The 115,343-nt window shown below is 38.9% G+C and carries 99 protein-coding genes, 1 pseudogene and 3 riboswitches (2 of these 103 running past the window's edge); of the genes and pseudogenes, 29 read left to right on the forward strand and 71 right to left on the reverse strand.

Going from position 1 to position 115,343, the window contains the following annotated elements:
• Positions 1-1,719, reverse strand: the 5' end (the start) of a protein-coding gene (gene gltB / locus V1500_RS15630; RefSeq protein WP_409300613.1) for a glutamate synthase large subunit. The gene continues 2,832 nt to the left of window position 1, outside the view; the window shows 1,719 of its 4,551 coding nt (coding positions 1-1,719); the start codon lies at positions 1,717-1,719; its stop codon lies off the left edge, out of view.
• A 134-nt stretch (positions 1,720-1,853) separates the two neighbouring features.
• On the opposite strand from gltB, the gene V1500_RS15635 reads away from it, so the two are divergent.
• A complete protein-coding gene (locus tag V1500_RS15635; protein ID WP_409300615.1) occupies positions 1,854-2,756 on the forward strand; it encodes a LysR family transcriptional regulator in 903 nt (300 codons plus the stop codon).
• A 606-nt stretch (positions 2,757-3,362) separates the two neighbouring features.
• Here the strand turns inward: V1500_RS15635 and V1500_RS15640 are convergent.
• The 4 genes from V1500_RS15640 to V1500_RS15655 form a co-directional block, all read right to left on the reverse strand.
• On the reverse strand, positions 3,363-3,959 hold the full coding sequence (locus V1500_RS15640; RefSeq protein WP_409300617.1) for a hypothetical protein: 597 nt from the start codon (positions 3,957-3,959) through the stop codon (positions 3,363-3,365).
• 166 nt (positions 3,960-4,125) lie between these two features.
• Positions 4,126-4,695 (reverse strand): methyltransferase family protein, encoded by a 570-nt coding sequence (locus V1500_RS15645; protein WP_409300619.1) that lies wholly within the window; start codon positions 4,693-4,695, stop codon positions 4,126-4,128.
• Positions 4,696-5,168: 473 nt separating this feature from the next.
• Complete coding sequence (locus V1500_RS15650) at positions 5,169-6,530, reverse strand: amino acid permease (protein WP_409300621.1); 1,362 nt, start codon at positions 6,528-6,530, stop codon at positions 5,169-5,171.
• Between the two features lie 168 nt (positions 6,531-6,698).
• Positions 6,699-6,777, reverse strand: a riboswitch (glycine riboswitch).
• A 424-nt stretch (positions 6,778-7,201) separates the two neighbouring features.
• On the reverse strand, positions 7,202-7,660 hold the full coding sequence (locus tag V1500_RS15655) for a C40 family peptidase (protein WP_409300622.1): 459 nt from the start codon (positions 7,658-7,660) through the stop codon (positions 7,202-7,204).
• A gap of 429 nt (positions 7,661-8,089) precedes the next feature.
• Here V1500_RS15655 and V1500_RS15660 point away from each other — a divergent pair, with 429 nt between their 5' ends.
• Positions 8,090-8,473: a lysozyme family protein gene (locus V1500_RS15660; protein WP_409300624.1), complete on the forward strand. Its 384-nt coding sequence runs from the start codon at positions 8,090-8,092 to the stop codon at positions 8,471-8,473.
• A 114-nt stretch (positions 8,474-8,587) separates the two neighbouring features.
• Here the strand turns inward: V1500_RS15660 and V1500_RS15665 are convergent, their stop codons facing one another.
• Together V1500_RS15665 and V1500_RS15670 are read right to left on the reverse strand one after the other, a co-directional pair.
• Positions 8,588-9,997 (reverse strand): fused MFS/spermidine synthase, encoded by a 1,410-nt coding sequence (locus tag V1500_RS15665; protein ID WP_409300626.1) that lies wholly within the window; start codon positions 9,995-9,997, stop codon positions 8,588-8,590.
• Positions 9,998-10,458: 461 nt separating this feature from the next.
• A complete protein-coding gene (locus V1500_RS15670) occupies positions 10,459-11,232 on the reverse strand; it encodes a TerC family protein (protein ID WP_409300628.1) in 774 nt (257 codons plus the stop codon).
• Positions 11,233-11,895: 663 nt separating this feature from the next.
• Here V1500_RS15670 and V1500_RS15675 point away from each other — a divergent pair.
• Complete coding sequence (locus V1500_RS15675) at positions 11,896-12,078, forward strand: hypothetical protein (protein ID WP_409300629.1); 183 nt, start codon at positions 11,896-11,898, stop codon at positions 12,076-12,078.
• 228 nt (positions 12,079-12,306) lie between these two features.
• On the opposite strand, the gene V1500_RS15680 is transcribed toward V1500_RS15675, so the two are convergent.
• The 6 genes from V1500_RS15680 to V1500_RS15705 form a co-directional block, all read right to left on the reverse strand.
• Positions 12,307-12,846, reverse strand: a complete 540-nt coding sequence (locus V1500_RS15680; protein ID WP_409300631.1) for a GNAT family N-acetyltransferase — start codon at positions 12,844-12,846, stop codon at positions 12,307-12,309.
• Positions 12,847-13,188: 342 nt separating this feature from the next.
• Positions 13,189-13,566 carry a VOC family protein gene (locus V1500_RS15685; RefSeq protein ID WP_409300633.1) on the reverse strand — a complete coding sequence of 126 codons (378 nt, stop codon included), beginning with the start codon at positions 13,564-13,566 and terminating at the stop codon, positions 13,189-13,191.
• Between the two features lie 682 nt (positions 13,567-14,248).
• On the reverse strand, positions 14,249-14,911 hold the full coding sequence (locus tag V1500_RS15690; protein WP_409300635.1) for a DUF4352 domain-containing protein: 663 nt from the start codon (positions 14,909-14,911) through the stop codon (positions 14,249-14,251).
• Positions 14,912-15,001: 90 nt separating this feature from the next.
• Positions 15,002-16,408, reverse strand: coding sequence for an alkaline phosphatase (locus tag V1500_RS15695; protein ID WP_409300636.1), 1,407 nt, complete (start codon positions 16,406-16,408; stop codon positions 15,002-15,004).
• A gap of 372 nt (positions 16,409-16,780) precedes the next feature.
• Positions 16,781-17,161 carry a YkvA family protein gene (locus tag V1500_RS15700; RefSeq protein WP_409300638.1) on the reverse strand — a complete coding sequence of 127 codons (381 nt, stop codon included), beginning with the start codon at positions 17,159-17,161 and terminating at the stop codon, positions 16,781-16,783.
• Positions 17,162-17,524: 363 nt separating this feature from the next.
• On the reverse strand, positions 17,525-18,643 hold the full coding sequence (locus tag V1500_RS15705) for a right-handed parallel beta-helix repeat-containing protein (RefSeq protein WP_409300639.1): 1,119 nt from the start codon (positions 18,641-18,643) through the stop codon (positions 17,525-17,527).
• Positions 18,644-19,346: 703 nt separating this feature from the next.
• A riboswitch (TPP riboswitch) is annotated at positions 19,347-19,461 on the forward strand.
• Positions 19,462-19,598: 137 nt separating this feature from the next.
• Here V1500_RS15705 and thiC point away from each other — a divergent pair.
• Positions 19,599-21,383: a phosphomethylpyrimidine synthase ThiC gene (thiC, locus tag V1500_RS15710; RefSeq protein ID WP_409300640.1), complete on the forward strand. Its 1,785-nt coding sequence runs from the start codon at positions 19,599-19,601 to the stop codon at positions 21,381-21,383.
• 402 nt (positions 21,384-21,785) lie between these two features.
• Here thiC and V1500_RS15715 read toward each other — a convergent pair whose 3' ends face one another.
• From V1500_RS15715 to V1500_RS15805, 19 genes and pseudogenes are all read right to left on the reverse strand, one after another.
• Positions 21,786-22,007 (reverse strand): GNAT family N-acetyltransferase, encoded by a 222-nt coding sequence (locus tag V1500_RS15715; RefSeq protein ID WP_409306013.1) that lies wholly within the window; start codon positions 22,005-22,007, stop codon positions 21,786-21,788.
• A gap of 5 nt (positions 22,008-22,012) precedes the next feature.
• A complete protein-coding gene (locus V1500_RS15720) occupies positions 22,013-22,273 on the reverse strand; it encodes a hypothetical protein (protein ID WP_409300642.1) in 261 nt (86 codons plus the stop codon).
• A gap of 323 nt (positions 22,274-22,596) precedes the next feature.
• The gene (locus V1500_RS15725) at positions 22,597-23,124 is read right to left on the reverse strand and encodes an AAA family ATPase (protein ID WP_409300644.1); all 528 of its coding nucleotides are present in this window, start codon (positions 23,122-23,124) and stop codon (positions 22,597-22,599) included.
• Between the two features lie 117 nt (positions 23,125-23,241).
• On the reverse strand, positions 23,242-23,598 hold the full coding sequence (locus V1500_RS15730) for a cupin domain-containing protein (RefSeq protein WP_409300646.1): 357 nt from the start codon (positions 23,596-23,598) through the stop codon (positions 23,242-23,244).
• Positions 23,599-23,731: 133 nt separating this feature from the next.
• A complete protein-coding gene (locus V1500_RS15735; protein ID WP_409300647.1) occupies positions 23,732-24,409 on the reverse strand; it encodes an HAD family hydrolase in 678 nt (225 codons plus the stop codon).
• A 264-nt stretch (positions 24,410-24,673) separates the two neighbouring features.
• Positions 24,674-25,597, reverse strand: coding sequence for an AEC family transporter (locus V1500_RS15740; RefSeq protein ID WP_409300649.1), 924 nt, complete (start codon positions 25,595-25,597; stop codon positions 24,674-24,676).
• Positions 25,598-26,061: 464 nt separating this feature from the next.
• Entirely contained in the window at positions 26,062-26,907 is an 846-nt protein-coding gene (locus V1500_RS15745) for an MBL fold metallo-hydrolase (RefSeq protein ID WP_409300651.1), read from the reverse strand.
• Between the two features lie 144 nt (positions 26,908-27,051).
• Positions 27,052-28,343: pseudogene (locus V1500_RS15750) on the reverse strand (histidine--tRNA ligase).
• A 281-nt stretch (positions 28,344-28,624) separates the two neighbouring features.
• Entirely contained in the window at positions 28,625-29,113 is a 489-nt protein-coding gene (locus V1500_RS15755) for a GNAT family N-acetyltransferase (RefSeq protein ID WP_409300653.1), read from the reverse strand.
• Positions 29,114-29,223: 110 nt separating this feature from the next.
• Positions 29,224-29,523 carry a GNAT family N-acetyltransferase gene (locus V1500_RS15760; RefSeq protein WP_409300655.1) on the reverse strand — a complete coding sequence of 100 codons (300 nt, stop codon included), beginning with the start codon at positions 29,521-29,523 and terminating at the stop codon, positions 29,224-29,226.
• Between the two features lie 600 nt (positions 29,524-30,123).
• Positions 30,124-30,678, reverse strand: coding sequence for a histidine phosphatase family protein (locus tag V1500_RS15765; protein ID WP_409300657.1), 555 nt, complete (start codon positions 30,676-30,678; stop codon positions 30,124-30,126).
• Between the two features lie 486 nt (positions 30,679-31,164).
• A complete protein-coding gene (locus tag V1500_RS15770) occupies positions 31,165-31,920 on the reverse strand; it encodes an SDR family oxidoreductase (RefSeq protein ID WP_409300659.1) in 756 nt (251 codons plus the stop codon).
• A gap of 901 nt (positions 31,921-32,821) precedes the next feature.
• On the reverse strand, positions 32,822-33,805 hold the full coding sequence (gene guaC / locus V1500_RS15775; RefSeq protein ID WP_409300661.1) for a GMP reductase: 984 nt from the start codon (positions 33,803-33,805) through the stop codon (positions 32,822-32,824).
• 828 nt (positions 33,806-34,633) lie between these two features.
• A complete protein-coding gene (gene gabT / locus V1500_RS15780) occupies positions 34,634-35,998 on the reverse strand; it encodes a 4-aminobutyrate--2-oxoglutarate transaminase (protein WP_409300663.1) in 1,365 nt (454 codons plus the stop codon).
• Positions 35,999-36,092: 94 nt separating this feature from the next.
• The gene (locus V1500_RS15785; protein ID WP_409300665.1) at positions 36,093-37,466 is read right to left on the reverse strand and encodes a putrescine aminotransferase; all 1,374 of its coding nucleotides are present in this window, start codon (positions 37,464-37,466) and stop codon (positions 36,093-36,095) included.
• 23 nt (positions 37,467-37,489) lie between these two features.
• The gene (locus V1500_RS15790) at positions 37,490-38,962 is read right to left on the reverse strand and encodes an aldehyde dehydrogenase family protein (protein ID WP_409306014.1); all 1,473 of its coding nucleotides are present in this window, start codon (positions 38,960-38,962) and stop codon (positions 37,490-37,492) included.
• A 218-nt stretch (positions 38,963-39,180) separates the two neighbouring features.
• A complete protein-coding gene (locus tag V1500_RS15795; RefSeq protein ID WP_409300667.1) occupies positions 39,181-41,313 on the reverse strand; it encodes a sigma 54-interacting transcriptional regulator in 2,133 nt (710 codons plus the stop codon).
• Between the two features lie 130 nt (positions 41,314-41,443).
• Complete coding sequence (locus V1500_RS15800; RefSeq protein WP_409300668.1) at positions 41,444-41,692, reverse strand: hypothetical protein; 249 nt, start codon at positions 41,690-41,692, stop codon at positions 41,444-41,446.
• A gap of 357 nt (positions 41,693-42,049) precedes the next feature.
• Positions 42,050-43,393, reverse strand: a complete 1,344-nt coding sequence (locus V1500_RS15805) for an APC family permease (protein WP_409300670.1) — start codon at positions 43,391-43,393, stop codon at positions 42,050-42,052.
• 344 nt (positions 43,394-43,737) lie between these two features.
• On the opposite strand from V1500_RS15805, the gene speB reads away from it, so the two are divergent.
• On the forward strand, positions 43,738-44,691 hold the full coding sequence (gene speB, locus V1500_RS15810; RefSeq protein WP_409300671.1) for an agmatinase: 954 nt from the start codon (positions 43,738-43,740) through the stop codon (positions 44,689-44,691).
• A gap of 786 nt (positions 44,692-45,477) precedes the next feature.
• On the forward strand, positions 45,478-45,921 hold the full coding sequence (locus V1500_RS15815) for a hypothetical protein (RefSeq protein WP_409300673.1): 444 nt from the start codon (positions 45,478-45,480) through the stop codon (positions 45,919-45,921).
• Between the two features lie 221 nt (positions 45,922-46,142).
• Here V1500_RS15815 and V1500_RS15820 read toward each other — a convergent pair whose 3' ends face one another.
• The 4 genes from V1500_RS15820 to V1500_RS15835 all read right to left on the reverse strand — a co-directional run bounded on the left by V1500_RS15820 (position 46,143) and on the right by V1500_RS15835 (position 49,315).
• A complete protein-coding gene (locus tag V1500_RS15820) occupies positions 46,143-46,679 on the reverse strand; it encodes a cysteine hydrolase family protein (RefSeq protein ID WP_409300674.1) in 537 nt (178 codons plus the stop codon).
• Between the two features lie 1,183 nt (positions 46,680-47,862).
• On the reverse strand, positions 47,863-48,591 hold the full coding sequence (locus tag V1500_RS15825) for a DUF4386 domain-containing protein (RefSeq protein ID WP_409300676.1): 729 nt from the start codon (positions 48,589-48,591) through the stop codon (positions 47,863-47,865).
• Positions 48,592-48,644: 53 nt separating this feature from the next.
• Positions 48,645-48,869, reverse strand: a complete 225-nt coding sequence (locus V1500_RS15830) for a helix-turn-helix transcriptional regulator (RefSeq protein ID WP_409300677.1) — start codon at positions 48,867-48,869, stop codon at positions 48,645-48,647.
• 2 nt (positions 48,870-48,871) lie between these two features.
• The gene (locus V1500_RS15835) at positions 48,872-49,315 is read right to left on the reverse strand and encodes a hypothetical protein (RefSeq protein WP_409300678.1); all 444 of its coding nucleotides are present in this window, start codon (positions 49,313-49,315) and stop codon (positions 48,872-48,874) included.
• Between the two features lie 396 nt (positions 49,316-49,711).
• Between V1500_RS15835 and V1500_RS15840 the strand changes: the two genes are divergently transcribed.
• Both V1500_RS15840 and V1500_RS15845 read left to right on the forward strand, forming a co-directional pair.
• The gene (locus V1500_RS15840; RefSeq protein WP_409300679.1) at positions 49,712-50,164 is read left to right on the forward strand and encodes a hypothetical protein; all 453 of its coding nucleotides are present in this window, start codon (positions 49,712-49,714) and stop codon (positions 50,162-50,164) included.
• Positions 50,165-50,744: 580 nt separating this feature from the next.
• Entirely contained in the window at positions 50,745-51,059 is a 315-nt protein-coding gene (locus V1500_RS15845; protein ID WP_409300681.1) for a hypothetical protein, read from the forward strand.
• Positions 51,060-51,147: 88 nt separating this feature from the next.
• Here the strand turns inward: V1500_RS15845 and V1500_RS15850 are convergent, their stop codons facing one another.
• Positions 51,148-51,444, reverse strand: a complete 297-nt coding sequence (locus V1500_RS15850; RefSeq protein ID WP_409300683.1) for an antibiotic biosynthesis monooxygenase family protein — start codon at positions 51,442-51,444, stop codon at positions 51,148-51,150.
• Between the two features lie 656 nt (positions 51,445-52,100).
• On the opposite strand from V1500_RS15850, the gene V1500_RS15855 reads away from it, so the two are divergent.
• Complete coding sequence (locus tag V1500_RS15855; RefSeq protein WP_409300684.1) at positions 52,101-52,580, forward strand: IDEAL domain-containing protein; 480 nt, start codon at positions 52,101-52,103, stop codon at positions 52,578-52,580.
• A gap of 775 nt (positions 52,581-53,355) precedes the next feature.
• Here V1500_RS15855 and V1500_RS15860 read toward each other — a convergent pair.
• Both V1500_RS15860 and V1500_RS15865 read right to left on the reverse strand, forming a co-directional pair.
• Positions 53,356-53,973: an NUDIX hydrolase gene (locus V1500_RS15860; protein ID WP_409300686.1), complete on the reverse strand. Its 618-nt coding sequence runs from the start codon at positions 53,971-53,973 to the stop codon at positions 53,356-53,358.
• A 605-nt stretch (positions 53,974-54,578) separates the two neighbouring features.
• The gene (locus V1500_RS15865) at positions 54,579-54,713 is read right to left on the reverse strand and encodes a hypothetical protein (RefSeq protein ID WP_409300687.1); all 135 of its coding nucleotides are present in this window, start codon (positions 54,711-54,713) and stop codon (positions 54,579-54,581) included.
• A gap of 229 nt (positions 54,714-54,942) precedes the next feature.
• On the opposite strand from V1500_RS15865, the gene V1500_RS15870 reads away from it, so the two are divergent.
• On the forward strand, positions 54,943-55,560 hold the full coding sequence (locus V1500_RS15870; protein WP_409300689.1) for a cell wall hydrolase: 618 nt from the start codon (positions 54,943-54,945) through the stop codon (positions 55,558-55,560).
• Between the two features lie 566 nt (positions 55,561-56,126).
• Here V1500_RS15870 and V1500_RS15875 read toward each other — a convergent pair.
• From V1500_RS15875 to V1500_RS15885, 3 genes are all read right to left on the reverse strand, one after another.
• The gene (locus tag V1500_RS15875) at positions 56,127-56,450 is read right to left on the reverse strand and encodes a hypothetical protein (protein ID WP_409300691.1); all 324 of its coding nucleotides are present in this window, start codon (positions 56,448-56,450) and stop codon (positions 56,127-56,129) included.
• A gap of 1,096 nt (positions 56,451-57,546) precedes the next feature.
• Positions 57,547-57,915 (reverse strand): SCP2 sterol-binding domain-containing protein, encoded by a 369-nt coding sequence (locus V1500_RS15880; RefSeq protein WP_409300692.1) that lies wholly within the window; start codon positions 57,913-57,915, stop codon positions 57,547-57,549.
• Positions 57,916-58,050: 135 nt separating this feature from the next.
• The gene (locus V1500_RS15885; RefSeq protein ID WP_409300694.1) at positions 58,051-58,527 is read right to left on the reverse strand and encodes a GyrI-like domain-containing protein; all 477 of its coding nucleotides are present in this window, start codon (positions 58,525-58,527) and stop codon (positions 58,051-58,053) included.
• 609 nt (positions 58,528-59,136) lie between these two features.
• Here V1500_RS15885 and V1500_RS15890 point away from each other — a divergent pair.
• Entirely contained in the window at positions 59,137-60,834 is a 1,698-nt protein-coding gene (locus tag V1500_RS15890; protein WP_409300696.1) for a putative bifunctional diguanylate cyclase/phosphodiesterase, read from the forward strand.
• 174 nt (positions 60,835-61,008) lie between these two features.
• Here V1500_RS15890 and V1500_RS15895 read toward each other — a convergent pair whose 3' ends face one another.
• Complete coding sequence (locus tag V1500_RS15895; protein WP_409300697.1) at positions 61,009-61,320, reverse strand: hypothetical protein; 312 nt, start codon at positions 61,318-61,320, stop codon at positions 61,009-61,011.
• 259 nt (positions 61,321-61,579) lie between these two features.
• Here V1500_RS15895 and V1500_RS15900 point away from each other — a divergent pair, with 259 nt between their 5' ends.
• On the forward strand, positions 61,580-62,554 hold the full coding sequence (locus V1500_RS15900; RefSeq protein ID WP_409306015.1) for an SDR family oxidoreductase: 975 nt from the start codon (positions 61,580-61,582) through the stop codon (positions 62,552-62,554).
• A gap of 293 nt (positions 62,555-62,847) precedes the next feature.
• On the opposite strand, the gene V1500_RS15905 is transcribed toward V1500_RS15900, so the two are convergent.
• Both V1500_RS15905 and V1500_RS15910 read right to left on the reverse strand, forming a co-directional pair.
• Entirely contained in the window at positions 62,848-64,122 is a 1,275-nt protein-coding gene (locus V1500_RS15905; protein WP_409300699.1) for an MFS transporter, read from the reverse strand.
• Between the two features lie 413 nt (positions 64,123-64,535).
• Positions 64,536-65,555, reverse strand: a complete 1,020-nt coding sequence (locus tag V1500_RS15910; protein ID WP_409300701.1) for an STAS domain-containing protein — start codon at positions 65,553-65,555, stop codon at positions 64,536-64,538.
• A gap of 511 nt (positions 65,556-66,066) precedes the next feature.
• Between V1500_RS15910 and V1500_RS15915 the strand changes: the two genes are divergently transcribed.
• The gene (locus V1500_RS15915) at positions 66,067-66,483 is read left to right on the forward strand and encodes a DUF1284 domain-containing protein (protein ID WP_409300703.1); all 417 of its coding nucleotides are present in this window, start codon (positions 66,067-66,069) and stop codon (positions 66,481-66,483) included.
• Between the two features lie 312 nt (positions 66,484-66,795).
• Positions 66,796-67,245, forward strand: coding sequence for a GNAT family N-acetyltransferase (locus V1500_RS15920; protein WP_409300705.1), 450 nt, complete (start codon positions 66,796-66,798; stop codon positions 67,243-67,245).
• 327 nt (positions 67,246-67,572) lie between these two features.
• On the opposite strand, the gene V1500_RS15925 is transcribed toward V1500_RS15920, so the two are convergent.
• The gene (locus tag V1500_RS15925; protein ID WP_409300707.1) at positions 67,573-68,553 is read right to left on the reverse strand and encodes an MBL fold metallo-hydrolase; all 981 of its coding nucleotides are present in this window, start codon (positions 68,551-68,553) and stop codon (positions 67,573-67,575) included.
• A 255-nt stretch (positions 68,554-68,808) separates the two neighbouring features.
• Between V1500_RS15925 and V1500_RS15930 the strand changes: the two genes are divergently transcribed.
• The 3 genes from V1500_RS15930 to V1500_RS15940 are packed head-to-tail and all read left to right on the forward strand — an operon-like array spanning position 68,809 to position 71,226.
• Complete coding sequence (locus V1500_RS15930; protein WP_409300708.1) at positions 68,809-69,501, forward strand: response regulator transcription factor; 693 nt, start codon at positions 68,809-68,811, stop codon at positions 69,499-69,501.
• Complete coding sequence (locus V1500_RS15935; protein ID WP_409300710.1) at positions 69,498-70,589, forward strand: sensor histidine kinase; 1,092 nt, start codon at positions 69,498-69,500, stop codon at positions 70,587-70,589. The genes V1500_RS15930 and V1500_RS15935 overlap by 4 nt, the downstream gene beginning before the upstream one ends.
• 55 nt (positions 70,590-70,644) lie before the next feature.
• Positions 70,645-71,226 carry a YdhK family protein gene (locus V1500_RS15940; RefSeq protein WP_409306016.1) on the forward strand — a complete coding sequence of 194 codons (582 nt, stop codon included), beginning with the start codon at positions 70,645-70,647 and terminating at the stop codon, positions 71,224-71,226.
• A 455-nt stretch (positions 71,227-71,681) separates the two neighbouring features.
• Here V1500_RS15940 and V1500_RS15945 read toward each other — a convergent pair whose 3' ends face one another.
• From V1500_RS15945 to V1500_RS15970, 6 genes are all read right to left on the reverse strand, one after another.
• The gene (locus V1500_RS15945; protein WP_409300712.1) at positions 71,682-72,509 is read right to left on the reverse strand and encodes an STAS domain-containing protein; all 828 of its coding nucleotides are present in this window, start codon (positions 72,507-72,509) and stop codon (positions 71,682-71,684) included.
• A gap of 431 nt (positions 72,510-72,940) precedes the next feature.
• Positions 72,941-73,720, reverse strand: coding sequence for a Cof-type HAD-IIB family hydrolase (locus V1500_RS15950; RefSeq protein ID WP_409300714.1), 780 nt, complete (start codon positions 73,718-73,720; stop codon positions 72,941-72,943).
• Positions 73,721-73,768: 48 nt separating this feature from the next.
• Entirely contained in the window at positions 73,769-74,731 is a 963-nt protein-coding gene (locus tag V1500_RS15955; protein WP_409300715.1) for a LacI family DNA-binding transcriptional regulator, read from the reverse strand.
• Between the two features lie 567 nt (positions 74,732-75,298).
• Positions 75,299-75,805 carry a GNAT family N-acetyltransferase gene (locus V1500_RS15960; protein ID WP_409300716.1) on the reverse strand — a complete coding sequence of 169 codons (507 nt, stop codon included), beginning with the start codon at positions 75,803-75,805 and terminating at the stop codon, positions 75,299-75,301.
• 156 nt (positions 75,806-75,961) lie between these two features.
• A complete protein-coding gene (locus V1500_RS15965) occupies positions 75,962-76,957 on the reverse strand; it encodes a glutathione S-transferase family protein (RefSeq protein ID WP_409300718.1) in 996 nt (331 codons plus the stop codon).
• Positions 76,958-77,581: 624 nt separating this feature from the next.
• A complete protein-coding gene (locus V1500_RS15970; protein WP_409300720.1) occupies positions 77,582-78,796 on the reverse strand; it encodes an ATP-grasp domain-containing protein in 1,215 nt (404 codons plus the stop codon).
• An 874-nt stretch (positions 78,797-79,670) separates the two neighbouring features.
• Here V1500_RS15970 and V1500_RS15975 point away from each other — a divergent pair.
• Entirely contained in the window at positions 79,671-80,234 is a 564-nt protein-coding gene (locus tag V1500_RS15975; protein WP_409300722.1) for a hypothetical protein, read from the forward strand.
• A 483-nt stretch (positions 80,235-80,717) separates the two neighbouring features.
• Here the strand turns inward: V1500_RS15975 and V1500_RS15980 are convergent, their stop codons facing one another.
• From V1500_RS15980 to V1500_RS16000, 5 genes are all read right to left on the reverse strand, one after another.
• Positions 80,718-82,445 carry a methyl-accepting chemotaxis protein gene (locus V1500_RS15980; protein ID WP_409300724.1) on the reverse strand — a complete coding sequence of 576 codons (1,728 nt, stop codon included), beginning with the start codon at positions 82,443-82,445 and terminating at the stop codon, positions 80,718-80,720.
• Positions 82,446-82,491: 46 nt separating this feature from the next.
• Positions 82,492-83,217: an EAL domain-containing protein gene (locus V1500_RS15985; protein ID WP_409300726.1), complete on the reverse strand. Its 726-nt coding sequence runs from the start codon at positions 83,215-83,217 to the stop codon at positions 82,492-82,494.
• A 224-nt stretch (positions 83,218-83,441) separates the two neighbouring features.
• Positions 83,442-84,107, reverse strand: a complete 666-nt coding sequence (locus V1500_RS15990) for a LytR/AlgR family response regulator transcription factor (RefSeq protein ID WP_409300728.1) — start codon at positions 84,105-84,107, stop codon at positions 83,442-83,444.
• 154 nt (positions 84,108-84,261) lie between these two features.
• A complete protein-coding gene (locus V1500_RS15995; protein ID WP_409300730.1) occupies positions 84,262-86,550 on the reverse strand; it encodes an ATP-binding protein in 2,289 nt (762 codons plus the stop codon).
• Between the two features lie 383 nt (positions 86,551-86,933).
• Entirely contained in the window at positions 86,934-87,386 is a 453-nt protein-coding gene (locus V1500_RS16000; RefSeq protein ID WP_409300732.1) for a GNAT family N-acetyltransferase, read from the reverse strand.
• A gap of 302 nt (positions 87,387-87,688) precedes the next feature.
• A riboswitch (purine riboswitch) is annotated at positions 87,689-87,790 on the forward strand.
• Between the two features lie 177 nt (positions 87,791-87,967).
• Here V1500_RS16000 and V1500_RS16005 point away from each other — a divergent pair.
• On the forward strand, positions 87,968-89,161 hold the full coding sequence (locus V1500_RS16005) for a nucleoside transporter C-terminal domain-containing protein (protein WP_409300734.1): 1,194 nt from the start codon (positions 87,968-87,970) through the stop codon (positions 89,159-89,161).
• A gap of 403 nt (positions 89,162-89,564) precedes the next feature.
• Here the strand turns inward: V1500_RS16005 and V1500_RS16010 are convergent, their stop codons facing one another.
• The 4 genes from V1500_RS16010 to V1500_RS16025 all read right to left on the reverse strand — a co-directional run bounded on the left by V1500_RS16010 (position 89,565) and on the right by V1500_RS16025 (position 94,869).
• Positions 89,565-90,437 (reverse strand): C40 family peptidase, encoded by an 873-nt coding sequence (locus tag V1500_RS16010; protein ID WP_409300736.1) that lies wholly within the window; start codon positions 90,435-90,437, stop codon positions 89,565-89,567.
• A gap of 367 nt (positions 90,438-90,804) precedes the next feature.
• Positions 90,805-91,452: a 2OG-Fe(II) oxygenase gene (locus V1500_RS16015; RefSeq protein ID WP_409300738.1), complete on the reverse strand. Its 648-nt coding sequence runs from the start codon at positions 91,450-91,452 to the stop codon at positions 90,805-90,807.
• A 1,013-nt stretch (positions 91,453-92,465) separates the two neighbouring features.
• The gene (locus V1500_RS16020; protein ID WP_409300739.1) at positions 92,466-92,888 is read right to left on the reverse strand and encodes an NUDIX hydrolase; all 423 of its coding nucleotides are present in this window, start codon (positions 92,886-92,888) and stop codon (positions 92,466-92,468) included.
• A gap of 658 nt (positions 92,889-93,546) precedes the next feature.
• Positions 93,547-94,869 (reverse strand): cation:proton antiporter, encoded by a 1,323-nt coding sequence (locus V1500_RS16025; protein ID WP_409300741.1) that lies wholly within the window; start codon positions 94,867-94,869, stop codon positions 93,547-93,549.
• A 332-nt stretch (positions 94,870-95,201) separates the two neighbouring features.
• Here V1500_RS16025 and V1500_RS16030 point away from each other — a divergent pair, with 332 nt between their 5' ends.
• Positions 95,202-95,792 (forward strand): hypothetical protein, encoded by a 591-nt coding sequence (locus V1500_RS16030; RefSeq protein ID WP_409300743.1) that lies wholly within the window; start codon positions 95,202-95,204, stop codon positions 95,790-95,792.
• Positions 95,793-96,284: 492 nt separating this feature from the next.
• Here V1500_RS16030 and V1500_RS16035 read toward each other — a convergent pair whose 3' ends face one another.
• Positions 96,285-97,721: a glycoside hydrolase family 1 protein gene (locus tag V1500_RS16035; RefSeq protein ID WP_409300745.1), complete on the reverse strand. Its 1,437-nt coding sequence runs from the start codon at positions 97,719-97,721 to the stop codon at positions 96,285-96,287.
• A 256-nt stretch (positions 97,722-97,977) separates the two neighbouring features.
• Here V1500_RS16035 and V1500_RS16040 point away from each other — a divergent pair, with 256 nt between their 5' ends.
• The 3 genes from V1500_RS16040 to V1500_RS16050 all read left to right on the forward strand — a co-directional run bounded on the left by V1500_RS16040 (position 97,978) and on the right by V1500_RS16050 (position 101,010).
• Positions 97,978-98,703, forward strand: a complete 726-nt coding sequence (locus V1500_RS16040) for a MurR/RpiR family transcriptional regulator (RefSeq protein WP_409300747.1) — start codon at positions 97,978-97,980, stop codon at positions 98,701-98,703.
• Between the two features lie 161 nt (positions 98,704-98,864).
• On the forward strand, positions 98,865-100,157 hold the full coding sequence (locus V1500_RS16045; protein ID WP_409300749.1) for an ATP-binding protein: 1,293 nt from the start codon (positions 98,865-98,867) through the stop codon (positions 100,155-100,157).
• 442 nt (positions 100,158-100,599) lie between these two features.
• A complete protein-coding gene (locus V1500_RS16050) occupies positions 100,600-101,010 on the forward strand; it encodes a hypothetical protein (protein WP_409300751.1) in 411 nt (136 codons plus the stop codon).
• 17 nt (positions 101,011-101,027) lie between these two features.
• Here the strand turns inward: V1500_RS16050 and V1500_RS16055 are convergent, their stop codons facing one another.
• From V1500_RS16055 to V1500_RS16080, 6 genes are all read right to left on the reverse strand, one after another.
• Complete coding sequence (locus tag V1500_RS16055; protein ID WP_409300753.1) at positions 101,028-101,348, reverse strand: fluoride efflux transporter FluC; 321 nt, start codon at positions 101,346-101,348, stop codon at positions 101,028-101,030.
• 44 nt (positions 101,349-101,392) lie between these two features.
• Positions 101,393-101,779, reverse strand: a complete 387-nt coding sequence (crcB, locus tag V1500_RS16060) for a fluoride efflux transporter CrcB (RefSeq protein WP_409300755.1) — start codon at positions 101,777-101,779, stop codon at positions 101,393-101,395.
• 98 nt (positions 101,780-101,877) lie between these two features.
• Complete coding sequence (locus V1500_RS16065) at positions 101,878-102,276, reverse strand: DUF2680 domain-containing protein (protein WP_409300757.1); 399 nt, start codon at positions 102,274-102,276, stop codon at positions 101,878-101,880.
• A gap of 39 nt (positions 102,277-102,315) precedes the next feature.
• On the reverse strand, positions 102,316-102,681 hold the full coding sequence (locus V1500_RS16070; protein ID WP_409300759.1) for a PepSY domain-containing protein: 366 nt from the start codon (positions 102,679-102,681) through the stop codon (positions 102,316-102,318).
• Between the two features lie 614 nt (positions 102,682-103,295).
• A complete protein-coding gene (locus V1500_RS16075) occupies positions 103,296-103,565 on the reverse strand; it encodes a hypothetical protein (protein WP_409300761.1) in 270 nt (89 codons plus the stop codon).
• A gap of 94 nt (positions 103,566-103,659) precedes the next feature.
• Entirely contained in the window at positions 103,660-105,270 is a 1,611-nt protein-coding gene (locus V1500_RS16080; RefSeq protein ID WP_409300763.1) for an amidohydrolase, read from the reverse strand.
• Positions 105,271-105,550: 280 nt separating this feature from the next.
• On the opposite strand from V1500_RS16080, the gene V1500_RS16085 reads away from it, so the two are divergent.
• The 4 genes from V1500_RS16085 to V1500_RS16100 all read left to right on the forward strand — a co-directional run bounded on the left by V1500_RS16085 (position 105,551) and on the right by V1500_RS16100 (position 110,678).
• On the forward strand, positions 105,551-106,966 hold the full coding sequence (locus V1500_RS16085; RefSeq protein ID WP_409300765.1) for a DHA2 family efflux MFS transporter permease subunit: 1,416 nt from the start codon (positions 105,551-105,553) through the stop codon (positions 106,964-106,966).
• A gap of 270 nt (positions 106,967-107,236) precedes the next feature.
• Positions 107,237-107,566, forward strand: a complete 330-nt coding sequence (locus V1500_RS16090) for a hypothetical protein (RefSeq protein ID WP_409300767.1) — start codon at positions 107,237-107,239, stop codon at positions 107,564-107,566.
• Positions 107,567-107,863: 297 nt separating this feature from the next.
• Entirely contained in the window at positions 107,864-108,673 is an 810-nt protein-coding gene (locus tag V1500_RS16095; RefSeq protein WP_409300769.1) for an ABC transporter ATP-binding protein, read from the forward strand.
• A 628-nt stretch (positions 108,674-109,301) separates the two neighbouring features.
• The gene (locus tag V1500_RS16100; RefSeq protein ID WP_409300771.1) at positions 109,302-110,678 is read left to right on the forward strand and encodes an MATE family efflux transporter; all 1,377 of its coding nucleotides are present in this window, start codon (positions 109,302-109,304) and stop codon (positions 110,676-110,678) included.
• Positions 110,679-110,976: 298 nt separating this feature from the next.
• On the opposite strand, the gene V1500_RS16105 is transcribed toward V1500_RS16100, so the two are convergent.
• Both V1500_RS16105 and V1500_RS16110 read right to left on the reverse strand, forming a co-directional pair.
• Positions 110,977-111,978 carry a Gfo/Idh/MocA family protein gene (locus V1500_RS16105; RefSeq protein ID WP_409300773.1) on the reverse strand — a complete coding sequence of 334 codons (1,002 nt, stop codon included), beginning with the start codon at positions 111,976-111,978 and terminating at the stop codon, positions 110,977-110,979.
• Positions 111,979-112,410: 432 nt separating this feature from the next.
• Entirely contained in the window at positions 112,411-113,016 is a 606-nt protein-coding gene (locus V1500_RS16110) for a TetR/AcrR family transcriptional regulator (protein ID WP_409300775.1), read from the reverse strand.
• Positions 113,017-113,192: 176 nt separating this feature from the next.
• Between V1500_RS16110 and V1500_RS16115 the strand changes: the two genes are divergently transcribed.
• The gene (locus tag V1500_RS16115; protein WP_409300777.1) at positions 113,193-113,918 is read left to right on the forward strand and encodes an ABC transporter ATP-binding protein; all 726 of its coding nucleotides are present in this window, start codon (positions 113,193-113,195) and stop codon (positions 113,916-113,918) included.
• Positions 113,915-114,964, forward strand: a complete 1,050-nt coding sequence (locus V1500_RS16120) for an ABC transporter permease (protein WP_409300779.1) — start codon at positions 113,915-113,917, stop codon at positions 114,962-114,964. The genes V1500_RS16115 and V1500_RS16120 overlap by 4 nt, the downstream gene beginning before the upstream one ends.
• Before the next feature lie 96 nt (positions 114,965-115,060).
• On the opposite strand, the gene V1500_RS16125 is transcribed toward V1500_RS16120, so the two are convergent.
• Positions 115,061-115,343, reverse strand: the 3' portion of a protein-coding gene (locus V1500_RS16125) for a hypothetical protein (protein ID WP_409300781.1). The gene runs 377 nt beyond the window's last position; only the last 283 of its 660 coding nucleotides appear in the window; the start codon falls outside the window, past its right edge; the stop codon is at positions 115,061-115,063.

Here is a 115,343-nt window from a genome sequence, read left to right on the forward strand (position 1 = left end):
CTTTAATTGGGTTAACTGACCATTCGTCAAAATAGGAGTATCAAGCTGGATTCTGCGTGCATTTCCTTCGTCTGGATGGAGCAGATTCCCTTCTGCACCCAGGTACGACATTGTCGATGTAACAAGCTGTTCACGGATGGAATCGATAGGCGGATTGGTTACCTGTGCAAATAACTGCTTAAAGTAGTTGAACAAGGATTGCGGCCGATCGGACAGCACTGCAAGCGGGGTATCATTACCCATTGACCCAAGAGGATCTTTACCCTCTGCTACGATGGCAAGCAAGTATTTCTGCACATCTTCGTACGTATAACCGAAAGCCTTTTGCAGGGTTAACAGATCTGCTAACGGCGCATCTTCCGTATCCAGCAGCATATCATTCATTTTGATAAGCTGTTCATCAAGCCATTTTTGATAGGGGTAAGCCTCCGCTATCTCATTCTTGATCGATTCATCCGAAATGATCCTTCCCTGCTCCATATCAAGGAGCAGCATTTTCCCGGGACTTAATCTATCTTTATAAAGCACATCTTCAGGATCAATATCAATGACGCCTACTTCGGAAGAGAAAATAATATAGTCGTCCTTTGTGACATAGTAGCGTGCAGGACGTAAACCATTTCTGTCCAGGATTGCTCCAATCTGCTTGCCATCCGTAAAAGAAATGGCTGTCGGGCCATCCCACGGCTCCATGAAAGTGCTATGATATTCATAGAAGGCCTTCTTCTCCTTTGAGATATGCGGGTTCTCTGTCCATGGCTCAGGTATAAGCATCATCGCTGCATGTGCGGGCTTGCGTCCTGCGAGAACCAGAAATTCAAGGGCATTATCCAAAATGGATGAGTCGCTTCCATCCGTATCCAAAAGAGGCAGCACCTTTGGCAAATCTTCTCCGAATGCTTCAGAAATAAACTGTTGCTCACGGGCTCTCATCCAGTTTATATTGCCGCGCAATGTATTGATTTCACCGTTGTGGATTAGATAGCGATTCGGATGGGCGCGCTCCCAGCTTGGGAATGTATTTGTACTAAATCTGGAATGAACTAAAGCAAATGCCGACTTAAATGTCTCATGCTGCAAATCCAAATAAAAAGCATTTACCTGTTCAGGCGTCAGCAAGCCTTTATAAACAATCGTCCTGCTTGACAGACTAGCAAAATAAAAGCGAAATTCTTTTTGTTTCGCCCAATTTTCTGCCTGTTTTCGAATCATATATAATTTGCGTTCAAACGCTAAATCATCTAAGATAGCTGCGTTTGCGCCTATGAAAACCTGCCGGATGACGGGACAAGTATTTTTTCCTGTTTCACCGATTTTTTCAATATCGACAGGTACTGTTCTCCAACCAAGAAGGGTTTGTCCCTCTTCTTCTATTAATTTATTTATAACTGATTCAATGTCTTTTTGTTCTGATTCATTTCTTGAAAAGAAAATCATCCCTACCCCGTACCGGCCTTTTTCCGGAAGATTTATTTCAGGGCATGCCTTACGGAAAAATTCATCCGGAAGCTGAACCATCAGACCTGCGCCATCGCCTGTTAATGGGTCGCTGCCTTGCCCGCCTCTGTGATCGAGCTGGCAAAGCATATTCAGTCCTTTGTTTACAATATCATGTGAAGGCTCACCTTTGATATGGGCGTATAAGCCAATACCACAGGCATCATGTTCAAATTCAGGACGGTAGAGACCCTGCGCTTTTGGTAGTTGGTGGTATGTCACGTTTCTCTCCTCCACTTCGTTCATTTTCACGTAGTTCTGTTAATTATAATTGTAGGTTTTCAGATTAATATGAACAATATATAATTTAGATTAAATCAATCTCGATTCAATATATATTAATCTGGAGGTTCAATATGGAGTTACGTCAATTACGTTATTTTATAGAAGTGGCAGAGCGTGAACATGTTACCGAAGCTGCAGAACAGCTCCATGTTGCACAATCTGCAATTAGCTTGCAAATTTCGAAACTGGAAGCCGAGCTTGGAGTTACTTTATTTGAGCGGAAAGGAAGAAATGTAAAACTAACAGAAATTGGCAATATTTTTCTGGCTCATGTTAAAACAGCCATCAAAGCGATTGATCATGCAAAGGCAAAGGTAGATGAGTATTTAGATCCTGAAAATGGAATTATCAAAATCGGGTATCCCACCAGCCTTGCTGGCCATTTGCTGCCCACTGTAGTCTCCGCCTTTAAAGACAAGCAGCCTAACGTCACATATTATTTACGACATGGCTCTTATTCATCTTTAATCGATTCAGTTAAAAACGGGGAAATCGATTTAGCTTTTCTTGGGCCGGTCCCGACAGAAGAATCTGAGCTTAATACGGATATCTTGTTTTCCGAGCGATTTTCCGCGCTTGTTCCGGCCAACCATCCCCTTTCTGACAAAAAAAGCTTGTTTTTAAGCGATTTGCGGAATGATACATTTGTATTATTTCCGAAAGGATACATTCTTCGGAAAATCGCTGTGGATGCGTGCGGGCAAGCAGGCTTTGTTCCTGCCATCGTATCTGAAGGAGAGGATATGGATGCGATCAAAGGACTGGTTGCTGCCGGAATGGGAATCAGCCTATTGCCTGATAGTACGTTGTCTGAAAACATCCCTCGATACACAGTAAAGATTCCGGTAAAAGATCCTCATTTAATGCGTACGGTAGGGGTCATAACTCCCAAAAACCGGGAACTGGCACCATCAGAAAGAGCATTTTATTTGTTTGTCAAAGAGTTCTTCTATATTCTCGAGCAGTATACATAATGAAGAAGCAGCAGTTTCTATTAAACATTCAGCCGCTCCTTTATCATTCACTTGATACGTATAATGCCTTATTGACATGATTTGTTGTTAGACCCTATGTTGCGTTAAAGAAAGGCATCGGGACTGAACTACTTTAGTCCGTTATAGAATTATCCAGCCAGACATTTACCTCTCTTTTAAACACATTGAATGTAGCGCATAAAAGAAACCATTCTTGATCATCAGTTGCGGTTAAAAGCAGCAAAATCCCTGGTTACGATTGGACATTTGCAAGTTGGTGATTCCTACACGGCGGAGAAGTATTCCTTGCTATGTATGGAGTATTGCAGATGGTCCTCCCAAACTCCAGCTTGAGCAAGCCTTCTGTGTTGTTTTTTTATTAGAAAAAACGTAAGACTTATTCATTAAAACTAAGTACCAATGTAGAAAATAAGTATAAAGTCCTGGAATCAATTAAGTAATTTTAAATAACATTACTGGTAAACAATGAATAAGGCAATAAATGATTTACGGGACAGCGAAGGCGGGTAACTGTTATGGGGCGTTATTGAAAAATAAACGCTTTTAGTATTGCTGTTCTCTTTTCAGGTCCGTGCATATACGTTTCTACTGTTCAGGTTGCTTTGCCCTATATTTTCCTTGTTTGATAAACGCCAGTATTCCAGCTATTAAACACGAAATACTGTTTCCAAATAAAAAAGTATAGGGATTAAAATACAGATAATTCAAATGTATGTCTTGCCACCAATTCAGCCAACTACCCATCGGATAATAAAGTCTACCTCTAATCATTGATACAAAATCCGATTGAAACATCATTGATAAATAGCATAAGAACAGGGCAGTAGATACAATTAGAAAATTAATCAATCTATTCTTTTTTAACAGAATGTCATATATTTTCATCGAAATGACAAAACAAAAAGAAAGAAACAGTAATAATGATACAAAAATATACGGAATATGCGGGTTACCATTGCCAGAAATTCTTTGAGGAGAAACAGTCATTAAATCATATATAATATAAAAATTTAAAGCGTTAAACATCAAACAGATAAACCATAATACAGAATTATTATTAATTAGGTTCTTACTTATTAACAGATTTAAAAGTTTAAACGTGATATAAATGCCAAAGGTAAGAAACCCATATAAAATAAAAAATATTAACATATCAGGTAATCCGCCTATCAAATCTTTCATTTCACTCCCCCCTTTATTTCTTTAGTTCATTAAATATTTTTCCAAAATTCACCATATGATTAAACGTAATTCAAAAGCAGTGAAATCTCATTGCGATTGTGAAATCCACTGCTTTTACTTGATTTTAGTATGCTGTTTCCTAAAGGGTACTCCAACAAATGCCCTATTACCAAACAAACGGAATTAAGCTGGAAGTCTTTCGAATATATCCAGGATATTCATCTGGAAACATGTCAATTAAAGCTTTTTCTTCTATACGTATACGATAACCAAATACGATAATGAAAAAGACAAACGAAAACAAAGACCCTGTCCAGGTATTAAAAGCAAGTCCAATACCAATGAAGGTTACTAATAGTCCTGTATAGGAAGGATGTCGGACAATTCGGTAGGGACCACTTTGGATAATTTCTTGCTTAGAGTCAACAGAGACTACCAAAGAGAAATGTCTTCCTAATGCCGTTACAGCCCACAATCTAATGCACATTCCGACAATAATTAAGATCGAACCCAGCTCTGAATATGCAGTATTTACATAACCAAGTTTTAAAAAGTTACATAGCTGATCAATAGCGATACAGATGAAAATCCCAAGAACAATGAACCTAACAGAACCCTTATCTTTATTTTCAGATGCTACATCTTTTCTTTGAAGCTTAGTTTTAATAAAAATTGCAATCTCAGATAAAACCCATAAATAAAATATAATTTCTGCAATCAAACCAATTTCCACCATTTACACCCCTTTTTTCCATTATACATTTGACATTTATGTATTTGAATTGTTTTTGGTATTAGTAATTCGTAATTTACAAGGCTATATATAAAAATCAGGCAATGATCTAACTTGAAAATTAACTAAGAACAGTGAGGAGGTGGAGGATTTTTGATATATCCCAAAAATATGCTGACATTTCTCACGTTCGTCTTTCAATTTTAATTTCATACCAATCAAGCCCATATCCTATATGTTTCCGGACTTGTATAAATTTTTCATATGTCCAATGTTAGAGTCAGTTTTGCATTTAGATATGGCAAGAAATTAAACGCAAGAACCTGTTGTTGTGCCAGTTATTTCACAGTCAGCAATCATGCCATTAAAGTCATAATAAAAAAAACGCGCTAATCCTTTTGGATCAACGCATGCATTAACAAAGCCACTCACTTAGCAGTTTCTTAAAACCGACGATCTGAGCATTAGTTTATAATTTAATCTTTTCTTTCGAATGTATTATTTCTCCTGCCGTACACATACATAACGAATAAAAGTGCAAACCATAAAGGTGTCATCAATACGGATAAACGTGTTGCTTCCGCGAATAACATAATAATTAAGATAACCACAAATAGAGCGAGCACCACATAATTCATAAAAGGTGTGAATGGTGCTTTAAAAGTTGACTTTCTTCTTAGATCAGGGCGAGTCTTTGAATATCGAATATGAGATATTAAAATTATGCTCCACACCCAAAAGAAACAAATCGCACTGATGGTGGTCACAATGTTAAAAGCTTGTTCTGGAACCAGTTTACTTAAAAGAGCTCCGATGGAAACAACGACTGCCGATGTAAGCAAGGCGTTACTAGGGACATGATTTTTATTCAATTTAGCAAAAGCAGCCGGCCCCTGTTTATGCTTGCTTACGTTATATAAGATTCGGCTCGTGGAAAATAATCCGCTATTACAGGCTGAAGCTGCAGATGTCAAGACTACGAAATTGATGATCCCCGCTGCAACTGGTATCCCCACCAGACCAAACACCTGCACAAACGGACTGCTGGAGGCATTCAATTGATTCCACGGATTGATGCACAGGATGACGAAAAGAGCACCTACATAGAAAAATAGAATTCTCATCGGAATCTTATTAATCGCAGATGGAATGTTCTTTCGCGGATCCGCTGTTTCCGCTGCAGATACACCTACTAATTCCACCCCGACATAGGCAAATACAGCCATCTGAAAAGATAGCAAAAAGCCGGATGCTCCGTTCGGAAATAGGCCGCCATACTCCCAAAGGTTCTTGACAGATACAGTTCCCGTGTCCGTTTGGAAGCCAATCACAAGCAAAATGATCCCAACAACAATTAAAGCAATAATGGTGATTACCTTAATCAAGGCAAACCAAAACTCTAACTCTCCAAAAAGCTTAACTGTCAGTAAATTAAGGGCCAGCAAGATAAGTAAACAAATTACAGCTGGTATCCATTGTGGGATGTCGAGCCAATATTGCACATACATCCCGACAGCAATGATATCAGCCATGGCGACCATTATCCAACAGAACCAATATGTCCATCCGGTCACAAATCCTGCCCATGGTCCAATATAATCAACAGCAAAATCTGTAAATGATTGATAACCTGCATTTGACAGGAGCAATTCCCCCAATGCCCTCATAACAAAAAACACAGCCATTCCTATGATCAAATAAGACAATAGGATAGATGGACCTGCTAATTGGATTGCCTTGCCTGAACCTAAAAACAAACCAGTGCCAATTGTTCCGCCAATTGCAATTAGTTGTACATGCCTATTTTTCAGATCCCTCTTTAACTCTTGCTGCTCCACGTTTCATTCCCCCAAGATGTAGTTTAATAGCGATATTTGTAAGGATTTTTGTAAGTCCAAATCATCTTTTTCAACATAAAAAAGAGATTGGAGTACTCCAATCTCTCTTAGAAGTGAAGAATAAAAAATAGCCATTTATTAACTCTCAGGTTGAATAACAAACGGTAACCATTTATTCCTGTCCTTTTGCCTGAGATTGTGAACCCTTCGGCGCCGCAAAATATGCGATCTCTCCAGAAAATGCTCCTGCTAGAGTGTGACCCCTAACAATCATCGCAATCTTTGTATTTAATTATAATATTTAAGCGATATATAGACTTTTACATCTTTAGCCTTTTCACTTTTATTATTATAACATAACTTCTATGAATGAAAAAAGAAATATCACAGCACACTGTTTGCTGTAACAAATTTATTGATGAAAATCGAACCGGTGAATAACTGGCGATGTATGATTACAAATGTTTTAAGTCAGAAGCCGTACCGCGAAATAACCATTTCTCTTCTATAAAACGGAAGTGCTTGCTTTCTTTAAATAAAAACTGTGTGTTCCTAAAGAGATGAAAAGAACAGTAAAACTATACTCATACAAGCAAAAAATACTATTACATCCTCAAATGTTCGATCATCTAAAAAAAGGAAAGCCACAAACATGGCTCTCCTTCTAATACTTATATTCTTTTTGCACCTAAGAATTTCGGTTTCCAATATGAGTTATTTGTATAAAAGTATGATACACCTTTTGAGGATGATGAATTGATCACTTTTCCGCTGCCTACGTACATAGCAACATGAGTTGGTCTGGACGCTTTAGTGGGCGCATAGAAAAGAAGGTCTCCAGGCTTTAAGGAACTTGAACTCACCCTTGTCCCTTTTGTGTACATGTCACGTGCTGTACGAGGTAATGTCTTACCCGCTTTTCCGAAAGAATATTTGATCAAACCTGAACAATCGAATCCGCTTGGCGTAATTCCGCCCCATTTATATCTTACTCCCAGATTGTTTTTTGCGACTGAGATGGCCTTTGTATGATAAGTTGCTGCTTCTGCTTTTTGTGTCTCACCCATTGCCGTAAACCCCATGCTTAGCGTAGCTGTCATGGCTAGGGTCGCGATGAATTTCTTTAACAAGATTGTTTACCCCCTGGTGTGAATTGATAAACCTACTATACTTGATTTTGTATAACAATAGCATCACAGGATAATTACAGTTATATTACAAAAATAATGGTGCATATCCATATTCTGCAAAAATGTGTTTCTAAGCTGCTCCAGCAAAAGTAAGTTGAAATAAGGGGATTAGTTTACTAAAGTTGAAGCCTGGCAATCTTTTTTTATTGGAATAGAATCGTACAGGAGGCAATAATGCAGTCCAAGTTTACATATAAAATTTTTAAATTTTTTGCCTTCCTGCTTCTTTTTGCAGCAGGATCTATAATCCTCCATAACATTATTACCAAAAAAACAACAGAAATCCGAATATCGGAATATGAACCTGCAATCAAAAATGAACTTAAAAAATATTGATTAGATACATATACGCCTGTACTGCTGGCAATCATGTATCAGGAAAGCCATGGCAAAGGGAATGACCCCATGCAGTCATCCGAATCAGCAGGATTAAGAAGAAATAGTATTGCCAGTCCAGAGAAAAGTATCAAACAAGGAGTTTTTAATTTTAATGAAATGTATAAGTACGGCCGAAAAAGGAGAGTGGATTTAAATACGATTATACAAAGTTATAATATGGGGCCCGGTTATATTGATTATGTGACTGATAATGGCTTGAAGCACAGTGAAACCCTGGAAAAAGCCTATTCCAAATCCCAGGTGGAAAAGTCTCCTTCTTTGTATACCTGCGGCAAGGATATAGGAAATTTTAGATTTCCCTATTGTTTTGGAGACTTCACTTATGCCGATAAAGTGAATGACAAACTGTCCTAATAAAAACAGAGCTTATATAAAACTTCCTGCTGGCCATATATCAATACAAAACTGAAAAAGAAAGATAGACCACCGCTAAAAAGGTCCATCTGATTAGGATGGACCTTCTGCTGTTTAATTCAGATTCTCTAATTTAGTATCTGCGTCTAAAATCAATTCACCCTTTTTGACTTTAATATTACGCTGTCCTTTCAATGGATCGGCTTCAATCGGCTTCTTACTTGCTACGAATGTTAAATTCTGCAGTTCATGATATCCGTCTTCTGCAAATAAATATACATACGGATAGGTACTTTCCAATGTGGTGTTCATGGATTCTATCACAATATCATTTCCTGGTGTTCCAATTGCATTTATTATTAAAATTCCGGCATCATCCAATTTTTCGTAAGTGAGCGAAAAGAACTCCTTTGATATTAAATGAAAAGGAATCTGATTTGTATTATGATAAGCATCCAAGATAATCACATCAAAGTTTTCTTTCTGCTCTGAGAGAATTTTTCTTCCATCACCAATCTCTACACTATCCCCTTCATATTGGAAATATTTCTGGCTTACCTCCAGCACCGTTTTGTCCAGCTCCGCTACTTTCACTGCTTTACCGGCATTCTCAAACTGACTCGTTAATGAACCGATGCCATGTCCGATCATAAAGATCTCTTGACTCTCGGGTGCGAATGCCTTTGAAATCTTCCAAATATTTCTCGTATAATTCAGCACTAGTTTGTTTGGAGTTCGCATATCCATTATTCCCTGGATTGAATCATCATTTCCAAACGTAAGATATCGATAATTGCCTTCTTGCTCCTCAAAATGATCCGTTTGGTATACCACAATATCATGATACAAACTGTTGGTGTGATACATGACATCATCTGGTTGAGTGGAGGTCCACGCAAAAGGGATGCAAACAAATATAAAGGAACACAACAGCAATACCACTCGCTTTAGTGATGTACCAATGGAATAAAAACAGTATGCAAGTAAGATTAAGCATGAGAAAATGCCGATTACTGCATTTATATTCGTGATTGGAATCAACCAAAAGGTGGTCACTAATGTCCCCATTACGCTGCCCAGCGATGATGCGGTATGAAGATTCCCGATTAAACGCCCGCTAACTTCCTCCTCTAACCCATCTTTCATAAGGACAGTCCCTATGCTGCTGAATAACACATTCGGAATGAAATATAAAATGACCACACCAATAAACGTGCCCCCGACGCTTGAAAAAGACGACAAATAAGGAAATGACATATCTTTAATGGCGGGAATCATAGAAACAGAAACTAGTCCCATAAAATATAATACTTTCAATATTTCCTTGTTTATACTATCTTTATCAGAAACATAACCACCCGCCATATAGCCAATGGTCGAGCCAATCAAAAATACTGCAATCACAATTCCCCAAGTGTAAACCGTATTCCCAAAAGAGGGTGCGATCAACCTGGTCGCCGTCATCTCCAAACCCATGATCACAAAACTAACGATGAACAGGTTCATATAAACAACTTTATTCATAGTAAAAGCTCCATATTCTTTACCGTTTATATACTGGATACCATGTATGTATTAATTAATATATACCCTTTTCTTTTTTTCCAAAAATAGCAGCCGTTTCAATGCCGAATAACTTTTTTGAAAATGATTGAAGCTTACTAACACTATTATCAATAGAATATTTATCAGTTATAAAAATTTCAGATATTTTTTTTACCGTCTGTTCAATCAAACCACCATAAATGTTTACCCTAATAAAATATTTGGGTGGTTTACTCTATTTTTGTGGAAATAATCCATTACTAACCAAAACTTATTATTCCTATTAAACTAATAATACACAAAAAGAAAACGGAGCTGCTAAAATGCAGCTCCAAATCATACTGTAACTTGACTCTGTAATTTCATAGGAAAAAACTTAGAGTACTGCCCGTTATTCTGACCGAGCTTTTATCTTAAAAGATCTTTTTCGTTCTTATCTCTTAGGATTTATTTTTCGCTAAAGATTTATTGCCTGATGCGAACCAGCCTAATAGTGCGATTCCGACTAATACTCCATAGAAAATCAGTGTCCAAACTGTACTGTGGGGAAAATCATGATCCAGGACACCGATATCCTCGTGAGCAAGAGTAATGACTGCTAGTTTGACTCCAACCCATGCCACAATTGCATATGCCGTTGTTTCCAATGCCGGACGTTTATCAAGAAGCTTTACAAACCAGGTGGCTGCAAACTTAATTAAGATTAAACCAGCAATACCGCCAAGAACAACAACAATAAACTGTCCTCCATCCATGCCGCCAAAATCATCAAGCGGCGAATCCGGAAGTCCAAGCGCCAGAGCAACTGCAGCAAGAATCGAATCAATCGCAAAAGCGAGATCCGCTATAGCAATTTTTCCTACCGTTCCCCAAAAACTCTTACCTGCAGCTTCCTCTTCGTCTTCTTTATGGATATTTTCATTTTCTTTTCCAAACCGTGCCTGAATGACATGCTTTAACCCTAAATACAGGAGATAAGCTGCCCCTATCGCTTGGATTTGCCAGACGTTTGCGATAAATGAAATGGCAAAAAGAGCACCGAATCGGAACACGAAGGCCATTATGATTCCGTAAGTAATGGCTCTTTTTTTCTGTTCTTCGGGTAAATGTTTGGCTATAACCGCCAATACCAGGGCATTATCAGCCGATAACAATCCCTCTAATGCGATTAATATTAACAATGCCCAGGCATATTCCAGCCAAATTGACTCCATTGGCTCTCTCCTTTCTCAAATGTGATGAAATTGCACTAAATCGAATTACTCTTGGGTGCCACAAGTGGAAGTAATGAGCAGGAGGCATTTATTACAGCAGCTGCTTCTTTTCCTTTTAATAAATCAAGGTCCCTTTTCATTTCTTGTTAAGAAATTCACCTACATTTTATCAATACCTTATCTAGATGGCAGATAAACTTTTTACATGTGGTGTTTTTTTCATGCCTTCTTGATGTAATCTCCACCATTTGCTACTCCTGACCATAAAAAAGGCAACAGCTTGCTAAATGTGCAACTACATATTATTATTCCGAATCACTGCGAACCTAATTAAACTAAATATGCGTAAAATGTTGACATTCCCTTAACGTTGTCTATATTTAGTATTAATTTGCATGGCCATGTAATCAATGCTCCATTATATTAATTACGATTAGCACATTATCCAATTGTGGCATTCCTCACAAAGTAGTACGATCAAAATTGAATAAGGTTTCATTTTTTTAATCCACCCTTTCGTTTTAACAACAGAGATTCTGCTTTCCCCCATACTCAAGATAATTAGCTCACCACAAAGACCATCACTAACAGATAAAAATTATCCCTAATAATTCCGGATGTTTGTGACAGAATAATAAAAGACAATGTAAGGAGGAGTGCAATTTGAAATCCCCAAAAAATGCAAATAATCTGCGTAACCAATCACAGCAAAGAGCAACAGAATTTGACTTACTAGACAATTTTGGAGCATCTGGGCAGCCGCGCATAAAGGATGATACCGGAGTCGGGCCAGAAACCCAAACTCGAAACGGTGAGGCCTTAACTAATATGCCAGACCATCTATAAAATGAAAGTAAGAATACAAATAGACCTGACTCTATAGGCAGGTCTTATCTTAGGGTAAGTTAAGCGTTTAATATTAACGACACAATTGCACTTCCTCAGCAGTAATTTATTCGAATAGATATGTAGTGGCGTAACTCCACACGGACGTTACATAATTTCAAGCCGATTGTATGATTCATGCTAACAGTCTCTATAAGAAAAATGGTCAATCATGAAAGTCGCCGCGTTTTATGTGAAATTCGGTTGATATTCCATCAGCCAGCAATCGTGATATTCACCCTCATGCAGCTCATGATTCGGTAATTTTTTGACTTTTATAAATCCACATTTCTCATAGCATTTTATCGCTCTCATGTTTCCGGTTCGCCGGTCCATCACGATCCTTTCTGCTTTTTCATGCTCTAGCAAATAGGAAACCATACCTGACACAAGCATGCTTCCAATCCCTTTATTGCAATACTGTGTTTCACCTATAAATTGGTCCATTCCATAAATATTTTCGTTAAAATATCCATATTCTTTCTGTGTCAGGGTATCTAACGAATAAAATTGAACATATCCTATGTCTTTACCCTCATATTGTACAATGCACATGACCGTCTCGTCTTCTGGATCGTAAAACACTTCTGTCACTTTGTTCAGATCAAACGGATTGTCCCTCCCCTCATAAAATTCCAGAATTGATGGATTGGAAAGCCATTTCACTAACAGATGTTTATCATCTTCATCTAATACACGAACTGTTATTTTTCCGGTTTTGAACAACATAAATTTCCTTCACTGGCCTTTCTATTTGTGATAAAAGTGGGTTACACGAGCTGCATATTCACCACGTTTTATTTATCTGACTAATCTCATTAGAAAAATGAAAATCTAAGTATTCAATTCGGAATCTTTGTTTTCCTCATTTTTTCTCGTCTTATCTTTTGCTGACAATAAAAAAGAAACTGCTCAGAACAAAATTTTCGGCACTGTTTTCTTCCATTCACGGCGGCCGTACAAATAAAAAGCCCTTCTCGATTCGAAAGGGGCTCATACTGACGATTCATATAATGCAGGACCCGCTGTTTTTCTATCTGGTTAAGTCCTTATCAGTGTAATTTTTATTTTTTACTTTCTTTCCATTACTGCAAAGTAATTTTGTTCTTCATCTGCAAAGTTAAATACTCTGCCAGATGGCATATTTACTATCTCACCGACTGTAACATTTTTCTTGGATAAATCGGTATATAAGCGATCGAGTTCGTTAGTGAAAAACAACAAAGAAGGTGTACCAAGATTTAATTCAGGTTCCATTTTTGAAACAAAATCCTTATCGTGCAGAATGATACTCGTTTCCGCACCATTTGATGGAGCAATTTCAATCCACCTCATTTGACCGTTATTCTCTTCAGAAATGACACTAAAGCCTACTTTTTCGGTCCAAAATTTCACAGCCTGATCCTGATTTGTTACATACAACATAATTTGTCCCACTTTACTTATCATAGAATTCCAACTCCTTACTATTAGTAAAACCGTACAGATTCTCACTTCAGGAAGACACGCAAACAACTATGTCAACCGCCATAATTGCTTCGCTTGGTATATTCTTTGCGGAACCTTTAAAATCCTCCTTTATTTAACAAAACAAATTCGCTTACATACCATCAAACACTGCAGGCATGTTCCCACAAACTTTTCCGTCCAAAATAAAGAGGATTAAAAAATTATGTTGCAATCATATATCATTTATAAATAATTCTGTGCTATAGGAGTTATCTACCGCACAAGGCCATTCTTCTTGTAATTTTTCTTAGTCACATTGGCGATAATTTCAAATGAAAGTTCTCTCCGTGATTTAAGTCATGATGCTAATGAAAAACCGATTAATCGCACAGATGAATTAGGCGCCCTGAGCGACTCAATAAATATTAGGAATTCTAATTTCCTAATATTTTTTAAGGACGTTATTCAAACAATTGAACAGGTTGCTTTTTATCAGAATAATAATTATCAGCGAACTCGCAACAAAACAAGATTGTGGCGGCAATATAGTGGACCAGACGAATTTGCTTGCTTTACATGCGGTTTTGTTGCCTCACGAAATATTTCCCACTAAATGATCTCAATTCATTGAAACTCAAGCGGCTTGAACAAAGCTGCCGTTAAGTTGGACGGTTTGAGCCAACTAGAAGGTAACTTTAAGATGTTCCGCTGTTTGTTTAATTTTATGAGTTGTGTCGACTGCATCACTAGTTAATAGTTCTACCCATTTTGTATGATCAGTCTTTTCGAGAATGAAGCCCATGTTGCCTTTCTTAACTTCACCGGCTGCTATTTCTCCTGTCAATTCTTCCAGGTAAATATCATCTTCCCATGTCTTATGTTCACCGTTATTCATCTTAAGGGCGGCAATCGGCGTGTACTTCATTGTGTCACTCGACGTATTTTTGACTTCCATGCTGACTTTTACAAAATCAAATTCCTCATCATGTGTATATCCATGGAAAAAGTCGATCATGCTGTATGCGGGCTTGAAATGTACGACCTTGATATCCTTCACCAGCATATCTATGGGCCCTACTTTCAGCGTTCGATTGACCTGTTTATATGCTTTTAGCGTCAATTCACCTTTGGCGTCCGTTACAGTCTCTCCCACCTTTACGAGCTTGATGTCATCGGTTACCTGGGGGTTTGGCACATAAACATCTTCTTTCGTTTTAGGCTTTGTTTTTTCTTGTTTTTCCTCTGCAGATGCTTTTTGTTCCTCTACAGGTTTTTCCGACGCGTTTCCAGCCGAACAGCCAGCAAGAGCGAGTGTAAACATTATCATATAAAATAATTTCTTCATTGTAATCTTCCTCCATTTTTTTCGGCATGAAGAAAATCACCCGCTGCAAGAACCTTGCAACGGGGATTAATGCCACATAAATGACTGAGCTTATTTATTGCTTTTAGCCAGGATATCAAAGATTAATTTCGCTTGGTCTGTATTTTCAATTTGTCCTGCGAAACGTTCTGATTGCGGTCCGACCGCATATACATTCACATCTTCACCAGTATGGCCGCCAGTTGTCCATCCAGTATGAGAACGTTTATTGAAGATATTTTCAATAGCATTGTCAATATCTAATACCTTTTTAGTAGCTGCAGCATCCTTAACGGATTGAATTTCTTCTGCGGTCAGTGCCAATTTATTTTGGTCGATGTATGATTTCAATGTCTCTTCAACGTCTGCACCTTTTGCGATAGCTTCAGCCATAAAATCAGGAGTGCGTTTCGCAGCTTCAACTGGCTCGCCGAACCAGTTATAGATTCCATCGGCACCGATAGAATATCCGCCTGTTGAGTGGTCAGCAGTTGCAACAACTAATGTGTGCTTATCTTTTTTCGCAAATTCGACGGCTGCTTTAAATGCTTTCTCGAAGTCTTCCATTTCACTCATTGCCCCAACGATGTCATTGTCATGCCCAGCCCAGTCGATTTGGCTTCCTTCTACCATTAAGAAGAACCCGTCCTTATCTTTGTTCAAGCGGTCGATTGCTGATGTAGTCATCGTTTCTAGGGAAGGAATATCTTCGGTGCGGTCAATCATTTTTGGAAGACCGCCAGAAGCAAATAGACCAAGTACTTGATCATTTTTGTCCTTTAACAGCTGATCCTTATTGGTTACATAACTAAATCCGTCTTTCTTGAATGCTTCGGGCAGATTGCGATCAGCCCGCACAAAATTTGAAGTACCTCCACCTAGCAGAACATCAATTTTGTGTTTCCCATTTACTAGTTCATCATAATAATCATCTGCAATGGCATTCATGTTCTTCCTGTTTTCGTCATGTGCTCCGAATGATGCAGGAGTTGCGTGCGTAATTTCAGACGTAGCAACAAGGCCTGTCGCTTTTCCTTTTTCTTTTGCAGTTTCCAACACAGTCTTGACTTCTGATTTGTCGTTATCCACAGCGATTGCAGCGTTGTATGTTTTTACACCTGCAGCCATCGCTGTTGCAGCAGATGCAGAATCAGTTACATTTTGTGCAGGATCTTCCGGATAGGTCATCTGCTGTCCTACTAAATATTTATCTAACTCGGTCCGTTCAACGGCAGGAGTGTTAGGGTTATCTTTCAGGTATCGGTGAGCAGATGTATAAGAAACGCCCATCCCGTCCCCAATGAAGAAAATCACATTTTTAATTTCCCTATTATCATTTTGAGAGTACTTGGTTTTTTCAGTATTTGCAGCTTCTGCCTTTTCAATAGAATTAAACGATGTGCCAATTAAACTGCCAAGAGCAACAGTAGTTAATACTGCTACAGGAATGATTTTTTTCGTGAACTTCTTCTTGAACACAGATTGGTTCCTCCTAATAAATAAGTTTTTCGTCGATTACAATATAAATATATCGAAAGGATATTAAGGAAATTTGAAAAGAATGTAAACTTGCTTTAACATTTATGTAAATGATAAGCGGATATGGGGAATCTAAAGCACATTATGAACATTAAATCACAATTATCGCTTTTTCAATACCTATACAAAGTTGGAGGATTTAATGGCATTCCTAAAAAAGAAAGTGCCGAATAATTATTAGGACAGCAGGACTAAGCATGGATGGCATACTTTCATAACAGAGGAAATGTAATAAGAGATCTTTTTATCAAGCAGGGTGAAAAAAGGATACAAAACAAGCAATGCTTTAAACACATTGCTTGTTTTGTATCCTTAGCCGAAATATTGATAAAATTGCAAAATAGCCCAAACAGTAAATACACCCCAAATCAATACTATTATTGATCCCGCTATCCAATTCTTTGGCTTACCCTTTTTCATTAATTCTTCTGCCTTATCTTCACAGTGTGATAATACATTCTTTGGTACCATCTTCAACGCCAGCATGATCGCTATTGGAAGGAGAATGACATCATCCAGATAGCCAAGAAGGGGAATAAAATCCGGTATCAGGTCGATCGGGCTGAATGCATAGGCAACAATACAAGCCGTATACACTTTTACGTACCAGGGTACTCTTTCATCTTTACAAGCATAAAAAAGAATAAAAATCTGCCGTTTTATACTTTTGGCCCAAGCCTTAATCTTATCCATTCTTCCTCCTTATAAAAAAGCCCTATGCAGGTTAAATGTCTAGTAACGATTATTTTCTTTCAGTAAATTGCACGAAAAAAATCCTATCTTGCTTGAAAAAACAGAAAAGCTATCAGCATATTGATGATAGGTTACAAGTATCACTTGTTAAGTAACTGATCCGATAACTTAGGATCGAAATTCCATTTTTATCGATTCTGCCTGGCGAAATTTATCAATGGCATCATTATATTATATATAAAGCGTTTGTTGAACTTTTTTCCCGGCATATGTGACAAATTACAATTGAGACAATTATTACGCGAATATTCATTCACAATAAAAGACTGCCAATAAGAGGCAGCCTTCAGACTTAATCATTTATTAATTTGCACCGAACAGTATCACAGTTCCACGTGTATTATTTTTGATCTTGTTCTTTCTAAAATGATTATTCTTCACACCGTTCAAAGCATGGATTCCATAACGGCGGTTATGTTCAATCTCATTGCCGGATATTGTATTATTCGAGCTGTAGTTCAAGAACACACCGCTTCCAAAGTTTTTATTCGAATCGTTTTGCGCCTTTGAGCCATTTCCTGTAATCAAGTTGTCATTCACGAGAACTTTATTAGCGTTCCCTAAGAAGACTCCGCCTTCTTTATTATTTTTAATTTTATTTCTGTTTGCCTTAATTGTATTACTATTAACATAAACAAAGGCCAATCCATACCCATCATTGTTTTGCAGAACATTATCATTAATCGTGATTTTCTCCAGAGGTTTGTTATATGGTGCATCACGCTCCAGATCAATCCCGTGACTGGGTTCAGTACCATTCGTATTTTTGAACACACTGTTTGTCACCGTGATATTCCGTCCTGCAACAATGGACAAACCCTGTCTCCGGTTGTTATCTGCTGTAATTCTATCAATTTTTACACCGTCAGGCACTTTTGTATTTGGACTGCTTATTTCTATACCATCGCCCCAAAAATTCTTGAAGGTCATGTTAAGAATTTTCACATTGGTAGCGTGCCCATATAACTGGATGCCATGGCCCCATTCCCCTGTTGTCCCCTTATGGCCAGTCCTGTCTCCAACTAAGGTTCCCCCGGAGAAAGTAACATTTCGTCGATCATCAACAACAAACATCCTATGTATACCCTTATTATTAGGGCGCAGCTGGATCACTGCATCATCCGCAAGTCTAATGTGAACATTGTTCTTTAAATACAAAACAGTACCGCCGGCGTCGACAGCGACTTCATATTTGCCACCAGGGATATCAACAATTCCTCCACCCGATTTCGATACTGTATTGATTGCTTTTTGAATCGCTTTGGTATCCAGCTTTCCGTCATTCGGGACAGCACCTGCCTTTGTAACCTTTATGTTGGCGGCTTCGGCAGATTGGGGGGACGGGATCGCAACACTTAGAAGTGAAAGAGCTAAGGAAGTATGAAACAAAATACTATATTTCTTTATCCATGTTCTCTTCAATCTCTCATTTCTCCTTTTTAACATGTAAAGTATATTGTACTAGGCTAAACAACGGAAAGGAGGGAAAACCACTAAGATGAAATATGTGTGGACGGAAAACGCGGTAAACTGGTTTAACCATTTACTTCTTCTTGGTTTAACGAGTATATTCCTGCTTCCATTGTATATATCCAAATGAGAAAATCTGCGGAGTATGCAATTATTTCAGCTGCATTAGTGCTTATAAATATAATGAATGCTAAATAGCTATTTTACTTTTTCCCCTATATCTAACAGATGAGATGGTATACCAAGGGTCAGACACCTTTTTTTAACCAAATTCACTATTTTTGCTGCTTCATCATCACCTTTTTCTGTCCAATAATCCCAATTTTCTTTATTTAAAATATCTGTTAATTAACCTATTAACTCTACGGTTTCGGATATAAAAATTCCTGAATACTCTTAATCGCTGGGTTATAATATAGAATTTTTTAACTTACAATAGCAATATAAATAATATTCTGCCAATATTTTTAAAATTCGGTCAGTTCATAAAGGATTAACTGCGTAAAAAGGATTTGAAAGTATTTCAAGCTAAAGTATAAGAATACTATGTAACATAAGATAGGAAATGTTTACTAATTTAGATATTTATATCACTATTTAATCAAAATTCTTTGCGTTTTCTGAAAACTCATGTATACTGAAATCACAATTTAATAGCAATAACTGGGGGAGTCCAATAAGTTGGGCTGAGAGGGAAACACGTTAAAGTTTCTTGACCCTTTGGACCTGATCTGGATCATGCCAGCGTAGGGAAGTTATATGTATATTTTCATTCAGTATTTACAATTTCTACATATAAGCTGGGTCCGTTTATTAATGGATTCAGCTTTTTCTTTTCTCTTCTGATTTATTACTGCTGGTATGATTCAGATCTCGTCCTTAAAAACCTCAAAAAGGAGAGATATTCATGTCCACCATGGCGTTAAATGAAAAAAACATATCCATCATGTCCAATTTTTCAGGCAGTAAAAAAATTTATGCGGAAGGATCAAGACCAGATATTCAAGTTCCCATGCGTGAAATCGAGTTGAGTCCGACAACCGGTAAATATTGTGAAGAAGAGAATCCGCCAGTACGTGTCTATGATACAAGCGGCCCTTATACAGATCCTAATTATGAGGTCGATATTGCAAAGGGTCTTCCAGCTCTTCGAAATGCATGGATTCTTGAAAGAGGAGAAGTGGAGGAATATGAAGGCCGTAAAATTAAGCCTGAAGATAATGGTTATATAGCGGAGAATGACCCCCGTGCCAATCATCAATTGTTTCCAGGGTTAAGAAGGAAACCATTACGTGCAAAAAAAGGGAAAAACGTCACCCAGCTCCATTATGCAAAAAAGGGAATCATCACTCCAGAAATGGAATTCATAGCAATAAGGGAAAATATGAAACCCGAGTTTGTTCGCGAAGAAGTCGCAAGAGGCAGAGCGATCATCCCCGCTAATATTAATCATCCAGAATCTGAACCTATGATCATCGGCCGTAATTTTCATGTCAAAATCAATGCCAATATTGGCAATTCAGCCGTTTCATCTTCTATTCATGAAGAGGTTGAAAAAATGACCTGGGCTACACGCTGGGGTGCTGATACAATTATGGATTTATCAACCGGTAAAAACATTCATACAACCAGAGAATGGATTATTCGGAACTCGGCTGTGCCTGTTGGTACCGTTCCCATCTATCAAGCCCTTGAAAAAGTAAATGGAGTGGCTGAAAACCTCACATGGGAAATTTATCGTGATACCTTGATAGAACAAGCCGAACAAGGTGTGGATTACTTTACGATCCATGCTGGTGTCCTGTTGCGGTATGTTCCTCTGACTGCTAAGCGACTAACAGGAATTGTGTCTCGTGGTGGTTCTATATTGGCCCAATGGTGCCTTTATCATCATAAAGAGAACTTTTTATATACTCACTTCGAAGAAATCTGTGAAATCATGAAATGCTATGATGTCGCATTCTCTCTAGGGGATGGTTTACGCCCTGGCTCCATTGCGGATGCAAATGATGAAGCCCAGTTTGCAGAGCTGGAGACTCTGGGAGAGCTGACTAAAATAGCATGGAAACATGATGTACAGGTAATGGTCGAGGGGCCAGGACACGTCCCCTTGCACCTTATTAAGGAAAACATGGATAAGCAATTAGAAATATGCCATGAAGCGCCATTTTATACTCTGGGACCTCTTACAACCGATGTAGCACCTGGATATGACCACATTACATCTGCCATTGGAGCCGCAATGATTGGATGGTATGGAACAGCGATGCTATGCTACGTAACACCAAAGGAACATTTAGGCTTGCCGAATAAAGATGATGTTCGTGAGGGTGTTATAACGTACAAAATTGCTGCTCACGCTGCTGACCTGGCAAAAGGGCATTCAGGAGCACAAACAAGAGATGATGCTTTGTCTAAAGCACGATTTGAATTCCGCTGGCGTGATCAATTTAATTTATCGCTGGACCCTGAACGCGCATTAGAATTCCATGATGAAACATTGCCTGCGGAAGGTGCAAAAACAGCACATTTTTGTTCCATGTGCGGTCCAAAATTCTGCAGCATGAGAATCTCTCAGGATATTCGCAATTACGCAATGGTAAACCATCTGGGTACAAAACAAGCTATTGAAGAAGGAATGAAGGAAAAGGCAGAGGAGTTTAAGGAATCTGGCGGGAATATATATCAATAAAAATATGCTGATATTTCTTAAAAAGAGGACTCCTCTTGTCCGATCTTGAAAAACAATGATTTATTTTTACAGGAATCAACATTATGAAACAGGGATCAATACTAAGCTAAGTATAGGCCAAGATTATTAATGTGTTAAAATCAGGAAAACAAGAACCTTTGAACAACCATGCTCTCTCATTTTTTGGCATGGTTGTTCATTTGCCAATTCTATGTCTGAAAAAACCGGCCAACTTTTTCGTTACTCCCTTCCCTACAAAGGTTTTTCAATGTCGGGAAAGAGAAAATTAGTTACAACTGAAAATTCATCTGTTCTAATCCTGTCCCGGTGAAATCATTTAGCAAAAGGTCACACATAACTGCCTTGCCGTGTCTTGTATTTAGCTAGAGGATTGTCAGTAAACTATAGGCTGACTGATTTAAGGATGGCTTCTAAACCGGCAATTTTTACTCTTTCGCTTTTATATAATTCTGCTCCAAAAGCCTCATAGAAGTATCGAGATTCATTGTCCTCCAGTACCTCCATAAAAATTGTATTGCAGCCTAGATGCTCAAACTTTGAAAATAGTGTTTTTATTAGCTCTCTTCCTATTCCCCTTCCCTGAAATGCTTCAAGTATATAGATTGAAGTTAAATCACCTGGGACTTTAACATCATTGGTTTCTCTTTTCCATCGGCAACACCAATAACTTCTCCATCTTTACCCTCTGCCACATATACAATATTTCCGGTTTTGTTAATGTTCTTTTCACATAGAGCTGTCCGTTGTTGATACGATAGATCAAATAAAAATTCGCATGGGAATATATTTTTATGTGTTGTTCTCCAGCAATCCACATGTACCTTAGCAATTCCTGCAGCATCAGACAATTTCGCTTCCCTGATTATCATTTCCCTCTCCTTCTGCCTTTTTGTAAAAAAAAGCCTGACACCTCTCAAGAGACGATAAATTATACCTAACCTGGCAACTCTCTTATTTAGTTTGTAAGATAAAAAACAAACCTCTCAGGTAATTCTGTAACGGAATGAACCGTATAGACCTAATTATCTGTCTATCCACTCTTAGTCGAGTTGGCGGAAATCACTGACTGCCTTTCACCAAACGGCAGCTCTCTAAACAATAAACATTCCTTCCTATTCCTAATCAATTAGGTTTATTATGGAAACTTTTACCTCAACATTACAAAAACCCAATATTCTGTAAACACCAATTTTCAACGATCCAGCTCTGTAATGAAGTAGTTGTCTATTTCAGTGTTATCTTTTAAAATTAAAAGCTTATCATTATGTATTTGTAACATATTTTTAATCTCGGGTTTATAAATATTTTCAAAATCCGCATTCCATCCAAACATTCTCTTGAACATTTTAAATGAAGGTTTATAGTTCGCTTTTTCAAATCTGATTTTTTGTAAAATAAATCTCTTTATAATCCTGAGCTTTCTAGTTGAATAGTTTGTATCCAGAAAAATAATTAAATCTGCCTTGCTAAAACTCTGGGATACCCAAGAAAAATGTACACCCTCGACAATCCAGGACTTCGATTCTATAATTGTGCGCAAATACTGGTCTCTTTCTTCATCTGTTCTCCGAACATCACCATTATCAAACCTTTTCCACACTACATTATCTAACTCATAGTATGGAATATCATAACTAGAAGATAAGGCTTTTGCTAAAGTGGTTTTTCCACTTCCAACCGAGCCTATAATATGTATTTTTTCAGGCACTTTTCTTTGCAACTCGACCACCACTTTATACATAAATCATAAAATACTTATAAATTTTTGATTTCAGAATTTCCTTCTTTTCTTTAATTAAACCGCCCCCTTCAGCTTAATTCGGTTAGCACCTAAAGCTCAATCACAATTTATATGATCTGCTTCGATTCTATCACCCTTGCTTGCGGGCTGGGATATGACCAGGAATTCCACATCCCCCTTTGATTCATTGAACATTTGGTGCGCTGTTAGTGGGAGAACCTCTATTCCTTCTTCACGGTTTAATACGATTCGTTCCCCATTGATTTCCAATGTTGCAGTACCTGATAAAACAAAGAAAAATTGACGAGCTTGATTATGATAATGCCTTATTTCTGAGGTATTAGAGGGCATCCGTTCATGGATAACACTTAATTCTTCATTCTTTACTAAATGCCAACCATCGCAATTTGCTCCCCAAATGTAATGTTCTGCATTTTGTTTGCTTTTCTTCATTTTATCCGCTTCCCTTGTCTAATTTTATTATGAATATAAAGGAACTATATCCGGTGCAGAAACACTTTTTACAAAATGCTCCCTTTGGTTAGATACGCTAAAAAAGCCGCCAGAAGCAGGACTGACGTCCATTTCAGAAAACTGTTGATTCAGGTTCTTTTATATCCAATAATACCGTTTGCAATTGAATCAAGTTATCTATTACTATATCAGCCTGGGCAAGCTCTTCATCCTTCGAGAAATCAAATTTACATCCTATGGCAACCAATCCGTTTTCTTTTGCCGCTTTTATATCAGAAAGGCGGTCTCCGACTACAGCTGCATTTTTAATATTATATTTTTGTATGATCGCTTTGACTAAATCTGATTTATCCATCGACTTTATTTGTTGGATACTAAATGTTTCAGTAACCCAGCGATCCAAATTATAGTACTTTACAATTGAGCTTAAATATTCCGGCAAACCATTACTTGCTATGTATATGGAACAGTTGTTTTCAATTAAAAAGCTGAATGTTGCCTTGACATTCGGATATAAAGCACCTTTGCCTTTCCTGATATTCTCAATTAATCTTTCAAGGAAAAAAGCATCAGTTTGTTCCCTTATCTCATTGGAATGGTTTGGCAATAAGGCCTCCCATACCACCGGCAGAGGAACACCCATGATTTCACGGTATTTCTCAATCGGTGTTGGTCCATTCCATAAATTTCGCGATTTCAAGTGATTAAAAGCATCATCTAAGGACAATTCTAATATTTTGTCAGTTTGAAATAGTGTTCCGTCCATATCAAAGATTAGTGACTGTAACATTGTTTCTCTCCCTCATTAATCAGACAATTTTCCTGAAAGACCTTAAATTAAGCCTTACGATAGCTTTACATAGCCGTTCAAGAAACTGAATTTCATTCCGATGTAAACTGTATGCATGACCTTCAACAGGAATAACATCTTCTATTGATAATTATACTTAACAAGCCACCCACACATCTGCTTATTAACGGTTCGTACTAACACATTCGTGCAAGCCAAGCGATGGCGCACTCTCATAAAAATGAATGACTCAAGCAGCCCCGGTCAAAATAATACATTGGATAAATAGACGACTATTGTCACAGTCAGTATGCTGCCTATTGTCGAGACTACTGTAATTTGTGCAGCTAATTCCGGACGATTGTTGAATTCCAGAGCGAATAAAGCACTGTTACGAGAAGTTGGGAAAGAGCTCGCAATGAATAAGGCCTGAGCGATAACCCCTTCAATTCCTAACAGGCAGATGATCGTAAATGCAATAACCGGTGAAAGCACAAGCCTGCCGATTAAAGAAATGACTAATGGAAAAGACAAGCGTGTTATGGACACATACGCACTTTGCGCTCCAAGGGTTACCAGCGCTACAGCCAGGAAAGCATCCGATGTAGTCTCGAGCGGAGACCATAAGTAACCAGGAATTTTTACGGAAAAAAGATGCAGAGTTAATCCCAGACCAAATGCATACAAAACCGGGTTTTTCAAGAATTGATACAACGCCTTTGCTCCGTGATTGGCAACGGAAACAGACGTAAACAATCCATACGTATAGGTCATCAAGTTTTGGAAAATTAACACCACAATCTGCACCGAAGCCCCAATCGGGTTGTGCTGGAATACGAACTGGCTTACAGGCAGTCCAAAGTTCCCGGAATTGAACAGTACTACGCTGTTTTTAAAGGTGGCTGCAAGACCTCTGTCAAATTTCGCATATTTAGCTACTAGGGACGCTAGCAGCATTAAACTCAGGCTCTGAAGGCACAAAAACCCAAGAATTGATAACATCACAGGGCCGGCAAGGCTGCTTTGGTATACATTGGCGAAGCTGACAGCCGGCATGAGAAAATATGTAGTCAATTTAGACAATGTATTCATATCAAAGGAAAATTTACGGTGAAGAAGGACACCGGCGGCAATTAGGGAAAAGACTGGCAAGATGACATTTAAAAGTATAGCAGACAACAAACCCATATATCGGAGACTCCCTTTTCACAGTATAGTACTAATTCTCATTCGCCCCCCTAAGCGGCAAACATATATTACTTCAGTTTAAGATTACCATATTATGAGAAACAAAGGGGTTTTTGTCGAAACAAAAAACGCCCGTAGAAATCGAGGCGTTAAGACCTTTACATCATGGGTTCACATCGCAAATTACTAATCATTACAGCAAAACAAATCGTCCATTGTCCGAACCGCACTCTTGCCACAGCTTCGCAGTTCACAAAAGCGAAGATGTACTCCATAACTATTATTTACCTAAACATTTATAGTTCATTTTTAATCTGCAGTCATATTCTTTTATAGTATCAATGACGACTCTTTGTTCAGACAACTGTTCATGTTCGAATATTAAAAGAAGCGCGATGGCAGTCAAAGAGCAGAACTGAAATATATCCACCAGTCAAATGAAAAATCACATCCTGAATGATTATTCATTCATTTACGGGTGATGAAAAATAGCTATTTTCTCTTCTTCCGTTAATAATGGAGTTTACAATATGGATAGAGTCCCATTCCCCCGAGGAAAAAAAAGTAATGGGATATTTTTTGGGAAACAGTAACGAATTAATTTCTTTGTGATTTTTTCCTTCATCATATAACTTCAAAATATTTCCTTGCAGGTCCAACAAATACTCCAGCTTGTTCTTTAGAGCCGTACGCCCATCGTTCAAGTATCCCGCATGGCTGCAAAACACTTCGTCAAAATCATAAGTTAAGATGTTTTTCAATGACTCGATAATGCTTGGGATATTTTCCTCCCGCAGAACTACTCTGGTACGTGATTGACAGTATAGGTCCCCTGTAAAAAGCTGTCCTGTAGCTTGATTTAAAAATGCGAGATGATCGATGGAATGTCCTGGAGTTTTAACCGCTCTCCAAGTCCCCTTTCGGGAATGAAATACTTCCTCAATTGGTTCAGCACGAAACGGCCTGCGCTTGCCCCAAAACAATTGACGATATATAGGATAATCAGCCTTTTTTTGGCAATATCCAATCATAATGTCATTCATGAAGAGAGGCAGCTGAAACTTCTCCTGTAAGTAGGCAGCACATCCAGTATGGTCTTCATGGTAGTGTGTTATTGCCACCTGTTGAATTTCAAGATTGTTAAAAAAGGGCTTGAAAAAGCCTTCTAACGCCTTAGCTCCTGTGTCAATCAACACACCATCAAGGAAAAAGGAATGTACGTTTAATGTTATACTATTAAATGATAAGATGCCTTCGGCCATTTTCACCCCATTGACACTCTTCTGCTCAAATTGTTTTTTAAACAACATATGAAAATCTCCTTATCCCTGTTTTTTCCATAGTAACATAAATATGAGCAGAAATCTGGTCAATACCATACTCTACTGGAACGAAAAAAGCTGCCCTAAAAGCAGCTTTAACTAGAACTCAAGGAATTGATTTAAAAGATGCGCTTAATTTTGCTTGTGAAATAGAAAAGATTCGATTCTCTCTTTCCCAGTCATCATATCTTTAACTTTAAATTGATTGGTATTTATCTCCTTCTCTCCTATTATAATAACGTTGTGTACTTTCTCCTTATTCGCTTTATCAAGGGCTTTTACTAATTTTTTATTTCCCATTTCCATTTCAATCTTATATCCTTGACCTCTTAGATAACAAGCCAATAATAAGGACTCTTTTTGCGTATTGAGTGGAATTATGTAAAAATCGATTTCCGAACCTTTTGATTTGTGATTCTTGGTTACTTTTAAGGCTGTGAAAATAACGTCCAGCCCAAATGAAATTCCAACTGTTGACACTTTTTCATTTGTGCCGATTAATCCACCAATAGCATGATCATATCTGCCGCCACTTCCAATGCTTGACTTAATTGCATTGTCAGCTAAAAAAACCTCATATACAGTACCAGTATATATATCTAACCCTCTTGCCAGGAATGGATTGAACACACATTCATTATTCACACCAAGAAAAGCTAAATAGGTTCCCAGTTCTTTCAGCTCTTTTAAACCTTGCTTTACTTGTTCATTCTGCTCAGCGAAAGGTTCATAATAATGATAACTTGAATTCTGTTTATCTGTTAAAAACTGTTTTATGGATTCGACAGTCGATTCATTTAATTCTAGTCCTTTGAGCTCTGAAATCACCGCGTTTAACCCTGCCTTCTCCAGTTTATCCAGCGTCAGAACTACTTTATTCAGTTTGTCATCTGGCGTTCCACTTACCTCCAGCATACCGGTCAACAACTTCCGGTTGTTAAATTGAAGGATAACCTTCATATTAAGTTTCCCAAATGCGTCAAGTACCATTATCATTAACTCGGCTTCAGCAATTTGTGATTCCACCCCTGCAATATCAACATCACATTGGGTGAATTCGCGAAATCTTCCTGTTTTGATTGGACCATCCCTGAATACTTTCCCTATCTCGTATCTTTTAAAAGGCATTTTAATGGAAGGATTCATAGCCACAACTTTGGCAACGGGATAGTGAGATCACAGCGAAGTGCCAGATCTCTTTCCCCTCTATCGGTCAAAATATACATTTCCTCCAATATTTCAGCCCCGCCGCCATACTTGGAAGCAAGAAGTCCTGTATAATTTAATATCGGTGTTTCGAGCGGCTTACAGCCATACAATATGAAAGTGTCTTCTAATATTCTCCTAATACGCACCCTTTCCATTTCTTCGTCCGGTAAGTAATCTTGTGTGCCCTTTACATTTTGATAATCCATTTTTTTCATTTTCTTTTCCTCCATTCACTTTGTAAAAAATAAAAAACCGCATCAGATATAAGTTTTAAACTTAATCCATGCGGTTTAATGGGAAATAGCCTTCCTATGTACGATTGAAAAATCGGATAGCAAGGCTACTGTTTATGATGATTGAATTGTGAGTTAAAAATCATACTTATAAGAGATTGCATCTCATTTTTACCCCCCCAATTTCCATATAATGTATCACAACACATTACATAGATCAATAGGGTTCTTCAGTTTTACTCAAGCTTTTTAAGGAATTATTTTCACTTCAATTTCTTAATCATGTTGAACCAGGTTGCTCCTCCATGCTCAGAACTAGAAACACCTTTCTTGAGGAAACCTCGGTTTTCATAGAAGGGAATCAAGTTCTCTTTACAGGTAAGTGTAATCGTTTCACGATTTTTCGAGCGAGCATCTCTCTCAAGATAAGTAAGTAACGCTGTGGCTGCTCCGCTTTTTTGATAATGGGGGGAGACAGCTAGTCCTAAAATACTTTGATGTCCGCCGGATACTGGGTTTGCCTTTATATCACTAAAAAGGTCATCTGTTATGTATTCTGCTTCAACAACGGGTCCATTCACCAAGCCAACAATTACACCTTCCTCTTCAGCTACAAAAAAACTATCAGGAATCATTTCAATCCGCTTTTTAAACGCTTCTTCCGTTGCTGCTTCTTGTTCCGTAAAACAAAGATTCTCAATAACGACAAGCTCAGATAAATCTTCCATTCTAACATTGCGTATATTCAACAAAAATCACCTTCTAAACAAATTGAATAGAACTTCTATTATCCTTTTGTACAATTTTGGAAGATTCTATTATAAAAAACGGTAATAACCAGTTTATTTACATGAAACTTCGGTTATTCAAACTCAACGACTGTCCATTGTCCGAGTTCTATAAAGCCGATATTCTTGTATATCACACAAGCTGCAGGATTATTATAAAATAAATAAAGAGTCTTCCCTTCCCGGATAACATGATTACACAATGCTTCAATTACCTGGGAAGCATACCCATCGCCCCTAAACTGAGAAGGAGTGGCTACTCCTGCTAAAATAACTGTAGCGCTCCGTTCTTTTTGAGTGGAAGCTGTTGAAACCATATCACCATTTACCTCTGCATAATATGTTCTCGAACTTCCGTATGTGAGTTGGTTCATTTGACTCCTTGTGTATTCTTCTTTGTTGGTAGCAATGAAGGAATACTCTCCGACTTGCCTGTATAAATCATAAAGCCTATAACAATCTTCAATGCTTTGTACTCTCTTTATTTTCAGATCCTTTTTCTTCTGATTTCTTGAAAGAGCATCCATTCTTAATATGTAGGAATGACTTTCAGTTACAATATTTAAGTAAGGTTTAAATTTTTCTAATAAAATTTTTCTTGCCGTTCATTCTATTTATCTTTGATGAGCGTATATGCTCCAAGAAAACCCTGACGTCCCGATGCTCATAGGAATAGTAAACTAATTTATTCTTGAAACATAGTAAGATTGCTTTCAATTCACCTGTTTCAAATTCTCCGTACACTTTTATGAAGCTTGGAATAATTCCTTCATCCTCTATACCACTTATTATAAGACCGTTAAAATGTGGCTCCTGGCGAAGGAATGATAACACTGTGTCGCTATCTTTACTAAAAAGTTCTTTTATCATGGGTTACACCATTAAATTACCAGTTATTATTTTTTTCATAATATAACGTGAAAGAATGAGTTACCTATTCTAGACTTGGCTCAGCAGAACAATAATCTTCCAGTCTATTCCTTCCAGATTCTTTTAACGTCTTTAAGCCCTGTTTGATCAAAAATTAATCTAAAAATATCCGGCATACTTAGACTTCTCCAAAAACTATAATCATATCTCTTATCAAAAAAGTTCATGATCAGCACCATGATATTTCCGTGTGTTCCTACTGCAATGTTCTTACCTTGATATTTTTCCAATACTTTTAAAGTTACCATGACTCCGCGTCTCTGGGCTACTGTATTCGATTCACCGCCCTCCCAACAAAAAGTCGGTTCTTTCCATACTTTTTCGACGGCAAGCTGGAAGTCATGAACAGGCCCATCGGACAGCTTCCTTTCTTTAAACCCATCCTCAATAATAACTGCATTGTCAGCCATGGCGACTCCTTCAACTGTTTGGATTGCCCTTTTATAGGGACTTGCAATGACATGATCTATATTTTCTTTGTTCAATATGGTTTTAATTCTTTCTGCATCAGACCTGCCTTGTTCAGATAAAGGTCTTCCTTTTTCATTAGGAGTATATTCGGAATGTGCATGACGTACAAAATATAGATTAGTTTGCAAAATCGCCATCTCCCAAAGTTATTTCCTACTATAAAAAAGTAGTTTTCAACATAATAAAAATTTGCGTCCTTCTTCTTCTTCTGGCGTTTTTATAGATACAAATATTCAGCCATTGATCAAGTTAAGCACATGTTGCGTACTCCCAATTTTAATTGACATTTTTTATATTTCGCACTACTGCGTTATTGCCTTTTTTGTGCGCATTATACAAGTATAATCAAATATCCGGCGGTTGACCGAACGAATACCTACTAGAGTGAAAACAGCTTTAGGAACCACTACCTTTATAGTTCCTGCAGCTATTCAAAATGATAATCTTGCTCTTTGTGAGATTCACATGACAGGCAAGACGAAGAGCGTTCAGTTGCCGGGCGATAAGGAACCCCTGCATGGATAAAAATAATACTAGTAAGGTAATAGAAAAGTTTTTCGGTTACAATTGGACAGCAACGCATACGGTGAGACAATCAATAAAGTAATATTTGGTTAGTTTCTAATGAAGCCACCTTCAGAATTTATAACCTGACCAGTAACCCAATTTGCCTCATCGCTAGCAAGAAAAGCAACAATACGTGCGACATCTTCAGGCAAGCCAATACGTCCCATAGGAAATTTGGCCAGAAGCTGCTCCCTTATATCGTCAGTCATCCAGGTTGAATCTGTTGGGCCCGGGTTTACTGCATTAACTGTTATTCCTAATGGTGCAAGTTCTGCTGATAGGGACCTGGTGAAAGCTGAAATGGCTCCTTTCGTCGCTGCATAAGCTAATTCACCAGGCATAGGGCCTAATTCTTGTCCGGAAGTCATATTAATTATTCTTCCTGTATTGAATTTGCCTTTTTCAAAACGACGCGCAAATTCAGCACATAGAAGAAAAGTGGATCTCATGTTAACCGCATAATGTTCATCAAGTGTTTTTGCATCTAAATTTAAATAACCATCGCTTTTTGAATGGGCAGCATTATTGACCAAGATGGAAGGCAATCCAAGTTTATTTTGAACTGCATCAAGTATATGGATAGCAGAATCTTCGGTTGATAAATCAATTTCAGTTGAATCGATTCGGACACCTGCATCACTGATCTCTTTGATAAATTGATTGATCCAGTCAGCATCCGCATTCCAATGTGTAAAGAATATATCAATACTGTTGGACGCTAATTTTCTGCAAATAGCAGTCCCAATATCTCTTGAATTACTCGCTCCGGTTACTATCGCAATTTTATTTTGAGTATGAGTCATTTAAATCCTCCAATATAATGGTTGCATTAGGTCTTATCAGGAAGTTCAATTTTGTATTTATGTAATCAATTAAGTATTTATGACTTGAACAAACTTATTCCCAGTAATATTCCAATAATCAACGCCTGTGCCCTTTAATAATTGGCAAACATAGCGGCCCACCCACACGCAGCTGTTGCCTTAAACAAGCATCCATGGCATTACGTTAAATCCACTATGAAAAAATGCACGAACACAACTGCCTAAAAAGAAGCCAAGCCAGCTATTAAAACGGGAAGATTCAACTTATATGTTTTAAAAGGAGTAATACGGTTTACAATTTCAAAAAATAAAAGCGTGCCAATTACTAAACAAGTCCAACCGTGACAAAAGTGTTTTTCGTCGAATTCTCCATACTCACGATGTGTTATTTAACAAGACCCATAAGTATCCTAAAAACTGATGCAACGAAATGGATATAGCAAAGTCCATAGTTTTCTGCATAATCCCACTCTACAAGTACTCAGAATATACAAACACCTTAACATATTTACCGATTATTGGAAACTCTTGCCGTTTCATAATCCTAGTACAAAATGTTTCCCTGCTATGATTTTAGACGCGAGAATCCATCTTAAGCTCATCAAAAAAATATAGCATTCACAAAAAATATAGCATTCACAAAAAATACTGAGTACTTATGTATGAAACGAACTCTTCTATTTTATTGCCTCACATTGAATATAAGTGAAAAATGTAAATGAACGGCAGTGAATATCCTTAAAAAACTTTAGTACTTTTGCATTCAAAAGAAATTCAATTTTGTTGCAGCCGTTAAGTGAGCAAAAAAAGACCGCCTAATGGCAGCCTTGGTCTTAAATCGCTATTCCTTTAAAATACCAATATCCTTGTTACCAAACCTTTAGTATACTCTGTCGCCGTTAAAGATGGAATTCTTAACTACGACATAATCTACGTTACGGATGGCTTCTAACTTGTTTCCTCCTGCATAGGAGATGGAGGATTGAAGGTCTTGTTCCATTTCTGTTAAAGTATCCTGCAAGAAACCTTTGTGTTCCACCAGGATTTTTTTTCCTTCAACATTTTTTCGTTCGCCTTTTTGGAATTCTGAAGCGGAGCCGAAATACTCTTTATACAGTTTTCCCTCTATCTCAATCGTTTCTCCCGGTGACTCTTCATGTCCGGCAAATAATGAACCAATCATGACCATAGAAGCTCCGAATCGTACCGACTTTGCAATATCCCCATGTGTACGGATGCCTCCGTCTGCTATGATTGGCTTGCTCGCTGCTTTTGCACACCACCGAAGTGCCGCCAATTGCCAGCCGCCTGTTCCAAAACCGGTTTTGATTTTCGTGATACAAACCTTACCCGGTCCAATCCCGACCTTTGTTGCATCCGCCCCAGCATTTTCCAATTCTCTCACGGCTTCCGGTGTTCCTACATTCCCGGCAATCACAAAGCTTTGTGGCAGGTTTTTTTTAATATGCTGGATCATCTTGATCACCGCATTAGAATGGCCATGTGCAATATCAATAGTGATATATTCCGGAGAAAGATTTTCATCAGCCAATTGTTCGATGAATCGGTACTCTTCTTCTTTAACTCCCACGCTGATGGAGGAGAACAATCCTCTTGAGTTCATGTCCCTCACGAATGCGAAACGCTTTTCCGGTTCAAAGCGGTGCATGATGTAGAAATATCCATTCTCTGCAAGGTAAACAGAAACTTTTTCATCTATGATTGTTTGCATATTGGAAGGCACGACAGGCAGCTTGAATGTACGTCCGCCAAAAGTGACCGTTGTATCACACTCTGTCCGGCTGTCTACTATCGATTTAGCCGGAATTAATTGAATATCTTCATAATCAAATACTGTATCCATTAAGATTCACCCCTAAATACGAATAATAAGTTCAACGTTTAAGATAATGTTCGTATATCCTTTGTTAATGTACAACATTTTCATGAGGATGTCAAAAAGATTTATTGGAAGTAGCATGGAAAAATTGTTTTTTATTAGAATCGTCTGTAAACAAGGTTCCAATCTCCTTCATCGTGAAGCAGGAATCTTTCTGAGAGAGGATGAATATTTCTGCGAATCGCCTAGAAGCACGATCAGATTCAACAAATGAAAGAAGATGGTGTACTCCGGCAGATTCTTTTATTTACACGATTAAAAAACACAAGTGGCTTAAAAATGTACACAGGTATCCATAAGAAAAGCGATCCTTTTAAAGAATCGCCCTGTGAACGGATTTTCTGACTTTCCGTTTTCATGTAATAAATTTATTCTTCAATGTCCCTAAAAAAAAGCCTGCAAAATACAGAGAAGAAAAAACTGCCAAGAAGGCAGGTACGGTTTCAATCCTATCAGTTATTTATGTAATGGGTTGTTTACTGTAAATAAGTCGGATGAAGTGAAATAATTCTTTCTGCGAAACAGCCAGCGAAAACTTTCCACTGCCATGCAAACCCTGAAAAATTTCACTGACTTATGGAATGCTGGCCATTTTGTTTAACTAAATACTGTTTAGTACTGAAATTAATATGTGATATGCCGGATCCGTTTTCTCATTATGATCACAGCCAAAAGGACAATAGGATAATGGGTAGCCATTAACAGGCTAATATCCATTTATCTCAATACAAGGCCCGGATTCGTTTATCCGGATTCTCAAACCTCGGATACCAGGAAATTCATTTCATCATGTCAGGCCTTTGAAGCGGCTGGATCCTTCTGATATACCGCTTCAAAGGCTTCTTCTAAAATTTGCAATCCTTCCTCGAGCTGTTCATTAGTGATTGTTAACGGCATTAGAAGACGGATCACATTTCCATATAGCCCTGCGCTTAACAATAGGAGCCCACTCTCACCAGCTGCTTTGATAATTTTCCCCACTCCCTCTTTATCAGGAGCTTTTGTTCGTCTATCCTTCACGATTTCCATTGCACACATAGCGCCAAGGCCGCGGACATCACCAATACAATCAAATCGTCTTGCCATTGACTGCATTTTTCCAATCGATCTTGCACCAATGCTTTGCGCTCGTTCATTAAGATTTTCTTCTTCAATAATATCCAAAACCGCCAGTGCAGCCTGGCAGCCAAGCGGGCTTCCAGAATAGGTACCTCCAATTTCCCCGGTATCTGCTGAATCCATTATATCGGCGCGGCCAATCACACCGCTTATGGGAACCCCAGCACCCATGGATTTTGAAATAGTGATTAAATCTGGAACGACTTCAAAATGCTCCATCGCAAAATACCTTCCAGTTCTTGCAAATCCTGTTTGTATTTCATCGGCGATGAACAGGATTCCATGCTGAGTACAAACCTCTCTTATCCTCTTAACGAAAGCAGAACCTGGAACAATGAATCCGCCTTCCCCTTGGACAGGTTCGATGACGACCGCAGCGATTGTTTCCGGTGCAACTTCGGCCAATAAAAACTGTTCAAATTGCTCAATGATCATGTCATTGTATTGCTGTTCAGACATCCCGTTTGGACGGCGGTAAACATATGGATATGGCGCCTTATACACCTCGGGAGCGAAAGGGCCAAAACCAAATTTATATGGCTTAACCTTACTGGTCATCGTCATCGTCATTAATGTCCGGCCATGGAAACCTCTGCTGAATGATATGATTCCCTGACGCCTGGTGTATTTTCGGGCAATTTTGACTGCGTTCTCGACCGCTTCTGCTCCGCTGTTAAAAAAAGCGACCTTTTTATCAAAAAAACCAGGTGCCCTTTCAGCTAGACGTTCGGCAAGTTCAATGTAAGATTCATACATCATCACATTAAATCCGGTATGAATAAACTGGCTGGCTTGTTCCTGGAGAGCCATGACCACTTTTGGGTGGGAATGGCCTATGTTAATTGTTCCAATAGCACCGGCAAAATCAATGTAAATATTCCCGTCGACATCCTCCACCAGCGCTCCCTGGGCTTTTTTAACAAAAGCCTGACAGTTATTGCTTATTCCCTTTGGAACATATTTATTTCTCCGCTCAAGTATTTCCTTCGATTTTGGTCCGGGAATTTCGGTAAGGATTTCCACATATTTCTTCTCCATTTACTTGCACCCCCTATTCAATAATGATAAATCAATTAATCTCGGACTATTTCACCGATATAAACATTTACAGGGGGTCAGACCCCCCGTTTTTTTATGCCTTCACCTGCTCCAAAACTTCTTTAAAGGTGCTGACTACTTTATCTATTTCTTTGTAATTAATGGTAAGTGCAGGCTCAATACGGATCGTTTTGGAATTAATCAATGTGCCGGCCACAAGAACACCGCGGTCAAACATTCCCTTGGACACTTCATAGCCTATATCATCCTTGTGGAACTCAATCCCAATCATTAATCCTTGGCCTCTAATTTCTTGAATCTTATCTTCGTGCCCTTCGGCTGCTTTATTCAGCTGATTCAGGAAGTAATCACCAACCACCGCAGCCCTTTCCGGCAGGTTTTCTTCTAGTAGAATACCAATCGTTGCAATAGCCGCTGCGCAAGCCAGAGGATTGCCCCCGAATGTAGTGGTATGCATGAACGGGTTCGGGAACCAGCTCTTGAAAACCTCTTCACTCGCAACAATTGCACCGGCAGGCATTACTCCGCCACCAAACGCTTTGGCGAGGCAAATTATGTCCGGAACGACGTCGTAAAGTTCAGCTGCAAACATTTTTCCTGTACGTCCCATTCCTGTTTGCACTTCGTCAAAAATTAGCAGTGCACCGTACTGATCGCACAACTCGCGCACCTGTTTTAAATAGCCGTCGGGCGGCAAGATTATTCCCCCCTCACCCTGAATTGGCTCAAGGAGTACTGCTGCAACATCCTCGCCTACCATCGAGCATGTTTCAAACGTTTTTCTCATCATGTCTATATCGCCAAACGGTACATGACGGAAGCCTGGGATTAACGGGAGGAAAGGTTTACGGAACATTCCCTTTGCCGTTCCGGATAATGACCCTAAGCTCTTCCCGTGGAAAGCACGGGTTGTGGAAATAAAGGTGGTGCGGTCGCTGTACATTTTTGCAAGCTTTAGGGCTGCCTCGACACTTTCAGTACCGCTATTTGAAAAAAATGAATACTTCAAATCACCAGGAGTGATATCCGCCAAAATTTTGGCAAGCATTGCACGGAGCGGATCAAGCAGGTCTTGACTGTGAAGTGCCTGGCGCTTCAACTGATCAGTAACCGCCTTGACTACCTTTGGATGGCGATGCCCGACATTATAAATGCCAAATCCGCCTAAACAGTCGATGTATTCCTTGCCGTTAACATCCTTAAAGCAGGCGCCATTATCGGACCACTCAACGGCAGCGAATTGGCCTCCCTTCGTAACTGTTTTTCGGTAATCAAGGAATCCCGGGTTAACATGGTCACGAAAACCATCAACTGTTTCTTTTGTAATCCAGGCAGCTTCTTCTTGAGTGATTTCCTCTTTTTCTATTAAATTTAAAACTTTATTTATATAATCCTTTACCTGCTGATTCTGTTCATTCTTCAACTCTCGTGAAATATTGATGCTCATATTTTGACTCTCCTCATCATGTATTAGTTTGAGAACCAGCCCACAGGCTCCACCTGAAGGTTGATATTGATTTGTTTAACTTCCTGGAATTCCTCTAGTCCAACTGTACCAAGGCTGCGGCCGATCCCGCTCTGTTTATAGCCGCCCCAAGGTGCTTCATTATAAGTAGGATGATAGGAATTGACCCAGGTAATCCCGGCACGCAATTTCTTAATAACACGTAAACCTTTCGCCCCATCATTGGTGAACACTCCTCCGGCAAGCCCGTAGACTGTGCCATTGGCAAGCTTGACAGCTTCTTCCTCATCTTGAAACTTTTGAATAACCACAACAGGTCCGAAGATTTCCTCCTGGACAATTCTCATCTCTTGCTTTACATCCACGAAAACAGTGGGTTCAACAAAATATCCCTTATCTAAACCATTGTTTAAAATTCGATTGCCGCCGCAGGCAATTGCAGCACCCTCCTGCTTCCCGATCTCAATATATCCGAGAACTTTTTCCAAATGTTGTTGACTAACCAAAGGACCCATCTCAGTAGATGGATCGTTCCCAGGACCAACCCGAATCTTCTTTGCCCTCTCGACAAAACGTGCCACAAATCGGTCGTAAATGTTTTCTTCGACAAGGATTCTAGATCCTGCGGAACAAACCTGGCCAGATCCTGAATAGATTCCAAATAATGCATAATCTACAGCTGTCTCAAAATCAGCATCAGCGAAAATAATATTAGGGGACTTGCCTCCAAGCTCGAGTGACACTTTCTTCATCGTTTCAGCGGCTGTCTTCATAATATTCTTTCCTGTCTTTGTGCCGCCCGTGAAGGAAATCATGTCTACTTCAGGGTGGGAGGCGATTTCGTTTCCAACAACCGGACCGGCACCCATGACCATATTGGCAACACCCTTCGGCAATCCTACCTCTTCAAAAATTTCAAATAGCTTCATCGGTGTAACCGGAGTTACTTCTGAAGGTTTAAATACAATTGTATTTCCGGCTGCTAAGGCAGGTGCAATCTTCCAGACACTCATTAAGAGAGGATAATTCCATGGAACAATGAGCCCACAGACTCCGACAGGTTCACGTACGACCATCGCCTGTATTGGGTCGGCAACATGATAAGTGTACCCGTCCGGTTTGGTGATTAGCCCGGCATAATAGCGGAAGCATGCAGCCGCATCCCCTACATCAAATCCTGCTTCCCTTAGCGGTTTTCCGTTATCCTCTGTCTCAAGCTGGGTTAGCTCCTGAGCATACTCCTCAATCTTATGCGCAATTTTAAACAGATAGGAGGCTCGTTCTTGAGCCGATAACCCGGACCACACACCATCTTCGAACGCTTTCCGTGCCGCATAAATTGCAGCACGGGCATCCGCAACCGTTCCTTCTGGAGCATAAGCAATATGTTCCCCGTTTGCAGGATTTATAACTGGACGTGTTTCTTGATTTTCAGCTTCCTTCCACTCACCATCGATATACATTTTCAGGTGAATCACTTGTTTCTTAACTTCGACCAATTCCCATTCCTCCTTTTCTTAACCGTACTGATATTTATGCAAGAACTATGCCAAACAAAGACTCTGTCAGATTACTATTTCAGCAGTCTTCATAAAGTAAGTTATTCATTATTGCATAAGACTATTTTCTGCTGCATAAAAGCCAAACAACACAAAAAAGCTGCCCCGGATCTTTAGAATCTGGGACAGCTGTGAATTCAATACGATGGAATATTTTCTAGCTTACTATTTTTATCCCTCAGGATTTTTTGATATTTTCTACTGACGGACGATTGGCTGATGCCCAGCGCCTTTGCTGCCTTTGTCGTGGTTTTAAATTGATTCATGGCCAGAATGATCAACTGTTCCTCGACATCGTCAAGCGCCTGCTGAAGCGGAATTACCCTTGTAATGACTGGCTTGATTTTTTTACTTTCAAAGGATACCGATAAGAATTGACCGACGAATTCTGCGTCTATTGCCGGAAGATCAGCAGTCACGACAAGCCGCTCAATCATATTCTGCAATTCTCTTACATTGCCCGGCCACGGATAAAATTCCAGAACATTAACGGCATCGGGAGTTAAATGATAATTCCTGCCATACTTTTCATTCAGCTGCTGCAAGAAATGGAAAGCCAGGAGCGATATGTCCTCGGTCCTCTCCCGCAGCGGCGGAATATGAATGGGAATCACATTCAATCGATAAAATAAATCCTCGCGGAACTTCCCCTCTGCTACCATCTTTTCCAATTTTTTATTGGTAGCAGCAATAATTTGAACGTCTATCTTTATTGGAGTGGTACTTCCGACCGGAATGACCTCCTGCTCTTGCAACACCCGCAAAAGTTTCACCTGTAAATGCAGCGGCATCTCACCAATTTCATCGAGGAACAAAATTCCGCCATCTGCCTGCTTGAAATAACCCTCTTTACCGTTTTTATCTGCTCCGGTAAAAGCCCCTCTGGCATAACCAAACAATTCACTTTCGAGCAGATTTTCTGGAATCGCCCCGCAATTCAATTGCAGGAACGGCTTATGAGATCGATTCCCTAATTCGTGAATCGCTTGTGCGATTACCTCTTTTCCTACACCTGATTCCCCGTAAAGAAGAACGGTGGAAGAGAATTCTGCAATTTTCCTTATCTGATTCATGATTCTTTCCATCTTTGGACTGCAATAAATCAGTTTTTTTAAAAAACGGTCTTTGTTTTTAAAATCATCCAATTCTTTTTTATATTGCTCCGTAATTTTTCGTATTTCTTGCAGTTCAGATTTTAACCGGGTTGTTTCGGTAATATCTCGGGATGCCACAATAATCCTGTCCAGTTCATTTTTTTCACTAAATACCGGATTGCCGACAGCCAGGATTTTCCGGCCCGTTTTCGTTTCTTGGACAACGGAAACCTTCCGCTTTTTTTCCATGACAAGTCTGGTAACGGATGGAGTAAACAACCCCTGCTCCTCTAAGTCGAGAACATTTTTACCGATTAACTCCTTTAGATCCACCTGCCAAAAATCCGCAATAATATTATCGCTATATCGGATTAATTCGCCCTTTGCATTTACAACAAGTATTTCATCATAAATACTAGATAAAATCGCATGTAAATCTTTATTCAAATCCTTTATGTATTCAATTTCCATTGCCATCTCTTCAACCATCGGCAAATCCTGGACAACGATGACAGCCCCTTCCACTTCATCATTATAGCCAAAGATAGGGCTGTAATCGACGAGCACTCCCATTTCATTAGTAATCTCTAGATGGTTCAAAAGAGTTTTACCTGCTGCAAAAACATTGTGTATGTGCTGTCCGCTGAAAATGCTTTCCCCTGGAAAATTCAAAACCTTATCCGCACTCGATCTAATCATTTTTAAGCCGGCTTCATTGCAATTAATGATTCGTTTTTCTTTATCTAAAACAAAAATCCCCATTGGAATCGAGGATAGCAGAATTTTAAGCAGATCACCGCTTTTATTTTCCTGTTTAAATAGTTGTGCCAGTACATCTTCCCTAAGGATATACCCCATTGGTTTTCCATCATCACCTTTTACGATGGCAAATGGTTCACCTATGATCTGGAATAAGGCTGGAAAAGAGATTTGTTCGCTTAAATAACAAACGCTGTCCAAACTTTTGGCCTGCTCAAGAATTGCTGTCTGGGAGAAATTATCGTTCGCTAACTTTTCAACTATTGATTTATTCAGCGTAATATAAGCAAATACCTGTTCCTGCTTTTTTAAGAATAAAAAGGGTTCCTTGCAGTTCTTTAGATCGGAAATCGAACTTTCTTCCTCCACTGCAACTGAAACAATCTGTTTAATTTTTTCCTTAGCGACGGAAAACATTTTTTCCTCCCCCTTTATTCGTGGTATTATAATACTATCATTAAATATTCAAATTTTTAACAAAATTCAAAAAAAGAAGATGAACCAATGCATCTTCTTCGAAACAGAACAATAGTACAAGACTATTTCTTTAATCGCTGCCAGTGACAAATAAGTCCTCTTTAATATACGCAAGCACCATGCCAGGGATCACATAGTCTCCTTCCTGGACTTCCAATGATTTGATTTCTCCACTGAAATAAGTTTGGATTAGTTCAGCTTTTCCACCTTCTGTTCTTATGGAAAATAATGTTTCCCACTCATATATTCGTTCTGCTTGTTTAGCTAACACTTTTTCCACCCATCCGTAGCTCGGGCTTAATATCATGCCGAAATCCATTTAAATCATCTCCTATACATTTAGTGTTGTTAAAAAAGTCTTCTTCTTTACAACTTTGCCCACGATATAAAACCCTACGATACTCTTATGGGAGTTACCTACAGAATTAGCGAAAACGTTTTCAAAACATTCCGTCGTTAACTGCCATGTAAAGGAAATTTTAGTACTGCTTATACTGTAAATTTAATGGTACATACAAATAAGCAATTTCCATGCCAAATTAAAAATGCTTTCTATAAACGCTCGAAACAAGATCTGTTCCTGGCACTTATGAAAAAGTAGGTAGTTTATTCAATTTCGCATATTTTTTTGGGAACATAAAAACGCATCCCACCGGAGAGAATGCGTTTTACAAATTTATGAAGCTTCTTTAGCCTTGTATTGTGGAGGTGTTACCCGGAAAGCTTTTGTTAAATAGAGCAAATATACAAAACCCGCAGCAAACCAAAGCAATCCCATTTTCAAGGAACTTGCTTCTATATTGATCCACAGAACCCCTACAGCAGCCGCCCCCATCAACGGCATTACTACATAGTCAAAAAATCCTTTCGGTGTCTTGTACATTTTTTTCCTGATGGCGAAGTGACTGATGACTGACAGATTCACAAATGTAAAGGCCATCAATGCACCAAAATTAATCAATGATGTGGCTGTGACTAAATCAAAAAACATAGCAGATAATGAAACAATTCCTACAATAACTACATTAATCGCAGGTGTTCTCCATTTTGGGTGAATATACCCAAACCATTTCTCAGGGAACACACCATCACGTCCCATAACATATAACAAACGCGATACGCTGGCATGAGAAGCCAGACCCGAAGCAAGAGTGTTGACAAAGGTTGTACATAAAAAGATCGATTGGAACAGTTTTCCGCCTACATAAAGAGCAATTTCAGGGAGGGCAGCATCAGGTTCATTGAAGCGGGAGATATCCGGGAAGAATAATTGAATGAAGAATGACGTGGTGATAAAAATGACTCCTCCCCATAGAGCCGTCAGTATGATCGCTTTAGGGATCGTTTTTTCAGGATTGGGTGTTTCTTCCGATAACGTCGTTACAGCGTCAAAACCAAGGAAAGAAAAGCAGAGAATTGTTGCCCCTGTAATGAGGATATGCAGATTCATTCCTTCCGCAAAAAACGGCTGCATACTAAAGACTGTGCCTGTTCCTTCGCCTTCACCAAGCCCCTTAATCACAAGGATGATAAAGACAACCATAATGGCAATCTGAACGAATACAAATACCGTATTAAAGTTTGCCAGGATCTTGACGCTCCTTAGATTAAGTAAGGTAACTATGCCGACAAACATCAGTACCCAGATATAATCCGGAATCGAAGGAAACAGTGCATTTAGGTATATTTTCGTTAAAAGGGCATTGACCATTGGTAAAAATAAATAATCAAGCAGCGATGACCAGCCTACCAAAAATCCTAAATGGCCATTTATAGCATTTTGCGTATACGTATACGCTGAGCCAGCTTGAGGGAATACCCGGACCAGTTTTCCATAACTTACCGCTGTAAACAACATTCCGATCAAAGCAATTATATAGGCTGTTGGAACGTGTCCCCCCGTTTCGCCGGAAACGATCCCAAACGTATCAAATACTACCATTGGCGTCATATAGGCCAATCCCATAACGACCACATGCCAGAGCTTTAATGATCTTTTTAGCTTTACGTCATTTTCCACTTATCATTCCCCCACGTATTAGAAATTAAAATGTTTCCATCGTTACATGACCCCTTTGTTTGATTATAATTTTGTATTCCCCCTCTCTTTTCAGGAATTAGTTTATTACCTTGCAATTTTCGTGCCAAATCACCTTCATATGTGAATCAGTATGTATTGTTATTTTTGAACAATTAAATCATAAGATTAAATATTCAGAATTATTCACAAGTGAATACATTATTCCATTTTAAATATGAATTGTCATGAAGAAATATATTTTGTCGTGAAGAATTTATGGCACAGAATTTGCATAATTAACAAATATATAAGAAATAAGATAAATAGAAACGAGGGATTCACCAATGCAGTATCCATTATCACCAGATGTAAAGCCAGAGTTTTGTACCACTGGAACATTTATGAGGCTGCCGTCCAGCAGAGACGACGCAAAATTAGCCATTGTTGGTTTGCCGTTTGATACGGCTGCTTCCTTTCGTGTTGGCGCGCGCTTTGCACCGCAGGCAATCCGCCAGGCTTCCATGACCTTATTTCCCTATCATCCAATCCAGAAGGTTTATCCTTTCGAAGATTGCCAAGCCATTGATATTGGTGACGTTTCTGTCATACCTCACAATATCCATCGCAGCTTTGAAGTCATTGAAAAGGCCGTAAAAGATTTGATGGAGCAAGGAATTGTTCCTATCGGTATCGGCGGCGATCATTCGGTTACATTGGCCAATCTCCGGGCAGCCGCCAAAGTTCATGGTCCTGTAGCATTAATTCATTTTGATTCGCATACCGATACATGGGATACGTATTATGAAGAAAAATACTGGCATGGGTCGCCATTCATTCGTGCGTATGAAGAAAATTTACTGATTCCGGATAAGGTTTTTCAGGTAGGTATACGTGGTACACTAAACCACCCCGGTGACATTGAAGCCAGCATAGAGTTAGGGTATCACGTTATTACAACTCCTGATCTTAAAGAACGTGGATTTCAAGATGTTCTTAATGAAATGAAACAAAAAATTGGAAATACGCCCTGTTTCCTTAGCTTTGACATTGATTTTGTGGATCCATCCTGTGCTCCAGGTACAGGAACACTAGAAGTCGGCGGATTAAACAGCTTTGAAACACTGCAGATCATTCGTTCTCTAACAGACTTTAATTTTATCGGCTATGATTTGGTCGAGGTGCTTCCTCCATATGACCCGACTCAGATTACCTCCTTACTTGCGGCTACGATCATACATGACTTTGCCAGCCTGGCCGCTTTAAAGATTAAAAAAGAAGTGACAGCTGAATTAAAATAGCGAACAAAAAATGCAATCCCTGCAGGAATAATAACTATATTCACCTTCCGTAATGATACTTGGCATGCTGGCTTAAGAAGGAGTGAATAAAATTTTCTGGGATTTTTAAGGAAGGAAGAGATTGTATTTCAAGGACCTGTCTTTTGTCAGTCGATATTCACTTCTGAACACCAAATAATAGAATGCTTCCAAGTAGAAAAGGACAATGTAAAACACCTAATAATAGAATTACATAGATTTTCGTTCTGTCAGCCGGAAACACTTTATCTTTCTCAGTCGAAAACACTAAATATCAATAAACCTTCTTTGATAAAGAGCACGCCTAAAAAGAAGTTCATTATCTCATGAGTGAACTTCTTTTTTACCCCTGGACTTGATATTTATTCTGATCTTGCCTCTTATTAATGCCTTTTAGCCCTTCATTCATTTATACTCCACGTTTTTGATTTGCTAATTCCATTTTATTCTAGTTATTTGTGACATAATATGATTCAGCATTGCTGCCTATTGCCGATATAACCTTTGAAGGAATGGTTTTGGACATTAAAATATACACTTGGCAATAATGCAGATTCACGCTGAAACGCAATCAAAACAACCGGTTACAAAATGCATACTTCTTGTGACTAATTATTTTACAGAGTTAATTAAATGATCATAAAAGTGATAAATAGTCTATGATCAGGTGTAACAATTTTATATGACAAAAATATATTTAGCATACCTAAAATATATATAGTGATTTGACGATAAAAAAGAAAATGGATTAACTAGGAGATATTATAAATGATTAATAAAAGGAGTATTCATATCCAAGGTCAGCTGTTTACCGATACAGGTGATATAGATCACGATGTATTCTTACAAAAATTCATGAAATTCGTTGATACAAATGGGTTACATTTTAGAGGAGCGACATCTGTCCTGGATAATGGCGGCATTATGTCTGACAACTGCGGAAGATATGATGGCAAATATATAAAACTTTATGATTATTTATTTCAACATAGAAATTGTTATTCTGACCTGTTGTTATCCTTTCAGGAAATCGAAAGCATTCTTCAATTCAAATTACCGCAGTCTGCATACAAGTACGCAGCATGGTGGTCAAATGAAACAAGCGGCACACATTCACATGCTCGTGCATGGATTATGTCAGGCTGGCACACATCAAAAATCCGGCTGGGTGAAAGCGTAAGTTTTGTGAGATCTATGCAATCAAGAATGTAGATTATATATCCGTATCAATAGAACAACCCCCATACAAAGAAACGAAAATGTCAGATTAAATCAAAAGGAGTATGTTTTTCTAAAATACTCCCTTTTTATTTTTATCATTTAGTTATATTCCTTCTTTAGCTAAACGGTCCGCTTAACAAAAAAAGCCGCGTAAAACGCTGCTAAAGATACAAAAAACAGCTGAATTATTTTGCTAATACAGCAGTGATAATCTAATTGGCAAGCAGAATGTCCTTCGTTTTCTTAAGCTTGGCAAATGTATTACCCAATACTTCATTATGGTGATTAATAATCTGCCGGGCGCTTAATGTAGTGGAATCCCATGTCCGGTGGCCATCTTCGACAAGAGTGACAACATAACCAAGACTATATGCACGGCGAGTGGTGGTATCTATGCAGTACTCTGTTTGATTCCCTGCAATAATGATCTGTCCGATTTGTTCTGCTTTTAGTTGTTCATCGAGATCTGTTTCATGGAAAGAATCCGGCGTATATTTTTGAATAATCACATCTCCATCCTGGGGTGATATTGACGAATGAATTTCCCATTCTGGAGTTTCGGTTTCAAATTCCTCATCATTATGCTGAACATAAAACACAGGGATATTAGAAGCTCGTGCATTATTAATAAGTTCTTGAAGATTAATAAGTAGCTGTTCTGCCTCGTAAATAGGATTTTCATGATCAAACATGGCATTCTGGACATCTATAATTAACAAACCAGTCTTATTGCCTTTCCCTGTCCCCATTTTTACCCACCTTTCTCAATAATATTTCACCAAAAGACTATACTTTTCCTTCATCATCTACCTGGTTTGAAACTAGTTCCTCGTATAATCACTAAGATACTCAGAACAAAATAAAAAATATTTCTCTTATATAAAATTTTTCACTTTGAAGGAAAAATCATTCGGACGATTCAGTATATCAATCTCTATTGAATAAATAACTGATCTTTTATAGCAGGCTGCATCCTTTGCCTGCATTTTTTCTTTACACTAAATAAATAATAAAGTAAAACTTCATTACCATTAATCTAAATGCATCCAATTTATGTAAAGATAATAAGAATTTATAGAGGAAGAGCAGAGTCTGAGTCTAACACTTTAAGGAAAGATGTAAAAAAGGCGCGTAAACAAATATAGGTAGCTTGTTTGGAGACAGAGGGACTGTGTTTTTATCTTCTTCCTGTGTTTTTATAATTTCCAATTCAAAATCTCCCATGATACTAACTAGTAACCCAGGTGATGCTATGATTCCTGCTGAAAGTACGCTTACATTTATTATTGTATTGGTTTTATTGGCAGTTAGCTACATGATGTACAAAAGAAAGTAGATATCCATAGTAAGATTTCTTTGATATTTTTTACTGAGATTACCTGATTTTTTACTGTACAAGAAAGCTGCTTATTCAAAATCTCTAACTTTGTTAAGTATCCCGGCTCGTTCAGTTGTTCAATTTACTCCTCCGATTACAGCATCCTGCCAGTTCATCATTAACTTCATAAAAAAATGCGTAAGAGGGATTAGAAAATTCTTTTGCCATTAGGTCTGGATTAAATCCTTTTTCTATATGCATTCATGTTTGTTTCTTAAATGTCTAATCAAATGTTCCTAACTTAGCATCGAACATTTTTTTATTTTGACACCCATTCTTAAAATCTCTACTTAATCTTTGTAAACCTCACTTTGACCTACCGGCTCTTTATGGATTAGGGGCGATATTCCCTCTATGAAATCCTATCCGTCAAAAAAAAGAAAGCCGCCTATTTGGCAGCTTCCAACCATGTTTCAGCTAGTGTAGTTAAGCAGTGTTTTTATACGTACTGCACCATAATATGTTAAGTCAATTATTTTCTATCGATATTTCATGCTTTTCCTCTATTTTGTATCTTTTCCTTACTTAATAAGCTGTGAGAAGCCTATAAAAATTCAGGTGTGTACAATTAGATCATTGATCTGCTTTTTTGAAGAAAGAGAATCAATTGCAGATTTATTAAATCCTTTAACAAGAAGCCATACTGCTAAAATCATTTCGTTAGCTGCTACCGGGATTGCCAAAATGCCACCCCAAACGGATAGCTGTTCAAATACACCGAACATTACGAACAAGGAACAAAGAAAAATACATACTGACCCTGTCATACCAAGGATGGGGATAAATCTGGGTACAAGCCTGGACTTATAAAAAATATAACTATACATCATCGTATTGATGCCCAGCATAAAATTTGGGCCAAGCAGAAATGTCCAGTCATGTATCGCTTTTAATGAAGTTCCTGCCGTATGAAAAGATGCGGCATTCGTAGTTCCCGCCGCTGCAAATTCCCGGCTTAGTGTCACCAGGGACAGGACGCTGATTACACCGATAGCAATGATTACCGCCTCGAGAAATCTGAAACAAAGGTGCCAAAGGGCGATTGTCTCATTATATTTCCTTAAAATCGGAAACATTGCAGTTGCAGTACCGATCGCGGATACTACAAGAAGTAATTCCATTAACGCACCAAGAATTACCTGGTTGGCGTGTTTGGAACCGTCCATCAGGTAATCGGTACCGTTCAGGATCGGGTCGTATAAGATCAACCCAGCTATTGCCGTTACGGCCGCAAGTATAAACAGGACTCCCACAACTTTTTCAGCTTTTTTGTTTGAATTCATTTTTACTCCCCTTCTTTCAATAAATTCAAATGCGTAAAGCAAAAACAAAGTTCTTACTGCTTCGTGCTGTCCCCATAAAAGAACACCTCTTCCAGAGGCAGGTTAAAGGCATGCGCAATACGAAAAGCCAGTTCTAAAGATGGTGAGTAGTTTCCCTTTTCCAGAGCCACGATGGTTTGTCTTGTTACGCCTACCTTGTCAGCTAATTGCTGCTGAGTCATTTCATCATGGTTGAAACGTAATTTACGGATATGATTGCCGACAAGATTTTTGCCCACCCTTACACTCCTCTCCGATAATGATAAAGTTTAGTGACGGAACCGGTCACGTCGGAAATGAATCCTGAAGCAATCAGAATAATGAACATAATCTTTGACGGCTGATAAATGACCAACGATCCCATCGCCAAAAGAAAGCCGATGATAAATACAAAAAAAGCATTTCTGTGTGCTTTTAACTCAATTAACCGATCCATTTCATCCGCAAATTTTGGTTCTTTTTCTCTGGTGGTTATTCTAAACACTATGTTAAATACAATACTGATCAGGATATGTGCGATTATGGAAAGCAATGTCAAGATGAGGACAAATGAACCCCAATAACGAAATGTTTCCGTGTCCAGGCCGCCAACGGGGTAACGCGGGTACATATACAAGCAATAGGACCCGAAAATGAGGATAGTGCTGAACAACGATACGATGCCCTTTTTTTCTTGATAGGTCAAGATTCCCACCTCCTGTATAATGAATTTTACATCAAGTATATCTTTATATACATAATGTATAACAAACTTTACATTTAGTCAAATTAATTTTACATAAAATTCCCAAAAACTTGTTTAAGGTTATGTACTTGGGTTTTATGACAAAGATAAGATGCAAATAAGATACATATATAAAAGCTGACCAAAACTATAATTACAGCGTCTTGGTCAGCTTTAAGCCTTATTGTTTGCTTCATAAATTTACTAAACGGTAAGCTTTCTGAATACCGTTTAATTGATATCTAGCCTTACAACATTCTTCTTGTAATACAGCTAGGCACAAGAAAAGAATAGCACGTCTTTATACGGGGATAATAAGGGAAACAGGTAACACAACAAGAAAAGGAAAAAAAATCTATGTGGCTTTTAATTATTAGTGCTATTGCCTTCCCCCTTAGTGTGTTGTTAATGCCGAAAAGGATTAGCCGGATAGAGCTATACGCTACTACTGGTATGGCGGTGTATTTACAATTAATTACGGATGTTTATCTTCATATTAAATTAAATTGGTATGGATATTTAAACCAAGAACCAAGAGTGGAATGGGCAACAGTATTTCTAACACCTATATATATATCGATAAACCCATTATTTTTAAATTTTTACCCTTACAAAAATGCAAAATTGGCATTCTTTTACATCGCAGGATGGTCCGTTTTTTCAACTTTCTATGAATGGCTGGCTGTAAAAACAGGAATATTTTATCATAATGATTGGAGACTGTGGCACTCTGCCATTACGTATCCGTTTTTATTTATCCTCTTACGATTACAACTAGGACTGGTAAGAAGAATGATCAAAAGAGATTGAACCGCATTTCTACCCAGGTGAAAATCCTAACGAAATAGATATAGCAACAAAGCCTATTTGTGTTGCTTTTATAAGCGGGTGGATACCATTTGAAAAGTGTATTAATCTTCACCTCCCGCGTATTTCAATCAGTAATACACGTATCCTCTGTTTTGAAAAAAATCGTGAACAAAATGTAAGCCCGGGAAGCTTGCAATAATTCTCGAAATCCTCCCTCCATGCATAAAAATTTCAATTCTATTATTATGTATGCTTGAGTTTGTATTCTGGAAAAGTCCATCCCTCCTCTTGCACGAAACTTTACAGTACATTTCCCCGATCGAGCCAAATTTTTTATGTGGCAGCAAAATTCATGGAAAAGGATCTTCTTTCATAGATTTACTTGGCAAATCCCCTTCATCATGCTCTTTCATTCTGTTTTAAATTCTATTGGGTATCCAATCTTTTCAGCTGGTCACGATCTGGGTAAAAAGTGAATACATAATAAGTTTTATCGAAACATCAAAGGATTGCGAAGATAAAGAAACACGCGTTGTCTTTGTTATTCAAATTATCGGGAGATGTAAAGGAGTGGGTAAGTATGATTCGAGTTGCCTTTTTGTTAAACGTTGCTCATCCAATGTATATCGCTGATTTTTTGGAAGATGGCACTGTAGCCCGTACTCCTGAAGGGCAGATGATAGACTCTGAACTTTCAGAGGATTTATTACAAATGAAGTTCCAGGAAACAACCGTAGTGTTAGCCATTAAACATTTCCTCAATGAAAGCGAAGTTTGGGATGAAAGAAGTCGATTAGCAAAGGAACACCGCGTTTATGAAAGCCGCATTCAGATTCTATTCCTTGATCCGGATAGGAAACCCCGTAAGCGATCTGGGAGGTCATTAAGCGAGTAAAGTTGTACCCGAGAAGGACTGCAGGCCATGCATAACAGGATCAATATCAACAGGCTGCCAACTTAGGCAGCCTTCTTAATTGGAGAAATTATTCAAGGTTGAGATTCTCAAAATGTTCAACTGCTGGAAAAGGGTCATAGAAATGGTGCAGCTGTTTTTTCCATTCTTGATACTCTTTGGATTTTCTAAATCCAATCGTATGGTTTTCTAATGTTTCCCACTTTACAAGAAGTAAGTATTTCCCCTGAACTTCCAAACAACGCTGTAATTCGTGAGAAATATAACCTGTCATTGAAGAAATAATGCCCGATGCCCGGCGAAATGACTCTTCATATTCTGCTTCCATACCTTTCTTAACTTGCACCATAACTGCTTCCAATATCATGACATGCCCCCAAGATTATATTAAAAACTTTATATGTGCCTGTTTTAACCTTAACTTCTTCAATAATTTCAACATGATAACCTGTTCTTCACGGAACTCTCTAATACAGCACTCTTGAAAAGTTTCACCGATGGTGCAGCCCATGTTTTTTTCTCTTCAGGTTTCCCCTGTAGCACCATTAGTAGTTCACCTTTTTCATTAATACAGATCCCTGAAGACCCCAGCAAACCTGCCAATTACCGTTAAAACGCATTATGATCTTTTATAATGATCTATTGCTTTAACACCCCATATGTTACCACAAAAAATCAATACTTTTTTTTCTGGACATCAAAAATTTTAGATTTTCTCTAACAAATCAAATCGGCACTACTTGAACAAATGAAAAGGAGAGCCTTTTACAAAGCCTTAATAAACTTAACCGGATGTATCCAAAAAAGCGTCAGGAATAAAAAGTCTATGTTGAATCCTTTAAAAAGAACAGTTAGTATTACATTTAGAACAAAATGATTTTTTATAAATTAATCAAAAAGTTATTAGTTGAAAAGATGATTGAAATTCTGATTTGTTTTCCATTTTTCGTGAAACAAGAATCGATTCTTTGATGAAACCATTCAATACCCTCATTGGGAATTAGAAAGGGGAATTACATAAAAGTGAAATACAAAAAAAATATGTTGAATCTTATAAAGAGGATCCAGGCTGACCCTTCCGGACGGCCAGTTACCTGTCCGAATCGATGCCGTAAAGGAAACCGCCTGGTTCGGCTGGAAGGGGCGGAAATAAAGGGAGAAATATTTGTACTATGTCCCATGTGCGGCAATGCATTAAACTTTCCAGTATTCGTGCAGCGGTACGAGCTTATTAACAAGACTTTGCTCCGGCGAACTCCGGAGAACTTAAAAAATGTTGACAAACATGCTCAGACCAAAGGTGCAAATATTACTTCATATCAAGCATTAGCTAATGCATTGTATCTCACAATGCTAAAGAAAGATGTAGAGGATATTATCATGTTGGGACAACAGCAGTATTTAAATGAAAAGAGACTTAAAGAAATTGATAAAGCTTTAGTTAGTGGGGATAAGGAACGCTTCCTTGCTTTGACCTCAACTGGATGGGAAAAAATACTATAAAGATATAAATAGATTCGGGGCTCAGTGAAAGAACAAAGACAGTTGGTGGTACCTCATGATTTATCAAACTGAATCTCCGTTTACGTATTCTTATTTGAACCTCATTTTTTTGAATATCATTTCGCTATCTCGTTTCCATTCTTGCCCATGTCTCAATGTTGATAAGTAACCTAATTTCTCTTGATAAAATTTAGTGAAATTATTCATACTCCTTACATAAAAGCCGCTGCATTCCCCATTAATTAAACTTATTTAATTATCATCTATGCTAAACTTCATTCAATAGCCTGTTTTGATTTAAATTCCACATAAATTCAGCGACCTGGCGCCAACATAAAAGAACCGTAGATGGCATGTACATTTCGCGTTAAAAATACGGAATATGATTTTGTTTTGGAAAAATGCTTCTGTTAAAAACCTGAATATGAAAAAAATAAAAAACTCATCATACTAATCAACCGAACAGCTTTCAAAAGTACGCAAAAGATTTTTCCGAACATGTTTATTTGTATCATCCCTCATAGAACTGGAAAGATTGGGTTAATATAAACAAGGGGAAAGGATACTTTAGGGGACTGGTGATAAATTGGACTTCATGGATTCAATCGTTCTAATGATCGGTGGAGTAATCGTTGTTGCAATGTCCGCAGCTCTATTTTTTGTCGGAAGGCGGTAGAAGGTCGGTCAATCTTTTGTAGAACTGTTTTATTAATCTGCCTTGACTCATTTACATTTAATGTATCATTTTCCGGCGAAACGGTTATCGGTCCTTTTATCAATCGAAATATGACGGTAATTCGGAATGAAAAACATGTTTAAATGCTAACTCAATTTGAGACTTTGTATTTCGCTCAATAGACAGTTTAGGTATTTGATTTTCTCCGAAAAAGGCGACTTCACTTGTTTCCACTCCTTCCTTCGCTTGCCCGCCAATAATTTCACATTGAATAAATATTTTGTAAACGTGGTATGCTGAAGGAGGATGCGGATGGCGTTTTTTATCCAGTACTCCTAGCAGTTTGATTGGCTCCACATCAAATCCTGCCTCTTCTTTCACTTCCTTAACCGCTACTTCTCCCGGGGTTAATCCAATGTCAGCCCAGCCTCCAGGAAGCGCCCAGTCACCATCCGCTTTTTCTTTCACCATTAATATTCTCCCGTCTCTGATAATAACAGCCCTCACATCCACTTTAGGAGTCGCATACCCAGTTTCATTCGCAAACAAATTCCTTATAACTGTTTTGTCTGTGCCACTGTATTCAGACAGTATATCAATACTGATGTTTCTAATGGCTTCAAATCTTTCAAGGTCGTAAATATCCTTTGAATAAGTTAATCCAGCCTGGGCAATAGATTGTAATTGCTTTGCCCATTCCAGCCATTTCCTTTCCATAACTCACACCTCTTCCACACTTTATAGATAAGATTCGATTAATAATATCCTGAATCAGGGCCATAACTGTATTTGAAATTGGAAGCTATTCAAATACAAATTGTTTTTGACAAACTGAGAGATGTTTTTTACAAGGAATTGACAATCCATGTGATTGAACTTAATGACGTATCGTTAAATGTAAATAAATTGCTGTTGTATACCTTCGATATCTTGCTGATCTAAGGTTTTTTTGCTGGTCTTATGACAGCAGCTTTCGCAATTTTTTATAACAAGTGCAAATAAACGCTTGAAATGTAGAAGAGTTCATGAATGTTTTTGAAGGAATTTATTTTCATTAAAAAGAAGTATCAACAAAACACCATTATAAAAAAAGGATGATTCGATGAATATAGAGGTGAGAGTTAATGGAAAGACAGAGCATGCTTTATGTGAGATAGCAAAATTAAAAAATTGTTCAATTGACACGGCTGCAGAGATTGTATTGGAACGGTATTCAGGACGAACTCAAGCTCAGATGGAAAGAGTGTCAGAAACACATCGATGGATCAATAAACAAAAAACTCTCATATTTTAATGCTAATGACCGGGAATTTGTCTGTTAGTTAGAGCTGTCCGATTGGACGTTCATACTCTGTTAATAATACAAATCCGTCTGGATATTTCGTCGCCTCCTTTTCTAACCAATCCAGATATTCTTGTTCGTCTCCAAAATCCTGATCTGTACCAAAGCTAACCACAAGTGAATCTTTCCGAAAACGAAATTACATCCTTTTGGTGCGAGTGTATTATCAATAGGTTTAAACTCCACTATACGAGCCACCTTCCTTATCTAGATTATAATTCGATAGGAATCGATTAAATCCTTTATCCACTCCCCGGCTTAAGTGAATTAGGTTTGGCTTGCTTGCTGGCTGGGGTATCAAAGTAGAGTTGTCCAATCTACTACTTTGGAAAGAGGGTTTTTAATTGAAAAGACTTTTATTTTCGCTATTTTTTTCACTTCTTTACATCTTGACAACAGGGATTCCGGCTACTGAAGCTTCAGTATTGATTAGAGAGCAGGACTCCGGACATCATGTTAAGAAAGTGCAGGAGCAGCTTGGTCAAATGGGTTATTTACATACAACCCCTACTGGTAAATATGGAACAGTCACGCAGAATGCTGTTGAACAATTTCAGCGGGATACGAACCTAATTGCCGACGGGATCATTGGGCCTAATACATATAGGCAGTTGCAGAATGTTGAAAAAATGGCACGTGTGGTTAACGGCGAGGCCAGAGGAGAACTTTACGAAGGACAAGTAGCCGTGGCTGCTGTTATATTGAACCGGATTGAAACGCCGGGATTTCCCAAAACGGTATCAGGGGTTATCACTCAGACAAATGCTTTTACTTGTTTAAGTGACGGGCAATATAACTTGAAACCCAATTATACTGCCTATAGAGCCGTCATCGATGCATTTAAGGGCTGGGACCCTTCGAGCGGAGCAGTATATTATTATAATCCACTGCATGCAACAAGCGATTGGATCTTTACACGTTCGACGATAAAAAGGATTGGCAATCATTTATTCGCTTCATAAAGCCTTAGTCAAAAACTGGCAAACACAACGGCCAGTTTTTGATTTGAATTTACATCACAGCATCTTTGGCAAATATAAATTTCTTGTAGTTTTCCACTATATCTGCCAATTGGTACTTCTTCCAGTAATAATTCTGGATCCTTGCCTCTTATGTAAATTCAAAGATTACCAGTCTCTCTCCCTTCGCTTCAATATAAAGCTGTCTCTCAGAAAGCAATATTTAAATATAATCCAATTTATCTCATAATTTATACATGAATGTGTACGATGCGTTTAAAATCCAGGTTTTCTTTATTTTTTAAGATAAAATAATGTAAAAAAAGTGTAAAAATATGCACAATTAAGACAAAGAATTACACAAACTTAGTAAAAGAAAGAAGAGTTATCGAAGCTCCTTAAGATAACTGATTTCATTTTGAATATGTTTTAGAGCTGTTCTATTTGCTACGATAAGTACCATTATCATGGTTGTAAGTAGAATAATATCTTGTATTTTCAAATGGCTCTTTAATTTCTGGTACGTTATTTTCCCTCCGATTGTTACGATTTAACAATGTTGGTAACAATCAATCCTGCTTTTCTTTAATTTGTTCACGGATTTTTTGAAGATCTTCCAAAGACAATTCACCTAGTGATTCTCTGATTTCTTCCTCAATTCGCTTCCTGTTGTTGTCTTGATACTGCTCCCACCATTTCCGAAGGCCTTCCGTCTTATCCAGAATGTATTCGACATCAATCTCTTCTACTTCTTCATCAGAAAGATAGTCCAGTACAGCTGCTAACATACGGGTAACGTTGTCAATTTCATCTTTGTGTTGCTGATTATTTGGCAATTGCACAATTTTCTCTTTATCCGGCTCTTCGTTGGTTGTTGCTGGTTTTCGCGGCATTGTTTAGCTCCTCATTTATTTTGAATAATGTTTGATTGGTAAAATTCATATTCTACACTATTACTGCATTTGATATTTGTATTTTAGTCCTTATGCAGTTTCTTCACATAGGACATTTTTATATTATGGGCATAAAATCGGATTTATAGTTATATGCTTTACAATTATTTCTTATGTTCATACATTGGATTAGCAAAGACTGAGCATAGTTCGATAACAAAATGTACGTCCTTCACAGCATTCTGTTGTATGTTTTTTTGTCTTTCACATCTTTCGGGAAGACCCATATAATGGAATAAGTCGAAAGTAACCTCACCCATGATAAACTTTTTAGGGGCAGTTTGTAGTCTGCCTCTTTTTTTCATTTAGTTTTATTCCTTCTCTGTGTTATTAGAGGTATTAAAACAAACAGGCTCGCTGCAGCTCATTAATCTAATTGGAAAAAGAGGGCGTTCTAGAGATGGCCCATAACCCCTGATTGTATAATGTGATGATATTGACAGTGAATACATAAACATATTTACAGTGCTCGCTTTTTCTTTTACCGTTGTGAAATGACCGACTGATGAGAAGAGCAAAAAAATAACTGTGTTGAAAGATAGTAAAGCATGATAATGAATAGCAAATATCCCAAAATAACCTTTTTCTAAAACATAAAACCAAATATAGGGCCGAGAACGACATTAAAAAAGAACACAATAAAATGGAGGTAGCCTCTTTGGACAAATGAGCCTGCTCATATGAACCTTATACTGCAAGGGGGTGAGGAAGCATTTAGTTCGCATATAGAAGACCTTTTATGAGGCGCTAACAAAACAGCCTATCTGATCCTTCCCTCAAAGGATATGGCGGAGACGCCCTTCCAACAGATTAGAAGATTGTTAAATAAGCAATATGAAAATAAATATATTCAAAATTTTACAGCATAGTCTTACAGGCTTGTTTATGCTCGTGGTATCGATATATAGAAAAAAATACACGAAACTGTCATTGCGAAATCGTTGAAAATGCTGAGGCCGAAGCAGTATTCCATACCACATCTGCTCAACAACATGCATTAAAAAAAAAGCTACTATAGTAGCTCTCAACCCTTTAATCATCTACTTCCCTGCAGTACCTCATTTAAGTTGTATTGCTTCAGAATCGTTTCTAATTTTATGGCTTTTGTGATATCACCTTTAATCTTTAATTTTCCAGTCATAAAAGCTGTTGTTCCATTGAGTTTACCTATCAGAAAACGGCGGAAGTTTTCGAACGACATAATCAGTAAACAATCTGCCCTAATATCACTCTGTTCCATTACTTTTGCCGCTCCATCCTGGATTTGCAGCTGAAATGATTTCTCTTCTTTCCCGGTAATATTAAATTGGCAGGTAAGGTTTACTCCTGAAATAGGTGCTGGATTTTCATTAAATAGCGTCACAGTCTCCTGCATGATTTCAGATAATGTTAGTTTTTCACTCATGAAAATAACTCCTTTACTATGTATTTTGTTATTCGCTCACTGTTATATCTTTACAGAGTCAAATAATGAATGAATAATCATTCATAAAAATTCTAATTGGATTAAAAAAAGCTTTGTTATAGTCTTTTAGCTAATCTATCTTTTTTTAATCGCTACAAATAAATCAATTTTACATTTCCCTTCTGGATCTTCGGCGGGATTATTCATGCTAAACTCCAGGTTACTTCTATTATAATCTGGATCAAATTCACTATTTGCCAGCCACTCTCCAAACATATATTGATATGCACTGTTTAACTTTTCAGGTACATCATAAAATGGGTACAAAGCATACAGCCCTCCATCTATCGTTCTGAATTGCATATGACTATGTGCTTCTTTATCAAAACCTGCGGGAATTGTAACACAGGCATCATGACGGCAATTTTTGCTATCTATTAGATCGGGGTTATCCCATGATATTCCAATAAAATTTTGCTGTGGTGGAAAAAGTCCATTTCTAATGGCCCATTGTGTCAGCTTTGTCCAATGGTCTTGTGGTTCAAAGTAACTTCCAACACGTCGAATAAACGCTATCTCGAATTTTGGCAACTCCTTAATTAAGATTTCCAATGTATATCACCCCCTATATGTACAATTGACTGAGCCTTTCCTCTGTGATGTTTTGAATCAATATCAGGAGTCCCAAAGACAATCCATATTATCAAACAATGTGTTATTCCTATTGTTCCCTGGATAGCTTCAGAGCCAGTTTTTCTGTTTTGGAGCTCGACTCTAAGATTCCCAATTTCCATAGGGACCTCAATCACGAACTCTTATTTTGCATACCCTCTGCTTGTTATAATTCTTTCCGTTACAGCTACATCAGTATTTTGGTAGTTTCCGTCTTTGTAGAATTCGGCATATTGCACGTGTAAATGAGGCATCGCAGCATAATTTCCCTTAATGAATCCAGCGGCATCGGCTATAATGACTAACACTTTAAAAATAAACCAGATTTAACCAGTAATCAAGAATATTTTATAAAGGAAATAACTAAGGAGTACTCTTACTTGAAAATATGTTCTAGTAAAACTGTTTTCAGAATGTAACTCAATTCTTTTCAATTTTGCTGGATTTTGTTTGTATAAATTTTACCAATCCTCTTTATATTCCACTTTCTCAACCGATAATGAATTCAAACACATAAATTAATGAATACGGCTTAAAAGGGGATACATTATGAAGCAACAACGTGAAGATAAGAAATTAAGCCAAACTGAGTTAACGCTGATTGAATATTCGTATGGTTTGGATTCATCCGTGGATGGAATTGGCATTACAGATGAATCAGGCCAATTTGTATTTGCTAACGAGGCACATGCCTCTATGTACGGTTTAACAAAAGAGGAACTGCTAAATAAAACATGGCATTATTGCTATGATGAGGAAGCGCTACATAACATTATAACTAACGGATTGCCCATTTTACATAAAGAAGGACACTGGAGGGGCGAGATTTTTGGAAGCAGGATCGATGGTACAAAATTTCCCCAAGAGCTTACACTTACTAAAGTAGCAGAGACGAATAAAATAGTCTGCGTTGTACGGGATTTAACCGACCTTAAAAACAAGGAACAACATATTGATTTCCTGGCAAGCCATAACGAAATAACCAATCTGCCTAATAGAAGAAGCCTGGAAATTAAACTTGCCGGAATAAAACCTTCCATTTCTGCCTCGGTTTTATTTATGGACATGGACAGGTTAAAACAGGTAAATGACGCATTTGGGCATAGAGTTGGTGATCTTCTTTTACAGAATATTGCTGAGACATTACGGTTATTTGAAGATCAATCCATCTCTGTATTCCATTTAGGCGGAGATGAGTTCATTGTACTAATCGTTGACAAAACGAAAGAAGAAACTTTTCTCATAGCCCAAGAGATTGTCGAACAAATAAGAGTTCCTTATATCATTGAAGGCAATGAAGTTTTTATTACAACCAGCATAGGTGTTAGCCACTACCCTTCCGACAGTGGACTGACTGAACTGATTCATTTTGCGGATATGGCTATGTACGCAGCAAAACAAGCGGGTAAAAATAATGTTCAGCTCTTTACTAAGGATTTAAAGGAACAGCAAGATCATAAAATTCAGGTTGAAACAGAGCTTCGAAAAGCCATTGAAAACAATGAATTCACTCTCCATTACCAACCAAAGATGGATCTTACAACATTAGAGCTCAAGGGGCTTGAAGCACTGATTCGTTGGGAAAATCCTTTACTTGGAAATGTATCCCCAATGGATTTTATCCCCATTGCCGAAGAAACAGGATTAATAATAGAAATTGGCAATTGGGTCATCAAGGAAGCAATAAATCAGCTAAAAGAGTGGGAAACGAAAGGTTATCCACTGGTCAAAGTATCTGTAAATATATCCCAAAAACAGTTTCAGTATAGTAACTTAGCTGAGTATATCAAAATGTGCCTCGTAAAAACTGAGATAGAACCAAAAAATTTTGAAGTAGAAGTTACTGAAAGCGTTATAGAGGATGTTCATATAGTGCTTCCGATCTTGGCCAAGCTTAAAGAAATGGGTGTCGGCGTTTCAATAGATGATTTCGGTACCGGCTACTCCTCTCTAAGTCTTTTAACGAAACTTCCGGTGGATACTCTGAAAATAGACCAGACTTTCATTCGCGGCGGATTACAGGACCCCAGGGATTTAGCCGTGGTAAAATCCATTATTGATATAGGCATAAATTTAAATCTGACTGTTGTGGCTGAAGGTGTGGAAACAGAAAACCATTTGCATTTTCTTAAGGAGTTTAATTGCCATAATGGACAAGGTTACCTGTTCAATCCTCCATTGCCTGCAAACAAGATCGAAGAAATTTATCTGGCTTTAAATAATTTTAAAAAACAAAATTATAAATAAGAAACATCTGTATGCACTTTGAACTAGGAAACCAGCCAATTGACTACCCTATCTATTTGCGTCTAATAACTAATATAATAGAACAAAAAATCCAAGAAACTTTGGTTTAGCAGTTTCTTGGATTTTCCCAAAGAAAATACATTTAATATTCCTATAACAATATACCCCTGTGTTTCAAATGATCGGATAATTAAACCCATAACGAGGATTGGTGTAGAACGGCGGTCTCCATCCTATTTCCGACATGGGCCAAGCATGGCCGTCATAGATCATTCTTACTTTAGCATCGGAATGGTTTACCAGCAAAAGCCTTACTTCTGGATTAAATTCAAACTGCACAGCAATCTCCCCCTTACCATTTAATCTTCCTCTTACATTATTCAGGTCTCTTGCATATGGAGCCAGTACCTCCATCACCATAATTCCGGTGAAAGACTTTAGCGGATGATCATGCTGACTTTTGTCATTCGCTTCATTGGTGAACATGCACACCCATTTCCTGCCCCACATACGGTAAACAGAAAGTATGTAAACCAGGAGGACTCCCGTGGATAAAGAAAAAGAAAATCGAGCAATATCTGACACCAATGTATTTGATGAAATGGATTCAATGGATCAAATGATGCACATGGATGTACAGCCTATGTACCAGCCACAACAGCCAAACCAGACTCCGCCCTATCAGATGTCTGACTATCATTCGCCCCCTTATCAAAAGGCACAATATCAAGACAACAACGTTATGATGGGCCAGGATCAAATGACGCTGCAGCAAATTCAACAGCTGCAGCAAGCCTTTGAGGCTAACAAAGTAGCGCATCCATACCCGATGTACCCTAATTATGGAAAAATCACACGTTATAAAGAAATCCCAATAAATTTACCGGAGCAGCGCCAGCTCTTTCATCCCGGTATTGAAGGGTTAATGGTGCCCCGCCCAATCATCGAGAACCCTAATTACAGGGGAAGCGGTAAATTAAATGGCAAGGTTGCACTCATAACAGGAGGAGACAGCGGAATTGGGGCTGCCGTAGCTATTGCTTTTGCTAAAGAAGGTGCGGATGTAGCAATCGCTTATTTACATGAGCATGAGGACGCCAACCGTACTAAAATGAGAATTGAACAGCTAGGTCGTCGCTGTTTATTAATGCCCGGGGACCTGCGGGATAAAAGACAATGTATCGCCATTGTTGAGCAAACAATCAGAACTTTTGGGCGGCTGGATGTTCTGTGCAACCATGTAGGGATCCAATTCCAGCAAAAGCGCTTAACTGACATTACAGACCAGCAATTCGATGACACCTTCAAGGTAAATATCTATTCACACTTCTATACAACGAGAGCAGCACTTCCATATATGAAAGCTGGAAGCTCTATTATCGGCACTACATCTGTGGTGACATATGTTGGAGAAAAGCAAATGATTGATTACACAGCAACAAAGGGTGCCATTGTTGGTTTTACGAGGGCCCTAGCGAAAAACGTGGTAGACCAAGGAATACGTGTAAATGCGGTTGCTCCTGGACGAATCTGGACACCGCTTATCGCCGCCAGTTTCTCTTCAGACACCGTGGCCGTATACGGAGCCTTTAATCCAATGGAGCGTGTAGCTCATCCGTTTGAACTCGCTCCGACATTTGTATATCTGGCTTCAGATGATTCCCGATTTGTAACCGGCCAAGTACTTCATGTAGATGGCGGAGAATCGACACATTCTTAAATATAAAGTTATGTACGGTTTAAACAAACATAATGCAAAACTTGAAGGGTGTTGCAAAAACTACCCTTTTTCTAGGTTAAAGCAGAAACTTATTAGAAAGTAAGACCAATAATGATTGCGTTCATACTGGTTTGTTAGCAAAATTGCTCAACAAAAAAAGAGCGGCAGCAGTTCTGCACCTGCTTCGCTCTTTTCCGTTCACTGACTCGTATTTTTATATAGTAAAAATGAGAATCAAAAGGTACATTTGCTGTATCTTTGAAAGCAAGGTATAGCAAGAAAAAATGATATGTTCAACTATTATTATGGGCGTGTAAAATTGCTTCAGGCTGTTTCTTCTCTTTGATCAGCATGACACCGAACAGTCCAATTACAGAAAAGAGCATAGGAATGATAAATCCGTAATGGTAGCCAACATCTATCGACTGTTGAGGAAATAAATCCAATACATTACCGAAAAATCCTGGCAATAATACTGCACTTAAGAAGCCTCCCATATTTGCAAATCCAGACACAACTCCCACTTGTTCTATAGGGAACGATTCTCGTACCACAGCAAATGTCAGTGAACTTGCTCCATTTCCAAATCCGATAATAAAAAGCAAAACCACTACCATTATGAACGAAGGTTTTACACCGGTAAAAAATAATCCGCTCCAGCTAATCAGGACTATAAGATGTATGAAGGTGTAGATTCTCTTGATCGAGTCCAGACGGCTCGTAATCCACGTAATTAAAGGACCACCCATTATTGCTCCGAATAAGCCATACATAATAAGCTGGCTGGCCTCTGAACGAGATAATTCGAATACCTGTATTCCATACGGAACTCCCCAAGAACCGATAAATCCTACGTACGTCCCTACCACTCCAAAATGGCAAAGAAAGGCGGCCCAGGCCTGGCGGCTAGAAAAAATACGCCGTAATATTGTCCAGACACTTTCACGTTTTTTAAAAGCAGTCTTCTTTATTTTGGAATGCTCTTTAAATATTTTTCTGGGTTTCGATACAAGTACAGTATAAAGAACATAGGATAATGCAACTAAAATAATGGCTATGCTGAGGAATGGGATTCTCCAGCCGGTAATCGATATCCATATGGAAAAAGGAACGGTGGCCGATAACGAACCCAGGCCTGCTACCATGCCCACTACACCTAATAACCTGACAAATTCTTGTGCCTTAAACCATTGACTCAAGATCAAGACCAAGTTCACAAATATGGTAGCATCCCCAATTCCAACTAATAAGCGGGAGAATATCAATACATGTTCATTAGGAGCAAGACTATACATAAGGCTTCCTATTCCATTAAGCAGAGCGCCAAAAATAAGAAATCGATTCGGACCAAATCGGTCGGATAATAGACCGACTGGGATTTGCAATCCTGCATACGCCAAAAATTGAATGCCGCTCATGATACCAATTACAGAAGCGGACACATGAAAATCTTTCATTAATTGGTCGGTTATAAGACCTGGAGCAGTTCGTTGGCTAACAATTAAAAAGTAGGCTAATAGGACGGTGCCAAATACTACCCATCTATAGCGGCTTTCTTGTTTATTCATGGTGATGTTCCTTTCCTATGTAAATAAGTACATTGTCTCCTCAAATAAATAAGACTCGCTGATTTGCGAGCCAGGACAGACAAGGCAAGGGTCTATTTGATATGCCTGATTAACCTCTTTAATTCCAGGAAGACATTTTGTTTTAAAGGGAATACCTCTCCAATAATGGGGAGTTAAAAAACTTATTATCTTCGTCAACAATTAAATCTTTTATCGGCAATAAAATTCTTTCTTTGAGTCAGCAGCCATAAATTTTTCATAATGCATGGAAATATCTATACAAACATTATTAAGCAGAACTGTTACTATGATTATTATAGGAACTGACAAAAGGCAGTTTCAGATCCTCAAAACTAGTTCACCTAATTTTAGACATAAAGATACCAGCATATCATGCTTTAGGATTGAACAAATTAATTCTTCTTTAAAAGCTCGTAGCCGCTTTGCTGCAGCGCATACGTCACACCTTGCTGCAGGCTAGAAAAGGAATTGATCCCTGCCATATTTACCTTTGACTGGGTAATCTGGATGCTTAGTTCAGACGAGACGCCCACGATTAAACACTCTCCGCCGAGCAGGCGGATTGCCTGGATTAACCGCTGAATACCGCTGATGGTATAGACGTCTACATTAGTTATCCCCGTGAGATCGATCAAGAGATAATTGGCTTTTTGGCTTGACAGTTCAATTAATGCTCTCTCCATCAAATCTGACAGGCGTTCCTCATTAAAATTTCCAATAAGCGGAGTCACCAGAATACCATTTAATACAGGTATAATGGGAGAGGAGAGCTCACGGACAAGGGACGTCAACTCTTTTGTTCTGTCTTGTACCTTTTTCTCCAGATCCTGGATATATTCTCTTTCCTTTTCCCTGGTTAATTCATGGATATTCTTTGCAGGCGTTATGGAGGACGGGAAAATCTCTATTTCATCATATTCACAACCATTTACCTGGCTTTTCGTAATGTTATACCACATATTCTGTTGGAAAAGACCTGTAAACACTCCTGCCCAATGGCTTGGCAGCAGGACTGCCGCCTTTTCCTTATCTGCCTGCTTGAAGACTCGATGCTCCCAGCTGTTGGTCAGCCTTACAACGGCCCTCTTTTCTTCCAGAGAATACTCCGCAATTGTCACATTTCCCCATCCGGCATTTCTGTATATATTACTGTACTCTTTCAGCAGCTGTTCAATATCTGTACGTCCCAGATAATAAGAACTGACCAGGTGCCCCATCCGGTAACCAGTCGCTTCATAAACCGTCTTTGATACTTCGGGGCCGGATACCTCCTCAATTGTTTTCAGGAACAGTTCGATGGCAGAATCCCAGAACAAGAGTGCCGGGGCTCCATCAAAAGTAAACAGTCCCTCCTTTATGTCCCAGATAAATTCATTTGTATTTACTTGTACCTTAACTTTTGATTCAGACATAGATTAACCCCTCAGTATTCTATATTTATATTTATAAATAATTCAGACTCACTACAATAAAATTATATCAAATAGAGTTCCTTCATTACAGTCTCAGTACGTTTCTTGTAAAACAGATACATGAAGTATAAGATGCAAAAGGTACACCGCATATTTGGTTTCTTTCCCATTACGAAAACCAAAGTTTTTGTTTGGATTGCTACAGGTACCAGATCGATCTCTTCAGGTGACTCTCTCTTTTAAGGGCTGATTAAAATGACCGTTTTTTTCCAAAGTGTTGCTGTAACATCTCCGACAAAACAACTTTGCATCTTGAAACAATATATTTTTATTTGAGTATATTCTGTAAAACAGTCCTGAACCAGCATAATCTAACTACACTTTTCATTGAATAAAAAGAGAAGGTAAAAGCTTCTAATCTATTACATATCCTATGATATGGTAAACGATATAAGTTAACCAACCATGCATTACAGTTAACATTTATAAACCTGAGGAAATGGGGAAAACTATGTATAAACTGCGAGGACATCATCTTTTTTGCCTTTTGGGCTATCGTGGGATGGGGTATTCCCGGGAGTATGTACAAAATATGACACATATACACCAAACCTTGAGAAGAAACCCCAAGACGTGGATTCAGCTGGTATCGGGACCGGACCAATTGTGTGAGAAATATCCAAATTCGGGTGATTATCACTGCCAGGGTACACATATTTATAATAGGGATGCTATTATCCTGGAGAAATTAGGACTTAAAATCGGACAAATTCTGAAATGGGAAGACATTGAGTCGGTAATACACAAGCATGCCGTCCCCTCCGACATTCAAATTGTATGTGAATCTTGCTCCTGGCGTTCCTATGGGGTCTGTGAAGAAGGTATTCAGGATGTGCTTGATAATAAGGGTTTAAGGGAAGTTAAATAACGCTGTTCCTGTTTTTAAATGAATTACTAATTCGACTTAAAAGGATACGATTCATTATAAGCCTCATCATTGATGGTAGCGCCGTCTTGTCTATATTCTTACAAAGTCCAACCCATCCTACAGGCTTATGCCGCGATAAAATCGGTCTACAACGATGCCTTGTCCCCCTCCTGCCTAAGCATAACGGAAAAAGATACTCCCTTTGATATTGAGGGGGGCTGTGTCTCTTAATGAGACCTATCAAACATAGTTCGGTACATAAATGATCTATGCTATAATAGTTAAGTTAATTTATGTCAGGGGTGTATATTTTTGGAATTCAGAAAAGCGACTGTAAAGGATATCGATTTATTAATCGAACTGCGAAAAAAGCAATTGGTTGATGAGGGGCTGAATCCCGATTCAGAAATTGATACTGAACTTTATCTATTCTTTAAAAATAAACTAAATGATGGTTCTTTAATACAGTGGCTGGTTGAAGATCATGCAGAAGTGGTAGCGTGCGGCGCAATCATGTTTTATGAATTTCCACCGAGCTATATCAATAAGAGCGGAAAAAGAGCCTACATTGCCAATATGTATACTAACGATCGCTATCGTGGTCAAGGAATAGCGACTAAACTATTGAATATATTAGTCGACGAAGCAAAACAAACGGGTATTTCCAATATACTTTTGGTTGCTTCAAAATTGGGGAGGCCAGTATATAAAAAATTTGGCTTTCAGGAAGCTAATGAATGGTTAGAATTCAATTGTGTTTGAAAAGAACACCACAAATAACAATTTAAGACAGGCCATTCCCTCCTAATGGAAGAACGTCTAAATCGACGCAAGTTACATGTTGATATGGGTATAGCGGATAAGATTTTAGCTAATCTTTAGGAATACAAGACCTGCCGTGTCTCTCGGCCAGGATAGCAAGAAAATGAAGTAACTCACATATTGAGGTTTTTTATTTCTAAGGTCGTATGAAACTGCAGCTATTTCTTAACTTAGGAATCTATAAACCATTCAGTCGCCGGGCCATTCCGCGCCCGGCATTTTTCTTTCTTTCAATTATTCATATAACATTTGTCTTATCCAGCTGAATTAGTCCACCTTTATACTCCGCTCTGGCGCAGTGAGTAGTTCATATACTTTTTTCAGATTTGTCTTAAAGTATGTAGTGAAATACCAATCTTGATAAGCTTCTGGTACAGAAATATCGTCAATGTTTGTATCAGATTCCATACTTTCTGCGACCAATGTCATGATATCCTTTATGTAACCCTTTACTTGATAAACCTGTTCCATTGAACAAACTTCCCCGTGTCCCGGTATAATAATTTCAATATCCAACGATTCTATGCGCTCCAAGATATGTAACCATTCCTTTGGATTTGCGTGATTCAATACTGGATGATGCTTTGAGAGCACCAAATCCCCCATAACAGCAATTTTTTCTTCAGGCAGATACACAAACGTATCACTTTGTGTATGACCGCCTCCAAACGAAAAAAGCTGCACACTCCGCTCACTGCCGTGAATACTCAATCCGCGATCAAAGGTTATGCTAGGCAGTGTGTATAACAAATTGGGGAGTATCTTCATGTACTCACGATCACTTGCAATTCCCCACTTCATTTCCTCTTGTAGTTTTTTATCTTTTTCTTTTTGCAGTTTTTCTTCAAGCTCGTCTAAAGACCGAAAAATACTTTCCAGGTTTGTCAACTGTTCGTTGATCCGATTTACTCCGAACGCAGCCATAATATCACGTGTAGCTGTTGTAGAAATAATTGGTGCGTTCGGGGTAAACACTTGGTTCCCGCTTGTATGATCACTGTGCCAATGTGTGTTGATGACGTAAGAAGCTGAATTTCCAGTCACCGATATCGCAGCTGCCTGCAAATCCTCTGCAGCTTGTATGGTTGTAAAGGTATCAACCACAATCGTTTTATCACCTAAATCAATGATTGCTGCATTCCCTACCGAGCCTGTACCCGGGACAGAAATGGCAGCAAACACACCATCAGCAACCCGATGCAGCCTAAAATGTTTTGATTCCTTGAATGTTTCAACACTTTTCTCCATGTTTTCCCGCTCCTCGCAACCGAAATCACCACTTTATCATAGCACGTAACGCAAAAACTAAATACATTTTTTCCCACAAGCCTCTTTCAACAATTTTCTATACCCTCCTCTTGTTAAATCCGCACTAAAACCAAAATGTTTCATTATAATTTAACCCTAACTAATGATACAGTTTTATTGTAAATTCTAACGGAAACATTCACAGTCTAGGGAAAAAGTTCACTAAAAAATGATTTTGAAACCTCGGAGGATCGTATGAAAAAGATATTGGTGGTAGATGACGAAAAGAAGATACGCGATGTGATTTGTTCCTATTTCCAGAAGGAAGTTTTTGCAACTATGGAAGCAGCAACCGGAAATGAAGCATTGCACCTTATCCACGATCAGAATTTTGACTTTATTATATTGGATTTGATGCTTCCCGATATTACAGGAGAGGAAATCTGCAAAGAAATACGACGGAGAGATTCTACGCCGATACTTATGCTCACAGCGAAAGTAAATGAAAACGACAAACTGAACGGTCTCGCGATCGGTGCAGACGACTATATGGTCAAACCCTTCAGTCCGCGGGAGCTGGTTATGCGTGTAAAGACGATTATGCGCAGATCGAGCGATGAAATGCTTCTGGCCGAAAGTATTTCCTTTAATAATACCGAGCTCACAATCGATACGGCTGAACAGAAAGTTGCCTTGAAAGGCCAAATGGTTAATCTGACACCGAATGAATACAAATTATTGACGGTTCTGGCCAAATATCCAAAACGCACATATTCAAGAGGACAATTAGTCGAAAAAGTTTTAGGATACAACTATAATGGCGATGAAAGAGTGATTGACCAGCATATTAAGAATCTAAGACATAAGATTGAAGAAAACCCGAAAGAGCCGGCTTACATTGTAACAGTATTCGGCATTGGCTATAAATTCATGGGTGAACGATCATGATGAAAGGGCTGCAAAAACGTATCGCTTTGAATTTTTTTGGGATAGCGGCCACCGTATTAATAACAGCAGTCGTAGTTATTGCCTTTGAAATCCATTATCATCTCGACATGTTCAAGCAAGAAACCTTGCACAATAATGAGATTGCTTCACTGGGATCACACTTGGAGCGCGCCCTGCAAGAATCAGTTTTCTATACATTAATAGGAGCTGTCATACTGGTTTTTATACTAAGTCATTTTGCGGCTAAAAGGATGGCCTCCCCTCTAATCCAAATGCAAAATATCGCAAGAAAATGGATAAAGGGAGATTGGCATTCCCGCGTTATAATAAGCGGCAAGGATGAGATCACTGAATTGGGCAGCTCTCTAAACGAATTAGCTTCTCAACTCTCAAAACAGGACCGGATACGGAAAGACATGACCGCTGACATCGCCCATGAGCTAAGGACCCCGCTGGCTACGCTGAAAAGCCATATTGAGGCTTTTGAAGATGGGATATGGGAGCCCACTCCTGAACGTTTAAGATCCTGTACCGAAGAGATCAATCGTCTAATCTTTCTCGTAAATGATATCGAACAGCTCCATACCTTTGATGCACCCGATTTTCAGATGAATATAAGCCGTGTAAATCTATATGAACTCGTAAACCTATCCCTTAATCCTATAAGGGCAGCATATTCACAAAAAGGAATCACAATTAAGGTCCAAGTCCCGGAATACATTACCCTGCCGGTTGATTTGGACCGTATGAGACAGGTGTTTTTGAATCTGCTGACCAATTCATACAAATACTCTCCATCAGGCGGAAGCGTCACAATATCTGCAAGGGAAAATAGAGAATATATTCTATTGTCCATCAAGGACAATGGGATTGGGATCAAACAAGAATCTTTAAACCGAGTGTTCCACCGGTTTTTTAGGGAAGACAATTCCCGAAGCAGGGAAACGGGAGGAAGCGGGATCGGACTCGCAGTGGTGAAGCGTCTAGTCAATGCCCATCAGGGTGAGGTTTGGGCAGAAAGTACAGAAGGGGAAGGAACTGCCATCTTCATAAAGCTTCCTAACAAGAGAAACCAGACATCTTCATAACTTCTTCATAAGTATTGGATATGATTCTAATAACCAATCACTTAGAAGGGACATGATGAAACATAGGTTTACATTCTTGTTATTGTTCTTAACAATTATTGGAATGACAGTATTAAGTGCTTGCGGAGACAATCATTCAAAACATAATTCTTCGAATCCCAACAAGGCAGAAAACTCTGAAGACCATAGCCAGATGGACCACAGCATGCATTCCAGTTCAGGGAAACTACCTGTTGGTTTAAAGTCTGCAGAAAATCCCGCCTATAAAGTAGGAAGTGAAGTTATTGTGCATGCTGACCATATGGAAGGAATGAATGGAGCAGCTGCTAAAGTGACAGGCGCTTTTCAAACGACTGCATATGTCGTTTCTTACACCCCGACAACTGGCGGAAAAAAAGTTACTAATCATAAATGGGTCATTGAGGAAGAGATCCAAGACGCAGGGGACAAAAAGCTGGAACCAGGAACGGAAGTGACTTTGGAAGCCGACCATATGGAAGGAATGAAGGGTGCGACTGCTACAATTGATTCCGCCGAACAAACCACTGTTTATATGGTAGATATTACACCTACTAATGGCGGGGAAATTATGAAAAATCATAAGTGGGTAACAGAGGACGAGCTTTCTGCTAAATAAAACAGTGACTTTATTGAAACTGTTTTATTTAGAGTTGTGTTAAAACGATTCACCATACGGTCATTTACCCCCATTCCAAGGGCCAAGACGGAGGCAGCCACAACCTTACCATTATTGCGGCTGCCTCTCTAACAGTGCCGATTCAGTGATTCCCAGGCCCTTTGTATTAGAGAAAGATTACTTCCAGTATCATCAGCTTCATAATCCTTCCGATTTTCTGACTGCATAAGAAAGGAGTGCACCAAAGACCACTCGAAATACGCTTATATTTCTTAACTGCAAAATAGACTCCGATTATTATCCTAGTCTTATTTCTATTGCACTATTACCAGTACAAGGGAAAAATTAGCAACTTGGCTGCCATTTTAATGATACACAGCTAGCTCAAGTGAAAATCCTGTAACATTAAAGAAGAGATAATAACACAGCTGCATTTCACAAATCTATCCATAAAATTATATTATATGAAATTTTTCTATTGCTTGCTGAACGGTTCCAAACGTAGTAAATGAAGAAAAATCAATGCCAGCAGTAATGATTCTTGTTGCCAATTCTGGCCGAATTCCTGTGAATATAGCATTTATGCCTAATAACCCAAGTACATCATACAATTTAAAAATTCGACTGGCCACTTCAGCATCAATGGCAGCGATCCCAGAAAAGTCTATAATGAGACATTCAATATTCATTTTACTTATTTTAGGTACAACATGGTCCATAATATGTTCACTTCTATCCAAGTCAAGATCGCCTATTAAAGGCAGGATGGCAAGACCATTTTGAATGGGCACGACTGGTGAAGATAATTCAGTTATCACTTTTTGGTTTTTGTTATTCTGTTCATTGGTTATTCTTTCCCGTTCAATAATCGTCTCAGTTATGCTTAAATCCAGCAGATAGCTGGCTCGGCTATTGACAAAAACAACGTCCTCTGTAGAAAGGCCTTGTTCCATTGAAATTCTCGTCAGCATATTATTTAAACGAAGACGTGTTTCTGCATAAGGTTTTATAAGACTCGCAATATTTTCAATGCTGTATTCGGATTCTGATTGGTTCATTAATCCTTTGTGCCACTCAACAAATTGTCCTTCGACTGTATCATCTGACTGATTGAGTGTCTCTCCCAAGAAGATCATGAATTCACGATTCCTAATTACCGCTCTATCGACAATTTCAGCTGGGATCGCAATTTCCAGTTTCTCTATATTAAATTGAATTATTTCTCTGCTTATTGATTCAGCATTTTGGATCAAATATCTTGCAAAACTTTCAATCGTATTCACTAATTTCCAACTCCTATCTCATCAACCAAAGCTTCCTATATATTAATATATATATATTTTCTTTAAAGAGCTCAAGTTTTTTTGAATCCGTGTGTTTAATATCAAGATTCATGTTAAAATTCAATCTTGCAAACACATACTAAAAATCCGTTGGATTACGATATACTATATCATCTTTTTTTAAACAGGTCATTACGTCCCATAATAGCACAAAAGCAAATGGAAAAAGCGATACCCTCTATTTAGTATGGTATCGCAACTAAAAAACCGGAAAGAACGTTATAAAATTTTAAATGTGAAAGGCGTTCCATCTATAGAGGTGCAAAGCTAGCCTATTAGTTAGAGCGGCAAGTGTCCGGGCTTCTCATGCATTTCTGCCGGCCTGTACCAAGAACAGTTCTTTGGACACAGAAAACTCCTCTACTGACTCACTACAACAGACCAACCAATTGCAGCCCATGTAGTATGCCATCGTCCTCCACTGATTTTGTTACATATCTTGCTGCTTCCTTTACTTTACTTTGTGCATTTCCCATGGCCACGCTGTTTCTAATTGTTTGGAGCATTTCCATATCGTTCAATCCATCTCCGAAGGCATAATGCCGCTCTGGAGCAATGCCGAGTTTTTTTACTATTCTATTAATGCCTTCTGCTTTTGAACCACCCCTTGGAAGAACATCGACAGAAACAGGATGCCACCTTACAAAATCAAAATCCGGGAAGTCTTGTTCATATCTCTTCTCTTCCCCCTCTGGGCAAAATAGAAGGCTTTGAAATAATTCGCGCCCTTTATAATAGTGCGGGTCATATGTAGGGTAACGGTCAATCTTCAATGTTAGTATGCTTTCTTTAATATAAGCATGCTCCGGTACATTTGCCTTCATATCTTCGTGGTCCATGTACACCACAGGGTGATCATGCTTCAGGGCAGCTTCAGTAAGTTTTTCAAGTGATTGGAGATTTAATGGTTTTGTATAAATCACTTCATCATTTAACACGACATATTGTCCATTATAACTAACATAAGTACCGATATCTAATTCTCTTCGCAAATCCTTAAACATAAACGGTGCTCGCCCTGTCGCAATAGCTACAACATGTCCATTTTCCCTAAGTTTATAAATTGCTTCTTTCGTTGATAGTGGCAATTCTTTATCGTGATTGAGCAATGTTCCATCTATATCAAAAAAAATAACGCTTTGTATTGTCATTCTCTCTCCTGCTTTCGAATATTGACTGTGTAAATTTATAAATTATACTCATGCTGTCCCTCTTTCAATTAACTTGGCGGATACTTCTTTATTGGACCGTCCATCACCGTTCATTGCCTGAAGGAACAGGCTCTTCCCCATTTGAAGAAGTGGAATTTCCACTGTGGTAATATTCATCATCTGGGCAATTGGTTCATTGTCAAACCCGATAATGGCCATTTCATCCGGAATATTGATATGTTGATTTCGGCAGCATGTTACAATCCCTGCGGCTACTTGATCGCTTGTGACCAGCAAAGCTGATGGAGGTGTATTCAGCTCCTTTATTTGCTTTATCACTTTTTCCGCGTCCTCAAAATACAGGCACTCGTCCATAATATAATCGCTGCGGTATGCCAATTTATATTTGTTGTGAAAGTCTTTATATGCCAGCTCACGTTTATGGCTGTTCGTCCCGGATTTTCGGCCAATACAGTACCCGATTTTCCTATGCCCTTTCCCATACAAATATTCTAATGCCTCGTAAAAGACTTTATAATGGTCCACAAAAGTGGATGAAACCTCTTTTTCTTTTATTTCCTCACATAGAACAATGGGACCATATGACAAATACCCATTGATTGTATCCCAATCACACGCCCTGGAACATATAATCAACGAATCAATCTGCTTTTGTTTTAACATTTGCAGCGCTTCCCTTTCTCTGCTCTCCTTATAGCCTGTTTGAAACAGGACCAGTTTATAATTGTTTTCCAATGCCTGCTTTGCTATACCGTTCAATAACTGCGCAAAATAAGGATGGTCGGAGAAAGGAAGCACTACACCTACTAACTGTGTCTTACCCTTGCTTAAATGGACAGCATTGATGTTTTTCTGATAGTTGCTGGCTTGAATAGCGTTTAATACAGCATTTCTTTTATCTTCGCTGACATATGGGTAATTGTTTAATACGCGAGAAACCGTTGTGACTGATACACCAGCCATTTTTGCCAAATCTTTAATATTCGTCATATGGTCACCTTCTTATCAAACCTGTCGGCATTCTATAAATAATGGACTCTGTATCTTATTATAATAACGCAGAAGGGCTTTGAATGCTTCCCTTTACCTCTTATATTCAATGAGAGAGGGTTTCCAATTCATCCATTTGAATTACGTAAAGTTCTCATAAAAGGACTCTATTCTCTCGCTTCCATCCGGTGTCAGAAGCCTTAAGGCAAGTACGCTGTCGTGCAGGTTACAAAACAAAGTAAAGCTAATGCCGGCATTAGCATTCTCCTCCCTTGTCTCCGATACTTTTATGAGTATAAAATATGAAACGGGTTTCAGGTCAAATACAAATCATAATATTCCGCTCCTTGCATGGGCCAGCCTATTCAGACGCCGATACAGCATTTGTAAGAACAGTTGATTCATATGTAAATATATACAAAAAAGCAGTGATTTTTTGTGTGAAATCTACTGCTCCATAGCTGCTGTATATGTGGTTTTAGTAATCCAAAGAAGAATGACAAATCCTGCCCGCAGGATAGCCAAAATCTCTTTTTACTTGTTTTTCACTTTTGTCCATTTTGCCTTTTATTCAGAGAAATTGAGTAAGTAAGCCTTAACAACGATTCCGTCGTCGGCAGGCACAAAGTCATTTTGCGGCAGCCGTTGAAATCCGAGTCCTTCATATAGCCGCATGGCCGTTTCCATAAATTCTCCAGTATGGAGGCCGATAGAATGAAAACCATTGACTTTTGCTCTCCGGATACACTCACTGATTAAAACCTTTGCCACCCCTTTCCCCCGTGCTTCAGGTGCTACTGCCAGCATGCGGATTTCCGGATAGTCAAGCTCCCCTACATACCCTTCATATGCATCTGTCTTTGCCGGAAAGAGTGCCACGCTACCTTTAATTTCTCCATTCAACTCAGCGACTATCAACTGGACGCCTGGCTGTACATCAGCCTCTGAGGAAATTGCCTGCTTCAGTGCTTTCCAATGTCCAGCCGGGATTTTTCGGGCATGTTCTTCATAGGAGTTAACTCTTTGTGCCCTAATTAACTGCACTTCTTCAGAAAGAGCATCTCGTACAATCATTCCGTCACCATACCTTTTTAATTGTAGTTTTAAAGCCTAATAGTATTCATACCAATTTTGCAATAATAATCTTGATGTAAGGGAAATGGCAATAAGTACACAATTCTTCCATTACAATAAGTGCTGTTTTGTATATCAGCGTCATTTGGCCTTCCTTCAAGGAACAAGGAACTTTTCTTCCTTGTTGCTCAAAGCCTTGCGGTTGTGCGGGGTGTTCCAAACAGTAAGGTCTGGGCCCTTCGGAAGGATTTTTGGCCTCTCGTCATTGCTGTCTATGGTAGTGGAGCAATGATAGTGCATTTTAATCGAATGGAAGTCTGTAGTATCACCAAATCCGGGCGTCTGGTACAGGTCACGGGCATAGCCCCACAGATTTGGAAAATCCCTTAACAGGTTCCGGTTGGTTTTAAATGCAGTATAATAGGCTGCATCAAACCGCGCTAAAGTTGCATATAAACGGACATCCGAATCAGTGATATAATCCCCAAATAAGAAACGCCGGATGGAGAGTCGCTCCTCCAATTCATCCAATCTGGCAAACAATGCGTCAAATGCCTCTTCATAGGCTTCCTGTGAACGGGAAAAACCGCATTTATACACCCCATTATTTACATCATGGAATATGACATCATTCAATGCGTCGATCTCTTCACGGAGTTGTTCCGGATATAAATCTGGGGCATCTTCTTTGTGAAATGGCGCCCAAACCGTTTCCAGATAGTTTGTAAGTCTGAAATAGTCATTGTTTACAACCCTTTGTTCGTTCACATCAACCATAGCCGGAACCGTGGGCCGGCCACTGTAATCTCGATCCGTCTTTTTATAGATTTCACTCATATAACGAATTCCCAGGACCGGGTCTATACCTTCAGGGTCGAGGGAAAATTCCCAATCAATATGCGGAAGCTTGGGGCGCATCGGACTTGCCGTGCCTAAACTTATCACATCTTCCAGTCCAAGAATACTGCGAACGATGACCGAACGATGTGCCCAGGGGCATACAGGCGACCATAATAGCCGGTAACGTCCTGCCTCGACAGGCAGTTCAGCTTTCTGGTTTCCAAACGAAGTCGAAAACAGGTTCATTTGACGGACGAACCCCCCTTTTTTATCTATTTCTTTAGGTATGTAGTTATGTTCATTATTTGCCATTTATGTACTCTCCTCTTTTTATTGTCAAAGTATCCAAGCCTTACACATTCGTACGGACTAACTCATCCTAATTCCAAGTAAATTAATCCATTATTCCACTATTATTCAATACGGAAACCCTGAAATCAACCAAAAAGTTCAGAAAAGAATGACAGTTCTGCGAAAGTCATTATGTCCAGTAGTTGTACTTCAAAGTCGTGATCAATTGAATGAGTAGTTGAAATCGAAAAATGGGCTATAAATGCTGTTTCCCAACAAACTTATGATTGGTTCAGATATTTTTTTCCAGAAATGACCCTTTTTCGTATCCTTCATTCTGGATGTACCATTCCTTATACAGAAATCACGTACAAATGATAAATCCGTCAACTGTCCTCCTTTTAGAAGTAGTAGGATGAAAACTGAATCTTTCCTCACTCAAATACATAACCATATTGCGGTTTTTTATATATATTTAATGAAAAATATTAAACGGTAAAGAGGATACTATACTAAGACAGCATCCCCTAGTTTACTCTTTTGAATTGAAGAAAGTGGTTCCGCTATAATCGTTTATTAAAGACAAAAACGTTATTACATCGGTAAACATTTTAGTGAAATTCAAAACCAGAATATTGAATTAGGCTAATTCAGATGAAAACTGATTTCCCCGGCTGCTGCTTTTGCTATCTTTTTGGCATCTGTTATATCGGATGCTGCTGCCATAACATAGGCGTACCGATGCCCCATCGAAAGAGGAGGATGCAAATAAGCACCCTTTCTCGGCTTGATAAATACGTCGGTAACCCCTTCGTATTTTAAGGCGCTTTCCTTCCCGGTTACTTTCTGCAGGATTCCTTTTTCAGAAAGTGTAATATACTGTGTAAATACGGATTGTTCATGCTGGTGAATTAAACAAGGCTCCTCTCCGAGCCAAAGTCTTATAATTTGTTCAACGAGATTGATGCCATATGCCACTTGAATCATTCGATTCATCGCAGCACCTGATATACGAGGGTTTATCTCAACTATCTTCCACTTATCTTGCTGCCGGCGGAGCTCAAAATGGCATGAGCCATCAGTAAATTGTAATTCATCCAGAATGGATTGCACTGTATGCAACAGAGAATCATACAGCTCCTTAGGTACCTGGGCGAGTAAAGAATAACCTGTAATGATAAATCTTTCTCCCTTGGTGATTTCCTGTTCGATTACGGCTACAACGTGGACGTTGTTATTATAAACAAGGACTTCTACAAGATATTGCGGTCCCTCAATATACTCTTCAAAAAGAATCGTACTATCTATTGATTTTTTACGCAGTTTCTCCATATGATTTTTAAGTTCCAATTCATTTTCTGCTACGAATACTGCTTTTGAACCTGTTGAGCCGGGAGATTTAATAATAACTGGGTAATGTAGATTATTTTTTTTCAAGACACTATTCAGATTATCCCGTTCATCATATATACCATAATTAATCCCAAATTCCGTTCCCCTCAGGGTGTTCCTTGTTTCTATTTTGTTTTCCATCGTACTAATGGCTTTTACAGATACATTTATATCGCAGAAATGTTTGCAAAGGAAAGCTGCTGAAGTAACATTGGGATCGACAAAACTAACAACCGTCTCGATTATATTCCCCATGCCTTGGAGTTCTTCGATTTTTTCCCGCATCCATTCCAAATCCTTAAGATCCGCAAATACCATTAAATCGACATCAGGAAACTCAACTCGCTCAGCGAGATGTTTCTTTTGATTTGTAAAAACCACTGTATAAAAACCAAGCTTCCGGGCAGCTAGAACCGCGTCCCGACTCGATCCTGATTTTTGTATACCAATAAACACAATCGTCCGCATAAAGTGCTTACCCCTTTTGTAAACAGTATCAATATCATTGTGACAGAGCCGGGTGTTTTGTTTTGATCCTGTATGAGCCCTGACCCAGACAGTATAGGAAATTGATAACGGCGCTTCATATCGATTACAAACTGGAAGGAGAAGGAAGGAACCATCATAGAAAGTTCAGAATCTTGCAGGTAAGTATGTTTTACATACGCTACATGAAACCGGAATGCCAATGACTTATAATTATTCTTTTTGTGGAAGAAACAATCCTTACCCAACAAAACATGAGAAACTCTTCACCTTAAATACCCAACAATACGGGGCACGGCCAGCGTGTTTTCCTACAAAAGTATTAGCTGCTAATATCCTATGTAATATAACAGAACAGGATTGGACAAATTAGCATTTCCTTTATTATTTGGAGATTGTTACAGCTCGGAGGCGTCCTCTTTTAAATAACCAAAAATACCGAAAAAGATTAGAAGGCTGCTTTAAATAACTTGAGGAAATTCTGTTATTGCTCAGGAATTGCAATTAACCACAGGACTAATTCAGATGCAGGAACAAATCATACAAACTGCCAATCTCATATAGTTTATTAGTCCATGGAAAGGCTGCGATGCAATGGTCCTCTGCCTATATAGTTTAATTATCGGGAATGGAATCATTTTCTGATTATGACAACCATATTTACCACACAAGTACAGGCCATCATGACTTGTTCATCATAGTATAGCAACAAGAGAAACAATATAAAGTACGAATAGCGTTAGGCATTTCGCCATATTCGGTATCCGATTAAAAACGGATAGCTGTTAAATAAACCTGAATAAAAACTGATACCTAACACTACTACATTAGAATCAGAAAAGAGGGACATTAAAGGGTGGAACATCACGATAAAAAGCGGAAGGCCGATACAAGTTCTTTTTTGTCGGATTCCGAAGTAGAATCTATCCATTCATGGGTGGATAAATTTGGGAAGAATTGGTTTAAGACATCTTTACACAAGAAATATGATGCTAAAAAGGCTCTAAAGTTAAATTATAAGATCATCGGCTTTGGGTTCAATCGCCTTGTATATGATCTTAATAATGGATATGTTTTAAAAGTAGCAGTTTCGCCGGAGGGTTATATCAGCAACGAAAATGAGTATGACATATATCGAAACTGTGATAAACAGCTGAAAGGATACCTTTGTCCGGTAATAGAGCGCGGGCATGGATGGATCGTTATGAAAAAGATGAAAACCAGCCTAATTCGTGCTGCCATGGATACTGATAAACTTATTCTATTGCAGCTTACATTTCTCAAGCATGGAATCATACCCATAGATTTAAGATTAGCAAATGTTGCTTTCACTGAAGAAAATGAAATGGTAGCCGTAGACTATGGCCTGTTCACAACAGGTGGCAAAACTCCTCTGCGGTTTCTTGCAAAGCTGTTATGACGTCTTCAAGATTCATAGAACTACAAATCATTAGTTAAAAATAAATAACAATGCCCTTACACATATACACCGATCCCACTCACGGAAAGAGTCATATTATGAAGTGGGTTTAATATGAAGGGAGTAATCATATGCATGGAACAAGAAGTGTTCTTAGAGGAATACTGGGCGTTAAAGAGGTTTACGCATAGGGCTTCGAAATGAACGTCACAGAGGTCTCCGTGATTAAAGTAAGGAAAAATAAAATATACAAAACAGATATTCTACACATTCAAAAACCCATGGCCAGAACCTCTAACACGCAAGCCATGGGTCTTTAAATCATTTAATCTGCTTTTTTTGTTGTTTATTAACTGCGCCATAGAGAAAGTTGCACCTCCTGCGATCCCATTTAACTGTTTTCCAACAGCTAATATTCTCTAATTGTGATAGAAAAAGGAGGCGCCGCGATGCGGCTGCCTCCATAATTGTCTGTTTAATTGTTTAATCCCTTTCGTTACGATTACCGCATTGGAATTTGCTGACATGCTCTTGCAAACTCATAGCCATCTCTGACAAAGATGATGCTGCTGCGGTTACTTCCTCCATGGAAGCCAATTGTTCTTCCGTTGATGCGGCGACCGATTGTGAATGAATTGATGCCTCCTTTGAGATACTGGTGATTCCGGCAACAGTAGCCGTTACCTGTTGGGCACCTGCCGACATCTGCTGTGCAGCTGCGGCCATTTCATCTATCTGTTCGGCCATGCCATTCATAGTAAACAGGATGTCTTTAAAGCTATCTTCCGTATTCCGTACGATTTCAAGACCGCTTTGTACATCGCTCTTTACTCGTTCCATCGACTGATTTGACCTGGCCATATCGTTTTGTATTTCTTTAATTAAGTTTGAAATTTCAGCCGAGGAGCTTTGTGACTGCTCAGCAAGCTTGCGTACTTCATCAGCTACTACAGCGAATCCTTTCCCATGCTCACCTGCACGGGCAGCCTCAATAGCAGCATTTAAGGCTAATAAATTCGTTTGGTTGGCAATGCCGGTAATTACTTCGGTGATGTCATCGATTTGTTTGGAACGGCTTTCCAATAGCTTGATTACGTCACTGCTTTCATGGACTGATGAATGGATGGCGTTGATCTGCTTGACTGTATTTTCAACAAACGCGCCGCCTTGTTTAGCCCTCTCGCTGTTTTGCGCGGCTAATTCAGCTATCTTAGATGAGTTTTCAGCTACATTATTGATTCCCAGGGTAATCTCTTCAAGAGCCCTTCCGCTTTCTTCCACATTCTTAGTCTGGCTTTTTGATCCGTCGGCAACATGCTGAATGGATAATGTGATTTGTTCTGTCGCTTTACTTGTCTGTTCAGCGCCTGCTGTCAATTGCTGTGACGACGCTGCAACCTGTTCGGAAGCCTCCATCACTCCCTCAATCATTGCACCAAGATTCTCTTTCATTTTATTATAGCTTTTTGCAAGAGAAGTTAGTTCATCTCCACCACGGTCCACAAGTTCCATCGTTAAATCCCCGTTACCGGCACGGTCCAATGCAGCTGAAATAGTGCCCAGCCTTTTTGCAAGTTTACGTGTGAACAATAAAACAATAAAGAGAGACAACATAGTTACAACCGCTAAAACAAGTGCAAAAACCTTAAAGAACTTGTACAACGTTGTGTCGATGACTTTTTGAGGTGCCCCGACATAGAATATCCCAATTGGCATACCGTTATCATCCTTGATCGGCATGTAAGCTGTCTGATACATATTTCCGGCAACTTTGGCTTCCCCATAGTAATTTTTCCCGCCTTTTAAGACAACCTCTGCTACCTCAGGGGAGATCTTTGTTCCAACGGCACGTTCCCCACCAACAAGAACATTTGTGGCGATTCTTGTGTCACCAAGAAAAATGGTTACTGTATCGCCAGTGTCCTGTCCAATGCTGTCAACTAATTCGTAGTTTTCATTCATTAATGTGGAGCCTTTATAGAGTTTATCTCCTTTTACATGCCAGCTTCCCCCAAACTGATATCTCAGCATACGGTCTGCGAGTTTTAAATCTCCTTTTGCTTTTTCTACGGCAAACTCTTTGATGCCTGATGTTACGTTTTTAACAACAACGATCCCTACAACTGTAGAGAGCAGAATAATAATCCCTAAAACAATCAGATTAATTTTAGCTGCCAAATTCAGTTTGACGTTCAATCTTATATTCCGCATATTGTAAAACCCCCTCAATGTTTCAAATAACTTCCTGAGCGCCCGTTCATTTCAGCCGGTGCGGCCTTGAAATATAGTATCCTTGAAGCAAGGGCACACCCAATTCCCTTGCTTTATCCCGGTCTTCCTCTGTCTCGATGCCCTCAAGCACTACGGAACATATATGATCTACATGGCCCAAGAACCCGGATATTTTCTTCTGTTTCTTTAATGATGCTGACAACTGGTCGCAGCAGCTCCGATCTAATTTAACGAAATCCGGTCTGAATTGCTTTATCATTTGGACTGCTTGTTTCGTAATCAACAAATCATCAAGAGCGATCTTGAAACCATGCGCTCTTAAGAACCTAAGGCGTGATAAAAAGTCCTTTCGGCCCCAGATACTTTGTTCGCGAATATCTTCATTAATTTCAAATACAATCCTGTATTTAATCTCTGGCCTGTCCGCCATCAGCAGCTTTACAAAGGCAGGAAACTCAGGATGTACAATGGAAGATGGAAAGACATTGAGAAAAAGGCTGTACCTGGCAAAATAATGTGCCGGGTATTCATTTATGGCATTTACCATAGATGCAGTATCAACTTCGTACAGAAGGCCTTCATTGCGCGCATATGTAAAAATGGTCAATGGATTTTTAAAAGGATCAGTACGGATAAACGCTTCATAAGCAAATTTGCCTCCATCTGCAGAACTCAAAAGAGGCTGAAACTCAGTATGAAAGGAATGCTCTCTAATCATGCTTGTAATATTAATCGGACTTATAGCACCCATTTTTTTCTATCTCCTTCAGATCACTTCTTACGTTCTCCTAATTCATGTCTATTATGGAATTTATTTAATAAAGTGTCTAATCGTCTTCAGACATGGATTCCTGCATTTGGATACTTTTTTCTGTATATTCGGAACTGCTTTTGGTGTAATCAGTCAAAAATTCATAAATTTTTGTAAAACACTTATTATACAAAAAAGGCCCGCCAGGTAAACTGGCGAACCTATTAAAAAGATTTATATTGCTGCAGTTCAGCGATTTTGTTTCTTGATATTTTGGCATACCTTTGATAATTCTTGAAGAAAGCCATATAGCTCTGGCCATTGTTTTCAATCTTCTCCAGATGGTCCATATTAATGATGTAGGAACGATGGCTGAACAAAAATCTTGAATCAAGCGAGCCTTCAAAACTGGACAGTGAATCATATGTCTCATATTGTTTATTGGTTGTATGAATGACCGTCTTGCGGTCGAATCTTTCAATAAATATGATGTCGTTAAATGGAACAAAATTGATGCTGTTCTGCTGTTTAACCATAAGATCCTTTTTAGATGACCGCGCTCGTTCATTGTTGATTTGCACCGTATGAACTGCCCGGTCCAGTGCTGTATATAGCCTTGATCTTTCGATTGGCTTTAAAATATAATCGATGGCCCTTACACTAAAGGCTTCAATGGCATAATCGTCAGTTCCGGTAATAAAAATGACTCCAAGTGTTGGATGTAGGTTTATACATGATTTTATAGCCTCAAATCCATTTAAAAGCGGCATTCCGATATCGACCAAAGCAACATCAGGTTTCTCTGTTAAAATACTGCGGATCAATTCCTCTCCATCAGAAGCTTCCGCAACAATTCGATAATCGGGAAGCCCTCCAATCAGGTGCCTCAACAGCTTACGGACGGAAGGGTCGTCCTCCCCTATTACAACGCTTATAATGATAAACCCCTCCTAAAGAATAACAATCATCAATCTAAGATTCTTAAAATAGATAAATCGTCCCGTAATTATTCTAGTATACTTCCTTACAGCTGAACAATTCCAATTATTTCCTTCCGCTGCATAACAGTCCCTTCACTACCGATACTATGTTGTGGATGTCCAGCGGCTTTGTTATATAGTTGGTAAACCCTTTACTCAATATCATTTGGATATCTTTTGGCATGGCGTTGGCACTGACCGCGACGACGGGAATATCCTTGGTGGCATTATTTTCTTTTAAAATATCAAACACTTGTGCTCCATTGAGGTCAGGAAGGTCTAAGTCAAGCAGAATTAAATCAATGTCTTTCTCCTTCGCTTTTCTGATTCCATCACACCCATCAGCAGCAGAAATTAAATGGATACCCAGCCATTGTCCCAATAATTTCTCCATCAGCAGAACATTAGCCTCATTATCCTCAATATAGAGTACATTGTATTTTCCGTACGCATTAGTTGTATCCTCCGCAATAGAACTTCCCCTGGTAGTCATTGAATACAGCTGTTGGCACGATAATGGAAGTGTAAACCAAAAGTCGCTTCCCCTTTGTGGCTGGCTGTTGACTCCAACCTTTCCGCCCATTAATTCTACAAGCTGCTTAACCAGCGATAAACCGATTCCTGTTCCTTCCGCCTTTGTTCCATGAATCCGATAAAAAGGAACAAACACTTTACAGCTCTCTGCCTTTGCAAATCCTTCGCCTGTATCCTTAACATGTACTTTTAGCTTCTGTTTTTCGATTTGGATAGATATATGAACCTCTCCATTAACCTTGTTAAATTTAATTGCATTATCGAGCAAATTAATTAAAATCTGCTTAAGACGGATGGGATCGGCACTTACCATAATTGGTTTATGTGGAATTGATGCTTTTTTTAATAATATATTTTTTTCAATTGCCAGAGGCTGAACCATTTTCAAGCAATGGTTCAAAATTTCATGAAAATCAACTTCTTCTATTGTAGCTTTCAAATTTCCTGATTCTATCCTGGATAAATCCAGTACTTCGTTGATCAGGTTCAGCAGATGCCTGCCTCCGTCAAGTATCTCTTTCACAAAATCCTGCTGCTCCGCATGTAAAGATGGATCAATTTCCAATAGCTGGGCAAAGCCAAGCACACCGCTAAGAGGAGTGCGGAGCTCGTGGCTCATTTTTGACAGGAAATCCGATTTGGCATTATTGGCTTTCTCCGCTTCCTCTTTTGCATGAAGAATTGCTGTTTCCATAGCCTTTCTTTCTGTTATATCCTCGAACTTCCACATTTCCCCAAGAAACTCTTGTTGCGATTCCAACTGGACATTTGTACACTTTATGATTTTGTCGAATAATTCAATTTCTGCTGAATACCTGTTACATCCTTCAGGCTTTAAAACCGACTTGGTTATTTGCCCTTGTAAAAATAACCTGTTAAAGTCCGCTGAATTCTTTCCAATGTAAAAATCGATTTTATCTTTCAACTGGAACATTTCATGAAATTGCGTGTTCATCCATTTCACACATCTGTTTTGGTCAATTGCAACGATTCCGCTCCCCAGATGATTGATCAATGTATTCTGAAACGCATATGCTTCAGCCAGTTTAAGCGACTGTTCCTTCTGGACCGTTATATCACGGACCGAGACAAGTGAGGCTTGCTCTCCTACGGCCCCAACACTAAAAGCCTTTGAGTTCACCGAAATCCACATTAATAGTTGCCCATTCTGCCTTATACCATACACAGCGTTATGGATGGATATCCCTTCTCTGAGAGTTATAAATCCTGCCGATTCGGTATAAGGAATGACTTCTCCAACTTCATTCAGGATTTCAATACCGTATTCCTCGAGCAGATGATCTTGAAAGAATTCAAGATCTAAGGCATTGTCGATTCCCATTTTGGTTTGGATATTATTATTTAAAGTGATAATTTTTCCGCTTTTATCCAAAATAAAAACACCCTCAGACATTGTAGTAAAGACCGCTTCACGCAGCCGGTCATTTTGCCTGGAGTCCTCTTCCAATCTCTTTTTTTCCGTAATATCAATACAAGAACCAATCACTTCGACTACTTTATTGCCTTGAAACATCGGGCGTAAAGACGCGACAGAACATACACCATATACATTTAGCTCATATTGGACGAATTCCCCGTTCCAGGCTTTATGATAGAATTCAAGCTTTTTGTCTGCCAGTTCTTTAGGATATAATTCATGAAGCGTCTTGCCTGCAATGTCTTCTGGAGAAAAGCCGAGCTTGTATAGCATTTCCCCTTCACACATCGTATGGACGTAAACGTTGCCTTCCTTTTTATATTTATAAACCATTCCAGTGTTATTACAATCTAATTGTGAAATAGAAAAAAAATCATCCATCCTAATCTCTCCAACGTAAAAAAGTATACTGAATATATCGGATTAAAGCTGGATTGTTTTTACTAGGAGGAGGAATATATGTTTTCATTTTCCTAAGCGCAGTTGTTTTTAGATATAATGTAACAAAACACTAAATGGAGAATGAAATTTTTTGAGGTGTGAGAATCTTGTTAAGCACTGTTTACAAGAATGCACTTTCGGCTAAAGCAGCCGTACGAGATCAAATAGGCAAAACTCCGTAATACATAATGTGACTTTTATAAGGGATCCGTTACTTTTATTTTTCCAATTCTATAATGATTAATGAACGAAGCCGGCAAAAATTAAATATATACTAAAACTGTTTTTATGGTTTTTTTCGGCCTATAATGTAATATTCCAAGTCATAAATCCTTTGATAAACGAATCATATCCCTGCATTGGATACCGTTTTCAAAAATCTCTTCTTCGTAGTTTTTGATAAAGAAGTCTTTATCAACGCCAGTAATCCGAAAACCGCATTTTTGATATAGAGCTAGCTGACCTAAACTTGAATTTCCCGTGCCAAGCTCCAATTTCTTGTACCCTTTAGTTTTAGCTGTTTGAATAGCATGCTGTACTAACTTCTTTCCAATCCCTTGACCCTGCAGATGCTCCGAAACTGCAATGTTAATTAACTCAGCCGTTTCTATGTTAATCTGAAGCAATACATAAACACCAATAATGTCGTGATCTTTTTCAGCGACAAAGCAGTCTCCTCTTTCAATATATCTCTCCACGAGTGACCGAGATGGGTCGGCTGCCAGCAGGAGATTCATAGGACGTTCTTCAGTTACATGTTGCTTCCTTATGATCATAGTATCCTCCACCCGAAATAACTATATTTCTTTCATCTTACCATTCCCCTTATAAATTCTGTGATGATATAAGTTATTTTAGATAAAGCATTTCCTCACATTCGGGTATTGCTCTGTATACGGCATAGGATATAGGGGTTATTTTACTACGGTATGGCTTCTTTGCTTATCCTATACTGTTACAAAGACCGCAATCTCTATAATCAGTTACAAAACTACTTGAATATTTATACTAATATAATAATTACAACTTTTATGTATCCTATTGCCAACTTATTATATATAGCTATACTTGTATCTATACCTACAAAAAATAATATCCTTGTATAATATCAGTGAAAATGGTCTGATAGTTTCTACCCGGCAGCCGTAAATGCAGGACTACAAGGAAGTGTGTAAAATAAAGCTTTAATTAACCAATGGTTTATTTGCTAATTACTCCTTGGTGCATGAACCGGCGTTATTCCAAACAAGCTCTTATTTTTCATGCTTTCTGTCCATCGGCTGAAAGTGCGAAAAATAAGGGCTTTTTTGTATACAAAAAGATTTGTGGGAATAATAAATTGGAGGAGGTTTTAATCTTGTATTTTCTCTTGAATGCTATAGGAGTATTAGTAGTACTGGGACTTGTATATCTATGCTCGCCAAGAAAAAGGAATGTGAAATGGAAATTCATTTTCCTGCTATTAGTCGTAGAATTTCTAATTACATGGTTCATGTTATCCACAAAGATCGGAACCTGGGTAATCAACCAAATCGCATCCTTCTTTACATGGCTCATTGCATGCGCAAATGAAGGAATTTCTTTCGTATTCCCTTCCGCGATGGCTAATGAACATGTGGATTTCTTTTTTAGCGCCTTGATGCCTATTATATTCATCATTACCTTCTTTGATATACTGTCTTACTTCGGGATCTTGACCTGGATTATTGACAAAGTAGGCTGGGTCATTTCTAAGGTGTCAGGCTTGCCTAAACTTGAGAGCTTTTTCTCCATTCAAATGATGTTTTTGGGAAACACAGAGGCGCTTGCAGTTCTCCGCCATCAGTTAAGCGTATTGCAGCAGCAGCGTTTGCTGACGTTTGGAATCATGAGTATGAGCAGTATCAGCGGGTCCATTATAGGGGCTTACCTATCCATGGTGCCTGCAACCTATGTATTTGTAGCGATACCTCTAAACTGTTTGAACGCTTTATTGATAGCAAATATGTTGAACCCTGTTGACATAAGCAAAGAGGATGATATTGTTTATGTTCCGGATAAAGGGCAGCGAAAGGATTTCTTCTCCACGATCTCGAACAGTATGCTTGTTGGTATCCGGATGGTAATTGTTATTACGGCAATGGTAATTGGTTATGTAGCGCTGACTGCTGGCGTTAATGGAATTCTGGGATTCTTCATTGATGGACTGACGGTTCAGAAGATTTTCTCCATCATTTTTAGCCCGTTCGCATACTTGCTTGGTTTATCTGGTGATGACGCCATGTATGTCGCACAATTAATGGGGATTAAGCTCGCAACTAATGAATTTGTAGCCATGCTGGACTTAAAAAATACGATTGACAGCCTTGCTCCCCACACAGTCGCGGTTGCAGTTACCTTCCTAACATCATTTGCCAATTTCAGCACAGTTGGTATGATTTATGGAACATTTAACTCCGTTGTCGATGAAGAAAAATCCAATATAATCGGAAGAAATGTCTGGAAGCTTTTGGTCAGTGGAATGGCTGTCTCTCTCCTAAGTGCCATGGTTGTTGGACTATTTATATGGTAGACTTTAAATAAAAGCAATGTGAAAAAAACGAACGAGCTGCAATCCAGCTCGTTTTTTTTCCCTCTTCACATAGGATAATACACCTATTATCAATCCATTTTTTTCTGTCAGTAATAATCAACTGCTTATTGACAGAAATAATAAGAATGTATGAGGATCACATATTCAGCAGCTTTTTGTCGCAGAATCATAGAAAGCTGCTAAAGCAGCTCTAAATTAGTCGGCCATCACTGTAACTTTCCTGTTGCTAAGGTAATAATGGGCTTTATTCACATCACCTTGAAAACAATAAAAGCATAGCTGGTATTTCATATAATGGTTGATGATTTCTTCGTTAAATAAATTGGATGTTACACCCATAGCAATATATAAAGACAAAGATACATAAACGTCTAAATAAATCTTATTTCTTCAAGTTCACAACCACTGCGTTTTCAGACCAGGCATCGCTGTCCCGAACCCCAACCTCATAACCATTAATAGTAATTGTTACTTGTTTTCCGGGGTTTATTCCCAAAAATGTTTTCTGTATTTGTTCCTGATCTTGGAAGGTTATAATGCCGTTCTTCAAACTTCCCATATAATGAATCGGCAACTTGTGAATGTCTTTTTGATTCACAAAGAAATTCAGGACATCAGTATTCGTACGATTGATTTTGTAATGGCCAGTCACCGTGATTGGTTGTTTGAATGTAATGAAATAGCTCATCTGTTTTTCCAGCGAATCATAATTTCTTCTTACCAAGGATACAGTATAGCCATTAATCTTATCCCCAACTTTTATATCCTTTAAGACAGGTGCAGATTTTTTCACCTTTTTTGAGCCAATATATTTAGATTTCCAATAAGAGATTTTCATATTTTGGACCGCTACACCTTGACTGACGGAAACGCTTAAAAATTTGCTGTTGCCTATGTATATGCCAACATAATTGGGCTGTTTTTTGCCATCTGATTCAGTATCGTAAAAGACTAAATCTCCTTGCTGGAGACCTGTTGTTCCGGTTTGCGTCATTTTATACATTTCCAAGGAAGTCCTCGGTAATTCAATTCCTCCGTGTTGATAGACAAACTGTACAAAACCAGAAGCATCGAAGCCCTTTGATGTACTGCCTCCTCTTTTATATGGGATACCGTCCAACGTTTTTGCGTAGGATAATAAATCCTCTGTTAATTGTATTGTGTCTGCTGGCTGCTGGGCAGCCGATGCTGGCATTGCTGACACTAGTGTCGAAGCAGCCAAAATAGCGGCCAGAACTTTGCTTGTTTTTTTCATTGATATTGCCTCCTACTAGACTAATAAAGTACATTCCATAAGACTATTTGAGGCACCATAAAGTTTCTTAACTTCTGATGTTTTTTAAGAAATACAAATTAAGTGAAAAATATCATTTCCGTCCACCATTGTTAGGTTGTAGACAACCAAACAAGCTTCTCGGAGGTACATGAGTTCCGTTCAATAGACAAGAACACCCTAAATTTCCTTTTTCGGTTTCTTGATTATTTACATTTTTCTGAATATTTTTTATATAATACGAAAAGTTTTCTTGGAGAGAAATGAAAAAGTACAGCTGTCGGGAAAATCGGTATTAAAATAGACCTGCAATTATTTCATCCTGTTGGTGTAAAATGACAACCTACTCTTATCTTAATCTTTGCCGTCTCATCCATTGTGTCGCAACCCATTTTTCCCCGGTAATTACTGGTGCTCCTCCATGCAAAGTCAGCTCGTTTAAGTCCATATCATTATAGAAATATTCAAAATAAACCGCCATTCCCTTTTGTGGGGCTACTGAAAAATTGAGCTTCGGAAAATATGTTTCTCCACCTTCCTGAACGTCATTCAGGTAGATGACCAAAGTGCTGATCCTATTATTATCACTCGCTCTGCTTGTTGTTGAAAAAAAATCAAAATGAGCTTTATACTCTTGACCAGGACTATATTTAAGAATCTGAATCCCATCTCCATGATCAGTGGGAATATTCATAATCGCTGATATTCTCTTTTCTATTTTGTTTATAGTCTCATTTTCATTTTCTTGAAAAAACATTCCGCTGCTTGTTCTCATTTCGTTGACTTGGCGTTCAGTTCCAATTTTGGAACGCTGAATTTTGTCTTTTGATAACATAATTAACTCTTTACATTCTTCGTCGCTCAAGACATTCCCCAATATTACTATTAACGGTTCTTCCAGCCTGGCAATAATATTAATCTCTCTATCTTCTGTTTTAATCTTATTGCCTATATGATCGAAGATCGTTAGTTCCTTCTTTCTAGTATCCGTCTTCATTTTCACTAGCCCCCGTCCCTCTTATGTCAGCGTTTACATTTAGTAAATTATATCATGTATTGGTTGGAAATCCATAATTCTTAACATTGTTCCATTTGGTAAAACCCTACGAATAATACATTGCAATCGAGACATAGCCGCCCGATGCATTCTGTGACAGAGAAGCTCTGCTAAAAGAATTTGGCATTACAGAAAAATGTAAACGCTCTTATTCCACTCACAGAGTTGGCAAAAACTATCGGCTGCAGAGAGAATAAGAACACCAAAAAGCATTCATTTTCAGCAGTTTTGTCCTTCTACCCTACTGTACCCCTTTCATTTTGTAGCGGTAGTGAACGAAATTTGTCACAATGTTTGCTGAATTTCGGCAAAACTTCCCATATACCTTAAAGTTTAAAGATTGTAAAATTAGGGGAAATAAATAGGTTTGCAAGCTTTGCTATATATTTGCCAAAGACCTAATATCGGTAAAGGAGCAAAAAATAATGTCACTAGAAAACATCAAAAGGATGTTAAAGGATTTACTATATTATCACAACTCTGAAATAACGCACTTTTTTTCTACATGTCAAACACCGTTTTCTGTTACTATTAAAAAGGAAAACCATAGGAAACTCTTTAAAATAACGTTTCTAGAAACTCAGCAGATTCAGCTGTTTGAGGATATCTCTTCAGCCGCACAAACCATTTATAAATTATTTAGCAAAGCCAGCTGTCTACTGCTAATTTCTTTGTATTAATGTACAGTTATTAGATCTCATATATAAGGATTACCTCGTTTGACACTTTCAATATAAAGTTATACATCAATAATTACTTTAATGAACATGAACTCTTTACACTAAACCTCCTCGACCGGATAATAGTTTTCTTCCGCAACAATGCCTGTGCAGAACTATTGGCACATGATTCTTTTTTGACTTGGCAGACAATTTTATTCTCTTAAATCAGAATGAAAAAAAAGATGTTACAGAAGCATTCCCTTGTTGATATGTACTTTATAAGATTCTAGCTTACAGCCAATGTTCCAAAGAAAACACACCATGTATGTCAAAATCGTGAATTATCCCCTTTGCCAGCAAAATTTTCGCCTCAGCCTTTGATACCCACCGAAATTCTTTATGCTCGTCCGAAAGAATAACTCTGTTCGTATCACTGGAGCAAACATATTTTAATACTACCACTTGCCTTGCAGGACCAGTTTGAAAGGTTGAGGCATACAAGAGTTTCTCGATGTTGATGTTTAGTCCTGTTTCTTCATATACTTCCCTAGCTAAACTAGATTCTAAGTCCTCTCCAAACTCTAATTTCCCACCTGCAAATTCCCATGTTCCAGCTCCCACTTCATCGTGATCAGCCCGCTGTAAAATCAAAGCCTTTTTATCATGAAGTACTATTCCTTTTAGGGCCAACACAATCTCGTTTTTGGTTTTCATCCAATTTTCTCCTTTATCAGAACGCTGTGTCTTTCTCACTGATTTTATTTACTGTTTTACGATTGGCTTAAAAATCAGACCAACTCTGTTTCATCTCTGGTCGGTCATGATTATCAAAAACTTTCATAGTTTGCTACTTTACCTGCTAAAGCTGGGTTCCATTTCATTCCTCTCAGCAGATTGGAATAAAATACTGTCCTCAAGCATCCTGAAAGCGTGTGCTGCAACAATAGTTAAATCACTATATCGTATTCCATTCTCTTCACAGTTTCTTGAGCAACTACATAACCAACAATCGCTGTATAATATTGAAAGACATATCTAAGGGCTGCTGAAATTCCTGCTCTGTAAACAACGTAACATTGTGGTGGCTGAATTATGTAAATAATACGGCCGAACATTTTATTCGTCTCGGAATAGAATGCAAATCAAAAATTAGTTGGATATGCAGACTTATCCTATATTAAAGGTAATGCCGCTGAAATAGGTATTGCTATTGGTGCAAGTGCCTTATAGGGTTCTGTATTGGTTCTAAGGCAGCTATATGCATGATAGATATGGTTCAAAAAAAAATATGGGTTCCTTTAGTATTTTCTACAATCAACACTAACGTGTAACACAGCCTGAAATAAAGAAAATATTCCGGGAAGCCGGAATATTATTCAGCTGTTTTAGTATCAGACATGTCATCTTTTCTTTTCATAGGGATCATGTTTTCATCGCCGGGCATCAGTCTCCACTTTTTATTCACTACAATTCTTAGCCATGTTCCAGGGATCCAGGATGTCACCAATGCTAACATGACAAGTACCGCGAAAAATTCCTGGTTTATTATTCCGCTGGCATATGCTACTGAAGACAATACAATCCCCGGACCTCCCCGGTCATTTATCGCTAATCCCAGATTGAAGCTTGTTAAATGGTCTTGCTTAATTATGCGAGAGGTAATATATACTGCTGCCGTTTGTGTGAGGGTCGCGAATAGTAAAAATCCAAGGAAAAATATTGGACTGAAATGTCTTACCAGGTCTAGCTGCAATCCCACCGTCGCGAAATAAATCGGAATAAACCATGAAAACGATATGCTGCTGACCCCTTGTTCCACCCTTTCAGAAACTGATTTTGGCAAAGCAAATTTCACGACGATGCCAGCCAACAATGCTCCAAATATAGTTTCTACATGTAATTTGCCCGCCAGTGCGGCCAGCATAAACATAATGAACAAGAAGTACCCAAGATTGGATGAACGAAACAACAAATTCTGTTTTACAAATGTTAATCGGTTTAATAAAAAATAGCCAATTACGAATGTACCGATGATAAACCCTACGCTCATTCCAATGCTTTTGAGCCCTGTTGCGATTGTAAAGACGCCACCCTGGCTTACAAGTGAGGTAGCAAATCCTAATGCCACCCAAAGTAAAATATCATGAATACCCGCACAGGCAATTACAATTTTGGCGAAGCGTGTATGCATGATACCTAGATCATTAAATATTTTGGATATTACTGGGATTGAGGTGATGGCGATCGATATGGCAATGACAATCTTCATGGCAAGCGGGCTATTAGCTGTTCCCAAATATGAGGTAATATTGAACAGGTCTGCAGCGAACCATCCAACAATGAATGCAGGTATCGTCGCTCCAATTACCAGGGCGGAGGTAATTTTGGCGTCTTCTCTACTGAAGTGTGTCTGAAACTTTAATCCACTGTTAAACATTAACAGCAATAGCCCGAACTGGTAGAGAAGAGCAAAAAGTTTTGGTTCAGATTCAAATCCGGCAAACATCCAATGAAACGCTTCCGGAAAAAAATGGCCTAATAATGTTGGACCTAGCACTAATCCCGCTGCAACTTCCCCAATAACACGCGGGATGAAGATACGCTCTGCTAAAAATCCCAAAAGGTGGGCAAGTGCTAAAAGGGTGCCCATTGCAAAAAGAAAATGACTAATCTCTTGACCTGTTAAACTAAACACGGTTTCCCCCCTTTTTAAATGTCTGAGTCTGTACTAGCTTATGTTTTTCCCATTCAAACAGGTATAGGCAGGTGCGTGTTTTGTACAAAATGGTTCATTCCTTATGATGCTAAGGAATTGAGCCTCATAATCATGCCAATCAGAAAGTGATTTTCTGAATGAATAATAATGTCGCAGGCGAAATAGTAAAATACGCCATTAGTGAAGCGCCAGCAGGGGCAATAAAACTAACAAAAAATATAGGAAATTAAGACTGCTAATTTATTAATCTACATTGTTCCCCTTCCTATTTATGGGTATAATGGTTCATTATAACAACAGGAGGAGTATTAATGCTTTATAATGTAATGTTGTTTTTCCACATACTGGGTACAGCGGTTATGTTTATTGCCGTAGGCATCACACTTACTGGCATGATTGCAATGCTGCATGCCAGAAATACCGAAACATTGCGTAATTGGGCTCAAGTAGCTGTAAAAATGGACGGACTTCTGCCCTTTAGCGTCATATTAATCTTGCTTCCCGGATTATATTTAGCTATTAGTTCATGGGGCTGGGGGGCTGCTTGGGTCAATATATCATTGGCAGTATTGATCGCGATGACGATAGCTGGACCCATTATCAACTTACGCCGTCTCAAAGCAATCTTAGAAGCAGCTAATAACGAGAAAAGCAGCACACCATCCACATATGTGCTGGAGAAGGTAAGAGATACAGTTCTTTGGAAGTCCGTTGTGATAATGACTTTGTTAGCTGTTGCCCTTCTCTTTTTAATGACAATGAAGCTTGATTACATTGGCTCACTTGTTACATTAGCGATAGGTGTCATAACTGGCATTTTTGCAGCTAATATACTATTAAAAAACACATCCAAAGCTGCTTCTATGAAACACCGGTCCACTAATTCCACGCAGAAAGCATGATTAAGGAAATGTAAAAACTATAAAGAGGTAAAAAACGGAGAACCTAGAGGATTACATCCTCGTATTTCTCCCGATTTTTAAATACAACGAAGCAGAATTGACGTTTTGGAGGATGTGATCATGCATTAACATGATATCACCATCAATACGATTCATCAAAAATTTTTTATGGTAGTTCCGAAATAGCACTAAGACCCTCCTCGTTTAGTCTCCTTCTGGTATTTACGTTCCTTTATATTTATGTTTGTTGTTAACCCTTTTAAAAAGGAATTTTAAACATATCGTTTATACACCTGCCTTCAAGAATGGCGGTCACAAAGCAGCGATCACCTTACGTTATCAAACACAAATCGTATAAGAAATAATCCAAAAATAAAATGAGACCCTAACGACTAAGTTAAGGTCTCTACCATATGAAAAGGTCCATAGAAATGCATAAAGTACTTACTAAGAATCTTTCATCATTACAGCTTCTTGGTGAGATAACACATTCTATAATTTTCGGCCATTTGTTGCAATGACATCTTTATACCAGAAAAATGACTTTTTCTTCTTCCGTTCCAGTGTCCCGCTGCCATCGTCGTGTTTATCTACATAAATATAACCATATCGTTTGGAGAACTCACCTGTTGAGGCACTTACCATATCAATACATCCCCAGCTTGTGTAACCCATTAACTCCACACCATCTTCAATTGCTTCGCCCGCTGCTTTAATATGTTCACGAAGATAGTCAATTCGATAGTCATCATTGATGGATCCGTCTTCTTCTACTTTATCATACGCTCCCAAGCCATTTTCTACGACGAAAAGAGGAATCTGATAGCGGTCATATAATTTGTTCAAGCTGATGCGCAATCCTTCAGGATCGATTTCCCATCCCCAGTCGCTTGCGTGTAAGAAAGGATTTCGAACACCTCCAATAAGGTTCCCTTCTGATGCTTCCTCAACTGACTTCACTTTCTTCTCTGTGCGGGACATATAATAGCTAAAGCCGATGTAATCGACAATCCCTTCCTGTAATAGTTTCTTGTCCCCGTCCAGCATTTCCAGCTCAATATCATGTTCTTTAAAGTATCTCTTCATGAAAGCCGGATACTCACCACGCACCTGCACATCCGCACAATAATAATTGAACAGCTGTTCCTCCTTAAGTGCGTACATCACATTTTCTGGATTGCTGTCGAATGAATAAACAGGTGCGAAGAGAATCATACAGCCGATTTTTGATTCAGGAATGATTTCATGGCATGCTTTGACCGCAATGGCACTCGCAACAAACTGATGATGATACGCCTGGAAGGTAGGCTGGTACTTATCCTCTTCTTGCTGAATCGCAAAACCAAGTCCTTGAATTGGCATAAACAGGCTGCTATTAATTTCGTTAAAAGTCATCCAAAGCTTCACTTTATTCTTATAACGGTGGAAAATCGTTTTTACATATCTTTCAAAGAAGCTTACGACTTCACGGTTTCTCCAACCACCATATTCTTTGACTAAATGCAGCGGCATTTCATAATGAGAAATCGTAACTACCGGTTCAATACCATTCTTGTGCAATTCGTCAAACACACGATCATAGAACTCTAATCCTTCTTCATTTGCGTCTAACTCATCTCCATTAGGAAAAATTCGTGTCCACGCAATCGACATTCGGAATGCCTTGAAACCCATCTCTGCAAATAATCCAATATCTTCTTTATATCGATGATAGAAATCAATCGCCTCATGATTTGGATAATAATATTGATCTTGATGGATTTCGAAATCAAATCCCGGGCTTAACAATATATCATACCGCTCTTTTCCACCAGGCAGAACGTCGGCAATATTTAATCCTTTATTCCCTACATCATAACCGCCTTCGATTTGATTGGCCGCAGTGGCCCCTCCCCACAAAAACCCTTCCGGAAACTGATAAGTCTTCATACCTAACCTCCATCTATCGTTTGGATGATATTATTTTTATTTTCCTTATTATGTTTTTGCTTGCTCTTCCTAATTAAAATGAGAGCAACTTCACAGGAATGATACCTGCCTTTAACAGGTAAGTAAACCAGTGAAGGCAATCTAGTTTTTTATAACATAGTAAGTTAATTGTTACTTAAAAGTAACGCTACGTTTCTTTATTGAGACCCTGTGTTAAAATCAGACTATCTTTATTTTGTGAATGAAGGAGAATTATATGTTTACAAACGAAATAATCGCTTCTTTTAATGAGTTGGAAACCTCTTTGTACAATTATATTATCCAAAACAGAGACAAAGTGGCTTATATGCGGATACGTGAACTGGCAGATGAAACCCACGTATCCACCGCTTCCATATTACGTTTCTGCAGAAAGTTCCATTGTGAAGGATTCTCCGAATTTAAAACCAAGTTAAAAATACATATACAGCAAAATAAAAACACGATAATAAAAAGTCCGAATCATTCATTGATAGAGTTTTTCGAACGGACAATAAATGGCAGTTTGGACGAAAAAATCAGGAAGGCTGCCAGTCTGATCAAAAAAGCAGAGAACGTGATCTTTATCGGGATAGGGAGCTCCGGAATCCTTGCAGAATACGGAGCTAGATATTTTTCAAGTCTGGGCACATTCTCACTGTATATTAAAGACCCTCATTTTCCGATTCACTCCAAACTGAGAAACAATAGTGTAACAATCGCTTTATCGGTGTCTGGAGAAAATAATTTTACAGTGACACATCTTCACAGTCTAAAACAAGAAGGAAGCAGAATAATTAGCATCACAAACAATAAACTATCCACCATTGCTAAAATCTCTGATATAAACATCCCTTATTATGTAACTGAAGAATTTTATGAAGAAGCTAATATTACTACGCAGGTACCTGTTGTTTATATTCTTGAATCCCTTGCTCGCGAAATCTATAAACTAAATCAATAAAACTCTTAAAAAAGTCCATTTTTGTCCTGGAGACAAAATGCATGCGTCTTCTATACTGTGGATAACGTAAAAATTTTATCTTTTTCTGAAAGTCCCATTGTCGAAACGACAAGAAACGTTTTAAACTAGACATATTCAATTCTTTTCGGATGGTGCCTGTAATGGATATGGTATTAGTAAAAAACTTGTTCTTTAATCTGTCACTGATCCTGTTATTATTATTTATCTTTAATCTTTGGACTGAACGGTACAACATAGGTCCTGTACCGCGAATCCTGCGTATTGTCGGCTTAAGCCTGTCGGTTTTGGTGTGTCTTTTCTTTTCCATTCCAGCGTACGGTATAATGCTGGATTTAAGGCAAGTTCCAATCATCATTGGAGGTCTTTATTATGGATACGGACCATTTTTGACAGTGTTGGCGCTCCTTCTTCGTGGTCTATTTTACGGTTTTGATACCGGATTTTGGACTATATTTCCCTTGTACAGCATTTTAGCGCTTTTTCTTTGGCGAGCACACCCTTGGTTCCTGCGTCAAACCTCAAACCAAAGATTTATGGTTTCCCTGTTAACTATTGTTGTTATGAGTGCTTGTACCTTTGCTGGATTATTGCTCACGGGTCTGTCTATCTATGAGTTAAAAACCGCATTATTCACAACTCTGATTCAATTTGTCGCAACGGCAATGCTTTGTTATCTGTTAGAGGAAATGAGACAAAATGAATTTCTTCGCGAGCAAATGGTAAAAGCCCAAAAAATCGAATTGGCCAGTCATATGACAGCCGCCATTTCGCACGAAATACGGAATCCCCTGACTGCAGTGCGTGGTTTTTTGCAGCTTGCTAGAGAAAATCCAGTAATCAATGGCCCAACGAAGGGATATATCGATACAGCATTGTCTGAATTAAGTGCGGCTGAACGTGTAATCACAGATTACTTAACCTTTGCACAGCCCTATATGCATACGCATGAAAAATTTTATCCCGGTAATGAACTTAATCAGATCGTTACGTCCCTTCAGCCGCTCGCTAACATGAATTCTGTTGAAATGGAAATGTTAAATCATGAACAATATATAATGTTGGGTGATAAGAGCCGTTTCAAACAATGTTTTCTGAATATCATGAAAAACTGTATTGAAGCCATGCCTAATGGAGGCAGGCTTACTATACATATAGGTGCTACAAATGATGGGATTAATATAAGTGTTCGTGATACGGGAACAGGCATGTCGAAAGAACAGATAAAGCGCCTGGGGGAGCCCTATTATTCCACTAAAGGAACCAAGGGAACCGGCCTAGGTCTTATGGTTTCCTTCAGCATTATCAGGGAGCTTAAAGGGTTTATTAAAATTACTAGCGAACCGGGCGAAGGGTCAGAATTCATTGTCACTTTTCCCGTTTTCAGTGAGATGAAAAGCGAAAGTTCTAAGGAAAGAGTTATCCCTTCAAAATGATAGCAGAAGGTCATCATATTTTAAAATTTTTCATTTATATTCCACTTCCAAAAGTATAAACTGGCTATCAGTGTTTTAATTTTTTCCCTTTACAGTTTTACCAAACTTTATGAGTAAACAAAAATGTTACGGCAAAAATAAATAAATAGGCACGAAATATGAACAGGAGCGCCTTTGTATAAGCTTTAGTCCATCGGATGGGCTTATACAATTAGAGAATGTATAGTTAGTCCCTTTGGTTTCTGCTGATTGTGGTGTTTCCGTTTCCAAATAGAGCCTGGATATCTTATATAAATATGCCTCCCTCCTTACTTACATATTCCTTCTGCGCTAAAAACCCCAATGATAGATGCCTCTTTTGCAACGAATATACATAAGCCGTCACCAAAATGTTACACGAGCAAATAATATATACAAAAAAGACAAGTTCGGTGACATATTAATGATCCATTATATTATGCCTATATTCATGATTCTTTTTTTTCTGTCTCTATTAACGATAAATAGAATAAAGCAAATAATCGAAAGAAAGCGTGGCTACATGGATTGGATACTTGGGGTAGATGTGCCTTGCACAAAAAGTGTTAAGTTCCTTGTGAACGACAACTCCGTTACTATATGTGGACACCAAGAAGTGATCGATATTGGACGTCCCATCCAATACGGTGTCATTCGGGAGATAGGATGGGGAAGGACCAGGTGTTACGGGCTTTTTGTAAATAAAAGCGGTGAAGAAATAAGCCGTTTTACACATACCTTTACTGACATTCCAAATGGAGAATTCCAAATTGAGATTGTGGGAAATTTCAGCTCCGCCAGGGGAAGGCTCTATTTTGGCAGAAACACAGCCTAATATGCTGCGTACTTACCTTACAATGACTGATGATGTGCCAGCCAAAAGCCCAGGGCAGCTGATAAAAATCCAACGAGGTAAGTACCATAAAAATAAAGGTAAGCAGTGAGTTTTCTTTTACTTTGGGTAAGTACAAAGGTATCATAATTAAACGTAGAAAAGGTCGTATAAGCTCCAAGAAATCCAGTTCCCCAAAATGCGGCCTCCTCCACGGTTATACTCTGGCTGCCCAATAATAACCCCAATAAAAAGGAGCCAGTCAGATTCACGATCAGCGTGCCTGTTGGAAATGGATTGCGCAATGCCCTGGAAAAAAACACAGATACGTAATAACGCATAATCGCTCCGAGGAACCCTCCAAATGCTACATAGTGAATGATTTTCAGTTCTTCACATCCCCTTTTTTAGAACCACCGCTTACAAATCCGGATCGTACCAGGTAGACCCCTCCAATGGAACTTGCCATAACATAAACGGCAGCGCGTAGTAAATCACCTTGATGCAGCATAATTATCACTTCCATACTGAAAGTAGAAAAGGTGGTGTAAGCCCCAATCATTCCTGTTCCTATGCTCAACACTACCCACCGGGGAAATCCTTTCACCTGCACCAAGCCATTCAGGAAACCAAGCATATAGCAGCCTGTCAGATTAACAAACAGGGTACCCAACAGGTATTGGCCATGTAAATTATGTCCGAACCACTCAGTAATCAATAGCCTTAACACTGCCCCGACCACGCCGCCAACGCCAACTGCTATATATGCCACTAAAACCACTTCTTTCCAGACAAACCCGATATATACTCTACCTTATGTGGGATAAGCCCAAAAAAGAATCAGATGGACATTTGTCCATCTGAAATTGTTCAATCATCATTATCGCTGTTATACCATTCTTCCTCCCACTCATCAGGTTCGTGTTCGGAACACCACCTGTATTTTCTCTGGTGGAAGACCGTTATATAGTTGTTCAGCATCTTATAGCGTAGCAGCTTTTGGTCCTGTGTCAACGCACCAGCCCATGCGTAGGTTTCAATCAGGTCAATATAGTCACGGTAAATGCGATAATAGATGTAATCAAGACGTTTATACTGAGCTGTCGTAAATTTAATTGGTTTCGTACAATTCATTTCGGGGTCGCTCAGTTCAGATTCCACCGCTTTTTGTCCTTTTTCATATTCAAGTTCCATTTCCTGGCCGTTTGCCACGCTGGAAAACAAGAAGAAACTTAATACCAGAAACATTCCCAGCCGACGTTTATACATGGTTACTCCCCCCTGCCGTTCGTTTTCAAGGAAGGAAACTTAATCGTCATAACGGTCATCATCATGACGATCATCATCGTCATCGTCATCATCTTCTTGATTGTCCATTCCCTGTCCGGATTCTTTTTCTACCTCAAGTACCCGGCCGTCCGACTTGGCAATTTCCACTTCATACATTCCATCACTGCCCTGCACCATAACTTCATATTTGGCAATTCCATCATCCATTTCGGAAGTAACACTGACAATCTTCCCTTTCGCCTGCTGTAAGGCAATACTCTTGGCCTGTTCCTCACTGATTTCGTTTGGCGCTACCTTCTCCGCAAAGGTTGTATGTATTGCCAAGTTTGATGCCAGTATAAAGCCCACACAACTTGCTCCAAAAAGATGTAATTTTTTCATCATTTACCACCTCTCATTTATTTTTCACTATTATTTATCCTCTAAAAGAATGGTTTCCATTCACGTTTTTATCATTTAGCTTCTTCACATTCCTTGTCCGATTTTATACATATACATTGAAGTGCGTATCAAACGGCTCTTAAAAAAAGATAGGTTTTCACTGTGATTATCCATATTGCCCCTCAACAAAAGCAGATTGGGTGATGAGAATTTTGGTGCAAAGTATATCCAGGACAATATAAAAAGCCACTGTAACGCTATGGTTCTATGCTTTGTGGAAGAATGGCCTGCGACCACTCTGGGGCAAGCAGATGGGGAAGTAGGTTTATGGTAATTTGTACGTCTATCCTGTATCCTTATAGTAGTTTTATAAGCTATATATCTGTTCAATTAAAACAGAATAAAGAAAAAACAATGGAAAGTACTCTGAATGCTTCCTGAGGCATAATCATTCGGTATTCTCAAAAGGAAAGAAGAGATTACAATTTAAAATTACCGCAACAGGCTAAAACCCTTCTGTTTTTTTTAATGCTGCGTAACGAATATACACCTGTATTTGAATACTCCTGTACTTCTGATTAAACTAATATCGATAGTCTGGTGTAATCGCACCATTATTAAAAAGGCAAATTATCCTCAATCACAGGCCGGAGCTGTTTCACAATTTTTGTAATATCATGCTGTGCGTTATATATCACCTTTTCCAGCGCAAATTCAGCCATATTATATCCATGATCTCTTTTTATTGTTTCTATCCATTCATAAGCTATGATTGCCACAGTTTCATCAGGGTTCCTTTTAAAATCAGATACTGTTACAGGGAAAGATCCTGCCTGAAGGAATCGATTCCCTCTTCCGATCATCGTTAGTTCGACATGCACTTCCATATTTATCACCTGTTTTCTCATATTAATATGTTATTATAATATGGATCGCACGAAACACAAACAATGCCTGGTGAATCATCACCAGGCATTATAGTTAATTGTCCTTTGAATACACTTTTTCCCCTGCTATCCACGTTTCCACTACCTCTATATCTTTCAAGGCAATTTGTTCGACTTCTTTCGGATGGCTGGACAGAAGAACGATATCAGCTTCATAGCCTTCCTGAAGCAGTCCCTTCCTGCCTTCAGCAAATTCGATGTATGCCGGTGTTTCTGTATAAGCTTTGTAAATACTGTCGACAGAGAGTTTTTCCTCCGGAATCCAGCCTCCTTCAGGGATGCCCTGGTTGTCCGTCCGATTCACTGCCGCAAATATGTTCTCAAGTGGTGAAAGAGGGCCAATCGGGCAATCTGAGCTCCCTGTATATAAAATACCGTGAGCATCCACAGAACCCCAGGCATTGCAATATTTCTCTCTCGTTACACCTACCCATTTCACTGTTTCCTTGTACTCGGAAATCATGAAACCAGGCTGTACCTCCAGGCAGACTCCCAGTCTCTTTATTCGATCAAATAAGTCCGGAGCAAGTACCTGTCCATGGATGATACGATGGCGCAGCTTTTCGATATCTACCTGTTCCAAAGCATTTAATGCCTGGTCCACGGCCCTGTCCCCAATCGCATGCATGGTTACCTGCATGCCGCTGTCATGAGCAAGCCTGACCATATCATTCAATTCTTCATCGGTATAAATCAAGTTGCCTCTGGTATCAGGCTTATCGGCATACGGCTCTCTCAATGCTGCAGAATGGAGACGCTGTGTTCCATCAAGAAATATCTTAATCGCTCCCATCTTGACCCGTTCCGTACCGTCTCCTGTCCTCTGGCTATTTTCCTTAAGAGCTAATTTTAGATGCTCCAGATCATAAACATAGTGGTGCAGGACTACATGTACTTTCAATTTCCCTTCTTCCTCAAGCCTTCGGTAGGAATCCCACACACGCTTGAAATCACCGGCAAAGTTGAAGTCATCTGTATGTACCGAAGTGATTCCTGCCTCAAGCAGATGTGGAAGCGCATCTAAAAGCGCAATATAGATCTCTTCCTCGTTCTTCTGCCGGAAGTTATAATGGATAACATGTGTGGCCGTATCAGTGAACCGGCCAGTCCAATTTCCTTCTTTATCCTTCTCGATGAAACGCTCATGGCTCTCGTTCAGGATCCCTTCTTCCTTGATGATTTTCATCCCTAATTCATTTACTACACATTCATGACCATCATCATGAAGGAAGCAGGCAGGCTTTTCATATTCAATTTCCTCCAGATCCCTGGCAGTCAGCAAATGGTCTACGTCCTGGAACTTGTCGTCCTCCAATCCGTTTCCGACAATCCAGTCATGTTCTTCTATTTGGCTTTCCCAGTAGGATGAATGGATAATGTCCTTCATTTCCTGCCAGGATGTCACTTTACGAAAGTCCATTTCCTTCTTCATGATTCCATACCTAAGCAGGTGTAGATGGGAGTCATTAAATGCGGCCGCTGCCACTCTTTCACTTGCATCATGTACATGCGCCCCGGTCTCGTTAGTCCTTCCTTTATTGATGGATCTTATCTTTCCATCATCTATCTCAATGTAGTACAGCTGCTCCGATCTACCTTCTTTAAATGGACGGTAGATCCGTACATTATCAATTATCGTCCTCATTGTTACAGCCTCCTCTTTCGTTCGTATTACCCCTTTCCGCTAAATTTCTAACAGGCTGCAATAAGTTGGATACCAGATACCAGATATAATGTTTTTATTATCCACGTATAATGCAGGCTTTCGATATTTACGCCGCTACCTCCATTGCTTAAGCAAAATCTTAGAAACTTTTTTGGAAATCATGTAACCTACAAAGTATGCTAGTTTCGAGTACTTTTATAAAACAAAAGCTTTATGTACATAATTTGAAAAGTAATTAGACATGGAAGTGAGTGAATGTATGGAAAAAACAACGACCTACAATCAAACAACCATTGTAGCTCTTCTTCTTGCTGGAACGTTCATTGCGATTTTAAATCAAACGCTGATGATCACAGCAATTCCACCCGTTATGGCAGAAATGAAAATAACGGCCAATAGTGCACAGTGGCTTACCACCGTTTTTATGCTGGTGAACGGAATAATGATACCGGTTAGTGCCTTTTTATTAGAGCGCTTTACTACTAGGCAGCTATTTATTTCTGCAATGAGCATTTTTGCCTTTGGTACACTTGTTGCAGGTTTTGCCCCCAATTTTCCAATTCTTCTGCTTGGTAGGATGATTCAGTCAAGCGGAGCAGGTGTGATGCTGCCGCTCATGCAGACTGTATTTTTAATGGTATTTCCCGTAGAAAAGCGAGGCCAGGCAATGGGCCTTGTCGGACTGGTCATTTCCTTTGCACCGGCAATCGGCCCGGCGTTATCTGGCTGGGTCACAGAGCATTATTCTTGGAGAGTTCTATTTTTCATCATCCTGCCGATTGCCCTGATCGATATTCTTATTGCTGTTAAGGCATTACGGAATGTGACAGAAATTACCAAGCCAAAGGTAGATGTCCTTTCGATTGTTTTATCTTCTCTTGGTTTTGGCGGCTTGTTATATGGATTCACTAGTGCAGGCAACTATGGCTGGACAGAACAGGGCACTATTCTGTCACTGGGTGTCGGAGTCATTGCCCTGGCATTATTCATTTTCAAACAGCTGAGGCTAGAACATCCAATGCTGGAATTCCGGGTGTTCCAGTATTCGTTCTTTCCTATAGCAATACTGATTGGAATGATAACGTTTATGGGGCTCATCGGAGCTGAAACGCTCATTCCGCTTTTCATGCAAAATATGCGGGGCTTTACAGCATTTGAAGCCGGGATTGCCATTTTACCGGGCGCCTTGATAACAGGTATTCTGGCCCCTTTTATTGGCCGGATCTTCGACCGTATAGGAGCAAGGTGGCTGGTTATTGCCGGACTTATCATTATTACAGCAGCCTCCTTTTTGTTTACTAATCTAGGGTCATCCACAACGATGACTTATATCACCATCGTATACAGCATCCGAATGCTGGGGCTCGCATTGGTTATGATGCCGGTTTCGACGGCTGCATTGAATTTGTTGCCAAAACGCCTGCTTCCCCATGGAGCTGCAATGGATAATACCATGAAAATGATTGCCGCCTCAGTTGGAACCGCTATACTTGTTACGGTAATGACAACAAGTACCCAAATGGCGCAGGACCGGCCTGAAATCCAGCATCCAGATATGTATGGAGTGAATATTTCCTTTATCGTGGTCGCTGTCCTATCTTTAATTAGCCTGCTTATTTCATTTTTTATTAAAGATGTAAAGCCTGGCAAGATGACCAAAACGACAACTCGATAAAAAGGACGCTGTATAAAAAGAAAATCTCTATATTTTTCAGAGTCTGCATGACACAAAATTTATGTTCATGACTTTCCTGTTTCCATTTTGTTCTTTAGCGTTTACTGGAAGAGTAAGCTGCTTGAAGTTGTGGCAGATAAATTAATTGTTGCTAAAGGCAAAGGAGTAAGGCACAATGATACGTTACAAATAAAATTGGGCTATACCTCATTCTCCCAGCATAAAGTCTATTAGCTGCAAGTCCTAATTGACCGTAAAGGAGGAGTTCAAATGAGGGGCCAAACTGCGAGAGTGATGCTCGTAATCCCTTTCATTATTGGAATCACCCTGCTCTCTTCCTTCATGGAAGAAAAAAGCCTGCACAATCTGCCACCGTCCGTTCCATCAATCGAGGAACCAGTTGCAGCAAATACGAAAGCCGAAGAGGATAAAATATCAGGAATTCTTCCTGAACTCGAGCAAATTCTGGAGGATAAAGAACAGGTGGACGGCTACACTGTTGAAGTTTACCGGGAATACGAAGTATACAGAAACAAAAACGGCGATGTGCTAAAATCAGTGCCAACCGAAAATCTCTCTTTTCTAAGATACAAGGAATGATTCTTTATTCTGATCCCCGATTGGGACACCTGTACGATGCTGCAGGATCTCGATCGGTTTATTTTTTTCAATACGGAAGCGTTTTCTGCTCACTAGAGTTCCAGAAGGTGTACTAAACACCAAGACATGACAATATCAAACATTCCACACCCCCATCATATATCTAAGTGATTGGGGTTTTGCATTCCGCACTGAATTCCGCAGTACAGAGATTTAATATGTCAAGGACTATGCCCTTTTGTTCCAATGGAATTTGTAATATACTGAATATTAACATTTTCAAAAAGGAGAATTATAATGGCAGAGACAGCTAGTGTCATTTCACTGCGGAATATCCATTGGCAGCGAAATGGGAAAAATATTTTACACAATGTAAACTGGGAAGTCCAAAAAGGTGAACATTGGGCCTTATTAGGATTAAACGGTTCCGGTAAAACATCTATATTAAAGATGGTCACTGGTTATCAATGGCCGACATCCGGAGAATTATCTGTGTTAGGCCATATTTTTGGAAAAACCAATCTCCCAGAACTGCGAAAATCAATAGGCTGGGTGAGCTCTTCATTGGACGATATATATCATTCTCGCCCAGGCGATACTGCACTTGAAGTAGTACTAAGCGGAAAGTTTGCATCGATTGGCCTATATGAGGATATTACCCAGCTTGATATAGAAAAAGCATTACAATTGCTGGAGCGGTTTAACATTTCACATTTATCAGACCAGAAGATCAATCTTCTTTCCCAGGGAGAAAAAAGGAGAGCAATGATAGCTAGGGCCCTCATGCCTTCTCCGCGCTTAATAATTTTGGACGAACCGTGTAATGGCTTGGATATTTATTCGAAGGAAGAACTATTGTCAGCAATTGAGGATATTACCGCAATGCCCGATGGGCCTACCGTTTTATATGTAACGCATCATATCGAGGAAATAGTCCCTTCGATATCCCATGCCTTGTTACTCAACAATGGTCAAGTAATTGCCCAAGGCCTAAAGAAATCCACTCTCACCGAATCTTTGCTGCAAAGGACCTTCCAGGTACCTTTGACTTTGGCCTGGGAGGATGAACGTCCATGGATTAGAGTCAAAAGCGTGCAGACACAATAACTGACCAACTGACTCTATTGACAAATACTAAAAACCTTGCGGAACCCCCTATTTTACCTTATATATTGATGAATGTTTCTCAATCTTTCTTTCCCAAAAAGGATTCTCCCATTTGCGATAAGACATCGAGCTTGCCTGCAGTTTTGTTATTATTTCACCTGTCAATGGAGTGGTTCCATGCGCCTCGCTTTCTGCGGGGCTGTCAGTGCTGCTCTTCGCTACCATAATCTTCTTCCAGTTTTGATTATCATCACTGCAATGAAAAAATGAAGATTGCTTCCCACTCTTTCATAAGATGGTAATCATCCCCCTATAAAAGTTCTGCCCCTCTTGCGGGATCCCACCTGACCCGCTCACTATGTATGAGTCTTTTCGCCTGGAACGAGAATCCACAGGTGTTCTTGGCAATCCCGAAATTCCTTATTCTATTTCTGGCAATTTACCTTTCAAAATAGCCTTCCAATTCTTTTCAAAAATTTGTTACTTCATCAAATTACTCTATTAAGTTAAGAATTCATATATTCCAAAGATTGACACTCTACTATTTTCATATTATAAAAGGAATAGTGTGCCAATACTTGAAATAATTCATCCTTATACGATGGAGTCCTTTGAAGGAGATCTATATATGTACCAAACCTTTACTTTACAGGAAAAATTAAAACAAATCTTCCTGATGCTGATTCCCATTTTAATTACACAGCTTGGCATGTTCTCGATGGTATTTTTCAATACGATCTTGTCGGGCAGGTACAGTGAATCGGTCCTCGCAGGAGTTGCAATCGGCTCGGCTATATGGAATCCGGTATTTACGGGCTTGAGCGGAATCTTGCTCGCTGTTTCACCCATTGCAGCACAGCGCTTCGGCGAAAAAAAGAGCACGGACGTCATTTCTGTTTTAACCCATGGCATTTATCTGGCGATTCTCATTTCATTGCTGGTTATCATTCTAGGGGCATTCCTGTTAGAGCCACTAATGAATATTATGAATCTTCCTTCTACCGCGCGAAGTATTGGCCATGACTACCTGGTTGGCCTAGGATTTGGAATTATCCCTTTATTCATTTTTAATGTTCTGAGATCATTCATCTATGCACTCGGAAAGACAAGGATTGTCATGTTCATTCTTATCTCAGCCTTGCCTATCAACTTGTTTTTAAATTTTGTACTCATTTTTGGCAAATGGGGGTTCCCGGAGCTAGGCGGAGCAGGAGCAGGGTATGCAACCTCTGTTACCTATTGGGTTATGGCAGGTATTACTCTTGTAATCATCCAAACAAAGGAACCATTCTCGAATTACTTTTCGCTATCTGCATTTAAAAGGTTTTCCATGAAGGAATGTAAGGAAATATTGGCAATCGGCGTGCCAATGGGGCTTTCCATTTTCTTTGAAACAAGCATGTTTGCAGTTGTTACCATCTTAATAAGCAAATTCAATATTACTACTATCGCAGCTTATCAATCTGCTCTTAACATCGTAGCCTTTCTATATATGATTCCAATGAGCATATCAATGGCGCAGACGGTATTAGTCAGTTACGAGGTGGGAGCACGCCGCTACAAGGATGCAAAGGCATATAGCTGGCTCGGGATTTATTTGTCCATCGCCATTGCTGTACTCGCCGGATTGTTTGTTGTTTTATTCAGATATGATGTAGCTGGTCTTTATTCAACGGAGCCTGAGGTGATTGTACTTACAGCCCAATTCCTGATTTACGCCCTGTTTTTCCAAATATCTGACGCAATCCAGGTGACCGCTCTTGCTGCCTTAAGAGGCTACAAGGATGTCAATATAGCTTTCATCATGACCCTTGTCGCCTATTGGGGAATTTGCCTGCCCACCGGCTACATTTTGGCCCATTATTCCGAGCTTGGCGCGAGGGGCTATTGGATTGGCCTCACCTCAGGGCTGCTGGCAGCGGGTATTGCCTTATCCATAAGGCTGATTATCATCCAGAAGAAAAAATTCGCTGATCATGCACTGACTGAAGAGATTGCTTCTTAAATTAAACTCCAAATATCACCATAGAAAAACGAGTGTCCCCTAGCTGGGTTCTGCACTCGTTTTTATCTTTCATCGATGGATTCCATCCCGATATCCATTTATTTTTATAAACAGACCAATCATATAAACCTGCCAAACTACTATTCATTGATACTTCCCGAGGCATTGGGAAGGGGACTTCCCTTCTTAGATGTTTTCATATTATTTGTCGAGGTGTCCCAGTATCGATCAATCTCAATATGTGCATAAATGCTAGTAATGAGATTGTTAAAGAGTTTTATAGCAGCCATTTAACAACTCAAACTAAAAAATCAGCCAACACTATCCTTCGGCCTTGCTCATTTGAAACGCTTGCGGCCTCATTGATCAAGGTTAACCTCATAAAATCCTCTTCAGTCAGCGTCGGCTCCGCCGCTTCCAATATGGCATCCACCCATTGCTCCATCGGCAAGGGAATGGCCTCGGGCAAATCTGGCTCGATCCATTCCTCCCCTGTCTGTTTACTTTTAAGCCGGACGGTTTGGTCTTCAATCAATAAGGTTCCCTCTGTTCCAAATATTTGTAGCTGAAAGGGGCTTCCTGCAGATATAAAGCTAGTTTCTAGCGTCCCTAAAGCTCCTGATTCGTATTCAACGATGACCACTGCATTATCATCTACTTCGTATCCCAATGTTTCCTGAAGTTTTGCAGTTACCGCTTTAGCCTTTCCAGCTAACCGATTTGTTAAATAAATCGGATGGGCACCGAGATCAATCAGAGCTCCCCCACCGGTTTGCTGCTTGTTATAAAAGTATTCTGGAAGCCATCCCTTACTACCTTCTCCAGTAGGGACCGCGCCATTGTGGGCTGCTCTGCACCGGATCGAAGTCAATCTGCCAAGTGTACCCTTGTCAATTACTGCTTGGGCATAGAGATAATAATTTTCAGTTAAGCGGGGCAGGGATACCATGAGCTGGACTTGATTCTCTTTTACCGCTGATAAAATTTCCAGACAGTCTTCAACAGTGAATGCCAGTACCTTTTCAGTAAAAATATGCTTTTTATTGTTGGCGGCTTGAATCATGATTTCTTTATGTAGATTAGTAGGTGTGTCGACAATAACCGCATCAATCTCGGGATCGCTTAATACTTTTCCCATTTCACTTTCAAAAGGAACTTCAAGCTGACCTGCCCACTTTCGCCCCCGTTCCACCTCTTCATCCCATACAACCTTAATGTTTATATTCTTATTTTGTATGGCCTGACGGGCATAATCCTCCGCATGAACATGCCACTTGCTTAGCAATGCAATATTTAACAATGGTCCCGCCTCCTAAACACAGAATTTTTTTAATCTGCTCCCTTGAATTTCATAATAAAATATCTTCATTTTAGTAAAAGAGTTCTGCATCTTCCAACAAGGTTGACCGAATCGCATAAATTACCCTATAATCCGTTCAAGAAGTATGATATTTTTATAAATTCCTACCATTTATGATCGAAATTTACATTTTTCCTGAACTAAAAGCCATATGCAGTCGGCTTACTAGGGGAGAACTATTTCCACACCTCTTTCATCTCTATTAACCCTTTTTTATTCCTCTTTAACCGGTTTCCTGGCTGTAAAAAAAATAAACATCTACTGATACTCGCAAGATCGGTATATTTCAAAATAAAAAGCCCCAAGAACATATGGAGCAAACACTATACAGTCTCAAAAACCCGGCTAATTATTCAATCCTTTTCACCAGATTTACAGCCTGCTCGCCTGTATCCTAATAAAATTCAGGATCTTAAAATGCATTACAGCCATTTCTTCAGGGGTATTTGGCATCCCTCTTTCCAGCCACTCCTCAATCAATCCAAACAAGGCGGATGTGGCAAACGCAGGCATGTACTCATGGAACATAGGGACATTTGTGTCCTTAAGTGAGCTATATTGAACAAAAACACTGTGAAAGGTATGTCTTACAATCCTTTTCATTTTCTTTTGGAATGCAGGGTCACCTTTTACTCCGAGCAATACTGTAAAGGACCTCCCATTCTCCTTTAAATACCGAAACACATCTACCAAAGGTGGATAAGCAACTTCCGCGGATACATATTTCATTCCTTTCACAATATTGATTTCCTTCAATACTGCCTGCAATCCATCCAGCAGTTCCTCCTGGACTCTTTCCATCAACTCATATTTATCCCTGTAATGAAGGTAAAAAGTCCCACGGTTCAAATGGGCATTTGAGGCAATATCCCTCACTGTCATCGATTCAAAACCCTTCTGTTCCATTAGGTTAATTATGGTTTCTTTCAGCAATTTCCTTGTCCCCGCCACCATTTGATCGTGGATTTTTTCTTTCATATTCCCTCCAATCAACACATTGCGATTTTTTGTTCATTGAATTTGTTTTATCTCAATTGTAGTATGAGGGTGAAAAGACAATCAACACTTTGTTCAGCGGGCCGGGCCAAATACACAAAAAATACATGAGGCAGTTATCCGCTTATATTCAAAATGAATTCTAGGGGGAATTGGATATGAAAGAAACAGTCCTCATCAAAAACGTAAGCAAAAGCTTTGGCAAGAAAGTGATACTCGAGAACATCAATCTTTCTATCCATGGGGGGCAAATCTATGGCTTTATCGGCCCTTCAGGAGCAGGGAAAACAACATTGGTCAAGATGATTGTCGGTATGGATCGTATGGATGCAGGTACCATCCATGTATTAAATAATAAAATGCCGGATTTGAACATCCTGCAGGAAATCGGCTACATGGCCCAATCAGACGCCCTTTATTCTGAGCTGTCTGGTGCTGAAAATCTACATTTCTTTGCATCCCTTTATCAATTGGAAAAAGCTGAAAGGAAGCGGCGTATCATGTATGCTGCAGAACTGGTCAATCTAGAGGACGATCTGAAGAAAAAAGTCTCATCCTACTCCGGAGGAATGAAACGCCGGCTTTCCCTTGCGATTGCACTTGTCCAGAATCCCAAAATATTGATTCTCGACGAACCGACTGTCGGTATAGATCCGGAATTGCGATTGTCGATTTGGAACGAACTAATTCGACTTAAAAACGAAGAAGGCAAAACCATCATTGTGACCACTCATGTCATGGATGAGGCGGAACGCTGTGATTTCGTCGCCATGGTAAGGGACGGCTGCATTCTATCGAGCGGGAGTCCAGGGGAACTAAAGGATCGGTATGAGGTGCATTCATTCGAAGAAGTATTCCTGAAGGCAGGAGGGAGAAGGTCATGAGAATTCTTGCTATAGTGAAACGGATATCCCAGCAGATGCGCCGGGACAAAAGGACATTGGCTATGCTGTTTATCGCTCCCCTTCTTATTTTGACATTGATGTATTTTTTGTTTAACGGGAAAGACGTGAAACCCGTACTCGGTATAGTAAACATCGATGATCGGCTAATACAAATGCTCCAGGAGCAGGATATTACCATTAAGCATATTCAAAAGGCATCCCATACAAATGTCATAAAGCACAACCTGGAGGGCTTGCTTGAAAATAAAAATGGACACTACAAGCTGATCCTCCAAAACAGTGACCCATCTGCATCCAGAGGACTGCAGATCAAGGTGAATCAAGCTGTAGCTGCCCATCAGCAGACGAGGATGCTTGGCAATAATACTTCCACAAAGACACAAAATATAATTAAAACAAGTTATGTTTATGGCAGCGGCGATACGGAATTTTTTGCAGTCCTTAGCCCGATATTGGTTGGTTTTTTCGTGTTTTTTTTCGTATTTTTAATATCAGGCATCGGTTTATTAAAGGAACGCACAACAGGTACTCTGGAAAGATTATTGGCTACGCCGATACGCAGATGGGAGATTGTTGCTGGCTATCTTGTCGGGTATGGGATTTTCGCGGTCTTTCAAACAGCTATTATCGTTTTATATGCTGTAAATATACTGGACATTGTCTTGGCCGGATCCATCTGGAATGTTTTCCTTATCAATTTAGTCCTGGCATTGGCTGCCCTTTCCCTTGGAACGCTTTTGTCGAGCTTTGCTGCTTCAGAATTTCAAATGGTCCAATTCATCCCGCTTGTGGTTATTCCCCAGGTTTTTTTCGCCGGAATCCTCCCATTTAACGGAATGGCTGATTGGCTTCAAGCCGTAGGTAAAATTATGCCGCTCTACTACGCGGGAGATGCATTGAAGGCTGTTATGTATAAAGGATTGGGTCTGGCTGATATTGCCGGTGATATGCTTGCACTAGTAATATTTGCAGTATTATTTATCTGCTTGAATATCCTAGCCTTGAAAAAATACCGTACTCTATAAACCGCAAAGGACATTAAACAATGCCAGTTGTTTATTGTCTTTTTTTGTGATTTTTCTATTCAGCAACTGGTTTACTTATGGTACGTTCCTATACATTCAATCGGATTTTTTATCATCCCTCTTTTTAATAATGATGCTATAAGGTATGGTATCTACAGCTAGTTCATTAACTTTGGATCTTATGATTCCTTTCGTATATTTTTCTATTTCTTTCGCTTTTTTTTCATCAGCTTCTGTTAAATCCGTTACGATGGTAATTTGTAAGGGGGCAGGTTTAAATGAATATGCAAAGCCTCTATACTCTTTATATTTTTTGTGAATTTCCTCACTGACTGCAATTAAAATGGAAGTCCACTTTTCATCCCTGATTTCAGATTCG

The organism is Peribacillus sedimenti (assembly GCF_046237635.1).
GTDB classification, from domain to species: Bacteria; Bacillota; Bacilli; order Bacillales; family DSM-1321; genus Peribacillus; species Peribacillus sedimenti.

What these genes read in the sequence shown, in the direction of transcription:
- V1500_RS16075 (WP_409300761.1), bottom strand. Translation starts at nt 103,565, where the DNA reads ATGGAAGTGCATGTCGAACTAACGATGATCGGAAGAGGGAATCGATTC.
- V1500_RS15905 (WP_409300699.1), bottom strand. Translation starts at nt 64,122, where the DNA reads ATGAATAAACAAGAAAGCCGCTATAGATGGGTAGTATTTGGCACCGTC.
- V1500_RS15950 (WP_409300714.1), bottom strand. Translation starts at nt 73,720, where the DNA reads ATGACAATACAAAGCGTTATTTTTTTTGATATAGATGGAACATTGCTC.
- V1500_RS15670 (WP_409300628.1), bottom strand. Translation starts at nt 11,232, where the DNA reads ATGGAGTCAATTTGGCTGGAATATGCCTGGGCATTGTTAATATTAATC.
- V1500_RS15785 (WP_409300665.1), bottom strand. Translation starts at nt 37,466, where the DNA reads ATGAGCATCAATATTTCACGAGAGTTGAAGAATGAACAGAATCAGCAG.
- V1500_RS15895 (WP_409300697.1), bottom strand. Translation starts at nt 61,320, where the DNA reads ATGTTCACCAATGAAGCGAATGACAAAAGTCAGCATGATCATCCGCTA.
- V1500_RS15930 (WP_409300708.1), top strand. Translation starts at nt 68,809, where the DNA reads ATGAAAAAGATATTGGTGGTAGATGACGAAAAGAAGATACGCGATGTG.
- V1500_RS15900 (WP_409306015.1), top strand. Translation starts at nt 61,580, where the DNA reads ATGGGCCAGGATCAAATGACGCTGCAGCAAATTCAACAGCTGCAGCAA.
- V1500_RS16020 (WP_409300739.1), bottom strand. Translation starts at nt 92,888, where the DNA reads ATGAAAACCAAAAACGAGATTGTGTTGGCCCTAAAAGGAATAGTACTT.
- V1500_RS15960 (WP_409300716.1), bottom strand. Translation starts at nt 75,805, where the DNA reads ATGATTGTACGAGATGCTCTTTCTGAAGAAGTGCAGTTAATTAGGGCA.
- V1500_RS15680 (WP_409300631.1), bottom strand. Translation starts at nt 12,846, where the DNA reads ATGTTGTTCAAAACCGGAAAAATAACAGTTCGTGTATTAGATGAAGAT.
- V1500_RS16115 (WP_409300777.1), top strand. Translation starts at nt 113,193, where the DNA reads ATGAAAGAAACAGTCCTCATCAAAAACGTAAGCAAAAGCTTTGGCAAG.
- V1500_RS15970 (WP_409300720.1), bottom strand. Translation starts at nt 78,796, where the DNA reads ATGCGGACGATTGTGTTTATTGGTATACAAAAATCAGGATCGAGTCGG.
- V1500_RS16120 (WP_409300779.1), top strand. Translation starts at nt 113,915, where the DNA reads ATGAGAATTCTTGCTATAGTGAAACGGATATCCCAGCAGATGCGCCGG.
- V1500_RS15795 (WP_409300667.1), bottom strand. Translation starts at nt 41,313, where the DNA reads ATGTTTTCCGTCGCTAAGGAAAAAATTAAACAGATTGTTTCAGTTGCA.
- V1500_RS15820 (WP_409300674.1), bottom strand. Translation starts at nt 46,679, where the DNA reads ATGGGGACAGGGAAAGGCAATAAGACTGGTTTGTTAATTATAGATGTC.
- V1500_RS15640 (WP_409300617.1), bottom strand. Translation starts at nt 3,959, where the DNA reads ATGAAAGATTTGATAGGCGGATTACCTGATATGTTAATATTTTTTATT.
- V1500_RS15995 (WP_409300730.1), bottom strand. Translation starts at nt 86,550, where the DNA reads ATGGATGATTTTTTTTCTATTTCACAATTAGATTGTAATAACACTGGA.
- thiC (WP_409300640.1), top strand. Translation starts at nt 19,599, where the DNA reads ATGTCCACCATGGCGTTAAATGAAAAAAACATATCCATCATGTCCAAT.
- V1500_RS15955 (WP_409300715.1), bottom strand. Translation starts at nt 74,731, where the DNA reads ATGACGAATATTAAAGATTTGGCAAAAATGGCTGGTGTATCAGTCACA.
- guaC (WP_409300661.1), bottom strand. Translation starts at nt 33,805, where the DNA reads ATGGATACAGTATTTGATTATGAAGATATTCAATTAATTCCGGCTAAA.
- V1500_RS15890 (WP_409300696.1), top strand. Translation starts at nt 59,137, where the DNA reads ATGAAGCAACAACGTGAAGATAAGAAATTAAGCCAAACTGAGTTAACG.
- V1500_RS16045 (WP_409300749.1), top strand. Translation starts at nt 98,865, where the DNA reads ATGGATATGGTATTAGTAAAAAACTTGTTCTTTAATCTGTCACTGATC.
- V1500_RS15925 (WP_409300707.1), bottom strand. Translation starts at nt 68,553, where the DNA reads ATGGAGAAAAGTGTTGAAACATTCAAGGAATCAAAACATTTTAGGCTG.
- V1500_RS15735 (WP_409300647.1), bottom strand. Translation starts at nt 24,409, where the DNA reads ATGTTACAGTCACTAATCTTTGATATGGACGGAACACTATTTCAAACT.
- V1500_RS15745 (WP_409300651.1), bottom strand. Translation starts at nt 26,907, where the DNA reads ATGTTGTTTAAAAAACAATTTGAGCAGAAGAGTGTCAATGGGGTGAAA.
- V1500_RS16095 (WP_409300769.1), top strand. Translation starts at nt 107,864, where the DNA reads ATGGCAGAGACAGCTAGTGTCATTTCACTGCGGAATATCCATTGGCAG.
- V1500_RS15645 (WP_409300619.1), bottom strand. Translation starts at nt 4,695, where the DNA reads ATGGTGGAAATTGGTTTGATTGCAGAAATTATATTTTATTTATGGGTT.
- V1500_RS16090 (WP_409300767.1), top strand. Translation starts at nt 107,237, where the DNA reads ATGAGGGGCCAAACTGCGAGAGTGATGCTCGTAATCCCTTTCATTATT.
- V1500_RS15985 (WP_409300726.1), bottom strand. Translation starts at nt 83,217, where the DNA reads ATGGGTGCTATAAGTCCGATTAATATTACAAGCATGATTAGAGAGCAT.
- V1500_RS15770 (WP_409300659.1), bottom strand. Translation starts at nt 31,920, where the DNA reads ATGACTCATACTCAAAATAAAATTGCGATAGTAACCGGAGCGAGTAAT.
- V1500_RS15730 (WP_409300646.1), bottom strand. Translation starts at nt 23,598, where the DNA reads ATGAAGAAAAGCAAACAAAATGCAGAACATTACATTTGGGGAGCAAAT.
- V1500_RS15800 (WP_409300668.1), bottom strand. Translation starts at nt 41,692, where the DNA reads ATGGATTTCGGCATGATATTAAGCCCGAGCTACGGATGGGTGGAAAAA.
- V1500_RS16050 (WP_409300751.1), top strand. Translation starts at nt 100,600, where the DNA reads ATGATCCATTATATTATGCCTATATTCATGATTCTTTTTTTTCTGTCT.
- V1500_RS15860 (WP_409300686.1), bottom strand. Translation starts at nt 53,973, where the DNA reads ATGGAAAGGAAATGGCTGGAATGGGCAAAGCAATTACAATCTATTGCC.
- V1500_RS16070 (WP_409300759.1), bottom strand. Translation starts at nt 102,681, where the DNA reads ATGATGAAAAAATTACATCTTTTTGGAGCAAGTTGTGTGGGCTTTATA.
- V1500_RS15825 (WP_409300676.1), bottom strand. Translation starts at nt 48,591, where the DNA reads ATGAATTCAAACAAAAAAGCTGAAAAAGTTGTGGGAGTCCTGTTTATA.
- V1500_RS16110 (WP_409300775.1), bottom strand. Translation starts at nt 113,016, where the DNA reads ATGAAAGAAAAAATCCACGATCAAATGGTGGCGGGGACAAGGAAATTG.
- V1500_RS15660 (WP_409300624.1), top strand. Translation starts at nt 8,090, where the DNA reads ATGTATCAGGAAAGCCATGGCAAAGGGAATGACCCCATGCAGTCATCC.
- V1500_RS15665 (WP_409300626.1), bottom strand. Translation starts at nt 9,997, where the DNA reads ATGAATAAAGTTGTTTATATGAACCTGTTCATCGTTAGTTTTGTGATC.
- V1500_RS15720 (WP_409300642.1), bottom strand. Translation starts at nt 22,273, where the DNA reads ATGATAATCAGGGAAGCGAAATTGTCTGATGCTGCAGGAATTGCTAAG.
- V1500_RS15980 (WP_409300724.1), bottom strand. Translation starts at nt 82,445, where the DNA reads ATGCGGAATATAAGATTGAACGTCAAACTGAATTTGGCAGCTAAAATT.
- V1500_RS16035 (WP_409300745.1), bottom strand. Translation starts at nt 97,721, where the DNA reads ATGAAGACTTATCAGTTTCCGGAAGGGTTTTTGTGGGGAGGGGCCACT.
- V1500_RS16040 (WP_409300747.1), top strand. Translation starts at nt 97,978, where the DNA reads ATGTTTACAAACGAAATAATCGCTTCTTTTAATGAGTTGGAAACCTCT.
- V1500_RS15915 (WP_409300703.1), top strand. Translation starts at nt 66,067, where the DNA reads ATGTATAAACTGCGAGGACATCATCTTTTTTGCCTTTTGGGCTATCGT.
- V1500_RS15940 (WP_409306016.1), top strand. Translation starts at nt 70,645, where the DNA reads ATGAAACATAGGTTTACATTCTTGTTATTGTTCTTAACAATTATTGGA.
- speB (WP_409300671.1), top strand. Translation starts at nt 43,738, where the DNA reads ATGCAGTATCCATTATCACCAGATGTAAAGCCAGAGTTTTGTACCACT.
- V1500_RS15875 (WP_409300691.1), bottom strand. Translation starts at nt 56,450, where the DNA reads ATGCCGCGAAAACCAGCAACAACCAACGAAGAGCCGGATAAAGAGAAA.
- V1500_RS15740 (WP_409300649.1), bottom strand. Translation starts at nt 25,597, where the DNA reads ATGGGTTTGTTGTCTGCTATACTTTTAAATGTCATCTTGCCAGTCTTT.
- V1500_RS15910 (WP_409300701.1), bottom strand. Translation starts at nt 65,555, where the DNA reads ATGTCTGAATCAAAAGTTAAGGTACAAGTAAATACAAATGAATTTATC.
- V1500_RS16010 (WP_409300736.1), bottom strand. Translation starts at nt 90,437, where the DNA reads ATGAAAAAAACAAGCAAAGTTCTGGCCGCTATTTTGGCTGCTTCGACA.
- V1500_RS16080 (WP_409300763.1), bottom strand. Translation starts at nt 105,270, where the DNA reads ATGAGGACGATAATTGATAATGTACGGATCTACCGTCCATTTAAAGAA.
- V1500_RS16065 (WP_409300757.1), bottom strand. Translation starts at nt 102,276, where the DNA reads ATGTATAAACGTCGGCTGGGAATGTTTCTGGTATTAAGTTTCTTCTTG.
- V1500_RS16100 (WP_409300771.1), top strand. Translation starts at nt 109,302, where the DNA reads ATGTACCAAACCTTTACTTTACAGGAAAAATTAAAACAAATCTTCCTG.
- V1500_RS16015 (WP_409300738.1), bottom strand. Translation starts at nt 91,452, where the DNA reads ATGAAGACGGATACTAGAAAGAAGGAACTAACGATCTTCGATCATATA.
- V1500_RS15850 (WP_409300683.1), bottom strand. Translation starts at nt 51,444, where the DNA reads ATGATATTGGAAGCAGTTATGGTGCAAGTTAAGAAAGGTATGGAAGCA.
- V1500_RS15690 (WP_409300635.1), bottom strand. Translation starts at nt 14,911, where the DNA reads ATGAAGAAATTATTTTATATGATAATGTTTACACTCGCTCTTGCTGGC.
- V1500_RS15845 (WP_409300681.1), top strand. Translation starts at nt 50,745, where the DNA reads ATGATTCGAGTTGCCTTTTTGTTAAACGTTGCTCATCCAATGTATATC.
- V1500_RS15965 (WP_409300718.1), bottom strand. Translation starts at nt 76,957, where the DNA reads ATGGCAAATAATGAACATAACTACATACCTAAAGAAATAGATAAAAAA.
- V1500_RS15685 (WP_409300633.1), bottom strand. Translation starts at nt 13,566, where the DNA reads ATGATAAGTAAAGTGGGACAAATTATGTTGTATGTAACAAATCAGGAT.
- V1500_RS16055 (WP_409300753.1), bottom strand. Translation starts at nt 101,348, where the DNA reads ATGCGTTATTACGTATCTGTGTTTTTTTCCAGGGCATTGCGCAATCCA.
- V1500_RS15815 (WP_409300673.1), top strand. Translation starts at nt 45,478, where the DNA reads ATGATTAATAAAAGGAGTATTCATATCCAAGGTCAGCTGTTTACCGAT.
- V1500_RS15880 (WP_409300692.1), bottom strand. Translation starts at nt 57,915, where the DNA reads ATGAGTGAAAAACTAACATTATCTGAAATCATGCAGGAGACTGTGACG.
- V1500_RS16030 (WP_409300743.1), top strand. Translation starts at nt 95,202, where the DNA reads ATGCTTTATAATGTAATGTTGTTTTTCCACATACTGGGTACAGCGGTT.
- V1500_RS15700 (WP_409300638.1), bottom strand. Translation starts at nt 17,161, where the DNA reads ATGGATAAGATTAAGGCTTGGGCCAAAAGTATAAAACGGCAGATTTTT.
- V1500_RS15840 (WP_409300679.1), top strand. Translation starts at nt 49,712, where the DNA reads ATGTGGCTTTTAATTATTAGTGCTATTGCCTTCCCCCTTAGTGTGTTG.
- V1500_RS15935 (WP_409300710.1), top strand. Translation starts at nt 69,498, where the DNA reads ATGATGAAAGGGCTGCAAAAACGTATCGCTTTGAATTTTTTTGGGATA.
- V1500_RS15760 (WP_409300655.1), bottom strand. Translation starts at nt 29,523, where the DNA reads ATGAACCAACTCACATACGGAAGTTCGAGAACATATTATGCAGAGGTA.
- V1500_RS16000 (WP_409300732.1), bottom strand. Translation starts at nt 87,386, where the DNA reads ATGATCATAAGGAAGCAACATGTAACTGAAGAACGTCCTATGAATCTC.
- V1500_RS15635 (WP_409300615.1), top strand. Translation starts at nt 1,854, where the DNA reads ATGGAGTTACGTCAATTACGTTATTTTATAGAAGTGGCAGAGCGTGAA.
- V1500_RS16085 (WP_409300765.1), top strand. Translation starts at nt 105,551, where the DNA reads ATGGAAAAAACAACGACCTACAATCAAACAACCATTGTAGCTCTTCTT.
- gabT (WP_409300663.1), bottom strand. Translation starts at nt 35,998, where the DNA reads ATGGAGAAGAAATATGTGGAAATCCTTACCGAAATTCCCGGACCAAAA.